This window comes from Aeromicrobium sp. 50.2.37, from assembly GCF_024655735.1.
Taxonomy (GTDB): Bacteria; Actinomycetota; Actinomycetes; order Propionibacteriales; family Nocardioidaceae; genus Aeromicrobium.
The window spans coordinates 55,154-166,646 of sequence record NZ_JANLGG010000002.1 but is presented as its reverse complement, the minus strand read 5'-3'; the positions used below and the strand labels follow the sequence as shown (position 1 = coordinate 166,646).

The following is a 111,493-nucleotide window of genomic DNA, read 5'->3' as shown; positions in this document are numbered from 1 at the left end:
GGTCTCCACCGACGACCACGAGATCGCCTACGCCGCCCGCGCGGCCGGAGCGCTCGTGATCGACCGGCCGGCGCGCCTGGCCGGCGACGAGGCGTCGTCGGAGTCGGCCTTGCGCCACGCCCTCGCCGCGCTCGGCACCCGCGGCGCCGTCCCCGAGGTGACGGTCTTCGTGCAGGCCACCAGCCCCTTCATCGACCCCGACGACGTCGACCGCGCCGTGGCCTGCGTGACGACCGGCGGGTCGGACGTCGCCTTCAGCGTGGTCCGCACCGAGCAGCACGTGTGGCGGCTCGGCCCCGACGGTCCCGAGGGCGTGAACCACGACAAGCGCCGCCGCCAGCGTCGCCAGGACCGGGCCCCGGAGTTCACCGAGACGGGTGCCTTCTACGCCATGCGGACCCACGGGTTCCTCGAGCACGGTCACCGGTTCTTCGGACGCCTCGAGATGGTGGAGGTCTCCCCGCGCGACGCGCTCGAGATCGACACCGAGCACGACCTGCGGCTGGCCGAGGAGCTGTTCACGAGGCGCGAGGCCGAGAACAGCGACCCGGCGTCGTGCCCGCTGCGGGCACGCGCCGTCGTGACGGACTTCGACGGCGTGCACACCGACGACAGCCTCCGTCTGGACTCCCACGGCGTCGAGTCCGTGGTGGTCAGCCGGTCCGACGGCCTGGGCATCGGACGCCTGCGCGAGGCCGGGATCCCGGTGCTGGTGCTCTCCACCGAGACCAACCCGGTCGTCCGCGCCCGGGCCGAGAAGCTCGGCGTCGACGCGATCACCGGGTGCACCGACAAGATCGCCGCTCTCACCGCCTGGGCACGCGACCTCGACATCCCGCTCGCCGACGTCGCCTACCTCGGCAACGACGTCAACGACGTCGAGTGCCTGCGCGCCGTCGGCTGGCCGGTCGTGCCCGCCGGCGCCCACTCCGCCGCCCGCGTGGCGGCCCCCTACGTGCTCCGCCGCCGAGGTGGCGACGGTGCCGTCCGCGAGCTCGCCGACCGCGTGCTCGCCGACCCGCACGACAGCATCACGCAGGACCATCCGACCACCCACGAAGAAGAAGGGCCCGACCATGAGTGAATGGGTACAGATCGGTGAGGAGATCGTGGGGCGTCACCGCCCGACGTACGTCATCGGAGAGATCGGCATCAACCACAACGGTGACGTCGCCGTCGCCAAGAAGCTCATCGACGTGGCTGCCCTCGCGGGGGCGCAGGCGGTCAAGTTCCAGAAGCGCACCCCCGACATCGCGACGCCCGAGGACATGAAGCACACGCGTCGCGAGACGCCGTGGGGCGAGATGAGCTACCTCGAGTACCGCTACAAGGTCGAGTTCGAGACCGAGCAGTACGCCGAGATCGCCGCGCACGCCGCGGCGCAGGGCGTCGACTGGTTCGCGTCGCCGTGGGACGTCCCCTCGGTGCAGTTCCTCGAGGACATGGGCGTCTCGACGCACAAGGTCGCCTCGGCGTCGGTGACCGACCACGAGCTGCTGCGCGAGCTGGCCTCGACCGGCAAGCCGATCATCCTGTCGACCGGCATGAGCACGCTGGAGCAGATCGACGCGGCCGTGGAGATCCTCGGCACGGAGAAGCTGATCGTCCTGCATGCCACGTCGACCTACCCGCTGCCCCCGGAGGAGGCCAACCTGCGCACGATCCCGGTGCTCGCGGAGCGCTACGGCGTGCCGGTCGGCTACTCGGGCCACGAGCGCGGCCTGCAGATCTCGCTCGCCGCGGTGGCCCTCGGTGCCGTGGCCGTCGAGAGGCACATCACGCTCGACCGCACGATGTGGGGCTCGGACCAGGCCGCCAGCCTGGAGCCGCACGGCTTCATGAGCCTCACGCGGGACATCCGCGTGCTCGAGAAGGCCATGGGCGACGGCGTGAAGCGGGTCATGCCCGGCGAGCACAAGCCGATGCAGCGACTGCGTCGGGACACGTCGACGGTGGGTGCGTGACGGGGTCCCGCCCCCACACCGACGGCACGGCCGCGGACGTCGACGACCGTCCCCGGCCCAGGGTCCTGGTCGTCACCGACTCGGACTCCTACGTCAAGTACGGCGCCGCTCTCGCAGGGCGGCTGCCGAAGGACTGGGGGGCGCTGCTCGTCGTCGCGCGCAGCAGCGCCCTGCCCAGCCCGCGTCAGCTGGCGGATGCGCTGGAGGGCACCCGGTTCGAGGACGACACCGTCGAGGTGGTCGGGCTGGGGGACCTGAAGAGGCTGCTCGAGCAGTGGCGGCCCGACGTGCTGCTGCTCGCCGCTCGCGGCTACACGGTGCAGGCCACCGTCTCCCTGGTCGCGAACACGCCCGATCGACCGGTGCTGGTGAGTGGGCTCGCCGGCATCGCCGTGCCCGTGCTGCCCTACGGGCTGGGGTTCCGACGCTCGGTCGACGTCTTCGTCGTGCACAGCCGTCGGGAGCTGCGCGAGTTCGCCGTCGCGAGCCGCCGGCTGGCCGTGCCGCTGGGCTTCGAGCTGGCGACCATGCCCTTCATCGACCGTGCCCCGGTCGCTGCGGGCGCGGACGCCATGCGAGCGGACCCGTCGGAGCTGCCGCGGGACCGCATCGTCTTCGCCGCCCAGGCCCAGGTGCCGTCGGGTCGCCGTGACCGTGCGCACCTGCTGGACCGCCTCGTGGAGACCGCTCGTGCCCACCCGCGGCTCGAGGTGGTGGTGAAGGTCCGGGCGCAGGACGGCGAGTCCCAGACCCACCACGAACAGGTCTCCTACCCCGACCTGATGGCCGAGCGCCGGGTCGCGGGTGAGGACCTCCCGGGCAACCTGGTGGTCGAGAGCGGCTCCATGCGTGCCCAGCTGCGCCGGGCGGTGGGTCTGGTGACCGTGAGCTCCACCGCGGTGCTCGAGGCCGTCGCCGCGGACGTGCCGGTCATCGCCCTCGACGACTACGGGGTGGGCGCTGCGCAGATCAACGTCGTGCTGAAGGGCAGCGGCCTCCTGGTCGGCTCGGACGAACTGGTGGCCGGACGCTTCCGCCACCCCGACCCGGACTGGCTCGAGGACAACTACTTCCACCATCCCGACGACGACACGTGGGTCGCGCGGGTGGAGGAGCTGCTCGGGCAGCGGTCGTCGCTGGGACTGCTGCCGTACCGAGAGGTCCCGGCCGGCTGGATGAACCGGCTGCGGCGGCTGATGTACCGCCACTTCGCCTTCAGCCCCGAGAACCCGGGTCGGCTGCGCGAGCTGGAGCGTCGCTTCCTCGTGGCCGCGCAGTGGGTGAACCGTCGCCGGTGGCACCTGACGCGCCTGCTGCGTCGCACCGGACTCGCCCGCTGAGCGGTCCCGCGCTACGGGCCGGTGGCGCCCAGGGCCTGCTTCTCGGCCCAGAGCCGGTCGCGTCGGGCCATGACCTGCTCGCACGCGTCGACGAACCTCTGCGTGGCAGCGCCAGGGGTGACGTCGGTCAGGTAGTGGGACACGAGCGCCGTCCGCGCCTGGCGGGTCGGGTCGTCGGCGAGGTGGTGCGCCACCAGGGCGGCGTGGTCGTCAGCGTGGCGGACGCGAGGGAGCAGCTCCAGCATGCGGCTCGCCGGCGTCGGCACCCCCGGCACGGTCACGAGCATCGGCTTGCCGGTGGGGAGCCAGTTGAGGGGGACCGCCGACACGTCGGTCACGAGCAGGTCGGCGTCGGCGAAGGACTGCTCGAGCGGGACGCGCAAGTCGACCCGGTCGGCCGCCTCGCGGACCGCCGCGTCGGCCGCGCCGTACTCGGCCCGCACGACGCCGTTGAGGGGGTGCGGGCGGTAGACGACGCGGTAGGTCGGCTGCAGGGCCCGGACGAGCTCGAGGCCCAGGACGTCGACCGATCCGTACGACACCGACGGCTGCGAGGCCTCCCACGTCGGGGCGTACAGCACCGTCGGTCGCCCGGCCGGGTCGGGCGCGGGTACGACGTTGGGGGAGCCGTCGAGCTGGGGCTGGCCGATGAGGATGCTGCGCTGCTCGGCGTCGTAGTCCATCACGTGCGTGGCCGTGCGCTCCAGGGCGGCTCGGCCGGCGAGGAAGCAGTAGTCGTAGGCCTTGACCTGGTTCGAGACCGACACGCCCTTGTCGCTGTCGCCGTGGCCGAGGTAGACGTGGGCGAGAGAGGTGAAGCGCAGGCACTCGAAGTTGATCGGGTCGTGGTTCACGTAGAGCGCGAGCCGCACCCGGCTGCGGCTCAGGATGGCGTCCAGCTGCCCGTAGGTGGCGAGCGTCAGGCACGTCACGCCGGCGTCGTCGCCACTCCCGGCGAGCGCGGTGCGCACCGCCGCGGCCGTGCGGGAGTCGCGGAACACGATGGTGACCGGGTGCGTGGTGCCGAGGGCGCGGAACGCCGGCAGCCACGGCAGCAGCTGGTACAGCGTGTCCTGGCCGGTGGGGTGGAAGACGATCACGTCGGCGGCGAGCGGCTGCTCGAGCTCGGCGACGTCGACCCGCTTGTCGGGCATGCCGGTGGGCAGGAAGCGGGAGCGTCGGATCCGGCCGATCAGCCAGAGGCGTACCCGGATCGCGAGACCTGCCCGTGCGCCGCTCACCCGGACACCGGCGTTCGTGCGGGGGTCATCGGGTCAGTGCGTTGTCGACCATCGACAGCGCCGAGCCGATGGCCATGTGCATGTCGAGGTACTGGTAGGTGCCCAGCCGACCACCGAAGTGCACGTCGGGCTCGTCGGCCACGAGGGCGCGGTAGGCGAGGAGACGTTCGCGGTCGGCGGGCGTGTTGACCGGGTAGTACGGCTCGTCGGTGGCGCCGTCGGCGAACCGCGAGAACTCCCGGACGATCACCGTGGCGTCGTCGGGGTAGTGGGTGCGCTCGGGGTGGAAGTGGCGGAACTCCAGGATCCGCGTGTACGGGACGTCGGCATCGGCGTAGTTCATCACCGACGTGCCCTGGAAGTCCCCGACGCCGAGCACCTCGGTCTCGAAGTCGAGCGTGCGCCAAGACAGCGGACCGTGCGCGTCGCCGAAGTAGCGGTCGACGGGCCCGGTGTAGACGACCGGCACCTGGCCGACCGTGGCGTCCTTGGAGACGGCCGAGGAAGGGTCGAGGAAGTCGACGTCGAGGGTGACCGTGATGTTCGGGTGGTCGGCCATCCGCTCCAGCCAGGCCGTGTACCCGTCGACCGGCAGACCCTCGTGGGTGTCGTTGAAGTACCGGTTGTCGTAGGTGTACCGGACCGGCAGGCGGCTGATGATCTCGGCGCCCAGCTCGGTGGGGTCGGTCTGCCACTGCTTGGCCGTGTAGCCCTTGATGAACGCCTCGTAGAGCGGCTCGCCGATCAGGCTGATCGCCTTCTCCTCGAGGTTCGCCGGGGTCCCGGTCTGCCGGGCGGCGTGCTCGACCACCCAGGCACGCGCCTCGGCGGGCGTCATCGACGAGCGCGTGAACTGGTTGATCGTGCCCAGGTTGATGGGCAGCGGGAACACCTCGTCGCGATACGTGGAGTACACGCGGTGCTGGTAGGGCGTGAACGCGGTGAAGCGGTTGACGTACTCCCACACCCGCTCGTTGGAGGTGTGGAACAGGTGCGCCCCGTACCGGTGGACCTCGATGCCGGTCCGCGGCTCGGCCTCGGAGTAGGCGTTGCCGCCGATGTGGTCACGACGGTCGACCACGTGCACCTGGCGACCCTGCTCGGCCATCCGCTCGGCGACGGTCAGCCCGAAGAAGCCCGCACCCACCACCACGAGGTCGGTCATCGCCGCACCTCCGGCTCGGTGGCCGGGGGGAGGGCCGGCGGGACGTCGGCCGGGTCCATCGGCCGCCACGTGTCGTCGCGCCAGATCGCCCGGTTGGCGCGGAACCCCCGGACCAGGTCGCCGACGCCCTTGAGGGTGTGCTGCACGACGACGAGCCGGAACACCTCCTTGGCGAGGGTCAGCGCGGTGCCGAGGCCGAAGCCGAGGCGGTTGAGCTTGCCGTACTCGCGGAAGTACTTGCCGACGTAGGCGCGGTTGCGGATCACGTGGAAGCGGAACAGGGGGGACCCGTCGTTGAGGTGCCGGATGCCCAGGTTGACCTGCTGCTGCTCCCGCTTGCGCTTGAGCACGAACTCGTCGACGTACACGACCGTGGTGTGCTGGGCGGCCAGCCAGGCGTAGGCGGCGTCGTCCCAGGAGATGAAGAAGCGCGGGTCGGGCAGGCCGATGAGGCGCACGACGTCGGCGCTGACCAGCATCCCCTCGAAGGTGCCCGAGTTCGTGACGGCGTAGCCCCCGCGGTCGAAGTCCTTGACGCTGTAGGGGAGCGGGACGCCGAGGAACTGGTTGAACTTCGCCTGCCAGTAGAAGGGTGATCCGTCGAAGTCGTAGCGCCGGCCGTGGATGCAGCCGAAGCGCTCCATCCAGGGGGCGAAGCGTTCGAGCGCGTCGGGGAGGATCTCGACGTCGTCGTCCATCAGCCACACCCAGTCGGCACCCAGCTCGAGTGCCACGCGGGTGCCTTCGCTGAACCCGCCCGAGCCGCCCGTGTTCGTGTCGAGCCGGCGGTTCACGAGCACGCCGTCGGGGAACGAGGCCTGGGCGTCGGCGATCACCTGCTGGGTGTCGTCGGTGCTGGCGTTGTCGACGACGACGATGCGCCACGCCGGCGTCGTCATCGCCGCGGCGCTCTGCAGGAGCTCGGCGAGGAACGCGGACCGGTTGAACGTGACGATCGCGATCGCGATCTTGTCGGGTGCCTCGGTCACCGGGCCACCCTACCGTCCGGGACGCCCGTCACCGGGAGGCCCTGACGCTGCCTACTCGACGTCGCCGAGGCCGTCGTCGGAGTCGCTCGGGTCATGGGACTGGGTCTGGCCGAAGTACTGCTCGCGCTCGGTCTCCGCGCGGGCGATGAACGCCTCGACGCTGGCGCGGAAGGACTCGAGGGTGCGCTTCTCAGGAGCCCCCAGGAGGTAGGTGGCGAGGCGGGTCCGCTCGGCCGCGCGCTCGTCGGCGATCCGACCGGTGGCGACCTGCACGAGCTCCTCGATACCCGTGCCGTCCGGGGCCACGACGGTGGCGGCCGACGCGGAGGGGTACTCGGCACGGAAGGTCGTCTCGTCGAGCGGCGCGTCGCCGTGCCCGGTGTGGTTGAACACGGCGATCGGCTTCTCGCTGGCCAGGAAGTCCGAGACCACGCTCGAGACGTCGGTGAACAGGGCCGTGGCGCGGTTGAACCACGGCTCGATGGGGCCGCTGCGCACGACCTTGTGGTCGATGCCGGAGGAGGCCGCCGCCGCGCGCACACGTGCCGCGATCGCGGCGTCGACGGCCCGGTACTTCGCGTCACGCCGGCCGGTGAAGGGGTGCGGCTTGTAGACGAGGCGTGCCGGGGTGGGTGACGTGATGACGGCCTCGACGATCCTCGCCCCGACGGCGGAGACCGACGAGTACTCCTGAAGGGTGTTCACGCCCTCCCAGGTGGGGGCGTAGAGGATCGTCGGCACTTCCTCCTCGCCCACCCGCGGGCTCGAGGAGATGGAGTGCACCTGGGGGCGGCCGACGAACCGGAACTGGCTCTCGTGGATGCCCAGCCCGGACTTGCGGTAGCGGTCGGCACCGGCCTCCCCGGCCACCCACAGCTCGTCGTAGACCCGGGAGAACGGGTTGGCCGAGGCCGACTTGTCGCTGTCGCCGTGGCCCACGAACGCGCTCATGATGTGCGGCAGGCGCAGCAGGTGGATGTTGTTGCCCGTGTTCGAGGGGTAGAGGGCGACGCGGACGCTGGCGAAGTCCAGCATGAGCAGCTCGCCCGCGTTGCCCAGCTGCAGGGTCGGCAGTGCGGTCTCACGGATCGTGTCGAAGAGCGGCGCGTCGCGCAGAACCACCAGCACGCGACGGTCGAGGGCCTCGAGCGACTCGAGCCAGGTGTTGACCTGGTAGGCCGAGCCGAGCGGACCGCTGAGGTGCAGCACCACCTCGGGCCGGTAGTCGTGGAGGAAGTCCTGCACCTGGCGCAGGGCCGGGGTGAAGCCGGTGGCGCGCTTGGCCTGGCGCATCCGCCACGACGCCTGGGCGTCGGGGACGGTGACGTAGGCCAGGGCGGCGACGGCGAGCACGCCGACCAGCAGGACCGCCCAGAACGGAGCGCCGAGGGGACCGACGACGAGCACGGCCGCCTGGGCGAGGCACACCTCGAGCACCCGCGCCGGCGGCTCGGCCGCGATGGACGGGTCACCCGGGATGTTGCGCGTGCGCAGGGGGCGCAGCGAGCCGACCCGGCGGTACTCGTGGTGCAGGGCGCGCCCGCACAGGGCCACGAGCACCGCGAGACCGACGAACGCCGTCGACGTGTGGGCCGCGCGCCCGTCGGGCAGGTTCAGGAGCGTGAGCACGGCGAGGAGCCGCACCACGAAACGGACGGGGATGCCGAGCGAGGCCTGGTGCAGCCCGGTCCGCACGGCGGGCGGACCGGTGAGCAGCAGGTACTCGCCGACGAGCGAGAGCGCCACGAGGGCGAGGGCGACCCGCTCGGTGGCCACGGAGTCGACCACCAGGACGAGCAGGAGGGCGACGGCGGGGAGAGCGAGGCTCAGCAGGAGCGTCACGCCGGAGCGCGAGACGGCCACTCGGGCCAGCCGGCCGGCGACGGCAGAGGGGCTGGAAGGCATCCGGCGACGGTAGCAGCGGGATCGGCGGCCCAGAGCCTCTGGTAGGGGTACGGTCGTCTGGTGCCACGACCGAGGATCCCGGCTGCCATCGCGCATCCCGTACGGCTGCTGCCGCTCTCGTTCCTCGCTCTGATCCTGCTCGGGACGCTCCTGCTCCTGCTGCCGCACGCCCGCAGCTCCGAGGGTCGCGTCGACCTGGTGGACGCGCTGTTCACCTCGTCCTCCGCGGTCACCGTCACCGGCCTCGCGTCCGTGGACACCTCCACCTACTGGAGCCCGTTCGGCCAGGCGATCATCCTCGTCCTCGTCGAGCTCGGCGGCCTCGGCATCGTCGCCCTGGCCACCGTGCTCGGGTTGTTCATCGGCGGCAGGCTGGGGCTGCGCACCCGCCTCGTCGCGCAGGCCGACATGCACGTCGTCAACATCGGCGAGGTGCGGCCGCTGTTCCGCCGCGTCGCCGTCATGATGTTCGGCTTCCAGGGCGCCGTCGCTGCGGTGCTGACCCTGCGGTACCGGCTGGAGTACTTCGACGACCTGTCCACGGCGCTGTGGCACGGCGTCTTCGACGCCGTCATGTCCTTCAACAACGCCGGCTTCTCGCTCAACAGCGACAGCCTCATCGGGTACGCAGGCGACGGCCTGATCATCCTCCCGATCTGCGGGGCGGTGTTCGTGGGCGCGATGGGCTTCCCGGTGCTGGCCGAGCTGTTCAAGGAGTGGCGGACGCCGGCTCGCTGGACGATCCACACCCGGCTGACCGTGTGGGGATCCATCGCGCTGCTCGTCGTCGGTGCGGCCGTCTTCCTCGCGCTGGAGTGGGCGAACCCGGCGACCCTGGGCCCCATGTCGCTGCACGACAAGATCGTGACCGGCATCGAGGGCGGCATCATGCCGCGATCGGGCGGGCTCAACAGCTTCGACTGGGGTGCGGTGTCGGGGGAGACCCTGACCGTGGGCACGATCCTCATGTTCATCGGCGGTGGCAGCGCGAGCACCGCCGGCGGCATCAAGGTGACCACCTTCCTGCTGCTGGCCTTCGTGATCCTCGCCGAGCTGCGCGGCGACCCGGAGGTGACGGTCGGGAACCGGTCCGTCGGCCCCCGCGTGGTCCGCACGGCGCTCTCGATCGCCCTCATCTCGGTCATGCTCGTCACCTCCACCACGCTCCTGGTCATGCTGCTCACGGACCTGCCCTTCGAGCAGGTCCTGTTCGAGTGCACGTCCGCGTTCGCGACCGCCGGTCTGAGCACCGGCATCACCCCTGATCTGCCGGACAGCGCCAAGCTGGTGCTCACGGTCTTGATGTTCATCGGCCGAGTCGGCACCATTGCGGCTGCGTCGGCCTTCGTCCTGAGGCGGCGCGCACCGCGCTACCACCTTCCCGAGGAGCAACCGATCATTGGCTAAGGCAAAGGACACCCCCACCAACGCACCCGTCATCGTCCTCGGGCTCGGTCGCTTCGGCTCAGCCGTGGCGCGATCGTTGGTGCACCTCGGACACGACGTGCTGGCCGTCGACGAGCGTCCCGAGATCGTCCAGCGGTACGCGAGCGACTTCACCCACGTCGTGGCGGCCGACACCACCGACACCGAGGCGTTGCGGCAGATCGGCGCCGAGCAGTTCGGCGTCGCCGTCGTGGGCATCGGCACCGACATCGAGGCGAGCGTGCTCACGGTGCTGGGCCTGCTGGACCTCGGCGTCAAGGAGGTGTGGGCCAAGGCGATCAGCGGCAAGCACGCCGCGATCCTCGAGCGGGTCGGAGCGACGCACGTGATCCGTCCGGAGTCGCAGATGGGCAAGCGGGTGGCCCACCTGGTCACCGGCACCATGACCGACTTCATCGAGTTCGACGACGGCTTCGCGATCGCCCGGACCAGGGCCCCGGAGTGCACCGTCGACCGGACGCTCACGGACTCCAACGTCCGCCAGAAGTACGGGGTGACCGTCGTCGGGCTGAAGACCCGTGGCGAGGACTTCACCTACGCCAAGGCGGACACGTTCGTGACCACCGGCGACGAGCTCATCGTCTCGGGCCCGACCCCGAAGGTCGAGGCCTACTGCGCCCTCAGCTAGCCCCCTGAGCGGTGACGTCTCCACCGAACGGCGACGTCCGGTGGGCTCTCCACCGTCTCGGCGCCGGGACGGTGGAACGTGCACCGCACCACCCCGGGGCCGCGTTCTCGGTCGAGACGTCGTCGCCGGAGGTGGCCAGGCCCCGACGCGCGCGCAAGCCCGGGCGGGCGTACGGTGCTGCTGGTCCATCTCGTTGCAGAGATGAACCATGAAAGGGGGAGTGGTGCACGCACTCGCAGGACCGTCCTTGGCGGCGGCGGACGGCTCGTTCCGGCTCGACGCGGACTTCTTCGACTACACGATCGTGGCGATCTACTTCGCCGTCGTGCTCGGCATCGGGGTGCTGGCGCGGCGCCAGGTCTCGACGAGCATCGACTTCTTCCTGTCCGGCAGGTCGCTGCCCGCCTGGGTGACGGGGCTCGCGTTCATCGCGGCCAACCTCGGTGCGGTCGAGATCATGGGCATGAGCGCCAACGGCGCCGAGTACGGCATGGCGACCGTGCACTACTTCTGGATCGGCGCGGTGCCCGCGATGCTCTTCCTCGGCGTCGTGATGATGCCGTTCTACTACGGCTCCGGCGTGCGAAGCGTCCCCGAGTTCATGCGTCGCCGCTTCGGCACGGGCGCCCACCTGGTGAACGCCCTGAGCTTCTCGATCGCCCAGCTGCTGATCGCCGGCATCAACCTCTACCTCCTGGCCACGATCGTGAACCGGCTGCTCGGCTGGCCGCTGTGGGTCTCGCTCGTCGCGGCGGCCGCCGTCGTGCTCAGCTACACCGCTCTCGGTGGCCTCTCCGCGGCCATCTACAACGAGGTCCTGCAGTTCTTCGTCATCGTCGCGGCCCTCGTGCCGCTGACGATCATCGCCCTGCACAAGGTGGGTGGCTGGCAGGGCATCGTCGACCAGGTGCAGCCCGGTCCGGAGCAGCTGTCGTCGTGGCCCGGCACCGACCTCACCGGCATCGACGACCCGTTCTGGTCGGTCGTCGGCCTGGTGCTCGGACTCGGCTTCGTGCTGTCGTTCGGCTACTGGACCACGAACTTCGTGGAGGTCCAGCGCGCGATGGCCTCCTCGTCGATGTCGGCCGCCCGGCGGGCGCCGATCATCGGCGCCTTCCCGAAGATGTTTATCCCGTTCATCGTCATCATCCCGGGCATCATCGCGGCGATCGTGGTGCCCGAGCTGGCCTCGCTGAAGTCCGGAGGCGACGCCCAGGGTGCCACCTACAACGACGCGATCCTCCTGCTGATGCGCGACCTGCTGCCCAACGGCATGCTCGGCGTCGCGCTCGCCGGTCTGCTCGCGTCGTTCATGGCGGGCATGGCGGCCAACATCTCGGCGTTCAACACGGTCTTCAGCTACGACCTGTGGCAGCAGTACGTGGTCAAGGACCGCGAGGACGGCTACTACCTCCGGGTCGGCCGACTGGCGACCGTCGGCGCGACGGTGACCGCCATCGGCACCGCGCTGATCGCGTCGAACTACGACAACCTGATGGACTACCTGCAGACGCTCTTCGGGTTCTTCAACGCCCCGCTGTTCGCCACGTTCATCCTCGGCATGTTCTGGAAGCGGATGTCGGCGGCGGCCGGCTGGTCCGGGCTCGTGGCCGGCACGGCCGCAGCGGTGCTGGTGGCCGTCCTCAGCGAGGACGCCCTCGGGCCGTTGAGCCTCGGCGTGATCGGTCTGTCGGGCCAGGGCGCGTCCTTCGTGGCGGCCGGAGCGGCCTTCGCCGTCGACATCGTGGTCAGCGTGGCCGTGACGATGGCGACCGCGGCCAAGCCCGAGAAGGAGCTGGTGGGCCTCGTCTACTCGCTGACGCCGAAGGAGGACCTCGTCGACCCCGACGAGGGCGTGCTTCCCTGGTACCAGTCGCCGGTCAAGCTGGCGGGCATCGGGCTCGCGATCGTCGTCGTCCTCAACGTGATCTTCCGATAGGAGCCGGCCATGGCGGAGAAGCAAACCGCGGGCGCGTTCGACGTCCGCACCCTCATCGGCGGCCTGCTCGGCCTGTACGGGCTGATCCTCACCTGCCTGGGCCTGTTCCGGGCCACGGAGGAGGAGCTGGCCAAGGGCGACGGGCTCAACATCAACCTCTGGGCCGGGATCGGCATGCTGGTGGTCGCGGCGATCTTCCTCGCCTGGGTGCGCCTCAAGCCGCTCGTCGTCCCGACGCCGGCCGACGAGTCCGCCGGCACCTCCGACGGGTCGTAGGGCCTACTCCTCGCGCAGGCGAGGGACGGTGGCGTCGGCGGGCTTGATGCCGAGCTTGTCGGCGTAGAAGGCGCGCACGAGGTCCATGTCGGCCGTCACGTCGCCACTCGGGCTGAACGTCGGGCCGTAGCCCATCGTCTTCGTCGGCGGGTCGAAGAACGCGAGCGTGATCGGCAGGCCGGTCTGCTGCGAGAGCCGGTAGAACCCCGACTTCCAGTACTCGCCCTTGGAGCGGGTTCCCTCGGCCGCGATCACGAGCCGGAAGGGCTCGCCCGACGTGGCCTCGGCGGCCAGGTCGGAGACGACCGTGGCGGCGTTGTCGCGGTCCAGCGGGATGCCTCCGAGCTGCTTGAGCAGCCAGCCGAGCGGGCCCTTGAACAGCTCCTTCTTGACGAGGACGCGCGGGTGGGCGCCGTCGTGCCACATGACGAGCAGCATCGTCACGAAGTCCCAGTTCGAGGTGTGCGGGGCACCGACCAGGATCCCCGAGGGCGGTGTCTTCCCCTTCATCGTGTAGCCCATGCGACGGATCACGAAGCGGGCGAGGCGTTGACGCATGAGGGCGAGCGTAGCGGCGTCCCGGTTCCGGTCCGCCGACCTCCCGCGACGAGGCGGGCTCGGGTGCCGAGCGGTGCGCGGTGCGTCGGTAGCATCGTCCGGTGAGCACCACCGACCGCCCATCGACGTCCAGTCCCGTGACGTCGCACCGCTACACCGCCGCGCTGGCCGCCGAGATCGAGGCGCGCTGGCAGGAGCGGTGGGCCGACGACGGCACCTTCGACGCGCCCAACCCGGTCGGCGACCTGGCCGGGGAGACGGCGGTCTCGGAGTCCACGTACTACCTGATGGACATGTTCCCGTACCCCTCCGGCGCGGGCCTGCACGTGGGACACCCGCTCGGCTACATCGCCACCGACGTCGTGGGCCGGCACCAGCGGATGAAGGGCCGCAACGTGCTGCACACGCTCGGCTACGACGCCTTCGGCCTGCCGGCCGAGCTGCACGCGATCCAGACCGGTGAGCACCCGCGCGCCAACACGCTCGCGAACATCGCGAACATGCGGCGCCAGCTGCGTCGGCTCGGGCTCGCCCACGACTCCCGACGGTCGTTCGCGACGATCGACCCGGACTTCGTGCGCTGGACGCAGTGGATCTTCCTGCAGATCTTCGACTCCTGGTACGACGAGGAGGCCGGGCGGGCACGGCCGATCTCCGAGCTGCGCGAGAAGCTGGGCACCGACGACCCGGCCGTGATCGACCCCCACCGTCTGGCGTACGTCAGCGAGTCGCCGGTCAACTGGTGCCCGGCGCTCGGCACCGTGCTCTCCAACGAGGAGGTTACGGCAGAGGGCCGCAGCGAGCGCGGCAACTTCCCGGTCTTCCAGCGCAACCTGCGCCAGTGGCAGATGCGCATCACGGCCTACGCCGACCGGCTCGTCGACGACCTCGAGCGCGTCGACTGGCCGGAGCCGGTCAAGCTCATGCAGCGCAACTGGATCGGTCGTTCGCACGGTGCCGAGGTCGACTTCGACGTCCCCGCGGTCGAGAACGCCACGATCCGGGTGTTCACGACCCGGCCGGACACCCTGTTCGGCGCCACCTACATGGTGCTGGCGCCGGAGCACGAGCTGGTCGACGCGATCCTGACCGACGAGTGGCCCGACGGCACCGACCCCCGGTGGACCGCCGGCGCGGCGTCCCCGTCGGAGGCCGTGGCGGCGTACCGCCACGCGGCGGCCCGCAAGACCGACGTCGAGCGCCAGGAGAACAAGGACAAGACGGGCGTCTTCACCGGCGCCTTCGCGGTCAACCCGGTGAACGGCGAGCGCGTGCCGGTCTTCGTGGCCGACTACGTGCTCGTGGGCTACGGCACGGGCGCCATCATGGCCGTCCCGGCGCACGACGAGCGCGACTTCGAGTTCGCGACGGCGTTCGGCCTGTCGACCCCTCGGGTCGTCACCGGCGGGGACGACCTGCCCTGGACCGGCGACGGGGTCGCCACGGCCTCGGCCAACGACGAGGTCAGCCTCGACGGACTGGGCGTCGCGGAGGCGAAGTCCCGCATCATCGCCTGGCTGGAGGAGAAGGGTCGCGGCACCGGCACCACCACCTACCGGCTGCGCGACTGGCTGTTCTCGCGCCAGCGCTACTGGGGCGAGCCCTTCCCGATCGTCTTCGACGAGGACGGCCACCCGCACGCCGTGCCCGACCACCTCCTGCCCGTCGAGCTGCCCGACGTGCCCGACTACTCGCCGCGCACGTTCGAGCCCGACGACGTCACGAGCGAGCCGGAGCCCCCGCTCGGCCGCGCGCACGACTGGCTCGACGTCGAGCTCGACCTGGGCGACGGACCGCGCCGGTACCGCCGCGACACCAACACCATGCCCAACTGGGCCGGCTCCAGCTGGTACCAGCTGCGCTACCTCGACCCGCACAACGCCGACGCCCTCGTCGACCCGGCCAACGAGGCCTACTGGATGGGTCCCACGGACGCCAAGGCCACCGGCGGCGTCGACCTCTACGTCGGCGGGGTCGAGCACGCGGTGCTGCACCTGCTCTACGCCCGGTTCTGGCACAAGGTGCTGTTCGACCTGGGGCACGTGAGCAGCGAGGAGCCGTTCCACCGGCTGTTCAACCAGGGCTACATCCAGGCCTACGCCTTCACCGACGCGCGCGGGACCTACGTGCCGGCCGACGCGGTGGTCGAGCACGTGGCCGACGATGGCACCACCACCTACACGTACGAGGGGAGCCCGGTCTCCCGCGAGTACGGGAAGATGGGCAAGAGCCTGAAGAACGTCGTCACGCCCGACGAGATGTACGACGAGTTCGGCGCCGACACGTTCCGGGTCTACGAGATGAGCATGGGCCCGCTCGACCAGTCGCGACCGTGGGAGACGCGCGCCGTCGTCGGCTCGCAGCGGTTCCTCCAGCGCGTGTGGCGCCTGGTCGTCGACGAGGAGTCCGGTGACGTCAAGGCCGACGACACCGAGCCCGACCGCGACACCCTGCGCGCGCTGCACCGGACCATCGACGGCGTCTCGGCCGACATGGACGCGCTGCGGTTCAACACCGCGATCGCCAAGCTGATCGAGCTGACCAACCACCTGACCAAGGCGTCGGTGGCGAGCCGGTCGGTGCTGGAGCCGCTCGTGCTCATGCTCGCGCCGTTCGCCCCGCACGTGACCGAGGAGCTGTGGTCGCTGCTGGGTCACGACACGTCGCTCACGCGGGCCGCCTTCCCCCAGGCCGACCCCGCGCTCCTCGTCGCGGACACCGTCACGTGCGTCGTGCAGGTGCAGGGCAAGGTACGCGCCAAGCTCGACGTCGCGCCCGAGGTCACCGACGACGAGCTCACCGCGCTGGCGCTGGCCGAGGAGAACGTGCAGCGCTCGATCGACGGCCGCGAGGTGCGCAAGGTCATCGTGCGGGCCCCCAAGCTCGTGAACGTGGTCGTGTGAGCGGCGCTGCCGGGAGCCGGCGTCGCATCGCGGTGGTGACCGACTCCACCGCCTCGCTGGACCCCGTCGACGCCGAGCGCGAGGGCATCACGGTGGTCCCGCTCAAGCTGGTCATCGGCGCGTCCACCTTCACCGAGGGGGTCGACGCGACGTCCGACGACGTCGCCTCCGCGCTCAAGGAGTTCGTGCCGGTCAGCACCTCCCGGCCCACGCCCGACGAGTTCGGTGCCGTGTACGAGCGGCTGGCGGCGGAGGGTCACGACGCCGTCGTGTCGGTGCACCTCAGCGCGGAGATCTCCGGCACGTTCGACTCGGCGCAGCTCGCCGCGCGCGAGGCGTCGATCCCGGTCATGTGCGTCGACAGCCGTCAGGTGGGGATCGCCACGGGCTTCGCCGCCGGTCGGGCGGCGCGCGTCGTCCGCGAGGGCGGCGACGAGGCCGCGGCCGTCGGTGCCGCGCTGGCTGCGGGGGAGAGCTCGACCGTGCTCATGTACGTCGACACCCTGGAGTACCTGCGTCGCGGCGGTCGGGTCGGGGCGGCGGCCGCCCTCATCGGGTCGGCGCTCGCGGTCAAGCCGCTGCTCACCCTGCGCGACGGCCTGGTCGAGCCGCTCGAGCGGGTCCGGACGACCAGCAAGGCGGTCGCCCGGCTGGAGGCGCTCACCGTGGAGGCCGCCGAGAAGGCTCAGGACGGCTTCGACATCGGCGTGCAGCACCTGGACAACCCCGAGCTCGCGCAGCAGGTCGCCGATCGTCTGGCCGCCTTGCTCGGCCGCGAGCAGGTGCCGGTCAACGAGGTCGGCGCCGTCATCGGTGCCCACGTCGGACCGGGGATGCTCGCCGTCACCGTCACGCCCCGCTGAGTCCGCCGGTCCGCTCGCGGCGCGGCGTGGCCGTCCACAGGGTCTCCCGACCCTCGTGACGGCTTGTCCACAGCGCTGCGCCGACAGGTGCCGGGCAGCGGCGACGCTGCCTACCGTCGAGGAGTGAGCACACCACGTCCAGCACCGCCCCAGGAGACCCGGGCCGAGGTCGCCCGACGTCGGCTCGCCCAGCTCACCGCGTCGTTCGAGGCCACCCACCCGGACGACCCGTTCGACCGGCTGGTGGGTGGCTCCACCTCGGTGGACCACGACGAGGAGCACGAGGCCACGGCCGCGTCACGCGGTGGCGGACGGCGACGAGCCGCCGCTCCGCGTCGTCCGCGGGGACTGCACGGCAGCCACCTGCGGATGGCCACCACCGCCGCCGTGGCGGCCGGGGTGCTGCTGACCTGGTGGCTGGTGGCCGAGCGCCCCCGCACGTCCGACGTCGATCGTCCGCTCCAGGTGTCGGCGCGCGCGGATGCGACCGGCGACACTCCCGCCGAGGGAGCGGCATCAGATGCCTCGGCCGAGGTGGTCGTCGACGTCGCGGGCAAGGTGCGTGACCCCGGGATCGTCACCCTGCCTGCCGGGTCCAGGGTGTTCGAGGCGATCGAGAAGGCGGGCGGCATCGAGGGCACGCTGGAGGAGCCCACCATCAACCTGGCCCGGCAGCTCGTCGACGGCGAGCAGATCCTCGTCGGCGTCGAGCCTGCGGACCCGGCTGCCGCCGGTGCCACGACAGGCGCGGGCGGGGCCGGCGGGGGAGCGGTCGACCTCAACAGTGCCACCCTCGAGCAGCTCGACGCCCTGCCCGGGGTCGGCCCGGTGACGGCGCAGTCGATCCTCGACTGGCGGCAGGAGAACGGCCGGTTCACCACCGTCGACGACCTCCTCGACGTGTCCGGCATCGGCGAGAAGACCCTCGAGGACCTGCGCGACCGCGTGACGGTGTGAGCGGTCGGCGCCGACCGGGCGGCCGGATCCGCTGATGGACCTCCGTCTGGTGCCGGCCGCCGTGACCGTCTGGGCCGTGGCGGCCTGGGCCGTCGGGGCAGGACCGGTGGCCGTCCTGGTCGTCGCGGTCGTCTCGGTGGTCGTGGGTGGGGCGGCTGCTGGTCGGTTCCGTGCACTGGCCCTCGTCGCGGTCGCGGTGGCGGCGGTGGCAGCGTCGGCCGCGTGGCGCCTCGGCGACGTCCGAGCGACGCCGGTGGCCGAGCTGGCGGCGTCGCGCGAGCGTGTCACGGTGCAGGCCCAGGTGGTCCGGGACGGTCGGGTCTTCGAGTCGGTCGGGAGCCAGGGGACCGTGGTCGGTCTGCTGGTGCTGCGGGTCGAGGACCGTCATGGGCGGGTGCACGGCGTCCGGGACCCGGTCACGGCGTTCCTGCGTGACGCGCACGAGGACCTCGTCGTCGGTCGTCGGCTCGTGCTCCGGGGGCGGCTCGGACCGCCCGGTGACCACCGCGACACGGCCACGCTCCAGGTGACGCAGCGGTCGGTGGTCCAGGGTGCGGCGTGGTGGTGGTCGGCGTCCGAGCGGGTCCGCGCCGGCGTGCGAGGCTCGGTCGACCACATGCCTCCGGCGCCGTCGGCGCTCGTCCCTGCGCTCGTCGTCGGAGACGACGCCGCCCTGCCCGAGCGGGTGGAGGAGGAGTTCCGCCGCACCGGCCTCACGCACCTGCTCGCCGTCTCCGGCACCAACCTGACGATCGTGCTCGCCATGGTGCTGGCCGTCGCCCGCGCCGGGCGTGCGCCACCGCGGCTGCTGCTGGTGATCGGGCTGCTGGGCGTCGTGGGCTTCGTGCTGCTGGCCCGGCCGGAGCCCAGCGTGCTGCGGGCGGCGGGGATGGGTGTCGTCGGGCTCGCTGCGCTGGGTCTGGGGTCGCGAGGCGGGATCCGAGCGTTGTGCGTCGCGGTCGTCGCGCTGCTGTTCTGCGACCCGTGGCTCTCCAGAGCCGTCGGGTTCGTGCTCTCGGTGTGTGCGACCGCGGGCATCCTGCTGCTGGCGCCACCCTTCGTGCGCGCGCTGGAGCGCTGGCTGCCGCGGTGGGCGGCGATCGCCGTCGCCGTGCCGCTGGCAGCCCAGGCGGCCTGCACGCCGGTCATCGCAGCCATCTCGGCCGAGGTCTCGATCGTGGCCGTGGTGGCGAACGTGCTGGCGGCGCCCGTGGTCGCGCCGGCGACGGTCCTCGGGCTGCTGGCCGGTCTCGCGGACCTGGTGTCCCCGGCCGTCGCGTCGGTGCTCGGCACGGGTGCTGCGGCGTGCGCGGGATGGATCGTGCTGGTCGCGCACCACGCCGCGTCGCTCCCTGGGGCGAGCCTGGCCTGGTCACGCCCGTGGTGGTCGCTGCTCGTCCTCGTGCCGGTGGCCCTGTGGTGGGGGTGGCGCGCCGCGCCGCATCCGGTGCTGGTCGTCGGGCTGTGCCTGGGGCTCGCGGTGGCCATGGTCCGCCCACCGAGCCCTGGTTGGCCGCCTCCGGGCTGGGTGATGGTGGCGTGCGACGTGGGTCAGGGGGACGCGACGGTGATCCGGTCCGGTCGCGACGAGGCGGTGGTGGTCGACGCCGGCATGGCGCCGGCCGACGTGGACCGGTGCCTGCGTGGCCTCGGGGTGCGGCGGGTGCCGGCGCTGGTGCTCACCCACGGGGACGCCGACCACGTGGGTGGTCGCTCCGGGGTCGCTGCCGGGCGCGACCTCGGCGTGGTGCTCGTGGGCCGTCCCGGTGTCGGGGTCGAGGGGGTGCCGTCGCGCACCCTCGCACGCGGGGACCGGTTCACGGTGGGGGACGTGACGGCCCACGTCCTGTGGCCGCGGGCCGCGCCTGCCGACAGCGCCCGCGCGCGTGCGGACCTCGACCGCAACGGTGCGAGCGTGGTGCTGCGGGTGCGTGTGCGTGGCGTGGTGCTCATGCTCACGGGAGACGTGGGGGAGGTCGAGCAGGATCGTCTCGCCCGGTCGGGCACCGACCTGCGTGCCGATGTTCTCAAGGTCGCCCACCACGGGAGCGCCGACACCTCGTCCCGGTTCACCGAGGCGGTCGGTGCCTCGGTGGCGACGATCTCGGTCGGTGCGGACAACGACTACGGCCATCCCACCGCCGCCGCCCTGCGGATGCTGCGGGACGCCGGCACGCTGGCGCACCGCACCGACGAGGAGGGTGACGTCGCGGTGGTCGTGCGCGACGGCAGGCTGTCGGTCGTCGCTCGGGGGAGCGGTCAGCGGTCGAGGTAGCGCGCCCGGGCCAGGCACCAGACACCGTAGAGGCCGATCCCGATGGCGATGAGACCGAGCAGCCACGGCCCGAACGGCTGCTGCAGGACGGTGTGCAGAGCCTCGTCGAGGCCGCCCGAGCGGTCGGCGTCGCGGGTCAGGGCGGCGAAGCAGAACAGTCCGCCGACGATCGCGATCGAGACGCCCTTGGCCAGGTGACCGGCGGTGCCGAGGCGCAGGAGGACGTCGCCCGAGGTGCCGCTGAGTCCCTCCGGCTTCAGGTGGTCGCGGTGCTGCTCACTCAGCCCGCGCCAGGCGGTCCAGGCTCCGTAGCCGATGACCGCCAGGCCGACGATCCCCACGAGCACCGCGCCTGCCGGGAGCGACAGCAGGCGAGCCGTCCACGTCTCGTTGCCCGAGCCGCCGGAGCCGGAACCGGAACCGGTGGCGACCTGCGCTGCGCTCCAGCCCACGACGCCGTAGATGACGGCCTTCAGCAGGTCGGCCGCACGGTGCGCCCAGAGGGTGGCGCCGTCGTCCTGACGGTGGTCGAGGGCGGCCTCGAGCACGCGCCACAGCACCAGTACCGCCATGCCGGCCACGACCAGCCACAGGATCGTTCGACCGAACGGTTGCTGCGCGAGCTCGGCCAGGGCCCCCTTGGTGTCGGCCTTGCCGCTCGGGTCGCCGAGGGCCAGCTGGAGGGCGAGGAAGGCCACCACGAGGTGCACGAGTCCATACGCCACGAAGCCGAAGCGGACCAGGTGGTCCACCCACGCGTCGTCGGCGTGGGCGGCGACGTCGTCGGTGTCGATCGGCATGGCGCGAGCGTACGCCTGCGTCGGGCGGACGGCCTGTCGTCGGCGGACACTAGGGTGGTCCCGTGGCGTCGCCGTTCGGGAAGATCCTGCTCATCACGGGCAGCGCGGAGTACCTGTCCGACCGCACCCGTGCGCGAGCCGTGGCGGCGATCAAGGCCGAGGACCCGCAGTGCGACGTCGCGACCGCCACGTCCGGCGGGCTGGGTGCGGGCGAGATCTCGGGGCTGACCAGCCCGTCGTTGTTCAGCAGCGTCAGCGGGCTCGTGCTCACCGAGCTGCAGGACCTGCCCGACGTCGCCCAGGGCGAGCTGCTCGCGTACGCCGCCGACCCGAGCCCCGACGTCGCGGTCGTCCTCGTCCACGGGGGTGGCCAGAAGGGCAAGGGCCTGCTCGACAAGCTACGCGCCCAGTCGTCGGTGCACGAGGTCAAGCACGAGGCTCCCAAGTACGAGCGCGACCATGCGCGCTGGGTGGCCACGGAGCTGCGCGAGCTGGGCACCCGCATCGACGAGGAGGCGGCCACGCTCCTCGTCGCGGCCGTCGGGCAGGACCTGCGCGCCCTGGCCGGCGCCGCCGACCAGCTCGCCGCCACGCTCGACTCCGGCACCGAGGTCACCGTCGAGGTCGTGCGGCGCTACTTCGGCGGTCGGGCCGACGTCCGTGGCTACGAGATCGCCGACGCCGCCATCGACGGACGTATCAACGTGGCGCTCGAGCAGGCGCGCTGGGCCGAGACCGCCAAGGTCGCCCCGGTGCTGGTCACCAGCGCGCTCGCCACCGGCCTGCGCCAGCTCGCCCGCCTCGCCGACGCCCCACCGCGGCTGGGTGAGGGGGAGCTCGCCCGTCACGTCGGCGCGCCCCCGTTCAAGATCCGCGTGCTGCGTCGACAGCTGCAGGGGTGGGACGCGACCGGCCTGGCCCGCGCTCTCGACGCGGTCGCCCAGGCCGACCTCGACGTCAAGGGTGGCGCGGCCGAGCCCGCCTACGCGGTCGAGCGCATGGTCCTGCAGGTCGCTGCCGCCCGACGGCGCTGACGTCGAGCGGTCAGCGTGCCGGAGGTGGATGACGCACCGAATCACATGGCTCGCGGTAGGTGTGACACCTTTCGAAGCCGCTGATGGGTGCCAGGCCTACCTCCGACGGCCGGCATCCGCGGGGCCCAGGTGCCCGAGAACGACGAAGGCCCCCGGGATCACCGGGGGCCTTCGTGCACGCTGGGACGCTGCGTCAGAGCGAGGCGGCCTTCTTGGCGATCGACGACTTGCGGTTCGCGGCCTGGTTCTTGTGGATGACGCCCTTGCTGGCGGCCTTATCGAGCTTCTTGCCGGCGTCGGCGGCGAGGACCTTGGCCTGCTCGGCGTCGCCGGACTCGACCGCGGCGTGGAAGCGGCGCACAGCCGTCTTCAGCGCGGAACGCACCGACTTGTTGCGCTCGCGCGCCTCCTCGTTCTGGCGGTTCCGCTTGATCTGCGACTTGATGTTCGCCACGTGGCTGACCTGTCTCTCGTGCGTGATGGGGAGTGGTGCAAGTGTGAGGGCGCACCCGTGGGCACGCGACCGCTCACACTACCAGCGTCGGGCGGCCGGACCCAAATCGCCTGGGCAGGCCGGGCCGAGGGGTCGCGTGTCGACGACGGACCGACCGCGAACCCTTACGATCCGAGGCATGCAGACGCTCTACAACGTGCTCGTGGTGCTCCACATCATCAGCTGGGTCGTGGCCCTCGTCAGCTACGCGTCGGTCGTCCGACGGCCGCAGATCACGCCCTGGATCGCCCACGGCGTCGGCGCCGCGTTCGTCCTCGGCATCGCCCTCACCGGCATCGCCTCGGCCAGTGACGCCGTCGCGGACCCGAACAACGCCAAGGTCGGCGTGAAGCTCCTGGTCGCCCTCGTCGCCGTCGGCCTGGCCCACGGAACGCGTCGGCGGCCGTCCCCGAATCCCGTGGCTCACGTCGTCGCCGCGCTCATCGTCGTGAACGTCGCGATCGCCTACCTCTGGACGTGAGCCGCTCCGGTCCACCGCGCCGGGTGGTCGCTCCGACGGGTGTGGTCGGCGGCCTGGCCGAAGATGGGAGGATGGACCCATCATGACGAGCTCCACGACGCCGGGCACGGCGCCCCAGCCGGGATCGACCGACCCGGCCCTCCTGCGCAACTTCTGCATCATCGCGCACATCGACCACGGCAAGTCGACGCTGGCCGACCGCATGCTGCAGATCACGGGGGTCGTCGACGAGCGGGCCGCGCGAGCCCAGTACCTCGACCGCATGGACATCGAGCGTGAGCGTGGCATCACGATCAAGAGCCAGGCCGTGCGCATGCCGTTCACCAAGTCCGACGGCGACGACGCCGGTCGCCACTACGTGCTGAACATGATCGACACGCCGGGCCACGTGGACTTCACCTACGAGGTCAGCCGCTCGCTGGAGGCCTGCGAGGGCGCGATCCTCCTGGTCGACGCCGCCCAGGGCATCGAGGCGCAGACGCTGGCGAACCTCTACCTGGCGATGGACGCGGACCTGCACATCATCCCGGTCCTCAACAAGATCGACCTGCCGGGCGCGCAGCCGGAGAAGTACGCCGAGGAGATCGCCGGCATCATCGGCGGCGACCCCGACGACGTGCTCCGGGTCTCGGCCAAGACGGGGGAGGGCGTCGAGGCCCTGCTCAACCTCATTGTCGACGAGGTGCCGCCGCCCGTCGGCGACGCCGACGGCCCTCCGCGCGCCCTGATCTTCGACTCCGTCTACGACACCTACCGCGGCGTCATCACGTACGTCCGCGTGGTCGACGGCAAGCTCAGCCACCGCGACAAGATCAAGATGATGTCCACCGGCGCGGTGCACGAGATGCTCGAGGTGGGCGTCATCAGCCCCGAGGCCGTGAAGGCCGACCACCTCGGCGTCGGAGAGGTCGGCTACCTCATCACGGGCGTGAAGGAGGTCCGGCAGTCGCGGGTGGGCGACACCGTCACGTCGAACAGCCACGGTGCCGAGGAGCCCCTGGGTGGTTACGCCCACCCGAACCCCATGGTCTTCTCGGGTCTCTACCCGATCGACGGCGACGACTTCTCCACGCTGCGCGAAGCCCTCGAGAAGCTGCAGCTCAACGACGCCGCGCTCGTGTACGAGCCGGAGTCCTCGGGCGCGCTCGGCTTCGGGTTCCGCATCGGCTTCCTCGGCCTGCTGCACCTGGAGATCGTCCGTGAGCGCCTGGAGCGCGAGTTCGACCTCGACCTGATCTCGACGGCCCCCAACGTCGTCTACCGCGTGGTGATGGAGGACGGTCGCGAGATCGTGGTGACTAACCCGAGCGAGTACCCCGCGGACGGCAAGATCGCGTCGGTGCACGAGCCGGTGGTCTCGGCCACGATCCTGGCGCCGAGCGAGTACATCGGCGTGATCATGGAGCTGTGCCAGGCCCGGCGCGGCCAGCTCGGCGGCATGGACTACCTGTCCGAGGATCGCGTGGAGATCCGCTACACGCTGCCCATGGGCGAGATCATGTTCGACTTCTTCGACGCCCTCAAGAGCCGCACGAAGGGCTACGCGTCGCTCAACTACGAGGTGTCCGGCGAGCAGAAGGCCGACCTCGTGAAGGTCGACATCATGCTGCAGGGCGAGATCGTCGACGCCTTCAGTGCGATCGTCCACCGCGACTCCGCCTACGCGTACGGCGTGATGCTGGCCGGCAAGCTCAAGGAGCTCATCCCGCGCCAGCAGTTCGAGGTGCCCATCCAGGCCGCGATCGGTGCCCGCATCATCGCCCGCGAGAACATCCGCGCCATGCGCAAGGACGTGCTCGCCAAGTGCTACGGCGGCGACATCAGCCGCAAGCGCAAGCTGCTGGAGAAGCAGAAGGAGGGCAAGAAGCGGATGAAGAACATCGGCCGCGTCGAGGTCCCCCAGGAGGCGTTCATCGCCGCCCTCTCCACCGGGGACTCCACCCCGAAGTAGTCCACCGCTTCTTCGGGATCAGCGCGCTCGGAGGGCTGCGGCCACCTCGACGGCGGTCTGCGCTCCCGAGGTCAGCGCGCCCTGGATCGACGGCGTCTCACGGTGGTCGCCGCACACGAAGACACCGCCGCCGACGTCGGCGGAGCGCTGCAGCCGCAACGGCGGCGCGGCTCTCGGCAGCGCCCGGACCACGTCGTGGCGCACCAGCAGGTCCCACGTGCCGACGTCGGTGCGCCACAGGCGGGCCGCCTGCGTCAGCGCCGCTGCGTCGGAGAGACCAGCCCCCGCGAGCGCGGTGACCTGCACCAGGTCGCGCCCCGGTGGGGCGTAGCCGGGAGCGGCCGCCGAGACGACGGCGGTGTTGACCACGGGCCCCCGCTCGCCGTCGACGACCAGCAGACGGTCCTGCGGCATGCCGGCGGGTGCACTGAACCACCACGTCACGAGCCCGCCCACGGGAGGCACCTCGGGCGCCACCCCCAGCGCGGCCGCGTCGTGGACGTCGGTGGCGACGACGACGGCGCGGGCCTCGATCGAGCCGGACCCCGTGCGGACCGTGGAGCCTTGCGGACCGCGGTCGACGCCCACCACCCGCACGCCCGTCTCGGCCGGGCGTCGCAGTCCGGCGGCGAGCTGGGCGGGCAGGGCGCGCATGCCGTCGCCCGGTACGGCAGGGGTGCCGAGCAGGAACCACCGGACCAGCAGCCGTGCGTACCGGGACGAGGTGTCGCCGGTGTCGTCGGCCAGGACACCGGCCAGGAAGGGCTCCAGCACCTGCCGGCGCAGTGGCCCGCGCACCCCGGCGGAGTCGAGGGACTGTGCCAGGGTGTCGTCGGCCCGGCTCATGATGCGCTTCTCGCCGCCCAGGATCGGGGCTGCCCAGCGCGCGAGGGCCGCCAGCTCTCGCGGATGCAGCAGACCGCTGCGCAGCGTGGAGGCGAGGAGCGCGGGCTCGCGGCGCGGGTCGCCGAGGGTCGCGACCGAGGATCCGCGGCGGACCCGCACCCCGGCCGCGAACGGCTTCAGGTCCAGCGCCTCGACGTCGACCAGGTCGCGCAGAGCAGGGTAGGCCGGGTTGAGCAGCTGGAAGCCGACGTCGCAGAGGTGGCCGTCGACGACGTCGGTGCACACGCGCCCACCGACCGTGCCCGAAGCCTCCAGCAGTCGTGCATCGATGCCCATGCGCTGTAGCCGTGTCGCGCACGCCAGCCCGGCGAGTCCCGCTCCCACCACCACCACGTCAGTCCGCTCTGCCATGGACCCACGATCCCACCCCTGCTCGGGTCCGGCAGGGTTCGTCGCCTGGCCCGCCCTGCTGCTGGCCGTTATCCATGGCAGCACACCGCCCGCTCCGCAGAAGACTGCGCCGAGTGACACCGTTGTCGCCTCATCGGTCGAGCCGGCCGGGTCGATCGCGCAGTCCGTCGTGCTCAACTTTGCGCCGTGCTGCTCGGACTGACCCGAAGGAACCGGACATTGTTCTAGGGTGCTGTGCACGACGACGGCGGAGGATCACGGTGAGCGAAGAGTCCTGGCATGAGGCGCGCTTGATTCCGACATCGGGGATCAACGGAGCACAAGAGCAGGAGCGACGGGCGACGTCCGCACTGCCCGCCGTGCTCAGCATCGTCCCTGACTACAGTCGATCGTTGCTGGGGAAGCTCGGCGCTCCGGCTGGCGGCCTCGCGGCGTACATCGAAGTTCCCTTCGAGCTCGACGGCTCACGTGTGTACCCAGACGGCCTGATCCGCATCAAGGGCCGGGCTGGGCGTCAGTGGACTGCGCTCGTGGAAGTGAAGACAGGCAAGAACGTCCTTGAGACCAACCAGCTCGAGAACTACCTCGACGTTGCGCGGGCTGAGGGCTTCGATGCGCTCATCACCATCAGCAACGAGATTCCGCCGACCCCCGGGCAGCATCCGACTGCCGTGGACAAGCGGAAGCTCCGCAAGGTAGTGATGCACCACCTTCCGTGGTCTGTGGTCCTCTCCACCGCGATCATGCAGAAGGAGCACCGCGGCGTTTCGGATCCGGAGCAGGCCTGGATCCTTGGCGAGCTCATCCGGTACCTCGAGCACGAACGCTCTGGAGCACTGGATCTCGACGACATGGGATCCAACTGGGTGTCTGTCAGGGAGTCGGTGCTCGCCGGGACCCTCAAGGCGAACGACAAAGCGGCGCCAGAGGTGACCTCGCGCTTCGATGCCTTGTTGAGGTACGCCGGGCTTCGTCTGGGGCAACAGCTCGGGACCGACGTCAACCAGGTACTGACGCGCGCAGAGATCGCCGATCCGTCGATCCGAACGACCGAACTGGTGAAGTCGCTTGCCTCCGAAGGAGTCATGACCGGTGCCATCAGGATCCCGCACGTGGTCGGCGACATCGTGGTGACCGCTGATGTTCGAGCAGGGAAGCTCCAGTGCCACGTCGATGTCGACGCACCACGGGACGGGCGGGCCCTCACTCGGGTCAACTGGTTGCTGAGGCAGCTCAAGCACGCTCCCGATGACACGCGGATCGAGGTGTTCGTCGCTCGATCTCGGGCGAGCACGGCTGCAGAGCTGCTGATCCACGCTCGTGAGAACCCCAAGATGCTGGTCCTTGATCCGCAGAAGGAGATCAAGTCCTTCCGAGTGGCCTGCTCTGCCAAAGCCGGCACGAAGCGAGGTCGAGGCCGGGGCGCATTCATCGACAGCGTCATCGACCTGGTGGACGAGTTCTACGGAGAGGTGCTTCAGCACCTCAAGGCCTGGTCAGCGGCGCCACCGAAGCTGCGACAGGCCGAGGAGCCTCCGGAGCTGCCGGCTTCGCTCTCGTCGACGGCATTGTCGTCACAGGATGGCCCGGAGCCACCGGATCCCGCTTGATGTGGAGTGGACTCGAACGGGTGAGACTGCCTGACGCGCACGATCCGATCGCAGGCATCAATAGGATGCGCTCGTGAGTGCGCACGTCGAATCCGTGAACGTCGGCAGGGTGGTCGACGTCCCATGGGGGAAGCTCGGGCGGTCGGGGATCGACAAGCGTCCCGTCGCCGGGCCCGTGCAGGTCCACCGCCTCGGGCTCGAGGGCGACGAGATCGCCGACACCACGCACCACGGCGGTCCCGACCAGGCGGTCTACGCCTACGCCGCCGAGGACCTCGAGCGCTGGTCCGAGCTCGCCGGACGCACGTTCGTGCCCGGCCAGTTCGGGGAGAACCTCACCACGAGCGGGCTCGACGTGCAGGGCGCGCGGCTGGGGGAGCGGTGGGCGGTCGGCTCGACGCTCCTCGAGGTGTGCGACGTGCGCATCCCCTGCGCGGTCTTCCAGGGCTTCGTCGACGAGCCTCGTTGGGTGAGGCGCTTCGCCGAGCACGGGGTCGTCGGTGCGTACCTCAGGGTCGTGCAGGAGGGCGTCGTCCAGGCGGGGGACCCGGTGCAGGTCGTCGAACGTCGTGCCCATGACCTCACCGTCGGCGCGGCCTTCCGCGCCCTCACGACGGATCGGACGAGACTGCCGTCGTTCCAGGCCGAACCAAGGGTCTCCGCCAAGATCGCGCGTCAGATCGATGAGGTGCGCAACCACTCGTCCAGGGCCCCGAGAAGCGACCGACCAGTAGGTTAGGGTGAGCGGCACCACATTCCCCCGGAACGTCGTGTGAGGACATCCATGCCTGTGACCGCCACCCCCGAGCAGCTCAAGATCGTCGAGGACCGTGCGCCCAACGTGGCCCGCATGTTCTACGACCGTGTGGAGCAGACCCCGAACCGGGAGGCCTACCGCTACCCCGACGAGAACGAGGTCTGGCACTCGCTGACCTGGGCCCAGACCGGCGAGCAGGTGACGGCGCTCGCGGCCGGCCTGCTGGCGCTCGGCATCGGCCCGGAGGAGCGCGTCGCCATCGCCTCCGGCACGCGCCTGGAGTGGATCTTCTCCGACCTCGCGGTGCTGGCTGCCGGTGCCGCCACCACCACCGTCTACCCGACCACGATGGCCAGCGACGTCGCCTACATCCTGGCCGACTCCGACAGCCGCATCGTCTTCGCCGAGGACGACGAGCAGGTCGCCAAGCTGCGCGAGAAGCACTCCGAGCTCCCCTCCGTCACGAAGGTCGTCGTCTACGACGGCACGCCCGACGGCGACTGGGTCATCGGCTTCGACGACCTCGAGCAGCTCGGCCGTGACCACCTCGCCGCCAACCCGGACGCCGTCAAGGACCGGGTCGCGGCCATCACACCGCAGTCGCTCGCGACGCTCATCTACACGTCGGGCACGACCGGCCGGCCGAAGGGCGTGCGCCTCCTGCACGACGGCTGGACCTACGAGGGCGCCTGCATCGCGGCGGGCGGGTACCTGACCGCCGACGACCTGCAGTTCCTCTGGCTGCCCATGGCGCACTCCTTCGGCAAGGTGCTCCTCTCGACCCAGCTGCAGATCGGCTTCGCCACGGCCATCGACGGACGCGTGCCGAAGATCGTCGACAACCTGGCCATCGTCAAGCCGACGTTCATGGGCGCGGCGCCCCGCATCTTCGAGAAGGCCTACGGCCGCATCGTCGGCATGACCGAGGCCGAGGGCGGCGCGAAGCTCAAGATCTTCAAGTGGGCCGAGCAGGTGGGCATCGAGCACTCCCGCGCGGTGCGCGCCGGCAAGCCGATCTCCCCTGTCCTCAAGGCCAAGCACGGTGTGGCCGACAAGCTCGTGTTCTCGAAGGTGCGCGAGCGCTTCGGTGGCCGCGTGCGGTTCTTCATCTCCGGTGCCGCGGCGCTCTCGCCCGACATCGCCGAGTGGTTCCACGCCGCCGGCGTCCTCATCCTCGAGGGCTACGGGCTCACCGAGAACTCCGCCGGCGCCACGGTCAACCACCCGACCGACTTCAAGCTCGGCTCGGTCGGCATCCCGATGCCGGGCAGCGAGATCCGCATCGCCGAGGACGGCGAGGTCCTCGTCAAGGGCCCGCACGTCATGCAGGGGTACCACAACCTCGACTCCGAGAGCGCCTCGTCGCTCACCGAGGACGGGTGGCTGCACACCGGCGACGAGGGCCGGCTCGACGAGGACGGCTTCCTCTACATCACGGGCCGCAAGAAGGAGCTCTTCAAGACCTCCGGCGGCAAGTACGTGGCTCCGCCGCACATCGAGGGCATCTTCAAGGGCATCAGCTCGCTGACCAGCCAGATCGTGGTGCACGGCAACGAGCGCAACTTCTGCTCCGCGCTCATCACGCTCGACCCCGACGCGGTCGCCGAGTGGGCCACGGCGCACGGCATGGAGGGCAAGTCCTACTCCGAGGTCGTCTCCTCGCCGCAGATGCACGAGGTGATCTCCGGCCAGATCGACGAGCTCAACTCCAAGATCAACCGCTGGGAGACGATCAAGAAGTTCGCCATCCTGGACCACGACCTGTCGATCGAGTCCGGCGAGATCACGCCGAGCATGAAGGTCAAGCGCAACGTGGTGGAGTCGAACTACAAGGACATCCTGGACGGCTTCTACGCTTAGTCCATGACCTCGACCGAACGGCCCGCTCCCGGCACCGGGGGCGGGCCGTTCGGCGTCCCCCCGGCGGCAGCCGCATTCGGTGTGTACGTGCACGTCCCGTTCTGCTCGGTCCGCTGCGGCTACTGCGACTTCAACACCTACACCGCCGACGAGCTGGGCGAGGGCGCCACCCGCGCGACGTACGCCTCCTCGGCCCTGCAGGAGGTTCGCCGCATGGCCGAGGCCGTCGGGCCCCGCCCGGTCGAGACGGTCTTCTTCGGGGGAGGCACCCCCACCCAGCTCCCCGCCGACGACCTCGTCGGCGTGCTCCGGTCGATCGACGAGCACCTGGGGCTGCTGCCGGGGGCCGAGGTGACCACGGAGGCCAACCCCGACAGCGTCACGCCGGCATCGCTGGCGCGCCTGCGCGAGGGCGGCTTCACCCGCATCTCCTTCGGGGTGCAGTCGGCCGTGCCGCACGTGCTCGCCACGCTGGACCGGACGCACGACCCGGCACGTGTCCCCGACGCCGTGCGCTGGGCCCGGGAGGCCGGGTTCGAGCAGGTGAGCCTCGACCTCATCTACGGCACGCCGGGTGAGTCGATGGACGACTGGCGGACGAGCCTGGAGCAGGCGGTCTCCCTCGAGCCCGACCACGTCAGCGCCTACGCGCTCATCGTGGAGGACGGGACGGCCTTCGCGCGCAAGGTCCGGCGCGGTGAGGTGGTCATGCCCGACGACGACGAGACCGCCGACAAGTACCTGCTCGCCGACGCGACCCTCACCGCGGCCGGTCTGGGGTGGTACGAGCTGTCGAACTGGGCCCGCGACGAGGCCGCGCAGTGCCGGCACAACCTTCTGTACTGGCACGGCGCGGAGTGGTGGGGCGTGGGTCCGGGAGCGCACTCCTACGTCGACCGGCGACGCTGGTGGAACGTGAAGCATCCCGCCGCCTACGCCCAGCGGCTGGCGGCGGGGGAGCCGGTCGAGGCCGACGGTGAGGACATCGATGCCGCCACGGCCGCTCTCGAGCGGGTCATGCTGGAGGTCCGGCTGAGGTCCGGCCTGCCCGTCGCGGCCCTGGACGGCGCGGTGCGGGCGCAGGTGCCGGTGCTCGCCGCGCGCGGTCTGCTCGACGTCGTGGACGAGCGTCTGGTGCTCACCCTGGAGGGTCGGCTGCTCGCCGACGCCGTGGTCCGTGACCTCACGGACTAGGACGGCCGCCCCAGTCCGAAGGACTTTCGTCATTCAGATGGCGTGACCAAAGCCACAGTCCTACGGTGCTCCTGGGAGAACGAACAACTCGGGGGAGTTGGCGAGGGAGCAATGCGCATCGCGCATTGGCCAGCTCTGATCAGCATGCTGATCGGCATGGCCATCATCAGTGTGCCGACGTCTGCGGACGCGGCAGCCAAGACCGTCCTGTGCTCGGGGTACGCCTCGTGCGCGAAGAAGGGCTACACCCACGGTGGGTACGCGTCGGTGCGCTCCAGGTCGTTCTGGAACATGACGCCGGGACGCAGCTGCACGAACTACGTCGCGTACCGACTCACGAAGAACCGACTGGTCGCGCGGCCGCCCGGCACCGACGCGGCACTCACGTGGGGCGCGGCCGCACGGGCCGCCGGACTGCGGGTCAGCACGTCGGCTCCGCGCCGTGGCGACGTGGCCTGGTGGAAGGCGAACCGAGGCCTGTCCGGCAAGAAGGGGCACGTCGCCGTCGTGGAGCGAGTCCGATCGGACGGGTCCATCGTCGTCTCCGAGGACAACATGAACCGCACGTTCATGTGGCGCACCGTGCGGCGAGGATCGGGGTGGCCGTCCGGCTTCATCCGGTACCCCACGTCGGACGGGTCGCCGTCGGGAGTGCTGGAGTCGCTCACCGCGACGGACGGCATGGTGGCGGTGCGCGGCGCAGCCAGCGAGCCCGACCGGTGGGGACGTCCCGTCGCCTACACGGTGGCGCTGGGGGCGCCGCTGGACCGGGCGCCGGCGGAGACCTTCACGTTCTCCTCCGCCTACTACCGGTTCTCGTGGCGACGCACCGTCCAGGTGCGCGGCGAGCTGCGCGCCTACCTGTACGCCCACAACGGCTCCGGCACCAGGGGCAAGGACGTGCTGCTCGGCGTGGCCGACCTCGAGGTGCGGGACGACGGAACCACCCAGGGCGTCGCCGTGCCGCGAGCGAGCTGGCTCGACGACGTGGTCGCCCCGGTGGTCGGTCCGGTCACCGGCGCGGGCTGAGGGTCAGGGAGCGGTGACGAAGTCGATGAGCTCCTCGACCCGGCCCAGGAACTCCGGCTCGAGGTCGGTCCACGACCGGACGCGCGAGAGGATGTGCTGCCACGCGCGGGCGATGTCGGCCTGCTCGGCGTGCGGCCAGCCGAAGGCCGCGCAGATCCCACGCTTCCACTCGATGCTGCGCGGGACCACGGGCCAGGCGTCCACGCCGAGACGCCCTGGCTTCACGGCCTGCCACACGTCGACGTAGGGGTGCCCGACGACGAGCACGTGGTCGCGGTCCGAGAGCCTCGCGGCGATGCGCGACTCCTTGGACCCCGGGACGAGGTGGTCGACGAGGATGCCGAGGCGACGGTCGGGACCGGGGACGAGGTCGTCGACGACCCCGACGAGGTCGTCGACGCCGTGCAGCATCTCGACGGCCACGCCCTCCACCCGCAGGTCGTCGCCCCACACCTTCTCGACGAGCTCGGCGTCGTGCTTGCCCTCGACGAGGATCCGGCTGGGCAGGGCGACCCGTGCACGCTGGCCGGTGACCGCACGCGACCCGGACGCGGTGCGGGCGACGGCCTTGGGTGCGGCCGCGACGGGTGCGACGAGGACGACCGGCCGTCCTTCCAGGAGGAAGCCCGGGCCGAGCGGGAACGACTTGCGGCGCAGGTGGCGGTCCTCCAGCATCACCATGCCGAGGTCGCGCTCCACGCGGACGACCTCGCCGACCCACCCCGAGGTGACCTCCTCGACCACGATGCCGAGGTCGGCGGGGGCCTCGGTGGAGCGACCGCGCGGGGGAGCCTTCCAGTCGCCGGCCAGCACGTCCTGGCCGTAGCGCCCCGGGTGCCTGGCCTCAGCCATGCAGCACCCCGAGCAGCGTCTGGTGGAAGTCCTCCAGCTCCTCGCGGGTGATGGGCCCGCTGCTGGTGAGGATGCGGGTCGAGGGGCGGGTGAGCCCGACGGCGAGGTCGACGGCGGCCGGCCAGCTGGGCGTGACGGCCGACGGGACCGCGTCGAGCGGCGGGACGAGGTCGCCGAGCGCCACCACGTCCCCGTCGGGGACGACGAGCACCAGCTCGCCGCCCGAGGGGCCGTGGCCCAGGTGCACCACCTCGACGAACAGGTCGCCGAGGTCGGCGGCCCAGACCGAGCTGAGGGTGCCACCGCGCGACTCGTGCATGAGGAAGGTGCCGTCGGAGAGGGTGACGCGACGAGGTCGGTAGGTGAGGGTACGCGTGGTGCCCGTGACCGAGACGACCTCTCCCTCGCTCCCGATTGCTCCCACGTCGTTAGACTGGCACTTGCCCCGGGTGAGTGCCAAAGCGCCACGCCGCGTCGTCGTGCCCCGTCTGCGCGCCCCGGAGCCTCACGACCCAGCAGGCCCGATCAGCAGAGAGGAGACCGCCGTGCCGGAGGACCGAAGACTCGCCTCGGACGACCGTCGACTCGAGGTGCTGCGCGCCATCGTCGAGGACTACGTCGAGACGCAGGAACCCGTCGGTTCCCGGGCACTCGTGGAGCGGCACCAGCTCGGCGTCTCGCCGGCGACCATCCGCAACGACATGGCCGCTTTGGAGGACGAGGGCTACATCGCGCAGCCGCACACCAGCGCGGGCCGGGTGCCCACCGACAAGGGCTACCGGCTGTTCGTCGACCGGCTGTCCCAGGTGAAGGCGCTCTCGACGCCGGAGCGGCGCGCCATCGAGACCTTCCTCGGGGGAGCGGTCGACGTCGACGACGTCGTGCAGCGCAGCGTCAAGGTGCTGGCCCAGCTGACCAACCAGGTCGCGATCGTGCAGTACCCGTCGCTGACCCGCTCCACCGTGCGCCACGTCGAGGTCGTCGCGCTCGAGCACGCACGCGTGCTGCTCGTGGTGATCACCAGCAGCGGCCGGGTGGAGCAGCGCGTCGTCGAGCTCGAGTCCACCCCGGGCGACGTGCTGCTGTCCGACGTGCGCTCCCGCATCATGACGGCCACCATCGGGCAGCGCCTGCCCGAGGCGTCGTTGCGCCTGGCCGAGGTGATCGGCACGTTCGCCGAGGCCGACCGGCCCCTCGTCACGTCGGTGGTCACCACACTCACGCACGTGTTCTCCGACGAGCGGTCCGACGAGCGCATCGCCGTGGGCGGCACCGCCAACCTGGCGCGCTTCGGCCGCGACTTCGACTCCTCGATCCGCCCCGTCCTCGAGGCGCTCGAGGAGCAGGTCGTGCTCCTGAAGCTCCTCGGCGAGGCGACCACCGACCCCACCGTGCGCATCGGCCTCGAGACCGGTAGTGAGGGACTGGCGGGCACCGCCGTCGTCTCCTCGGCGTACGGCACCCCCGAGCAGGCGCTCGCCACCCTGGGCACGCTCGGACCCACCCGCATGGACTATCCAGGAACCATGGCCGCCGTCGGCGCGGTCGCCCGCTACGTCGGGCGACAGCTGGCGGACGGCTGAACAGGACGAAGGACCAATGGCACAGGACTACTACGAGCTGCTGGGCGTGTCCCGGTCGGCGACGCCCGAGGAGCTCAAAAAGGCGTACCGCCGTCTGGCGCGCCAGCTCCACCCCGACGTCAACGACGCACCCGACGCGGCCGACCGCTTCAAGGAGGTCACCACCGCCTACGAGGTGCTCTCCGACCCGCAGAAGAAGTCGGTCTACGACCGCGGCGGCAACCCGCTCGGCGGCGGGGGAGGCGCGGGCGGCTTCGCCGGCGGCGGCTTCAGCTTCGACGACATCATGGACGCGTTCTTCGGCGGTGGGGGCAACACCCGCGGGCCGCGCTCGCGCGTCCAGCGTGGCCAGGACGCACTGCTGCGCCTGCAGGTCGACCTCGCGGAGGCCGCGTTCGGCGTCACCCACGACATCAAGGTCGACACGGCGGTCGTGTGCACGCGCTGCGACGGCAGCGGTGCCGAGGACGACTCCGAGGCGGTCACCTGCGGCACGTGCCACGGGCACGGCGAGGTGCAGCACGTGCAGCGCACGCCGCTGGGCAGCGTCCGGACCGCCCGCCCGTGCCCGACGTGCCACGGCTTCGGCTCGGTCATCCCCGACCCGTGCCACGAGTGCAACGGCGACGGTCGGGTCCGGTCGCGTCGCTCGCTGACCGTCTCGATCCCCGCCGGCGTCGACCAGGGCACCCGCATCCAGCTGGCGGGCGAGGGCGAGGTCGGCCCCGGCGGCGGCCCGCCCGGCGACCTCTACATCGAGGTCGAGGTGGCCCGCCACCCCGTCTTCACGCGCAAGGGCGACCAGCTGCGCTGCCAGGTCACCCTGCCGATGACCGCGGCGGCCCTCGGCACGCACGTGGACCTGCCGACGCTCGAGGCCGACCTCGCCGACCAGGACGGGCCCGACACCGTGGGCCTGGAGGTGCCGGCGGGCACGCAGTCCGGCGAGACGCTGACCCTGCGCGGCCAGGGCGTGCCGCGGCTGCGCGGCCCCGGCCGTGGCGACCTCGTGGTCGAGATGGTCGTCGAGACCCCGGACCGGCTCGACGACGAGCAGCGCGAGCTGCTCAAGCAGCTGGCCGAGCTTCGCGGCGAGGACCGCCCCGAGGCGCAGATGGGCTCGACGCACCGGCACGGCATGTTCGGGCGCATCAAGGACGCCTTCCGCTGACGTGCGGTAGGAAGGGACCATGAGCCAAGACGACTGCCTGTTCTGCGCGATCGTCGCCGGTCGGGTCCCCGCCGACGTGGTGGCCGAGGACGAGCACGCGCTCGCGTTCCGCGACATCAGCCCGCAGGCGCCCACCCACGTGCTGGTGATCCCGCGGGTCCACCAGCCCGACGTCGGCAGCCTCGCCGAGGCCGAGCCCGAGGCGGCGGTCGGGCTGCTGCGGCTCGCGCGTCGGGTGGCGCAGGAGGCGGGCGGCTCCTACCGGCTCGTGTTCAACACCGGCGCCGACGCCCACCAGACGGTCTTCCACTGCCACGGCCACGTGCTCGCGGGTCGCTCGCTGGGCTGGCCCCCGGGCTGACGCCCTCGGGTTCTGGGAGTCCTGCTCGACCCAGGGACGATCCTGCGACGTCGGTCGCGGGTTGCGCGCGTGTCGCCTGCCCCCCGTACGATGGTGGGCAGACATGACTTCTGACTTGCCCGGGGACCAGCGACCCCACACCTTCACCGTCCCGACCAGCATCGACACCGTCGCCCTCTACGGTCCGGCCGACGCGTTCCTGCGCATCGTCGAGGACGCCTTCGACGCCACCGTGCACGCGCGCGGCAACGTCGTCACCGTCACCGGCGAGCCCGGCGAGGTGGCCCTCGTGGAGCGTCTGCTCGACGAGCTCGTCGCCATCGTGCGCACCGGCCAGGGCCTCACGGCCGAGACGGTCAAGCGCAGCATCTCGATGCTGCGCACCGAGACCCAGGAGCGCCCGGCCGAGGTGCTCAGCCTGAACATCTTGAGCAACCGCGGCCGCACCATCCGGCCCAAGACGCTCAACCAGAAGAAGTACGTCGACGCGATCGACAAGCACACGATCGTCTTCGGCATCGGCCCGGCCGGCACCGGCAAGACCTACCTCGCCATGGCCAAGGCCGTGCAGGCGCTGCAGGCCAAGGAGATCACCCGCATCATCCTCACCCGACCGGCGGTCGAGGCGGGGGAGCGGCTGGGCTACCTGCCCGGCACGCTCAGCGAGAAGATCGACCCGTACCTTCGCCCGCTCTACGACGCGCTGCACGACATGCTCGATCCCGAGACGATCCCCAAGCTGCTCACCAGCGGCACCATCGAGATCGCGCCCCTGGCCTACATGCGCGGTCGCACCCTGCAGGATGCGTTCATCATCCTCGACGAGGCGCAGAACACCACGCCCGAGCAGATGAAGATGTTCCTCACCCGCCTCGGCTTCGGCTCCCAGATCGTCGTCACCGGCGACGTCAGCCAGGTCGACCTGCCGTCGGGCCAGAAGAGCGGCCTGCGCGTCGTGCGCGACATCCTCGCCGACGTCAAGGACATCCACTTCTCCACGCTCACGTCGCAGGACGTCGTCCGCCACAAGCTGGTCGGTCGCATCGTCGCCGCCTACGACGCCTTCGAGTCGGCGCCGAGCACGGGGCAGGTGGACCATGAACGTCGACGTCCTCGATGAGTCGGGGCAGGGCGTCGACGTCGTCGCCCTCACCCGGCTATGCCGGTTCGTCATGCGGCGCATGCGGCTGCACCCGGCGACCGAGCTGACCGTCCGCCTGGTCGACACCGACACCATCGCCGTGCTCAACGAGCAGTGGATGGGCAAGAAGGGCCCCACGGACGTGCTCTCCTTCCCCATGGACGAGCTCTCGCCGGGCCGGCAGGACCGCGAGCCCGAGGAGGAGCCCGAGGGCTACCTCGGCGACATCGCCCTGTGCCCCCAGGTGGCGGCGCAGCAGGCCCCGGCAGCCGGGCACGACGCGTCCGACGAGATCGAGCTGCTCACCGTGCACGGCATCCTCCACCTGCTGGGCTACGACCACGCCACCGCCGAGGAGCACGCCGAGATGTTCGGCATCCAGGGGCGCCTGCTCCTGGAGTGGCAGCGGACGGCCGCCGGCACGGACGTCGAGGAGGGCTCCGTGGCCACCGGGCCCGGAGCCGCCGAGCCCAAGGACACGCCGCGATGACCGTGGCGATCGTCGCGTCGATCGTCCTCGCGGTCCTCGCCGGCCTGTTCGCGAGCGTCGACGCTGCTCTGTCCTCGTTCTCGCGCGCCCGCGCGGCCGAGCTCGGCGACGAGGGTCGCGGTGGTGCGGTGGCCCTCGGTCGCATCCTCGAGGACCCCGCCCCGGCCCTGAACGCCGTCCTGCTGCTGCGGGTCGTGTGCGAGACGGCGGCCATCGTCCTCGTGGCGCTGGTCGTCGACGACTACGTCGACGGACTGTGGTGGCAGATCGGCGTGGCCGTGGCGATCATGGTCGTCGTCTCCTACGTCCTCATCGGCGTCGGTCCCCGCACGCTCGGGCGCCAGCACAGCGAGTCCGTCGCGCTCGCGTCCGCCGGACCCGTGCGACTCCTCACCGCCCTCCTGGGGCCGGTTCCGCGGCTGCTGATCGTCGTCGGCAACGCCCTGACCCCCGGGCGTGGCTTCCGCGAGGGCCCGTTCGCCTCGGAGGTCGAGGTCCGCGAGCTGGTCGACCTGGCGGCGGCCAGCAGCGTCATCGAGTCCGACGAGTCCAAGATGATCCAGTCGGTCTTCGAGCTGGGCGACACGATCGTGCGCGAGGTGATGGTGCCGCGGCCCGACCTCGTGTTCATCGAGCACTCCAAGACGCTGCGCCAGGCCATGTCCCTCAGCCTGCGCAGCGGGTACTCACGGGTGCCCGTGATCGGCGAGAACCTCGACGACGTCCTGGGGATGGCCTACCTGAAGGACGTCACCAAGCGCGTCTTCGACAACCACGTGGCCGAGTCCACCGAGAAGGTCGACTCGATCATGCGACCGTGCCTGTTCGTCCCCGACACCAAGCCGGCCGACGACCTCCTCAAGGAGATGCAGGCGCAGCGCACCCACGTCGCGATCGTCGTCGACGAGTTCGGCGGGACGTCGGGCATGGTCACCATCGAGGACATCCTCGAGGAGATCGTCGGTGAGATCACCGACGAGTACGACACCGAGCCCGACGAGCTCGAGGCCCTGTCGGACGGGTCCTACCGGGTCAGCGCACGCTACGACGTCGACGACCTGGGCGAGCTGTTCGACATCGACCTCGACGACGAGGACGTCGACTCGGTCGGCGGCCTGGTCGCCAAGCACCTCGGCAAGGTGCCGATCCCCGGCAGCACGGTCGAGATCGACGGCCTGCGGCTCGTGGCCGAGGCGCCGAGCGGACGCCGCAACCGCATCGGGCGCGTGCACGTGTCGCGTCTGGAGCCCGAGCCCGTGTCCGAGCCGAGCAACGGAGGATCCCGTGACTGACCGACCCGACAGCGACCTGGAGACCCTCGCCCCGGAGGACGCCAAGCTGGCGACCCTCGCACGCGCCACCCGAGCACGCACGCAGGCCCCCGCGGGGGCCGCCGTGCGCGACCTCGACGGCCGCACCTACGCCGCCGCCCAGGTCGACCTCCCGTCGGTCCGGGTCGGGGCGCTCGAGCTGGCCGTGGCCATGGCGGTGTCGTCGGGCGCGCGCGGCCTCGAGGCCGCCCTGGTCGTCGCCGACGACCTGCCCGACGTCGCACCCGTGCGCGACCTCGCCGGCGACGGGGTGCCGGTGCTCCTCGCCGACCCGGCCGGTCGGGTCGTCGACAGGACGACCACATGAGCTTCCGGTCAGGCTTCGCCTGCTTCGTCGGTCGCCCCAACGCCGGCAAGTCCACGCTCACGAACGCGCTGGTGGGTGAGAAGGTCGCCATCACGTCGTCGAAGCCGCAGACCACGCGGCACGCCATCCGTGGTCTCGTGCACCGAGCCGACGCCCAGCTCGTGCTGGTCGACACGCCCGGTCTGCACCGTCCGCGGAACACGCTGGGACAGCGTCTCAACGACATCGTCCGCACCACCTGGGCCGAGGTCGACACGATCGCGATGTGCTTCCCCGCCGACCAGAAGATCGGCCCGGGGGACCGCTTCCTCGTCGCCGAGCTGGCCAGGATCCGGCGGGCGCCCGTGCTGGCCGTCGTCACGAAGACCGACCTCGTGGCACCCGAGCGCGTCGGGCAGCAGCTGATGGCGGTGCAGGAGGCCGGTCGCGCCGCTGGTCTGGAGTGGCGCGAGATCGTGCCCGTCTCGGCGGTCAACGGCGACCAGGTCGGGCTGTTGTCGGACCTGCTGGTGGCCACGCTGCCCGAGGGCCCGGCCCTGTACCCGGAGGGCCAGCTGACCGACGAGCCGGAGACGACGCTGGTCGCCGAGATCGTCCGCGAGGCCGCGCTGGAGGGCGTGCACGACGAGCTGCCGCACTCCATCGCCGTCGTCGTCGACGAGATGACTCCGCGTGAGGACCGTCCGGCGGACCGCCCGCTCCTCGACGTGCGGGTCAACGTGTACGTCGAGCGCGACAGCCAGAAGGGCATCGTCATCGGTCGCAAGGGTGCGCGGCTCAAGGAGATCGGCACCACCTCCCGAGGCCAGATCGAGCGTCTCCTCGGTACCCCGGTCCACCTCGACATGCACGTGAAGGTGGCCAAGGACTGGCAGCGCGACCCCAAGCAGCTGCGCAAGCTCGGCTTCTGATCCGCGTAGGGGTCAGACGGTCCTGAAGCCCGGCTCGTCCTGCGGCTCCTCGTCGGTGACCACCACCTCGGTCACCGAGGCGCGCGGCGGTCCGCCACGGCACCAGGCGACCATCCGGTCGACGGCGGCCGGCTCACCCTCGAAGGCTGCCTCGACCGTGCCGTCGGACCGGTTGGTGACCCAGCCGGTCACGCCGAGCCGGTGTGCCTCCTGCTCGCAGGACGCCCGGAAGAAGACGCCCTGCACCCGACCGTGGACGACGACGCGACGGCGGACCATGGCAGGACCGTACCGGGCCGGTGCCCGTAGGGCTCAGCTGTAGAAGCTCTTGCGCTTCGTCGTGCAGCTGGGGTTGGCGTTCGTCGTGCAGTCGCGCAGCACGAGGGTGTAGGCGCGGTCCTCCGGGATGCTGAGGTTGCGGGTGCACGACCACGAACCGTCGTTGTTGCCGACCTTGAAGCGGGAGGCCACGGTCGTGCCGTCCTTGCGGATGAGGGCCTCGGCGTAGAACGTGCTGCCCAGCGTCCCCTCGACCCGGACGCACAGCTGATCGGTGACGTCGACGTACTTGGCGGCCGAGAACGTGCCGGTGATCACCGGGTTGTCGGCCTGGGCGGGCGCGGCGCCGAGTGCGAGCGTGAGTCCCACGGCAGCGGTCGCGGCGAGGACGGTGCGGATCGTGGTCATGTGTTCCCCCGAACATGGACGTGTTTCCCACACCCTGGCACGGTGTGCGGCAACGGGGAAGGGCCCATGGCTGGCAGATGCACGCTGGTCGCGACACGATGGCGCCATGGACCCGGTGGCGGCGCTCGACGAGATCGGCTTCTGGCTGGAGCGTGCTCGGGGGTCGAGCTACCGGGTCGAGGCCTTCCGCAAGGCTGCGCGGACGCTCGCCTCGCGTGACGACGTCGAGCAGCTGGCCTCGGCCGGTCGGTTGCGCACGGTCGACGGCATCGGCGAACGGACGGCCGGTGTGGTGCTGGAGGCGCTGCAGGGGAGGGTTCCGGCCTACCTCGCCGAGCTGCGGGAGCAGGGCGACGGCCCGCTCGTCCCGGGCGGCGAGCAGGTGCGGGCAGCGCTGCGCGGCGACCTGCACGCCCACACCGACTGGTCCGACGGTGGCTCGCCGCTCGAGCTGATGGCTCGCACGGCGGCTCGGCTCGGGCACGAGTACCTCGCGATCACCGACCACTCGCCACGCCTGACCGTCGCGAACGGGCTGACGGCCGACCGGCTCGAGGCGCAGCTGGAGCTCCTCGCCGAGGTCGACGCCGAGGTCGACGGCGTCCGTGTCCTCTCCGGCATCGAGGTCGACATCCTCAAGGACGGGTCGCTCGACCAGGACGTCGCCCTGCTCGACCGGCTGGACGTCGTGGTGGCGAGCGTGCACTCGGACCTGCGGGCCGACAGCATCGCGATGACGCGGCGGATGCTCGGCGCGGTGCGGCACCCGGCCACGGACGTGCTCGGCCACTGCACCGGCCGGCTCGTGGAGGGCTCGCGCGGCAAGCGGCCGCAGAGCCGGTTCGACGCCAAGCGCGTGTTCGCCGCCTGCGCCGAGCACGACGTGGCCGTCGAGATCAACGCCCGTCCCGAGCGTGCGGACCCGCCGGACGACCTGGTGGCGCTGGCGCTCGACGCCGGCTGCCTGTTCAGCATCGACTCCGACGCGCACGCCCCCGGTCAGCTCGACTTCCTGGACCACGGCTGTGCCCGTGCCGCCGCACTGGGCGTGCCCACCGATCGCATCGTCAACACGTGGCCCGTCGACGACCTGCTCGCCTGGACGTCGCGCCGCGCCTGACCGGACCCGGGTTCGTCGCCGCGAGCAGCGCGGTCAGAGCGGCGCGGACCCGGCCGCCTCGCACACCCCGGAAGTGGCAGCGAGGATCCGGAGGTAGTCGGCGTGCACCGCGGCCGGATCCGCCTCGGTCGGCGCCTCGGCCACCGCCGCCGCGGCCCGGGCGAGTGGACGCAGCTCGGCGGCGTCGGACGTCGACAGGGTGTCGGCCTCGGCCGAGAGGTCCTCGGCGAACGCGCGCATCGCCGCGACGTCGTCACGTGCGACGTCACGGGCCACGTGCTCCTCGACGAGGTCGCACCCCGCTGCGAGGGGATCGGCGCCAGCGGCCGCGTCCTCGTCGGCGTCCGTCGAGCATCCCGTCAGCAGCACGACGACCGCGAGCGTGGCCCACGTCCTGGACGTCATCGTCGTCGTGAGCCGGGGCTCACAGGTGCGCGGCGAGGGTGCGGGCGTCGCGTGGCGAGACGGGGTCGGGGACGCGGCCGGTGACCTCGTCGTAGACGTCGACCAGCTCGCCGAGGTCGCGGACCATGCGACGAGCACGGGCCTGGCCGTCGGCGCAGTCGGCGCGGCACTCGCCGGCGGCCACGCGGTGCGCGACGGCGAGCGTGGCGAGGGACCACGCCTCGGGGGCGGTCAGGTCAGGGTTCGCGGCGAACGCCATGATGCGCGAGGCGTTGCGGTGGTGGTCGGCGTGGTCCTCGTCGAGGTCGCCCTCGCGGCTCGGGGTCGTCCGCGCGACCTCCCAGGCCGCGGCCACCTGCTCGACGTCCATGCTGTCGTGGAGGTCACCGTCGTGGGAGTCGAGCAGTGCGAGCGCGTGGTCCGCGTAGCCCTGCGCACCGGCCCGTGCCGTGGGGTCGACGAGCCGCAGCACCTGGCGGGCCTGGGCCAGCCGCAGGCGGGTCCGCAGCTCCACCGAGTCCTCGCTCGTGCCGAAGAGGCGTCCGACGAGCGGGACCAGATGGTGGCGGTCGGCGTCGCTGGACAGGTCGTTCGTCACCCTCGCCTCGTGCGCGAGCAGCGGATGGGTGCACTCCGGGCGGTCGCTCCACGGCTCTCCCGCGAGCACCGAGACGTACTCCATGACACACGCCTCGCCGGCCTCGGCGTCGTGCGCACCGGCCGTGAGCGTGGGCAGTCCCGTGGGGAGCGTCATGCCTCCATGATCCCAGGAGAGGCAAGGGTCGGCGCGTCGTCCTGCGGTGGCACCTCGGCCGGGTCTTCGCTCGCTGCTACGTCGCTCCGGCTGGGTCTTCGCCTGCGGCTGCGTCGCTCGGGTGGGACTTCGCGTGCTGCTGCGTCGCTCGGGTGGGACTTCGCGTGCTGCTGCGTCGCTCGGGTGGGACTTCGCTTGGGGCTGCGTCGCTGTGGCGGCGAGTCGGGTCGGTCTCCGAAAGGGCCTCGACCGGCAGACGGGTCCGGGGTCGAGCGAGCACTCGGAGCGCGGCGCGGGGGGACGCAAGGTTCTGCGTTCGTGCATGAGGGGGCGAAGGATGCTGCGTTCGCTACGGGATCCGGTCGTGAACGCAGCATCGTTCGGGCTTCTGCACGCGAAGGCAGAATCGTGCGTCCGATGGGGCGATGGTGCGCGGCGGTGAGGCAGGGATTCTCCCTTCTCGTGGACCGTTCCACGACGATGGAGAATCACTGCCTCTACGGGGCCAAAGTCGTCGCCATGATGCTTCCTTCGCGAGGCACGGTCCACGCGAAGGAAGAATCGTGCGTGGATCCCGCACAGAGGGAGAACCGTGGCCGCGCCCCGCAGACCCGCTCGAGCCAAGACCCACCGCTCCGGTCGAGGCCCTTTCGGAGGCCGACCCACTCGGCGTCACAGCGACGCAGCGCCGCGCACAGACCGACCGCAGCGACGCAGCAGCAAGGAAAGACCCACCGCAGCGACGCAGCAGCAAGGACAGACCCGCCGCAGCGACGCAGCACCGCGCGAAGACCCACCGCAGCACCGCGGAAAGACCCACCGCAGCGACGCAGCAGCAAGAACAGACCCACCCGCAGCGACGCAGCAGCACGGGAGAGCCCAGCCGGGCGACGCAGCAGCGAGCGAAGGCCCACGGAGCGGTCGGGAGCGCGTCAGTCGCTCAGCAGGGCGGCGAGCGTCGCGCCCACCTCGTACGCGGCGCCGAGGTGGTCGTCGTCGACGTCACCCAGGACCTGCAGGGGCTCGGCGGCCTGGCGCCAGGGGAGGGCCTCGGCGATCGAGCGCAGCGAGCGCACGGCGCCCTCGGTGTCGTAGCGGCCGTGCACCACGAGCGCGTAGGGGAGCCGACCCAAGGCGGGTGCGCCCCCACCGTCGTCGGAGAGTGCGCCGCCGATGTCGAGGAAGGTCCGGTCGAACAGGTCCTTCACGAGCCCCGACATGTAGCCGAAGTTCGCCGGGCACAGCACCACGACGCCGTCGGCGGCGAGCACGTCCGCGGCCGACGTCTCGTCGGGAGCCAGCGCCCGCACCTCGACACCCTCGATCGCGTCGTCGTTCGCACCCGCGACGACGGCGTCGCCGAGCGCCGCGGTGCCACGGGTGGGGGTGTGCCGCACCACCAGGAGCGTGGTCACCGCGTCACGTCCGTCTCGAGGCGGGCTTCGCTGCGCATCGCCCCAGTCTTGCCCGGCCGACTGTCCGGCGCCAACGCCGGGTGGTGCGCACAGCCCGGTGATCCAGGTCATAGCGGGCCGTGCGTGACGAATCACCCCTTCGACCCCACTCACTGATGTCCACCCAACCCCGCGACGACTGGAGACCTCCCATGGCCCGACCCAAGCGCAACGCCTTCGCCCTGCTCGGCTGGATCGTCTGGAAGCTGCTCGCGCTCGTCGGGCTGCCGATGGCCAAGCGGAAGCTCGAGGAGAGCAACCGGAACCGCAGCCTCACCCGCCGCCGCGGACGCCGCTGACACGTCTGCCACCGACGCACCAACGAGAGGAGCTGCCGTGAGCAGCACGACCCCGCCCACCACCGCCCAACGCCTCGGCGCCGAAGGTCTCGGCACCTTCTGGCTCGTCCTCGGCGGTTGCGGCACCGCCGTCCTCGCCGGCAAGGAGGTCGGGACCGTCGGTGTCGCGCTGGCGTTCGGCCTGACCGTGCTGACCGGCGCCTACGCCTTCGGCCCCGTCTCCGGCGGCCACTTCAACCCGGCCGTGTCCGTCGGCCTGGCGGCGGCTCGCCGGCTCGCGTGGAAGGACGTCCCCGCCTACGTCGTGGCCCAGGTCGTCGGTGCCACCGCGGCCGGTGCCGTCCTGCTGGCCATCGCGCACGGCAAGCCCGGCTTCGACGCCGTGACCTCCGGCTTCGCGACCAACGGCTTCGGTGACCGCTCGCCCGGCGGCTACGGTCTCTGGGCCGTGGTGGCCACCGAGGTCGTCCTCACCGCCTTCTTCCTCTTCGTGATCCTCGGTGCGTCGGCCAAGCGGGCCGCGGTCGGCTTCTCCGGCGTGGCGATCGGTCTGGCGTTGACCCTCATCCACCTGGTGAGCATCCCGGTGAGCAACACCTCGGTGAACCCCGCCCGGTCGCTCGGCGTCGCCTGGTTCGCCGGTGGCGACGCCCTCGCCCAGGTGTGGGTGTTCGTCCTGGCGCCCGTCGTGGGCGCCGTCGTCGCGGGCATCGCGCACGCCACGCTGCTCGGCGACGAGGAGGCCTGAGCGACGCGACGGCCTGCGGCGGCGCTGCGATCGGCCCGGGCGGAAACTCTTCGCTCCCGTGCGCCGTTGAGCCATGCAGGGGATGATGGTGCCGTCCCGAGAACCCGACCGAGGGAGTCCCATGGACGACGCTCGCGCCGCCGCTCGTCGCGTGCTGGCCAACATCGAGTCCGTCGTCGACGGCAAGCCCGAGGCGGTCGAGGCCGCCCTCGTGGTGCTGCTCGCCGAGGGACACCTGCTGATCGAGGACGTCCCCGGCGTCGGCAAGACGGTCCTCGCCCGAGCCCTCGCACGCAGCGTCGACGGATCCGTGCGGCGGATCCAGTTCACCCCCGACCTGCTGCCCTCCGACATCACCGGTGTCTCGGCCTACAACCAGCAGCGCGGGGAGTTCGAGTTCAAGCCCGGTGCCGTCTTCGCGAACATCGTCATCGGCGACGAGATCAACCGGGCGTCGCCCAAGACCCAGTCGGCGCTGCTCGAGGCGATGGAGGAGCGGCAGGTCACGGTCGACGGCCACACCCACCCCCTCGCAGCGCCGTTCAGCGTGATCGCCACACAGAACCCGTACGAGATGGAGGGGACGTACGCCCTCCCCGAGGCCCAGCGTGACCGGTTCACCGCACGCATCTCCATGGGCTACCCCGACGCCGCCGCGGAGCTGGAGATGGTGCGAGACCGCGACGTCGACAACCCGCTCGACCGGCTGCGCCCCGTGGTGACGATCGACGAGGTCCGCGAGATGATCGTCCGCACCCGCGCGGTGTTCGTCTCCGAGGCCGTGGAGCGCTACTGCGTCGACCTGGCCCGGGCCACGCGCGACGACGCCGCCCTGCGGCTCGGCGCCAGCCCACGTGCCACGCTGCAGCTGGTCAGGGCGGCCAAGGCGCGGGCCTTCGTCCACGACCGCGAGTACGTGCTGCCCGACGACGTCGACGCGCTCACGGGCCTGGTGCTGCCGCACCGACTCGTCCCGGCCCGTGGCTCGGCGCCCGTCGAGGAGACCGTGCAGCGGATCCTCGCCGCCACCCCGGTTCCCCAGGGCGCGGTCGAGCCCCGATGAGCCCGCGTCGCTCGAGGACGCCGTGAGGCGCACGTCGCTGCGCAGCTGGTCCTCCGTCCGCCCGACCCCGCGGGGGATCGGCTTCCTGGTGGCGGCCGGCGTGCTGCTGGTCGCCGCGCCCGCACTGTCCCTCCCTGCCCTGCTCAGCGTCTCGGCCATGCTTCTGGGCCTCGTGGTCATGGCCGCCGTCTTCGTGGTCGTGGGGCAGTCGAAGGTCTCGATCGAGCGCACCTTCTCTCCCGAGGTCGTGTCGCCGGGAGCGATGACGACGGCGACCGTCCGGGTCTCGAACCTGTCGGTCCTCCCGGCGCTCGAGGCGCGCTGGGTCGACACGGTCCCGAACGGGCTGAGCGCCGAGGCCAGCGGCGTGCTCCCGGCCCTCGGCGGCAGCCGCACGCGCCGGTCCCAGGTCAGGTTCCGGTACTCCGTGCAGGGACTGCGACGTGGACGGCACGCGATCGGTCCGTTGCGCGTCGAGGTGGTCGATCCCTTCGGCCTGGTGCTGCGGCGCCACTCGTTCGGTGGTGCGCAGGACCTCGTGGTGCTGCCGCGCCGGCACACCTTGTGGCCATTGGCCCCGCACGGTGCCGACCACGACGGTGCCAGCCGCGCAGCACCCCAGAACGCCGGCATCGGCGAGGACGACGTGGTCGCCCGCTCCTACATGCCCGGCGACGCCCTCAAGCGCATGCACTGGAAGGCGACCGCCCATCGAGGCGAGCTGATGGTGCGCCAGGAGGAGCAGCAGGTGAACCCGCGCGCCGGTCTGGTCCTCGAGACGCGTGCCGGGTCCCACGCGACCGGGCGGGACGGCGGTGACTGGGTGTACTCCCCGGAGCTGGAGTGGGCGGTCAGCGCCACCGCGTCCGTGCTCGGGCACCTGGTCCGGGTCGGCTACGCCGTCGCGGTCCGCGCCACGGGCAGCGCCGTCGACCGCGTGCTCGACGACGGGGACGTGCTCGACGACGCGCTGGTCGACCTCGCCGTGCTCGAGCCGTCCACCGCGCCGACCCTCGACGGGATCGATCCCGGCGAGCGGACCGTCTTCGCCGTGCTCGGTCGGCCCGACACCGATCGCGCGGCCGAGTGGGTCGACGCGCTCTCGCACGCCACCACGGTGCTGGCGCTCGTCGGAGCGGGCACGCGTGACGCCGCCCTCGACGTGCTCTCGGCCGCAGGGTGGCGCTTCGTCACGTACACGGCCCAGGACGACGTCGCCGAGCTCTGGTCGGACCTGGGGGTGAGCCGGTCCCGTGCTGCGTCCTGAAGCCTCCACCCGACGGGCCGTGACCGCGGCTCGTCGTCGACCCTGGCTCGAGCACCTGCTGGTGCTCGGGGCGCTCGCCGCGCTGCTCCTCGGCTACACGACGGTCGTGGAGGGGCGCGACTGGTGGGTGACGACGACGCTCGTGGCCGGGCTCGTCGCCCTGGTGTGCGGGGTGCTCGGGTCGGTGGCGCCACGGCTGGCGGTCCCGGTCGGGGCGGTCGTGCTGGTGCTGGTGCTGGGGTGGGTCTTCGTGCCGGAGACCTTCGCCGGTGTCGTGCCCACCGCATCGACCCTGACCGCGCTGTGGTCGTCGCTCGAGCGCGCCCAGGTCCTGGTCATGGAGGAGGCCGCCCCGGCAGCGGCCGCCCGGCCCATCGTCCTGCTGCTCGCCGGGGCGTTCGGCGCACTGGTCCTGCTGGTGGAGCTGCTGCTGCGACTGCGCCACGGTGCCCTGCTCGTCGGCGCGATCCTGGTCTCGGTCTACGCGGCGCCTGCGCTGGTGTCGGGCCAGACGCCCTCGGTGTGGCTCTTCGTCGTTCCGGCCGCCCTGTGGCTCGTGCTGCTGCGGGTCCGCACGCAGAGCGCGGCCCGCGGCTGGTCCACGGTGGTCCCCGCCCTCGGGCTTGGAGGGTCGGCCCTGCTCGTCGGCGTGTTGCTCCCGCCGGTCATGCCCGACGTCACCGCCGTGGCCAAGCCTTGGGGCGAGCCGCCGCCGCAGGTGTTCGGACGCGGCATCAACCCGATGCTCCAGCTCGGCCAGAACCTGCGCCGCAACAGCTCGGCGGTGGCAGCCACGTACACCACCACGCTCGACAGCCCGCCCTACCTGAAGGTCGCCGTGCTCCGCGACTTCGAGGGACGCACGTGGCGCCCCGCCCGGTCGCAGGCGGGCGATGCGTTCGAGAGCCGCATCGCCATCGACGACGACATCCCCACGACCGAGGCGACGACCCGCGTGCGCATCGACGAGCTGCGCAGCACCATGCTCCCCGTGCCGTACCCGGCACTCGACATCGACGGGCTGCGGGGGGCGTGGACCTATCAGCGGGCGGGGCTGACGGTCACCTCCCGCTCCGCCACCACCGTGGGCCAGGACTACTCCGTCACCAGCCTCGACCGGCAGCCGACGGCCGAGCAGATGCGCGCCCTGTCCACCGGCGCCGGCGTCGGGGCGTCGCTGCAGACGTACCTCAGCCTGCCCGGCGACGTGCCGGCCGTGGTGGGCGACACCGCGCGAGAGGTCACCGCCGGTGCCACCAACGACTACGACCGGGCGGTCGCGGTCCAGGACTACCTGCGCGACAACTTCGTCTACTCCGAGACCGCGCCGGTGGCCGAGGACTACGACGGCAACGGTGTGCGCGTCCTGGAGACGTTCCTGGAGGAGAAGGCCGGGTACTGCGTGCACTTCTCCTCGGCCATGGCCGTCATGGCCCGTGAGCTGGGCATCCCCTCGCGCATCGCCGTCGGGTACGCGCCGGGCCAGGCGGTCGGCAACGACGACGACGGCAACGCCGTGTACGAGGTCACCTCCGACGACCTGCACGCGTGGCCCGAGCTGTACTTCGACGGCGTGGGCTGGGTGGGCTTCGAGCCGACGCCCGGGGTCGGCGCACGGACCGGGTTCGAGGAGCCCGACGCACCGGAGTCGGACACGAGCGACGACACGACGGACGAGTCGACGCCGCAGCGGCAGGCGGACGCGGCCGACCGCGGCGGGTCCGTGACGCAGGAGGCCGTGGGGGTCGACGACGCGACCCCGACGGCCCCGCGCACGGCAGCCACGGTGGGTCTCGGGCTGCTCGTCGCCGCCCTGCTGCCCGGTGCGCTGCGGCACGTCCAGCGACGTCGGCGTCTGGGTGGGTCCAGTCCCGACCCGTGGTGGCGCGAGGTCGAGGCGTCCGCGCTCGACGTGGGCCTGGCGGTCCCTGTGGCCGGCACCCCGCGGGGCCTGGCCGACGTCGTCGCTCCGCGGGTCGACCCCGAGGACCTGCGTCGCGTGGTCACCGCGGTGGAGAGGTCGCGGTACGCCCGTCCCGGTACCGACGTCTCCGACGAGCGGGAGAGCGTGCGCCGGGTGGTCGACCAGGTCCGGGAGTCGGGGTCCCGCCTCGAGCGGCTGCGAGCGCGCTTCCTCCCGCGGTCGCTCTGGCGACGCCGCTAGCCGGGTGAGAGGTAGGTGCCGCGCGGAACGGGCGCCTGTATCCGCGACCTATTTACCTCCGCCCAGCGAATGACGCGGGCCACCTACCTCTGACGGCCGATCCGGCGCGCGGACGTCAGGCAGGTTCGCCGTCGCCCGCGGCCGCGTCGAGCAGGGACTTCTTCTGCACCTTGCCCATCGCGTTGCGGGGGAGCGTCTCGACGAACCGGACCTCCCGCGGTCGCTTGTGCCAGGCCAGGTCGTCCGCCACGTGGTCCACCAGGCGGGCGGCCAGCTCGTCGGTCCCGTGCCCCGGGGCCACCACCGTGTAGGCGACGATGCGCTGGCCGAGGTCCTCGTCCGGAAGGCCCAGGACGGCGACCTCCAGCACCTCCGGCACGGCGAGCATCGACGTCTCGATCTCACCGGCCCCGATGCGGTACCCGCCGGACTTGATCAGGTCGACCGACTCGCGCCCGACGATGCGGTGCAGTCCGTGGGCGTCCTTCGTCGCGAGGTCACCGGTCGAGAACCAGCCGTCGGGGGCGAGCACCTCGGCGGTGACCTCGGGCAGGTTCAGGTAGCCGTCGAAGAGCATCGGACCGCTCACCTCGAGCCGGCCGACGGTCTCCCCGTCCGCGGGCACGTCCTGCCCGTCCTCGCCCCGCACCCGCGTGCGAGCGCCCGTCACGGGGACGCCGACCCAGCCGGGACGACGCTCGCCGTCGGCGCGCGTGCTGAGCGTGATCATGGTCTCCGTCATGCCGTACCGCTCGATGAGCGCGTGGCCGGTCAGCTCGCGCAGCCGCTCGAACACGGGGACCGGGAGGGCTGCGCTGCCCGAGACCAGAAGCCGCGCCGGGGCGAGGGCCCGTGCGGCCTCGGGGTCACGGGCGATCCGCGTCCACACGGTGGGCACGCCGAAGTACATCGTCGCGCCGGCGGCGGCGTAGGCGGCAGGAGTGGGTCGTCCGGTGTGCACCACGCGGGACCCGACGTGCAGCGACCCGAGGATGCCGAGCACCAGCCCGTGCGTGTGGAAGAGGGGGAGCCCGTGGGCGACGACGTCGGCGTCGGTCCAGTCCCAGGCGTCGGCGAGCCCCTCGATGCCGGTCCGCAGCGCACGGTGGCTCATGACCACGCCCTTGGGGGCGCCGGTGGTGCCGGAGGTGTAGAGGATGATCGCCGGCGCATCGTCCTGGGCCGGCGTCGGCAGCGCGCCGTCGGCCCACGCCTCGACCTCGGGGAGGGCAAGGACGGGAAGTGCCACTCCATCGCGGGGCGGCCCGACCCAGCAGGTGGCGGCGGAGTCGGCGACCACGTGCGCGATCTCGGCCGAGCCGGCGTCGGGGGGCACCGGGACCACGGGCACGCCGGCGACGAGGCACCCGACCACCGCCACGACCGTGTCGAGGGTGGGCTCGGCGCAGACCGCGACCGGTCCGCCGTCAGGGAGGTCCCGCGCGAGCGCGGCCGCGGCGCCGCGCAGCTCGGACCAGGAGGCGGTCCGGTCGCCCACGCGCAGCGCGTCGGGACGGTCGGGTCGCCGCGTGTCGCGAAGGGCGGCGAGGAAGGTGGTCGCGTCGGTCATGAGAGCACCATCCCAGGCAGGATCAGGGTGAGGGTCAGGGCGACCGGGCCGACGACCACCATGGACAGCCCCCACCGGGTCAGCAGGCTGGTCATCCGGGGCCGCTCGTCGGGGTCGACGGTGGTGGCGACGTACGTCGCGCCCACGGTGGAGAACGGTGAGACGTCGACGATCGACGCGCACACGCCGATCGCGCAGATCATGGCCCACCCGGGGATGCCGCCGTCGGCGATGAGCGGGAGAGCGAGCGGGACCAGCGCGGCGAGCATGCCCGTGGTCGAGGCGAAGGCGGAGATCAGGCCGGCGGCGGCGCAGAGGAGCAGGGCGGCGACGACGGGGGACCCGACCTCGGCGGCGTGCTCGCCGAGCAGGTCGATGACACCCATCTGGGTGAGCACCCCGACGTAGGTGATGATGCCGCCAACCAGCAGGACCGAGCCCCAGTCGATGCGGGTCATCGCGGCCTTGCCCGCGGCGGGGTCGGCGAGGGCGAGCAGTGCGCCGAGCCCGAAGCCGATGACGCCGATGTCGGGATCGAGCCCGACCAGCGCCATGACCACGACCGCGACGACGAGCGCGGCCATGCACACCATCGTCAGGACCTGGTGCGGTGTCGGCCGACCGGGGACGCGTGGAGCGTCGTCGGCGTCGTCCCTCCCGTCCAGGGACAGCGAGGACTGACCGTACTCGGGCAGGGCCGATCCGCGGGCCACCAGCGTGCGCTCGAGGCGGGACTCGCGGCGGTCGCCGCGCCTGCGCGAGAAGAGCGCGTGCGCGACGGCCAGCAGCACGAGGTTGACCACGAGAGCGACGGCGAACAGCAGGAGCGGGCTCAGCTCGATGCCGGCGCTGTCGGCGGTGCCCCACGTGATGATGCCGAAGAGGCTCGTCGGCGCGAAGGCGCCGGCGCTGAGGCCGCAGCCCATCGACAGCGCCATGAGCATGGGGTCGATCCCGCGCTTGCGAGCGATGCTCATGCCCATCGGCGCCATCACGAGACCGCCGAGCGGGGCGCCCATGGCGGAGACGGCCGCGGTCAGCACGAAGAACGTGGAGGGCAGGATCGCGTCGCGGTTCCCGACCTTCGCGAGAGAGGTGTCGATGAGCCAGTCGATGGTGCCGTTGCTGTGGGCGATGCCGAAGAAGTACGTCACCCCGACGAGCAGCACCAGGATGCCGAGGGGGAACCCGGCGACCACCTCCTCGAGGCTCATGTCGGCGAGCCAGAGGCCGACGAGGGCGGCGATCGGGAACAGGACGATGCCGATGTTCACGTTGCGGGCGGCGGCGATGGCGAACACAGCGACGAAGATGCCGAGTGCGACCAGCTGACCGGTCATGGTGCCTCCAGGGTGGGGATCGAAGACAGGAGTCTGGTCCACCTGGTGGACCGATGTGCCGTCTGATGAAATCGGCGTGTAACGTAGAGCACACGACGACGAAGGGCAAGTGTCATGACGACGGCCAGCGTGGTGACGGCGTTCTCGGTCCTGGAGCACGTGGCCCAGCGCCAGCCCGTGGGACTGTCCGAGCTCGCGCGCGCGGCAGGGCTGCCGAAGAGCACGGTGCAGCGATGCCTGCTCACGCTGCAGGAGATCGGGTGGGTCGAGAGCTCGGGGGCCGTGCCGACGCGGTGGTCGATGTCGCTGCGCGCCCTCTCGGTCTGCGGAGGTGCCGGGGCGCGCCAGAGCCTGCGCGACGTGGCGCTGCCGATCATGAGCGACCTCCAGCTCGTCACGACCGAGACCGTCCACCTCTGCGCGCCGGACGGCGACGAGCTGGTGCTGCTCGAGAGGCTCGACACCTCGCACGCGCTCCGGGCCTTCCTGCCGCTCGGGGAGCGCATCCCGCTGCATGCCTCGGCCACGGGCCTGGCGTACCTCTCGGCCTGCGACGACGCCGTCGTCGACCACTACCTGGCCGGTCCGCTCGAGCCCCGCACCCCGAGCTCGCTCGTCGACCCCGACGAGATCCGAGCCGAGCTGGTCCGCATCCGAGCACGCGGCTACTCCGTCAACGAGAACGGCCTGTCGAGCGGCATCAGCTCCCTCGGTGCTCCCGTCCTGTCCAGGTCCGGAGTCGTCGGCGCGTTGTCGGTGTCCGGCCCCTCGATCCGTATCGAGCCCTCGAGGTTCACCGAGCTGGGCACCCAGGTGGTCGAGTCGGCGAGACGGCTGAGCCGCCTCCTCTGAGGACTCAGGCCGGGGGAGTCCCGTCGCCGAACGGCGAACCGCCCAGCTCCTCGCGGTGGTGCGCCGTCGTCCACCCGGACAGGTCCGGCCCCTTCGGCACGATGCTCGTGGGGTTGATGTCGGTCTGCACCACGTAGTAGTGCTGCTTGATCTGCTCGAAGTCGGTCGCGTCGCCGAAGCCGGGGGTCTGGTAGAGGTCGCGTGCGTAGCCCCACAGTGCCGGCATGGTGGCGAGCGTCTGGCGGTTGGCCTTGAAGTGCCCGTGGTAGACCGCGTCGAAGCGGGCCAGGGTCGTGAACAACCGCACGTCGGCCTCGGTGATCGAGTCGCCCATGAGGAAGCGACGCGTCGTCAGGCGCTCCTCGAGCCAGTCCAACGCCGTCCAGAGCCGGTCGTACGCGGAGTCGTAGGCCTCCTGCGACCCCGCGAACCCGCATCGGTAGACCCCGTTGTTCACCTCGGTGAAGACGCGGTGCATCACGTCCTCCATCTCGTCGCGCGTGGCCTCGGGCCAGAGGTCGGGAGCGCCGTCGCGGTGGTGGTCGGTCCACTCGAAGAAGAAGTCGTGGGTGATCCACGGGAAGTCGTTCGTGACCACCTGGCCGCTCTCGACCTCGACGACCGCGGGCACGGTGATGCCGCGCGGGTAGTCGGGGTAGCGGGCGAAGAAGGCGTCCTGCAGGCGGGGGATCCCGAGCACGGGATCGACGCCGTCGGGATCGAGGTCGAAGGTCCAGCTGCGCTTGTCGTGGGTGGGGCCTGCCAGGCCGAGCGAGATGGCGTCCTCGAGCCCGAGGAGGCGCCGCACGATGACCGTCCGGGTGGCCCACGGGCACGCGAGCGCGGCGACGAGTCGGTAGCGGCCGGCCTCGACGGGCCACAGGGGAGCGTCCTCGGCCGGGGGCTTGCCCGTGCCGGCCCCGCGGTCGTCCACGGGCTCGCCGCCGGTGCGCGTGATCCGGTCGGGGATGTAGTTCATGTCGCGGTCGAACTCCTGGCCGCTGGTCACGTAGGAGCCGGTCGTGGACTGGTCGCTGCTCATGACCCCAGTCTGGCCGACCTCCGTGGACGCCGCAGCGCGGTGGGGTAGTCTGGATCGTGATGTACGCGAGCCGACTCCTTCTCTGCCGCGTCGAGGTCCACTAGGTCGGGCCCCTCGGCGCGGAGTTCGTCATGCACCGGCCGCACGATGACCCAGACGAACACCCCGAGGAAGAGCCCATCATGACCGAGCCCACCCGCTCCCAGCCCGGCCACCACGGCCTGGCCAACAACGTCGTCTCGCCGCAGAAGACGTCGCCCATGCCGTTCGGCCGCTACCGGCCGTTCGCGCCGATCGACCTGCCCGACCGCACGTGGCCCGCGCAGACCATCACGCAGGCGCCGCGCTGGCTGTCCACCGACCTGCGCGACGGCAACCAGGCCCTCATCGACCCCATGACCCCGGTACGCAAGCGCCGGATGTTCGAGCTGCTCGTGCGCATGGGCTACCAGGAGATCGAGGTCGGGTTCCCGTCAGCGAGCGAGACCGACTTCCAGTTCGTCCGCTCGCTCATCGAGGACGACGTCATCCCCGACGACGTGACGATCTCGGTGCTGACCCAGGCGCGCGAAGACCTGATCGAGCGCACCACGCAGTCGCTGGCCGGCGCGCGACGGGCCAACATCCACCTGTACAACGCTGTCGCGCCGCTGTTCCGACGCGTGGTGTTCAACGCCTCGCGCGACGAGGTGCGGGCCATCGCCACGCGCGGCACGGAGCTGGTCATGAAGCACGCCGAGCAGAACATGTCCGGCACCGCGTTCGGCTACCAGTACAGCCCCGAGATCTTCACGGGCGCCGAGCTGGAGTTCAGCGTCGAGGTCTGCAACGCCGTGATGGACGTCTGGCAGCCCGAGGACGGCCGCGAGATCATCCTCAACCTGCCCGCCACGGTCGAGATGGCCACGCCCAACACCTACGCCGACCAGATCGAGTGGTTCGGCCGCAACGTCCAGCACCGCGAGAACGTGGCCATCAGCCTGCACCCGCACAACGACCGCGGCACGGCCGTCGCGGCCACCGAGCTGGCCATGATGGCCGGCGCCGACCGCGTCGAGGGCTGCCTGTTCGGCCACGGCGAGCGCACCGGCAACGTCGACCTCGTCACCGTCGGCATGAACTTGTTCAGCCAGGGCATCGACCCGCAGATCGACTTCACCGCCGGTGGCATCGGCATCGACGAGGTCCGGCGCACGGTCGAGTACTGCACGAGCCTGCCGGTGCACCCGCGTCACCCGTACGCGGGCGACCTCGTCTACACCGCCTTCTCCGGCTCCCACCAGGACGCCATCAAGAAGGGTCTGGAGGACCTCGACCGCATCGCCGCCGAGCAGGGCGTCGACGTCTCCGAGGTCCCGTGGGAGGCGCCCTACCTGCCGATCGACCCGCACGACGTCGGCCGCACGTACGAGGCCGTCATCCGGGTCAACAGCCAGTCCGGCAAGGGCGGCGTGTCGTACCTGCTGAAGACCGAGCACCAGCTCGACCTGCCGCGACGTCTGCAGATCGAGTTCAGCCGCGTCGTGCAGACGCTCACCGAGGGCGAGGCCGGCGAGATCACCGCCGACGGCATCTGGGCGGCGTTCAGCGGCGAGTACCTCGAGCGCGAGGAGCCCTACTCGCTCGTGACCTTCAGCTCCACCACGTCGGCCGACGGTCACGACCAGCAGGTCGTCGACCTCGTGGTGCGGGGCCAGGAGCGCTCGTTCAAGGGCGAGGGCAACGGCCCGGTCGACGCGTTCGTCGACGGCATGCGCCAGGCCGGGTCCGACATCCGGGTGCTCGACTACACCGAGCACGCGCTGTCGTCCGGTGGTGACGCGCTCGCCGCGGCCTACGTCGAGTGCGAGATCGCCGGCGAGATCGTGTGGGGCGTGGGCATCCACGCCAACATCGTCATGGCCTCGCTGCGCGCGGTCGTGTCGGCCGCCAACCGGGCCGAGGCCACCACGATCCCCACCGCCTGACCGGCACGTCCGGTCGACGCGGTGCACGTCGACGAGCACGGTGGCGGGACGCCGGGCCCACGAGGTCCCCGGCCCCGTCGCCGTCCTCGACGACGGCGACCGTGACGGACGTGGCGGCTTCACCCAATCGTCACCACTGCACCGTCCGGTCGGTACAGACACGGGCCCTCCTGCTGGCTAGCATCGGTGTGACGCCGACCACCCCTCGGTGTCTTCCGTACGCGACGTGACCCGTCGCCGGCCGCAGGAGGTCCCGTGTCCCGCTCCCTCAACACCGTCGCGGTGTTCGGTCTCGGGAAGGTCGGCGAGCTCGTCGCCGACCTCCTGGTCCGCGCCCAGTTCTCCGTCGTCGGGTACGACGCAGCGCCGCGCGAGGACCTGCACTTCGCGTCGCACGCCGTCGACGTCTCCGACACCACGGCCGTGCGCAAGGCCCTCACCGACGTCGACGCCGTCGTCTCCTGCCTGCCGTACCACCTCAACATCGCCGTGGCCGAGGCCGCGTACGACACCGGCACGCACTACTTCGACCTCACCGAGGACGTGCCCACCACCAACCGGGTGGTCGAGCTGAGTGCCAAGCGTCCGGAGTCGGCGTTCGTGCCGCAGTGCGGCCTCGCCCCTGGTCTCATCGGCATCGTCGGCGCCTCGCTCGCCGAGGGCTTCGAGCAGATCCGCAACATCGAGCTCAAGGTCGGCGCCCTGCCGCAGAACCCCACGGGCCTGCTCGGCTACGCCTTCAACTGGTCGGCCGAGGGCGTGGTGAACGAGTACCTCAACGACTGCGAGGTGCTGCGCTCGGGCCGCCGCCAGATGGTGCCCGCCATGACCGAGAAGGAGCGCGTGTTCATCGCCGGCATCGAGCTGGAGGCCGCCCTCACGTCCGGTGGCCTCGGCACCATGTGCCAGACCTACGAGGGGCGGGTGAGCCGCCTCGACTACAAGACGCTGCGCTACCCCGGCCACTTCCGCCAGATGCACTTCCTGTTCGACGAGCTCAACCTGCGCGAGCGTCGCGAGGAGGTCGGCCGCATCCTCGTCGACGCCAAGCCTCCGGTGAACGACGACATCGTCTACCTGCACGCCGCGGTCGAGGGCACCAAGGCCGGTCAGCCCTTCCGCGAGAACTACGTCCGCGGCTACCTGCCCATCGACATCGACGGCCGCACCTGGCGTGCCATCAGCTGGACCACGGCCGCCTCGGCGGTGTCGGTGGTCGAGCTCGTCGCCGACGGCGTGCTGCCGCACGCCGGCTTCGTCGCCCAGGAGGACATCCGCCTGGCCGACCTCTTCGCCACCACCTCAGGCCAGCTCTTCGCCTCCCACGGAAAGGTCTCCCCGGCATGACCGACGTCAGCACGCGTGCCCTCGACATCCTCCAGCGCCTCGGCGCCGGCGACCCCTTCGACGCGGCGCAGAGGAAGGGGGGAGGCGACCTGCCGGCGACGTCGCCGATCGACGGTCACGAGATGGGCCGGCTCGCCGCCCACTCCGCCGCCGACGTGGCCGACGCGGTGGGTCGTGCCCACGAGGCGTACCTGCAGTGGCGCTCCGTGCCTGCGCCGGTGCGCGGCGCGTTCGTGCGCGAGCTGGGCGAGCTGCTGCGTGAGCACAAGGACGACCTCGGCGCCCTGGTGAGCATCGAGGCCGGGAAGATCCTCAGCGAGGGCCTCGGCGAGGTGCAGGAGATGATCGACATCTGCGACCTGGCGGTCGGGCTGTCGCGCCAGCTGCACGGCCTGACGATCGCGACGGAGCGTCCCGGTCACCGGATGATGGAGCAGTGGCACCCCCTGGGTGTCGTCGGCGTCATCAGCGCCTTCAACTTCCCGGTGGCGGTCTGGTCGTGGAACGCGGCGCTCGCGTTCGTCTGCGGAGACGCCGTGGTGTGGAAGCCCTCGGAGAAGACGATGCTGACGGCGATCGCGTGCCAGGCCCTCGCCGCCGAGGCCGCGCGGCGCACCGGTGCGCCGGAGCACCTGTCGCAGGTCGTCCTCGGCGCTCGGGAGGTGGGGGAGGCGCTCGTGGACGACCCGCGCGTGCCGCTCGTCTCGGCCACCGGCTCGACCCGCATGGGCAAGGAGGTCGCGCCCCGCGTGGCGGCGCGCCTCGGCCGCACGCTGCTCGAGCTCGGCGGCAACAACGCCGCGATCGTCGCACCCAGCGCCGACCTCGACCTCGCGGTGCGAGGGATCGTGTTCTCCGCCGTCGGCACGGCCGGCCAGCGGTGCACGTCGCTGCGCCGCGTGATCGTGCACCACAGCATCAAGGACGAGCTCGTCGAGCGTCTCGCCAAGGCCTACGGCACACTGCCGATCGGCTCGCCGCTGGAGCCGTCGACGCTCGTCGGGCCGCTCGTGGACGAGGCCTCGTTCCGGGCGTTCGGCGACGCGATCTCCCGGGCCCAGGGCGACGGCGGGACGCTCGTGACCGGAGGTGGGCAGGACGTCGCGGCCAGCGACGCGACCGGCGGTGGCTACTACGTGCAGCCCGCGATCGTCGACATGCCCGGCCAGACCGAGATCGTGAAGGCCGAGACGTTCGCGCCGATCCTCTACGTGCTCGGCTACGAGACGATGGAGGAGGCGCTCGCGCTGCACAACGAGGTCGCGCAGGGCCTGTCGTCGTCGATCTTCACGCTCGACGTCCGCGAGGCCGAGACGTTCCTCTCGGCCGTGGGGTCGGACTGCGGCATCGCCAACGTCAACATCGGGCCCTCCGGCGCCGAGATCGGCGGCGCGTTCGGCGGCGAGAAGGAGACCGGCGGTGGCCGCGAGTCCGGCTCGGACGCCTGGCGCGCCTACATGCGCCGCGCGACGAACACGGTCAACTACTCCACCGAGCTCCCGCTCGCCCAGGGCGTGGAGTTCGTGTGAGTGGGGTCGGCCCCACCGAGCTGAGAACGAGGTTCGCCCGGTCCCTCTCGGAGCTCTACGGCTCGGAGGTGCCCGCCTACACGACGTTGGTGGAGGCTTGCGAGCAGGTGAACGCCGAGGTGCTCGAGCGGCGCGGTGAGGACGCCGAGCGGCTCGGCTCCATCCAGCGGGTCACCGCCGAGCGGCACGGGGCGATCCGGGTCGGTACGGCGGCCGAGCTGGCCCAGGCGGCGCGCGTCTTCGGCGCGTGCGGCATGTACCCCGTCGGGTTCTACGACCTGCGCGAGGCCACCCCGCCGATCCCCGTCGTGAGCACCGCATTCCGTCCCACCTCGCGTCACGAGCTCGCCGAGAACCCGTTCCGCGTGTTCACGTCGGTGCTGGTGGTGGACGACCGGCGCTTCTTCGACGAGCGAACCGAGGCGCAGCTGCGCGAGTTCCTCGGGTCCCGGACGCTGTTCCCCGAGGAGCTGCTCGAGCTCGCCGACCGCATGGAGAGTGAGCACGAGCTCTCCCACGACGAGACCGAGCGCTTCCTCGAGCTCGCCACGCGGGCGTTCGCGCTGTCGGACGAGCCGGTCGACCGCACCTGGTACGAGCACCTCGAGTCGATCTCGAGCGTCGCGGCCGACATCGGCGGCGTCACGTCGACGCACATCAACCACCTCACACCGCGCGTGCTCGACATCGACGCGCTCTACGCGCGCATGGGCGAGCTCGGCATCGAGATGATCGACCGCATCCAGGGCCCGCCCAGGGTGGAGCCTGGGCAGGGCGTCGACGTGCTGCTGCGGCAGACGTCGTTCCGGGCGCTCGACGAGCCGCGGCGCTTCCGCGAGGCCGACGGCTCGGTGGTCGAGGGACGACTGCGGGTCAGGTTCGGCGAGGTCGAGGCGCGCGGCGTGGCCCTGACGCCCGCCGGCCGTAACCTCTACGACGGCAGGGGCTTCCGCGCCTTCCCGACCACGGACGAGGACCTGCACCGCACCGGTCTGGCCTACTACACGCGCGACCACGCGGGACGTCTCCAGCCGATCGTCTACGAGGACTTCCTGCCGAAGTCCGCCGCCGGCATCTTCGCCTCCAACCTCACGTCCGACGGCACGGCCGACGCCCGCCGACGCGCCTCGGTGCGTGACGCCGCCTGGATGCAGGAGGCGCTCGGCCGCGAGCTCTACGACCCCTACGTGCTCTACGAGCGCGAGAGGGCGGAGGCCGGGTCGGCTACTCGACGCGCTCCATGACGGACCTGTAGCCGGTCGCGGTCTGGGTGAACGAGTCCTCGCTGCACGTGTACTGCACGGGGCCGCTGCCGGGCTGCAGCTCCTGCTCGCTCTCCTTGCCGTCGGCCAGGCGCACCGTGAGGCTGCCGTCGACCTCGCCGAGGACGAAGCTCATGGTGTCGCCGCTCGTGCTCACGTCGTAGGTGACGGTGCCCTCGAAGATCGCCTCGCCGCCCGCGGCCTCCAGGGCGAGCGTGGCAGGTGTGCCGTCGTAGGTGACCGTCTCGGTGCCGTCCTCGGTGATCTCGAGCGTGCGCTTCACGTCGGAGATGGTGAACTTTCCCTGCTCGGTGTCGACCGTCTCGGTGTGCTCGGTGGTGCGCCACGTGCCGACGAGGCACTCGTCGAGGCCGCCTGTCGCTGCGTCCTGGTCCGCCGGCGCCTCGCTCGAGGGGGCGGACCCGCCGGCCGCGGAGGGTGTCGTGGCGGTGTCGCCGTCGGACGAGCGCCCGAACGCGAACCCCGCGGCGACAGCGCCTCCGATCACCAGCACGGCGCCGAGGGTGAGGGCCACGACGACCCATGTGCGTGGCGGCTGCTTCTGCCCGCCCTGCGGCTCCGGCTGCGGAATCACCTGGGTGTCGTCGTCCACGATGCCCTCCCGAGACATTCTCCTGCGGCGTGCTCGCAGACACCTTCGCACGGATCCATGACCGCGTCGACGTCTCCGTCCCGATCACTCCTCGCCTGGTGAAGGGTTGGCGACGATCCCGACGTCGTGGAACGTCGAGAACCCTTCGAGACGCGGAGGACGGCGGGCTCAGACCCAGATGGGGGCGCCGTCGGCGGGGTCCTCGGGGAGGCGCAGCGCCGTGCGGCGGGCGATGCGGCGTGCCGTCCACGCGGCGGCGCCGGCGTCGAGCAGGTCGTCGAGGGCGGCTCCCCGTGGCGGGCTCGTGGGGAGGTCGATGCCCTCGGAGCGCAGGAGGGCGCGACGGCGGGCCGCCCCCTCGGGAAGCTTCTTGCGCTCCACCAGCGGCTCGCCCGCCAGCTCGGCGAAGCTCGACTCCGGGTGCACCTCGTGCACGGGGACGCCGGGGTCCGTGGCCAGCCAGTCGCGCACGTCGCGGATGGCGGGGAAGAGGCCGAACGACTGTCGGCTCAGGCCAAGGCCCGTCGCCTCGCGGTTCAGCCGGTTCGCCTCGGCGTACTCCGTGGCGTCGACGGCCGAGGCCGCCGGGGAGTTGAACACGGTGGACGCCCGGCCCGGCAGGCGGCGGCGTGCCTCCCGCTCCGCCGCGCGCCCCTGCGTCTCGGGCAGCGCGAGCGGGATGTCGATGCCCACGACGTCGACCGGTCCCGCCGCGTCGACCAGCTCGCCGATCGTGGGCGCGACGAGGGCCAGCGCGAGGTCGACCTCGCTCCAGCGCACCCCGATCCAGCCGCCTCGACAGCCGTCGACCCCCAGGACCTCCACGTCGGCATGGTGGCACCGTCCATGGATCGTGTCGGTGGGCGGGGGCATGCTCGAGCCATGAGCCGAGACGTGCAGGTCACCATCGACTGTGCGGGGCCGGGTGCCCTCGCCGTCTTCTGGGCCGAGGTGCTCGGCTACCAGGTGCAGCCCCCGCCACCGCCCTTCGCGTCGTGGGAGCAGGCCCTCGACGCGTTCGGCGTGCCGGAGTCCGAACGCGACTCGCGGTCCGCGGTGGTCGACCCCGCCGGCGTCGGGCCGCGGGTCTTCTTCCAGCGGGTCCCGGAGGGCAAGCCGGCCAAGAACCGCGTGCACCTCGACGTCAGGGCCGCGCCGGGTCTGGAGGGCGAGGAGCGGATGGACGCGCTGCAGGCCGAGTCCCAGCGCCTGCAGGGTCTCGGTGCCCGCGAGCTCTACCGCGTCGAGCCCGACGGGGGCATGGAGGCCGGGTTCATCACCATGGCCGACCCCGAGGGCAACGAGTTCTGCCTGGACTGACGGCCTCGCCGGCCCCGAACCGTCGGCCTGGCCAGGCATGATGGTGCGGTGAGCCTCTATCGCGACCAGGGTGTGGTGCTGCGCACCCACAAGCTGGGCGAGGCCGATCGCATCATCACCCTGCTCACCCGTCAGCGCGGCCTCGTCCGCGCGGCCGCCCGGGGGGTGCGCAAGACGTCGTCGCGGTTCGGTGGGCGGCTCGAGCCGTTCATGCACGTCGACCTCCAGCTCGCGGAGGGGCGCACCCTCGACACGATCGTCCAGGTCGAGACGCTCGGTGCCTACGCCCGCGACCTCGGCCTGGACTACCCGGCCTACACGGCGGGCACGGCGATCCTCGAGACGGCCGAACGGCTGGTCACGCACGACGGTGAGCCGGCCGTCCAGCAGTACCAGCTGCTCGTCGGCGCACTGGCCGCGCTCTCCACGCGGCGCCAGCCGCCGAGCACGCTGCTCGACTCCTACCAGCTGAGGGCGCTCGCCGTGGCCGGCTACGCCCCCAGCTTCTCCGGCTGTGCCCGGTGCGGGCTCGAAGGGCCGCACCGCAACCTGCACGTCCCCTCCGGCGGCATGCTGTGCGACGGCTGCCGCCTGCCCGGGTCGTCGGCACCCTCGCCCTTCGCCGTCACGCTCCTGGCGGCACTGCTCGCGGGCGACTGGCCGGTGGTCGCCGAGGCCGACGACCGCACCCGGCGCGAGGCCGCCGGTATCGTCAACGCGTACCTGTCGTGGCACCTGGAGCGCGGACTGCGCTCCATGGGGCACGTCGACCGTTGAGCCACCCCGAACCCGGCCAGGAGTCATGAGCCCCGCACCCGCCCGTCCTGCCCGCGCCCGGCCCGAGCCGCGCGCGCCGGAACCGCACCCGTCGGGCGCCCGTGCGCCCCAGCTCGAGCCGCACCAGGTGCCGCGCCACGTCGCCGTGGTCATGGACGGCAACGGGCGGTGGGCCAAGGAACGCGGCCTGCCGCGCACCGAGGGTCACAAGCGGGGCGAGTTCGCCCTGCTCGACGTGGTCAAGGGCGCCATCGAGGTGGGGATCGAGGCCGTGAGCGTCTACGCCTTCTCCACCGAGAACTGGAAGCGCTCGCCCGAGGAGGTCCGCTTCCTCATGGGGTTCAACCGCGACGTGGTGCACCGTCGCCGCGACGAGATGCACGCCCTGGGGGTGCGGGTCCGCTGGGCGGGTCGTCCTCGCCGGCTGTGGCGCAGCGTCATCAACGAGCTCGAGACGGCCGAGCGCCTCACACGGCACAACGACGTCCTGAGCCTCACCATGTGCGTCAACTACGGCGGCCGGGCCGAGATCGCCGACGCCGCCGCGGCACTCGCCCGCGACGTCAAGGCAGGCAAGGTCGACCCCGACCGCGTCACCGAGCGCACCTTCGCCCGCTACCTCGACGAGCCCGACCTCCCCGACGTCGACCTGTTCTGGCGGACGTCGGGCGAGCAGCGCACGAGCAACTTCCTCCCGTGGCAGTCGGCCTACGCCGAGCTGGTGTTCTCCGACATCGCCTGGCCCGACGTCGACCGGTTGGCTCTGTGGGCCGCGGTCGAGGAGTACGCCGGCCGTCAGCGTCGATTCGGGTCGGCATGAGCGGGGGCGGCATGGACACGGGCGGGGGCGCGCCCGTGCGCGGACCGAAGGCACCACCTCGGCGCCTGCTCACCGACTGGACCACCACGGCAGGCGTCGCCGGCGACGGGCTCGCGGCCCTGGTGGCGGCCGCGGACTCGGTGGCCGAGGCCATCCATCTCGCGACGCTGGGCTACGAGGTGTTCGTGCTCGACACGGTCACGCCCGACGACTCCACGCCGCCGCGGGTGCACGTGGTGCCGATCGCCGCGGCGGAGGTCCCGCAGGCTTGGCACGACCGGTTCGCCCTGGTGGTGGCCGACGTCGCGTCGTCGGCAGCGGTCGAGCCGTGCGTGGCCGAGGCGGGTCTGCTCGTCGTCATCGGCGAGGCACCGGTACCGCCCGACCTCGCGCCCGGCCTGGTCGAGGTGCGGGTGGAGGTGGGTCCCGATCCGGACTCCCCGGTGGTCGAGCGGTTCCGGGCGGTCCACGCCCGGCTGTGAGGGTTCTCTACGATCCCTGCATGCGCCTGCGTCGATCCGCCGTCCTGCTCGCCGTCGTCCCGATGCTGGGCCTCGCCGCCTGCGGCGACGACTCCGACTCCTCGAAGGCCGCCTCCGACGAGGGGTGCACCTGGACCGAGACGGGTGGCGCGGCCAAGCCCGTCGACCCGCCCGCCGACGACGCCGAGCCCGCGAGCTCCGTCGTCATCACGATCAACGGCCAGGACGTGCCCGTCGAGCTCTCGACCGAGGCCGTGTGCGCTGCGACGTCGTTCACGTCGCTCGCCGAGCAGGGCTTCTTCGACGACGCCCCCTGCAGCCGGGTGAGCGACCCGGCGGCCGTGCCCTACGGCATCGTGCAGTGCGGCGACCCGACCGGCACCGGTACCGGCGGGCCCGGGTACTCCTTCGCCGACGAGCTGACGGGGGAGGAGGCCTACCCGGCGGGCAGCGTGGCCATGGCCAACTCCGGGCCCGACACGAACGGCTCGCAGTTCTTCCTGAACTTCGCCGACTCGGACTTCCCGCCGGACTACACGGTCTTCGGCACGATCTCGGCGGACGGCCTGGCCGCGCTCGAGGACGTCGCCTCGGTCGGCGCCGAGGGTGGCGCCCCCGACGGACCGCCGGCCGAGCCGATCGTCATCGACTCGGTCCGTCCGGTCGAGTAGCGCCTGCCCCGGCTCGGTAGGGTCGAGGCATGCGTGTAGCCAGGTTCGCCGGGGACGACGATCCCCGTTTCGGAGTGGTCGGTGACGAGGACGGCACCCCCACGATCGCGGTGCTGAAGGGTGACCCGCTGTACGCGGGGTACGAGCTCACGGGCCAGAAGGTGGCGATCGACGACGTGCGCCTGCTGGCGCCGGTGATCCCGCGCAGCAAGGTGGTGTGCGTGGGCAGGAACTACGCCGCGCACGCGGCCGAGCTGGGCAACGACGTGCCCGAGACGCCGCTCGTCTTCCTCAAGCCGAACACGAGTGTCGTGGGGCCCGGTGACCCGATCGTCTACCCGGCGCAGAGCTCGGACGTGCACTTCGAGGGCGAGCTGGCCGTGGTGATCGGGCGCATCTGCAAGGACGTGCCCGCCGAGGACGTCGCCAAGGTGATCTTCGGCTACACGGTGGCCAACGACGTCACCGCGCGAGACCTGCAGCGCACGGACGGCCAGTGGGCCCGCGCCAAGGGCTTCGACAGCTTCTGCCCGCTCGGCCCGTGGATCGAGACCAACCTCGATCCCGCCGACCTCCGCGTCACCACCGAGCTCGGCGGCGAGGTCAAGCAGGACGGCCGCACCAGCGACATGGTGTTCTCCGTCGCCGACATCGTCGCCTACGTCTCCTCCTTCATGACGCTGCTGCCCGGCGACGTCATCCTGACCGGCACCCCCGACGGCGTCGGACCGATGCAGGTCGGTGACTCGGTGAGCGTGACCGTCGAGGGCATCGGCACCCTCACCAACCAGGTGGTCTCCCATGACTGACGCCAGCCCCGGCACGACCAGCCCCGAGGCGGCCAGCCCCGACACGACCAGCACCGCGTCCGTCCCCACCGTGGGCGACGACGTGCCGGTGGTGGCGCGGTTCTGCCCCTCGCCGACCGGCAACCCGCACGTCGGCATGGCGCGCACGGCGCTGTTCAGCTGGGCGTACGCACGCCACCGCGGTGGCCGCTTCGTGTTCCGCATCGAGGACACCGACGCGAGCCGCGACAGCGAGGAGTCCTACGACCTGCTGATCGACGTGATGCGGTGGCTCGGACTCGACTGGGACGAGGGCGTCGAGGTCGGCGGCCCGAACGGTCCGTACCGCCAGAGCCAGCGGATGGACGTGTACGCCGACGTCGCGCAGCGCCTGCTCGACGCAGGACTGGCGTACAAGGCCTACGACACGGCCGAGGAGCTTGAGCAGCGTCGTGACGCCGCGCGAGCCGCCGGCCGACCGAGCGGCTACGACGGCCTGCACCGTGACCTCACGCCCGAGCAGCGGGCCGCCTACGAGGCCGAGGGCCGGCAGCCGGTCATCCGGTTCAAGATGCCGCAGAAGGATTGGACCTTCGACGACCTGGTCCGCGGACCGATCACGTTCGGCGCCGAGAACGTGCAGGACTTCGTCATCGTGCGCGCCAACGGCCAGCCGCTGTACACGCTGACGAACCCCACCGACGACGCGCTCATGGGCATCACCCACGTGCTGCGCGGCGAGGACATCCTCAGCTCGACGCCCCGCCAGATCGCCATGTACGAGGCGTTCGCGCAGATCGGTCTGGGTCACGGCATGGTCCCGCGCTTCGGCCACCTGCCCTACGTCACGGGCCAGGGCAACAAGAAGCTGTCGAAGCGCGACCCCGAGTCCAACCTCCTCGGCTACCGGGAGCAGGGCTTCCTGCCCGAGGGGCTGCTCAACTACCTCGCCCTGCTGGGCTGGTCGCTCCCGGCGGTCGACGGCGTCGAGCGTGACGTGTTCACGCTCGAGGAGATGGTCGAGGCGTTCGAGATCTCCCGCGTCAACCCCAACCCGGCCCGCTTCGACCTCAAGAAGTGCGAGGCGATCAACGGCGACCACGTGCGGCTGCTCTCCGACGAGGACCTCCGCGCCCGGCTGGTGCCGCGGTTCGCCGCCGAGGGCCTCGTGCAGGATCCGCCCACGGAGGCGCAGAGCGCCATGCTGGCGGCCGCGGTGCCCCTCGTCCACGAGCGGATGGGGCTGCTCACCGAGGCCGTCTCGATGCTGCGGTTCCTGTTCGTCGACGAGGCGGACTTCACGATCGACCCCGACGACCGTGCGAAGCAGCTCGACGAGAAGGGCCTGGAGGTCGTGCAGGCCGCCCTCACGGCGCTGGAGGCCATCGGCTCGACCGTCGAGTGGTCGACGCCCACGATCGAGGGCTCGCTGCGCGCCGCGCTCGTCGACGACCTGGGGCTCAAGCCGCGGCTGGCCTTCGGTCCGGTGCGGGTGGCCGTGACCGGCAGCCGTATCTCGCCGCCCCTGTTCGAGTCGATCGAGCTGCTGGGTCGGACCCGCACGCTGGAGCGTCTGCGCGCGGCGCTCTGACCCGACCCTGGCGTCGGGGCGCGGGTGCGAACCCGGTTTGGGGGAGCGCAGCGGCGTCGGGTAAGGTTTCTCCCTGGTTCGGACGCCGTTCGCGAGGACGGTGCTCGATACCCCCATGGGGTATGGTGTAATTGGCAACACAGCGGTTTCTGGTACCGTCGTTCTAGGTTCGAGTCCTAGTACCCCAGCGAAGACCGGGTCTGCGATCCGGTCCGCGCCCCGTTGGTCTAGCGGTTATGACGCCGCCCTCTCAAGGCGGAGATCGCCGGTTCGAATCCGGTACGGGGTACGAGTCAGTGCTGTTCGCGTCGTAGGCGCGACCGGAGCTGACACATGGTCCTTTGGACCGGGGCCCCGTTGTGTAGCGGCCTAGCACGTCGCCCTCTCAAGGCGGTAGCGCGGGTTCGAATCCCGTCGGGGCTACCACGCACCACCGCAGACCCCTCGACCCATGGTCGGGGGGTCTTGCGCGTTCCTGCGGCTGTGGCGTGGTGTGTCGTTCGGCTCGGCGTCGTCCTGCTGCTGCGTTGCTCGGCTGGGGCTTCGTCCTGCGGCTGCGCTGCTCCGGGTGGGTCGTGCCGTGCTGCTGCGTCGCTGCGGCTCGTCGTCGACCTGCTCTCCGAAAGGGCCTCGACCGGCGGTCGGGTCCGGGGTCGGCTGGGCTCTCGGAGCGTGGCTCGGGGGACGCAAGGTTCTGCGTTCGTGCGTGGGAGCGCCAAGGATGCTGCGTTCGTGGTCGGATCCCGTCGTGAACGCAGCATCGTTCGGGCTTCTGCACGCGAAGGCAGAATCGTGCGTCCGATGGGGCGGTGGTGCGCGGCGGTGGGGTAGGGATTCTCCCTTCTCGTGGACCGTTCCACGACGATGGAGAATCTCTGCCCCTGCGGGGCCAAAGTCGTCGCCATGATGCTTCCTTCGCGAGGCACGGTCCACGCGAAGGAAGAATCGTGCGTGGATCCCGCGCAGAGGGAGAATCGTGGCCGCGCCCCGCAGACCCACCGAGCCCAGACGTACCGCTCCGGTCGAGGCCCTTTCGGAGACCACGCCCACTCGCAGCCACAGCGACGCAGCAGCCAGCGGACGCCCAGCCGAGCGCCGCAGCAGCGAGCGGACGCCCAGCCGCGCGACGCAGCAGCGAGCGGACGCCCAGCGGAGCGACGCAGCAGCGAGCAGACGCCCAGCCGCGCGACGCAGCAGCGAGCGGACGCTGGCCGAGAGACGCAGCAGCAGGCGAGAGCCCAGCCGAGCGCCGCAGCAAGAGGCCGTGTCCTCGGCGGCCAGGGAGCGGCGAGGGGAGTGGTGAAGGAGGGGAGTCGGCGCGCCTAGGGTGGACCCATGCCTCCTGCTCGCATCGCCGTGCTCATCGACGCCGACAACGCTCCTGCCTCCAAGATCGGCGCGATCCTCTCGCAGGTCGCGAAGTCCGGGAACGCACACGTGCGGCGTGCGTACGGCGACTGGAAGAACTCCCACCTCAAGGGCTGGGAGAGCCGGCTGCAGGAGTTCGCCATCGCGCCGGTGCAGCAGTTCGCCTACACGAAGGGCAAGAACGCCTCCGACATCGCCATGGTCATCGACGCCATGGACCTGCTGCACGCGGGCGTGGCCGACGGCTTCGCCATCGTCTCCAGCGACGCCGACTTCACGCCGCTCGTCATGCGCCTGCGGCAGTCCGGCGCCGAGGTGCTCGGCTTCGGCGGCGAGAAGGCGCCCAAGGCCTTCCAGAACGCCTGCTCGACGTTCTACAAGCTCGAGACGCTGCGCGAGGACGACGACACCGAGGACGACGTCGAGGACGTCCCCGGCAGCACCGAGGACGACGCTGCCACCACCAAGCCGTCGGCCAGCCGCACCCGGCCGTCGCAGCGCGTCGACACCGCCACGCTCAAGAGCGACCGTCAGCTCGTCCGCATGCTGCGCACCGCCGTCGACGAGGCCGCCGACGACGACGGCTGGGCCGTGCTGTCACAGGTGAGCGACCAGATCCGCAACCAGTCCTCGATCCAGCCCGGCAACTACGGCTACGCCAAGTTCAGCGGCCTGATCGAGGCCATCGACCTGTTCGAGGTCAAGCGCGACGGCAAGTCCGTCATGGTCAAGCGCAAGCGTCGCGGGCGCTAGGACGGCCGGACGCCCACGTCCGATTCCCGCGAGAACGGCTCGGTCCGGTCGGGCAGGATGGGGGCATGGACGACTTCGAGGCGCGCTACCGGGCCGTGAGCTCGCGTGACGAGCGGTTCGACGGCGTGTTCTACACCGCGGTGCGCACCACCGGCATCTACTGCCGACCGTCGTGCCCCGCCACCACCCCGCAGGCGCGCAACGTGCAGTTCCACCGCACGGCCGCGGCGGCCGAGGCGGCGGGCTTTCGCGCCTGCCGACGCTGCCGCCCGGACTGCACGCCGGGTTCGCCGGAGTGGGACGTGCGCGCCGACGTGGTCGGGCGGGCCGTCCGGCTCGTGCGCGACGGCGTGGTGGAGCGCGAGGGCGTCACCGGTCTGGCCGGCCGGCTCGGCTACAGCGAGCGCCACGTGAACCGGATGCTCACCGAGGAGCTCGGTGTGGGGGCGCTCGCACTGGCCACCTCGCAACGCACGCGCACGGCCCGGCTGCTCGTCGAGACCACTGACCTGCCCATGGCGGACGTAGCGTTCGCGTCGGGCTTCTCCTCGGTGCGCCAGTTCAACGACGCCTTCCGTCGTGCCTTCGACCGCACTCCGCGCGAGGTCCGCACCCGGGGCGCGGGCGCGGTGGCCACGGGGGAGACCCTCCCACTGCGCCTGGCGGTGCGTCGCCCGTTCCACGCCGACGCGCTCGCCCGGTTCCTCGCCGACCACGCGGTTCCGGGGCTCGAGCGTGGCGACGGACGGCTGTTCGCCCGCGTGCTGTCGCTGCCCCACGGCGCCGGTGTGGTGGAGATGCTGCTGCACGACGACCACGTGGCCTGTTGCCTCCAGCTCGTCGACCAGCGTGACCTCACCGCTGCCGTGGCCCGTGTGCGTCACCTGCTCGACCTCGACGCCGACCCCACCGCCGTGGACGCCGCCCTGGCCGCGCCGGGTCCGGCCGCGACCGACCTCGCCGACATGGTGGCCGCACGGCCCGGCCTGCGCGTGCCGGGCACGGTCGACGCGTTCGAGACCACGGTGCGCACCGTCGTCGGGCAGCAGGTCTCGGTGAGCGGGGCGCGCACGGTGATCGGCCGCGTCGTCGAGATGTCGGGCGAGCCGGTCGACCTCTCGCTGGCGCGCGAGCACGGTCTCACGCACGCGTTCCCCACGGCCGAGGCCCTGGCCGCGCTCGACCCCGAGACGCTGCCGATGCCGCGCTCGCGCGGGCGCACCGTGGTCGGCCTCGCGCACGCGGTGGCGTCGGACGAGGTGTCGCTCGACCCGGGTGTCGACCGAGACGACGCGAGCCGCGCGTTGCTCGCCCTCCCGGGGATCGGGCCGTGGACCGTCGGCTACGTGCGCATGCGCGGGCTTGGCGACCCCGACGTGCTGCTGGAGACCGACCTCGTGCTCCGCCGCATCCTCGAGGCGCGCGGCGCCACCGAGACCGACACCCGCCGGTGGAGCCCATGGCGCTCCTACGCCGGCATGCACCTGTGGACCGAGCACCTCGCGCAGCAGGCCGCGAGCAGGACGAGAGGATCGAGAGCATGAGCACGCGTTGGATGGACTCACCGATCGGCGGGCTGCGTCTGCACGCCTCCGCCGGTCTCCTGACCGCGATCGAGTTCGGGGCCGAGCCTCAGGGCCGTCCCACCCCGGACCCGCTGCTGGACGACGCCCAGCAGCAGCTGCAGGAGTACTTCACGGGCGACCGCCGGAGCTTCGACCTGCCGCTCGCGAACGACGGCACCGAGTTCCAGCGCAAGGTGTGGGGCGAGCTGCGTCGGATCCCGTTCGGGGAGACGGCCAGCTACGGCGAGATCGCCCGGCGGCTGGGCTACGAGAACGTGATCTCGCGCGCCGTAGGAGCGGCCAACGGGGCCAACCCGCTGCCGATCGTCGTGCCGTGCCACCGGGTCGTCGGCTCCGACGGCTCCCTCACCGGCTACGCCGGTGGCATCGAGCGCAAGCGGGTGCTCCTCGAGCTGGAGCGACCCGGGCTGTTCTGAGGCTCAGACCTCGGAGGCGAAGACGACCCGGTTCTCGGTGTACCGCCCGATCCCGCGGTCGTAGGGTCCGGTGCAGGTGATGAGCCGCAGCTGGGAGTCGTCGGTCTCGCCGTAGACGTCCTCGGTGGGGAAGCGGGCGTCCTGGGGGACGTCGCGTACCTCGGTCACCTCGTAGGTGCGGCGCTCCCCACGAGCATCGAGGACGCTGAGACGTTCGCCGACCGCGAGGTCGGTGAGCCGCGCGAACACCGCGGGGCCCGTTCGCGAGTCCTTGTGGCCCACGATGACGGTGGGGTAGGTCTCGCCCGGCTTGCCGCCTCCGGTGAACCAGCCGACGCGAGCAGGATCCTCGGGCACCTCGAGCTCGCCGCTCTCCTCGTCGATGCCCAGGTCGATCAGCGACTCGTCCAGACCGAGAGGCGGGATGGTCACCCTGATCGGAGCCGCGGCGACGCGCGGGGGCTGGCTCGACGCCGACGGCGACGCCGTCGCGGTCGTCTCGGTCGGCCGTGGTGCAGGAGCCCGGTCCTGCCCGCCACACCCCGCGAGGAGCGTGACGAGCAGGACTAGGCCCGCGAGCCGGCGAGGCTCAGGCACCCTGACGACGACGCACGGCCACCGCACCCGCGGCAGCGAGGCCGACGAGCGTCAGCGCGACGTACGGCGCGGCCGGGGTGGAGGCGGCGGTTCCGCCCTCACCGGTGTCGACGCCGTTGCGCGGGACCACGCGGTCCTCGTCGTCGGCCTCCGCGTCGCCGTCGTCGCCGCCGCTCTGCGGGCCACCGGTCCCGTTGGCCTCGTCCAGCAGGTCCTGGCTGAAGGCGAGCTGGCCGCGCACGGCGCCGGGCACGTTGGCGGCCGTGTGGGTGTCGGCCGAGAAGCCGGCCGGGTTCGCCTCGATCTGGTCGAGGGTGAAGCCCGTCCCGGTGTCCTGACCGTCCGCGCTCAGACCGGTCGTGAACGGTCCTTCGGAGCAACCACTGCTGTTGCGGATGTCGGAGTCCTCGGGCCCGGGGTTCGGGAACGACAGACGCGGAGGCCCGTTCTGGCCGGCCGGCGTCTGGTGGATGTGCGTGGAGGTGCGGGCGGCGCTCTGGTACGGCGGGTCGACGCCCTCGGTGGTGATGTCCCAGCAGATGATCTCCTCGTCGGAGTTGATCAGGAAGACGAACGTGCCGGAACCGTCCTCCTGGCCCACGCCGACGGTGCCGTCCGGGCCGACGACCTGGTCGCCGGTCGCCTCGGCGAAGAACGCGCTGGTGAAGGTCTGGGGGCGCTCGACCTGCTCAGTGGTGTCGGCTGTCGCGGTCGAGGCGAGTCCGCCGAGTGCCAGGGGCAGTGCGGCGGCGAGACCGGCTGCTCCGGTCCATCGAGTCGATCGGGTCATGGTCGTCCCTTCGTCGTGTGGCGTCCTGCGACGCCGGTCGTGGTGGAATACGCCGCGGCTCGCCGGTGCGTTCACGCAGGAGGCAAGGATTCTTCGCGGAGAACGTTCGCGGTCGACACGGCGTACACCTCTCCATGACCGCCTCCGTGACAGCCCTGCCGTGCCCCGGCACGCCGACGGGCCTACCGTGGAGCAACCTCGCGAGAAGGGCGGTCCGGATGGCGGCTGAGGGCTTCGACGTGCGCTCCGCGTACGCCGAGCACGGCCGTGACCTCCTGGGCTTCGCCGTGAACGCCGTGGGCGACCGTGGCCTCGCCGAGGAGTGCGTGCAGGAGACCTTCACCCGCGCCTGGCAGGCACGGGGGCGCTTCGACGCCGCCCGGGCGTCGTCGAGGACGTGGCTGTTCGCGATCGCCCGCAACGTCGTGATCGACGCGCTGCGGCATCGCGGGCGCCGTCCGATCACGCTGGTGCCGGACGTCCGGGAGCCGCGTGAGGTCCGATCGCCGGAGAGCGACCAGGTCGACGACCACGTCGGCCTGGTGTGGGCGCTGGCCCAGATCTCCGCGGACCAGCGCCGCGTGATCGTGGCGGTGCGCCTGGAGGGTCTCACCTACGATCAGCTGTCCGATCGTGACGGGGTGCCGGTCGCGACGTTGCGCACCCGGATGTTCCACGGACTGCGCGCCCTGCGTGCACTGCTCGACGAGGAGGGAGCCTCATGACCACGCCACAGGACCGCATCGACCAGCTGCTCGCGGCGGCTGCCACGGGCGACCTCGACGAGGTCGAGGCCGCCGAGCTGGAGTCGGTGCTCGCCGAACGGCCCGAGCTGCGCGCCGAGCTCGACGCGCTGCGCGGCACCGTGGGGGCGCTCGACGACTGGGCTCTCGCGGGCGGTGCGTGGAGCGACGTGCCGTCCTCGCCCGCGCTCGACGCGGCCGTCGGCCGGATCGGGGCCACCGAGGCAGCGCCTGTCACTCCCACGCCCCGTCCCCGGCCGAGCCGTCGTCGGCTGGGGCTCGCCGCCGCCGCCGTGGCCCTCGTCGCGGCCGGCTCGGCGACCACGCTCGGTGTCCAGGCGGTCGTGGACGACGGCACCGTCGAGGGTCCACCCGGCACGCTCGGCGCCGTCGAGCGGCTCACCCCGTCGGTCAGCGACGACAGCCCGCTGCCCGGGCGCGTCGATGCCGCGTTCGTCGCCCACACCTGGGGCACCGAGGCCGTGCTCGACGTGACCGGCACCCGGCCCGGCGCCGTCTACGTCGTCTACGTGGTGGACGAGCAGGGGCGCGACGTGGAGGCGGGCGCGTTCCTCGGCTCGGCGGTGGAGGTCCACTGCCGCATGAACGCCGCCGTGCTGCGCGAGGACGTCGCGGGCCTGCGCGTGGCTGACGCCTCCGGCGTCACCGTGGCGACCGCCACCGCGCCCACGCTGTGAGCCGGACTCCGGGCCCCTGCAGGTTCACCTCCGCGTCACCTCGGTCTGCCATGATTCGGCCGAGTCCGACCATGCGAGGAGCGAGATGGCCAAGGTGAAGAAGTCCGAGAAGACGTCCGGTGGCGGCGCGAAGAAGTCCTCGAAGAAGGGCGGTCAGGGCAGCGCGAAGGAGCTGGCCAAGGCTCAGGGGCAGGTCGAGAAGCTGCGCGGCTCGGTGGACCAGCTCGAGCGCAGGCTCCAGAAGGCCAAGGGCAAGGCGGCGCAGTGGAAGGCCGAGGCGCGGCAGGAGCGCTCCAAGGTGGCCAAGCTCGAGGCGAGGCTGCGCCGCGCCACCCGTGACGCCCCGGTCGACCATGCTCCACCTGCGGAGCGCGGCGACCTGCCCGTCGAGGAGTCGCTCGTCCCCGACGAGTCCTGGACCGTCGTGCGGCTGCGCGCGGCGGCCCGCGAGCAGCAGATCCCCGGTGCGTCCCGGATGACGAAGGGCGCGTTGCTCGAGGCCCTGCGCGGGTAGTCGGAGGTCAGCCGGCGCGGCGCAGGCTCTGGCTGAGCCGCTCCGCGGCGGCGGCCACGGCGGGGGCGTGCATGCGCCCCGGCTGCCGGGTGAGGCGCTCCAGCGGGCCGGAGACCGACACGGCCGCGACCACCTTGCCGGAGGGGGAGCGGACGGGGGCGGAGACCGACCCGACGCCCGGCTCGCGCTCGCCGACGCTCTGGGCCCAGCCGCGGCGCCGGACGGCGGACAGCTCGGCTGCCGAGAAGGTGGCCTTGAGCAGGCCCTTGTTCATGCGCTCGGGGTCCTCCCAGGCCAGGAGGATCTGGGCGGCGGACCCGGCCGCCATGGTGAGCTGGCCGCCGACGGGGATGGAGTCACGCAGACCGGTCGGCCGGTCCGCCGCCGCGACGCACACCCGAAAGTCGCCCTGGCGGCGGTACAGCTGCGCCGACTCGCCGGTGATGTCGCGCAGACGCGCGAGCACCGGGCCGGCGGCGGCCAGCAGACGGTCCTCGCCGGCGGCGGCGGCGAGCTCGCCGAGCCGCGGTCCGAGCACGAAGCGGCCCTGCATGTCGCGCGAGACCAGACGGTGGTGCTCGAGCGCCACGGCCAGCCGGTGGGCCGTCGGTCGGGCGAGGCCGGTCGCGGCGACGAGCCCGGCGAGGGTGGCGGGTCCGGGCTCGAGGGCCGAGAGCACGAGAGCGGCCTTGTCGAGCACACCCACTCCACTGGCGTTGTCCATGCCTTGATACTGCCGTATCGTATGGTGAGACGCAAGTGCTACGCTGACGCTGCACTGAACCACGATGCAGAGGAGAGATGATCGCGATGGGCAGGACGCTCGCGGAGAAGATCTGGGACGACCACGTCGTCCGCACGGGCTCCACCGACAACGGGGGCGAGCCCGATCTGCTCTACATCGACCTCCACCTCATCCACGAGGTCACGAGCCCGCAGGCCTTCGACGGCCTGCGTCTGTCCGGCCGCCCCGTCCGCCGGCCCGACCTGACCCTCGCCACCGAGGACCACAACATCCCGACGACGGACCTCGACAAGCCGATCGCCGACCCCGTCTCCCGCACCCAGGTCGAGACGCTGCGTCGCAACGCCGAGGAGTTCGGCGTCCGCCTGCACCCGATGGGTGACATCGACCAGGGCATCGTCCACGTGGTCGGACCGCAGCTGGGCCTCACGCAGCCGGGCATGACGATCGTGTGCGGCGACTCCCACACGTCCACCCACGGTGCCTTCGGGTCGATCGCCTTCGGCATCGGCACGAGCGAGGTCGAGCACGTGCTCGCCACGCAGTCGCTGTCGCAGGCCAAGCCGAGGATGATGGCCGTCGACGTCGACGGCACGCTGCCTCCCGGGTCGACCGCCAAGGACCTCATCCTCGCGCTCATCACCCAGGAGACGACCGGTGGCGGCCAGGGCTACATCGTCGAGTACCGCGGCGAGGCGATCCGTGCGCTCTCCATGGAGGAGCGCATGACGATCTGCAACATGAGCATCGAGTGGGGCGCCAAGGCCGGGCTCATCGCTCCGGACGAGACCACCTTCGAGTACATCCAGGGCCGCCCGCACGCTCCGCAGGGCGAGGCGTGGGACGAGGCCGTGGCGTACTGGACGAGCCTCGCCACCGACGACGACGCCCACTTCGACAAGGTCATCCGGATCGACGCGTCCGAGATCACGCCCTTCGTCACCTGGGGGACGAACCCCGGCCAGGGCGCTCCGCTCTCGGGCACGGTGCCGGACCCGGAGAGCTTCGAGGAGCCGACCGAGCGCGAGGCTGCCGCGAACGCGCTCGCCTACATGGGCCTGGAGGCCGGCACGCCGCTGCGCGACATCGCCGTCGACACCGTGTTCGTCGGCTCGTGCACGAACGGCAGGATCTCCGACCTGCGACGCGCGGCCGAGCTGATCGAGGGCCGGACGGTGGCCGCGGGCACGCGCATGCTCGTCGTGCCCGGCTCGGTGCGGGTCCGCCTGCAGGCCCAGGAGGAGGGTCTCGACCGGATCTTCACCGAGGCCGGTGCGGAGTGGCGCGGAGCGGGATGCTCCATGTGTCTCGGCATGAACCCGGACCAGCTGACCCCGGGGGAGCGCAGCGCCTCCACGTCCAACCGCAACTTCGAGGGCCGCCAGGGCAAGGGCGGCCGCACCCACCTCGTCTCGCCCGACGTCGCCGTCGCCACGGCCGTGCTGGGCCACCTGGCCAGCCCGGCCGACCTCGAGCCCGTCCCCGCGACCACAGGAGCCTGATCACGATGGAGAAGTTCACCTCGCACACCGGCGTCGGCGCCCCGCTGCGACGCAGCAACGTCGACACCGACCAGATCATCCCCGCCGTCTACCTCAAGCGCGTCACGCGCACCGGCTTCGAGGACGGATTGTTCGCGGCCTGGCGCAGCGACCCCGACTTCGTGCTGAACCGCGACGCCTTCCGCGACGCGACCGTGCTGGTGGCCGGTCCGGACTTCGGCACCGGATCGTCGCGCGAGCACGCCGTCTGGGCGCTGCAGAACTACGGCTTCAAGGCCGTGATCAGCTCCCGCTTCGGCGACATCTTCCGTGGCAACTCCGGCAAGGCCGGGCTGCTGGCCGCCCAGGTGGACGACAAGGTCGTGCAGCGCCTGTGGGACCACCTCGACGCGAACCCGGGCGCGACCGTCACGGTCGACCTCGAGTCGCGCACGGTGCGTGCCGGTGAGGGCCCTGACGCCATCGAGGACTCGTTCACGATCGACGACTACACGCGCTGGCGCCTGCTCGAGGGTCTCGACGACATCGCGATCACGCTCTCGCACGACGACGACATCGCCACGTACGAGAGCCGGCGCCCCGCGTTCAAGCCCGCCACGCTCTGACGGCACGCCCGAGCAGCACGGGGGCGCTACCCTCCGTCCATGACGACGGGGGAGGTCCGGGCCGGCACCAGGCGTGCCGCGACGGTCCTGGCGGGTCTCGTGGCCACGGCCCTGCTGACGGGCTGCGGCGTCGACGACGACGACGTGGCGGCGCTCGAGGAGCTCGCCGGCGTCGAGCGGGCCAGCTCCAGCTGCGAGCTCGGCCGCTGCAGCGTCCGTGTGGAGGTCCGCCCGACCATCCGTGCGGCCCAGCTCACCGCGGTCTTCGGCGAGGCTCGCGACACGGGCGCCACCACGGTGGAGGTCGTCGAGGGAGAGACCGACGACGCTGCCTCGTCCGATCTGCGTGACTCCGACCCTCGGGTCTCCGTGGAGCTCGACGAGGACAGCGAGCGGTCCGCGGACGGCGCCACGGCGCGCCTCGCGGTAGCCAGCTTCGATCTCGGCGGGGTCTCGTCGTGGCGTCTGTCGCGCAGGGAAGGGCGCTCGTCCCTCGCCGCCTCGGTGCAGGGGGCGCCGGCTCTGCGGTGGCCGAAGGGACGTGCGCTCTGGGATGGCGTATCGACGCTCCCCGGTCCTGACATGGTCCTCACCTCCCGATCGGTGGACAGTGCCGGCCCCAGCCGTCTCGTGGCCTCCGGTGAGTACCCCGAGCGCGCGGTCGCGTTCACCGTCGCCGTCGCCGAGGAGTTCGGGGCCTCGCGGCTCACCGGCGTCAGCATCGGGTCCGGGTCCGGGTCCGGCCCCGAGGACGAGGGCGAGGACGGGACGGGCGTGCTGCTCGCGGTCCGGTCCGCCTCCGACGCGACGGCGCTCGAGTCCCTCCTCGACGACGTTCCCGGCGGGGACGGGCTCGCCGTGTCCGTCGTGGTGGCCGACAACGTGCTCGCGGCCCGTCCCGACCCGACGCAGGACCCTGACGGAAGGGGCGCCGGCACCGAGGCCGACCGCCGCGCCCTGCTCAGCAGCCTCGAGGACGAGCCTGCGGTGAGCGCCTCGGTCCAGGCCAACGTCCTGCGTGTCCGCGCCGTGGGGACGCTCGCCGAGGTCCGCGCCGCGCTCGAGCGTGCTCGCCAGGCCCACCCGGACGCCTACGCCCGCGTGCCCGTCACGGTCGAGCCCGACACCGTGCTGCCCGGTTCTGGGACAGGTGATCCGCAGGAGCAGGAGATCGACCTGTCGACGGTCGGCAGCCTCGACCTGCTCGACCTCGTGGCCGACCTCGGCGAGGTCGACGGCGCCGGTGCGGTCGGGGTGCAGGCGCACGGCGAGACGTACGACTACCTGAAGCCGCCCTCCGACACCGACGCCTTCGTGTCCGTCCGGGCGCAGAGACCCGGCATCGACGAGCTGGACGCGGTCGTGCAGGACGTGGCCCGGGTGCTGTCCCGCTGGAAGGGCCCCGAGACGTCTCTCAGCATGTCGATCGGCGTCGAGGACCCGGAGGGGCGTCAGGCGTCGGTGGTCCTGCGCATCGACCGGCGCGCGGGCACGTGGGTCGCAAGCTCGTCGGAGCGCGGGACCGAGGACACGATCGCGAGCGGCATCCGGGCGTGGACGTCTGCGTCGTGAGCGGACCGCGATGACCAGGATCGTCGTGCAGGTCGCCTCCGTGGTGCCCGCGCCGCGGGAGGTGGTGTGGGCTCGTGTGACCTCGGTCGAGGGCATCGACCACGAGCTGCGACCATGGCTCTCGATGACGCTGCCTCGCGACGCGAGAGGGCTCGACGTGCACTCGCTCCCGGTGGGGGTTCCCCTCGGGAGGGCGTGGATCCGTCTGTTCGGGGTGCTCCCCGTCGAGTATGACGACCTCACGGTGGTCGAGCTCGACCACGGCCGTCGGTTCCACGAGGTCTCGCGGATGCTCAGCGCGCGGCGGTGGGAGCACGAGCGCACGCTCACGCCCGGCCCGGGCGGAGGCACGCACGTGCACGACCGGCTCACGGTCGAGCCGCGGTTCGCGCTCGCGGCCCCCGTGGTCCGCCGGCTCGTCGGCGCGCTGTTCGGCCACCGGCACCGGCGCCTCGCGCGGTGGTGCGCCGCGCGGTCGACCGGTCCCTAGGGCTGCTTCGTGACCGCGGCGTGGATCTGGGCGACCTGCTCGGCGATGAGCGGCACCTGGTGCAGCAGCTCCAGCTCGGACTGCAGCGCGGCGAGGAGCTCCTTGACCTCACCGAGGGCCTGCCGGGTCTCGGCCAGCGTGACGTCGACCGTGCTGAGGGTCGTGTCGACGCTGCCGAGCGTGCCGTCGACGCGACCGAGCACGCCGTCCACGTTCTTCAGCACCGTGTCGGCACGGTTGAGCACGGCGGCGGGATTCGCGGGGAGGAGGGCCATGCACGACCAACGAGCCGGAGGGCTTCTCGTCACCCCGGGCGCCGACACGGTCCCCACCGCGGGGACCGCGACGTCGAACGAGCCCCTCTCGTCATAGGCTCGCCCCCATGGATCGCCCTGCGGATCGCCTCGTGCTGCCGAGAGCCACGCGGTGGATCGTCCGCATCCTCCGTCCCTTCCTCATGGTGGCGACGAAGCGGGACTGGCGCGGCGTCGAGAAGCTGCCGACCGACGGTGGCTACGTGCTCGCCCCGAACCACCTGTCCCACCTCGACCCGATCCTCATCAGCCACTTTATGGTCGACCACCAGGTCGCGCCCCGGTTCCTGGCGAAGGACACGCTGTTCTCGGTGAAGGGGCTGGGGGCGATCCTGCACGGCGCGGAGCAGATCCCGGTCCACCGCAGCACCGAGGGCGCGGCCGAGTCCTTGCGCTCGGCCGTGGCCGCCGTCGAGTCGGGCAAGGTCGTCACCATCTACCCCGAGGGCACGATCACCCGCGACCCCGAGCTCTGGCCCATGAGCGGACGGACCGGGGCCGTGCGCGTGGCGCTGGCCACCGGTCGACCGCTCGTGCCCATGGCCCAGTGGGGAGCCCAGAAGATCCTGTGGCCCTACACCAAGGTCCCGAAGTTCCTGCCCCGCAAGACCATCCACGTCGTGATCGGCGACCCGATCGACCTGTCCGACCTCAGGGACCGGCCGCTCACCGAGGACGTCCTGCGCACCGCCACGGGACGCCTCATGGACGCGCTCACGGCCATGGTCGGCGAGATCCGCGGTGAGCTGCCGACCGGGCCCCGCATCGACGTGCACACGCTGGCCCGGCCCCGTAGCGACTTCCAGGCGCCCCTTCCAGAGAGCCCGCGGCCATCGGCCGACGACCCCGCACCGCATGACGTTGCATCCGCCGAGCCCGGCGATGCCGACACCCCGAAGGAGCCGTGATGGTCAGGACTGCCGTGATGGGAGCAGGATCGTGGGGCACCGCGTTCGCCCTGGTGCTGGCCGACGCCGGCAACGAGGTGCGGCTGTGGGGACGCCGAGCCGAGCTCTGCGACGCGATCAACGCCACTCACGAGAACGCCGACTACCTGCCGGGGATCGAGCTGCCCGAGGCCATCCGGGCCACGAACGACCCCCGCGAGGCGCTCGACGGCGCGGAGGTGGTCGTGCTGGCGGTCCCGTCGCAGCAGCTGCGTGCCAACCTCGGGGACTGGGGCGCCGCGATCGGTGACGACGCCGTCCTGGTCAGCCTCATGAAGGGTGTCGAGCTCGGGACCCACCTGAGGATGAGCGAGGTCATCGCCGAGCTCACCGGTGCGGGCCCCGAGCGCATCGCCGTGGTCACCGGGCCCAACCTCGCCAAGGAGATCGCCCGCCGCGAGCCGGCTGCCAGCGTGGTGGCGTGCGCCGACCAGGCCGTGGCCGAACGCCTCCAGCAGCTCTGCCACACCGCCGCGTTCCGGCCGTACACCAACACCGACGTCATCGGCTGCGAGCTGGGCGGCACCACGAAGAACATCATCGGCCTCGCGGTCGGGGTGTGCGTGGGACTCGGGTTCGGCGACAACACCAAGGCGTCGGTGATCACGCGCGGGCTGGCCGAGACCGCCCGCCTGGGCATCGCGATCGGGGCCGACCCGCTCACCTTCTCCGGGCTCGCGGGCATGGGCGACCTGGTCGCGACCTGCTCGTCCCCGTTGTCGCGCAACCGCAGCTTCGGCGAGAAGCTGGGCCAGGGGCTCAGCGTCGAGGAGGTCACCGCGCAGACCCGTCAGGTCGCCGAGGGCGTCAAGTCCTGCCAGTCGGTCGCCGAGCTCGCCGCCGCGCACGACGTCGACATGCCGATCGTCGCGCACGTCGCCGCGCTCATCGCCGGCGAGATGGACCCGGAGAACCTGGTCAAGGCCCTCATCTCGCGCGAGGCCAAGCCCGAGGTCCGCTGACGCAGGCGCCTTAGCGAGGCGTCAGATCGACGCGAGGGACCGTTCCACGTCGTACCAGATGTCCTCGACGTCCTCGATGCCGACGGACAGCCGCACGAGGTTCTCCGGCACGCCGGTCGGCTCCTGCTCGTGGCGGCGGCGCCGTTCCCACGTGGACTCCACGCCGCCGAGGCTCGTGGCGTAGGTGATGACGTCGGACAGCTCGGTGACCTTCTGCGCCGTCTCGGGACCGCCCAGGACCTCGAAGGAGACGATCGTGCCCCAGCCGGGGTAGCGGACGCTGGTGACCACGCGCGACGTCTCCAGCCGGCGGGCGATCTCGCGGGCGTTGGCCTCGGCGCGGTCCAGGCGCACGTGCAGGGTGCGGATGCCCCGGGTGGCGAGCCAGCACTCGAGTGCGCCGGGGATGGCACCGAGGTTCGCACGTCGTGTCTCGATGGCCCGGTGCGCGCGGTCGTTGCCGGTGACGACCGCGCCCAGGATCACGTCGCTGTGGCCGGAGATCAGCTTGGAGGCCGAGTGCACCACGAAGTCGGCTCCGAGCTCGAGCGGCTTCTGGCGCAGCGGCGTCGCGAAGGTGTTGTCGACGGCCACGGCCGTGCCGGACCGCGCGGCCTCGCTCGCGATGCGCTCGATGTCGGCCACCTCCAGCAGCGGGTTGGTGGGCGACTCCAGCCACACGAGGGCGGCGTCGTCGGCGGCGTCGATCACGGCCTGGGTGTCGGTCACGTCGACGAGCCGTAGGTCGATCAGTCCGCGCCGGGCGCGCTCGCGCAGTTGCACGAGGGTGCCGGAGTAGGCCGCAGCGGGCGCGACGACGGCTGCACGCGCGGGCACGAGGTCGAACACCGCGGTCGTGGCGGCCTGGCCGGAGGCGAACGCCAGGGCGCGTCCGCCCTCGAGGGCACCCAGCACCTCCTCGAACGCGGTCCAGGCCGGGTTGCCGTGCCGCCCGTACTCGGAGTCCCCGCCGGGCACGAGCGCGCTCGCGAGCGTGATCGGTGCGTTGAGTGGTGCCCCCGGGGTGCGAGCGGGTCGACCGGCTCCGACGGCGATCGTCGAGGAGGAGAGGTCGGGTCCGTGCATGGCGCCCATTGTGCCCCGCCGGTCCCCATCGGCCCAGGGTCCGGGGACCCCCTTCTCGCGGTGACGTGGCGCACGCTCGGGACCGGGGCGGCCGGGCTAGGCTGTCGTGCGATGAACTCCAGCGCACCGGCAGTGACTCCGACGGGGGACTCGACCGCTCGACCCAGGGTCGCCGTCGTGTTCGGCGGTCGGTCCAGCGAGCACGGGGTCTCGTGCCTCACCGCCCGCAACGTGGTGTCCGTGATCGACCGGGGTCGGTACGACGTGACCACCGTCGGGATCACCCCCGACGGACGGTGGGTGCGCGACGACCTCGGGGGCGTCGTCCCCGACGGTGGGCTGCCGCACGTCGATCCCGAGGGGGCGCCGTTCGCGTGGGAGGAGCTGCGTGACGTCGACGTGGTGCTGCCGCTGCTGCACGGCCCGTGGGGCGAGGACGGCACGATCCAGGGACTGCTCGAGATGGCGGGCGTCCGGTACGTCGGCGCCGGGGTGCTCGCCAGCTCCGTCGGCATGGACAAGCCGTTCACCAAGACCGTGTTCTCGGCCGCCGGGCTGCCGCAGATCGCCTACGTGACGATCACGCCCCGCCAGTGGGAGCTCGAGCGCGAGAAGGTGCTGGACCGGGTGCGGGCGCTGCGGCTCCCCGTGTTCGTCAAGCCCGCGCGCGCCGGCTCCAGCTCCGGGGTCACGAAGGTCGACGACCCCTCGCAGCTGGTGGCCGCGGTCGAGGCGGCTCGTGAGCACGACCCGAAGGTGATCGTGGAGGCGGCCGCGATCGACAAGCGCGAGCTCGAGGTCGGCGTGGTGCAGCGCCTCGACGGAACGGCCGAGGCGAGCGTGGTGGGCGAGGTCCGCAACGACGACGCGACCCACGACTTCTACGACTTCGAGGCCAAGTACCTCGACGGCTCGAGCGCCAACCTCGTGCCCGCCGACATCTCGGACGTGCTGTCCGAGCGGATCCGCGCCTACGCGATCCAGGCCTTCGAGGCGCTGGGCTGCGAAGGCCTCGCCCGCGTCGACTTCTTCCTGACCGGCACGGCCCCCGACGGCCTCGTGGTCAACGAGATCAACACGATGCCGGGGTTCACCTCCACGTCGATGTTCCCCGTGCTGTGGGAGGCCAGCGGTGTCTCGTACGCCGAGCTGGTCGACCGCCTGCTCCAGCTGGCCCTGCAGCGCGAGCCCGGTCTGCGCTAGGTCGGTCGCTGTGTGGCCTGCGGTCCTCGTGGACTCGCTGGTGCGCTGCTCAGGCTCGCGCTGGGTGTGGTCTGGCGAAAGAGGCCTCGACCGACGGGCTGGATGAGTGCCGGTCCGGGTCTCGGGGTCTGGCCGGTGCTGGGTGGACGCACGATTCTTCCTTCGCGCGTTCCAGCGGTGGATTCTCCACCGCTGGGGCGCTGATGCGGTGGAATTTCCACCGCACGATGCCGGCGGTCGTCAGGGCTTCTCCCTTCGCGTGGAACGGTCCACGAGAACGAAGAAGCCTTGCCCGCCCGGGAACGCTGAAGGAGAATCGTGGCGCCGCCCCGGCGCGACCCGCAGCCCGAGACTCCGGGCCGAGCCCGACGCCGACCGCCCGGTCGAGGCTCCTTTCGGAGACCACGCGCAGCGTGAGCCGAAGCAGCGCAGCAGCAGGTCGGGACGACCCGCAAGCAGCGCAGCAGCAGGTCGGGACGACCCGCCGGCAGCGCAGCAGGAAGTCGAGTCGAACCGCAGCCGACGCAGCGACGCTGCGGACGAGCCACCGCCAGCGCACGAGCGGTCAGTCCTGGATCAGTCGACGCTCAGCCGCGGCAGGGCTGCTCGACCGGGAGGTGCTTGTCGATGCTCTCGGCGAGGTCGACGAGCACGTCGGCCGCGGGGTCGTGCACGGCCGGGACGTCGACCTCGACGTTCGCGCGTCGGCCGACGGTCGTGAAGCGGAAGCCGTCGGCCGTCTGCTCGTCGAACCAGTCGATCCCGTCGACCAGCTTGCACTCGGAGGTCGGTTCGAACGCCTCGGGCGTGGGGACGCCGCAGCGCAGCACCACGGGAGGGTCGCCCCACGCAGCCGCCGGGACGTCCTGCTCGAGGGTGCGCCGCTCGAGGCCGGCCACCGACGAGGGCAGGTCGGCGATCAGTGCACCACAGTCGACGTCGGTACCCGGTGCCGTGGGGTAGGCGTCGACGAGGACGCCGCTGCCGCAGGCCGCCAGCGGGACGAGGCTCGCGGCGACGACGAGGCCGAGACGACGCCCGACGTGGCGGGGCACGGTCAGATCTTGACGACGGGGCAGGTCAGCGTGCGGGTGATGCCGGGGACCTTCTGGATGCTCTGGACCACGAGCGTGCCGAGCTGGTCCATCGAGGGACCCTCGGCGCGGACGATCACGTCGTACGGACCGGTGACGTCCTCGGACACCGTGACACCCTGGATCGCGGCGATCTCCTGCGCGACCTGGGAGGCCTTGCCGACCTCGGTCTGGACGAGGATGTAGGCCTGGACCGTCATGCTGACCTCCGTGCTCGGGAACCTCGACACCATACTCGACCTCGCAGGTGGGTCGCCGCCCGGCTGGTCCACAATGGGCGGGTGCCAGCACAGGAGCAGGGAGCGGTCGACGGCTCGAGCTCGTCGTCGGTGTCCGACGTGGGCGAGTTCGGCCTCATCGACCAGGTGCAGGCGGCTGCGGGCTCGCACGATCGGGTGCTGATCGGGCCGGGTGACGATGCTGCACACGTCCGGACCCACGACGGGACGTTCGTGGTCTCCACGGACCTGCTCGTGGAGGGCCGGCACTTCCGTCGGGACTGGTCCTCGGCGCTCGAGATCGGCCGCAAGGCCGCCGCGGCCAACCTGTCGGACGTCAACGCCATGGGAGGTGTGGCCACGGCGCTCACGGTCGGGCTCGGCGTCCCTGCCGACACCCCGTCGGCCTGGGTCGTGGAGCTGGCGAAGGGGTTCGAGCAGGAGGCCGCCCTCGTCGGTGCGCACGTGGTGGGCGGCGACATGACGGCCAGTGACGTCGTGGTGGTCGCGGTCACCGTCATGGGCGACGCGCCGCGACCGGTGCGCCGCTCGGGCGCGCTGCCCGGCGATGTCGTGGCGGTGGCGGGACGGCTCGGCTGGTCCGCTGCCGGCTACGCCGCGATGAGCCGCGGGTTCCGCTCGCCGAAGGCCGCCGTGGAGGCGCACCGCTGTCCCCGGCCTCCGTACGCGGCGGGTCCGGCGGCCGCCGATGCCGGCGCGACGGCGATGATCGACGTGAGCGACGGTCTCCTCGCCGACCTCGGGCACGTCGCCGTGGCCAGTGGGGTGCTCATCGACCTGCGGTCGTCGACGCTCGCGATCGACGAGCCCGTGCGCACGGTGGCGGAGGCGCTCGGCGCCGATCCGCTCGCGATGGTCCTGACCGGGGGCGAGGACTTCGCCCTCGCGGCCACGTTCAGCTCGGCGACCGACCTGCCGGACGGGTGGTCCGCCATCGGCTCGGTGCGCGACGTCGCCGGGGACGAGTCACCCGGGGTGCACGTCGACGACGCCCCCTGGGACGGCGACACCGGCTGGCAGCACTGGCGCTGACCGACGGCACGCAGGCACCTCGGAGTGGGCGCGTCAGTCCTGGATGCGAGCGAACGGCTGGGCGGCCTCGAGCTCGTAGGACAGCTCGAGCAGGGTGCGCTCGTCACCGTGCAGGGCCTGCAGCTGGACCCCGATCGGCAGGCCTTCGCCCGCGCGACCCATCGGCAGCGAGATCGCGGGGGAGCCCGTCGCGTTGTTGAGCGGGGTGAACGCGGCGTACCGCACGAGGCGCTCGAACATCTCCGGGAACGGGACGTTCGGGGACAGGTGGCCCAGCCGGGGGGTGGTGTGCGCCAGGACGGGGGAGAGGGCGGTGTCGAGACGGTGCTGCGCGAAGTGCTCCCGCAGCTCGTGCTCGCTGCGCTTGAGCGTGCGCAGCGCGCCCGGGGTGCGCCAGAACGACCGGGCGAAGCGGCGTGCCAGGTGCTGCGTCAGCGGGTCGGTGCCCGACTTGTCGAACTGCGGGTGCATGACCCGCTTGCCGAAGTGGTGGGTCGAGAAGGCCAGCATCGCCCAGTAGTGCTTGAACGCCTCGGCGAAGGCGTCCGCGGCGGGCAGCGGCACCTCCACGACCTCGTGCCCGAGCGACGTGAGCAGCGCGGCGGTGTCCAGCGTGGCGGCGCGCGTCTCGTCGTCGGTCGGGGAGTCGGGAACGGAGTCGACGACCAGACCGATGCGCAGGCGACGGTCACCGGGGCCCTCGACCAGGCCCACGAGCGGCAGGCCGGGGGCGGTGCGGTGGGCCTCGGCGGCGGCCAGGAAGTGGGCCGTGTCGCGCACGGTGCGGGTGACGACGCCGTTGCACACGACGTCGACGGGCATCTGGGCGGCGTGGGCGTCGGGCGCCAGCCGGTCCCGGGTGGGCTTGAGCCCCACGAGGCCGCACGCGGCGGCGGGGATGCGGATGGAGCCCCCGCCGTCGTTGGCGTGGGCGATCGGCACCACGCCGGACGCCACGAGCGCAGCAGCGCCGCCGGACGACGCGCCGCTGGAGAAGTCGGTGTCCCACGGGTTGCGGGTGGGATCGGCCCGGTCGAACTCCGTGCTGGCGCTCCAGCCGAACTCCGGGAGGGAGGACTTGCCGAGCGGGACGAGGCCGGCGGCGCGCAGCTGCGTGGTGAACGGCGCGTCGGCAGCGGCCGGGGTCGCCGGGATGGCACGCGAGCCCTGCCGCGTGGGCAGGCCCGCGACGTCGGTGTTGTCCTTGACGAACGACGGGACGCCGGCGAGCCGACCCGTCAGGGGGCCGGCCGCCAGGGCGAGCGCACGCTCGAAGTCGTCGACGACGATCGCGTTGAGGTGCGGCTCGACCGCGGCTGCGCGGGCGACGGCAGCCTGAGCAGCCTCGACGGCGCTGATGCTTCCATCGGCGATCGAGGCTGCCACGCCGACGGCGTCGAGCTCACCGAGAGCGTCGTCGCCGAAGGCATGGACGTGCTTCAGCGGCTGACCTTGCCGGCCTTGAGGCACGACGTGCAGACGTTCAGGCGCTTGGGCGTGCCGTCGACGACGGCGCGCACGCGCTGGATGTTGGGGTCGAAACGACGCTTCGTGCGTCGGTGCGAGTGGGACACGTTGTGGCCGAAGCCCGGTCCCTTGGTGCACACGTCACAAACCGCTGCCACAGTGACCACTCCTGCTAACTCGATACGGGGATTCGTCGGACGACGAAAGATGAGGGGCGCCCGCACGGCGGGCAACCGCTCAAGGATAGCCGATGCCCACCGGGCGGGGCCAATCGCCCGTCGCGGGTGCCACCGGTACGTCGTGGGGCCACGCTAACCTCACCCCATGGTGCTGCGCCTGCGTCCCGACGCCTTCCGTGCGTGGACCCAGCTGTGCGTGCAGGCGCTGTCGGCCACCCGGGCCGAGATCGACGCGCTCAACGTGTTCCCGGTCCCCGACAGCGACACCGGCACCAACGCCTACCTGACCTTCGTGGCCGGCGCCGACGCGGTGGCGGCACTGCCCGACGACGTCGCCCTCGCCGACCTCGTCCGCGCCCACACCGACGGTCTGCTCACGGGCGCCAAGGGCAACAGCGGCGTCATCCTCTCCCAGCTCGTGCGCGCCACCTTCCACGACCTGTCCCTCGACGCCGCCGTCGAGCCCGCCGACGTCGCGCGGTCCTTCCGGGCCGCGTCCGACGCCGCCCACGCCGCCGTGGGCCGGCCGGTCGAGGGCACCATCCTGTCGGTGGCCCGGGCGGCGGCCGAGGGGGCCGAGCACGCGGTGGAGTCCGGTGCGGAGGCCCGCGACGTGTTCGCCCTGGCGGCCGCGTCCGCGCGAGTCGCGCTGGCGAAGACGCCCGAGCAGATGCCGAGGCTCGCCCAGGCCGGTGTGGTCGACGCGGGCGGGCGCGCCCTCGTGGTGGTGCTCGACGCCACCGAGCGGGCCCTCACCGGCCGCGCCCCCGAGCCGGCGGCCCACCACGTGCCGCGCCCCGTGGCGCCCGCCGGCGACGACTTCGTCGAAGGGGGTCCGGGCTACGAGGTCATGTACCTCCTCGACGCCGACGACAGCGAGATCCCCGCACTGCGCAGGGCGCTCGACGGGCTGGGCGACTCGCTCGTCGTCGTGGGTGGCGAACGGCTGTGGAACGTCCACGTGCACGTCGACGACGTGGGCGCCGCCATCGAGGCCGGCATGCAGGCCGGCCGGCCGTACCGCATCGCCGTCACCCACTTCGCCGACCAGATCGCGCGTCAGCGGGGCGAGGCCGCGGTCGGTCGTGCCGTCGTGGTGGCCGCCACCGGCGCCGGGCTGGCCGACCTGTGCCGCGAGGCCGGCGCCCACGTCCTCGAGTTCACCCGTGACCGCCCCGTCGACGTCGCCACGATGCTCGGGACGCTGCGCTCCCTCGACGTCGCGGAGATCGTGGTGCTGCCCAACAACCCGCGGTACGTCGGCCTGTTCGACGCAGCGGCCAAGCAGGTGCGCGCCGACGGGGTGCGTGTCGCCGTCATCCCCACGCATGCCCAGGTGCAGGGTCTGGCGGCGCTGGCCGTCCACGACCCCGGTCTCGACTTCGACGAGGACGTCGTCGCCATGTCGAGCGCGGCCGCCCACACCCAGCACGGGGCCGTCACGGTGGCCACCGAGCCGGGCATCACGATGGCCGGCCCGTGCGACGTCGGCGACGTGCTCGGCGTCGTCTCCGGCGACTTCGCGGTGGTCGGTCACGACGTCGCCGAGGTCGCGGGTGCGGTCCTCGACCGGCTCGTGTCCCCGGCGGCCGAGCTGGTCACCCTGGTCGTCGGCGACGGAGCCGACGACGACGTCGCGCAGGAGCTGTCCCGCCGCCTCCGGGCCGAACGGGTCGACGTCGACGTGGTCGTCTACCAGGGCGGCCAGGAGAACTACCCGCTGTTCGTCGCGGTGGAGTAGAGGTGGGGCAGTGAGCACGACCCCCACCAGCACGCCGACCAACCCGCCCGATCGTCGGCTGCGCTCGGTCGTGGGCGACGCGACGGCCAAGAAGCTGGCCACGCTCGGACTCGAGACCATCGACGACCTGCTGCGTCACTACCCCCGGCGCTACGTGTCGCTCGGGGAGATGACCGACCTCGCGGCGCTCCAGGTCGGCCAGTACGCCACGGTCATGGCCCGCGTGGTCGAGGCGGTGAACCGACGCTTCGGGCCGGGCGGACGCAAGACCCGCACGGAGGTGACCATCACCGACGGGAACGCACGGCTCACCCTCACCTTCTTCTCCCAGCCGTGGCGGCAGGCGCAGCTGGCACCCGGCACCGTCGGGCTGTTCGCCGGCGAGGTCGGTGCGTTCAACGGTCGCCTGCAGCTGACCCATCCCCTGTACGAGCCGCTCGAGGGCCCCGACGCCATGGAGGGGCGGATCGCGCGCGGCATCATCCCGATCTACCGGGCGAGCGCGAAGATCCCCTCGCTCGCCATCGAGCGCTCCGTCGAGACGGTGCTGGCGATCGCCGACGTCGAGGACCCGGTCCCGGCCGACGTCCGGGCCTCCCGCGGCCTGCCGGCCGCACCCGAGGCGTTCGAGATGATCCACCGGCCCCGCTCCAGCGAGCAGTGGCAGCTCGCACGCGACCGGTTCCGCTTCGAGGAGGCGTTCGTGCTGCAGACGGTGTTCGCCCAGCGTCGGCACGCCGCCCTCGGTCAGTCCGCAGCGCCACGACCGCGTCGCGTCGGGGGTCTGCGCGACGCCTTCGAGGAGCAGCTGCCGTTCACGCTCACCGACGGCCAGCGTGCCGTGGTGGCCGAGATCGAGGCCGACCTCGCACGGGAGCACCCGATGCACCGGCTGCTCCAGGGCGAGGTCGGCTCGGGCAAGACGATCGTGGCCCTGCTGGCCATGCTCCAGGTCGTCGACGACGGTGCGCAGGCCGTGCTCCTGGCCCCCACCGAGGTGCTGGCAGCGCAGCACCACCGCGGCATCACCGCCATGCTCGGGGCGCTCGCGCAGGGCGGCATGCTCGGGGGAGCCGCCGAGGGCACACGGGTGCGGCTGCTCACCGGGTCCGTGGGGGCCAAGGCGCGCAAGGAGGCCCTGCTCGACGCCGCCTCCGGTGCCGCCGGGATCGTCATCGGCACCCACGCCGTGCTGCAGGACACCGTGCAGCTGGCCGAGCTCGGGCTCCTGGTGATCGACGAGCAGCACCGGTTCGGCGTCGAGCAGCGCGCCGTGCTGGTCGACCGCACGGAGGTCAAGCCGCACGTCCTCGTCATGACGGCCACGCCCATCCCGCGCACGATCGCGATGACGGTGTTCGGCGACCTCGAGACCTCGACGTTGACCGAGCTGCCGGGCGGCCGTCGGCCCATCCAGACCACCGTGGTCCCGGCGGCGGAGAGGCCCGATTGGCTCGCTCGGGCCTGGGACCGGGTGCGGGAGGAGGTCGCCGAGGGTCGCCAGGCCTACGTGGTCGTGTCGCGGATCGGCCAGGACGCCGACGGCGCAGGGGCCGAGACCGCCGACCCCGACGCCCCACCGACCCGGTCCCTGCTCGACCTGCACGACGAGCTGGCCGCGGGGCCCCTCGAGGGCCTGCGGCTGGGCATGCTGCACGGACGCCAGCCGGCCGACGAGAAGGACGCGACGATGACCGCCTTCGCGCGGGGCGAGATCGACGTGCTCGTGGCCACGACGGTGATCGAGGTGGGGGTCGACGTGCCCAACGCCACGGTGATGGTGGTCGTCGACGCCGAGCGGTTCGGGGTGTCACAGCTGCACCAGCTGCGCGGCCGGGTCGGACGTGGTGGTCACCCGGGTCTGTGCCTGCTGGTCACGTCGGCGGAGGACGGGTCGCCGTCGCGCGAGCGCCTCGACGCGGTCGCGTCCACGTCCGACGGCTTCGCCCTGTCGAGGCTCGACGCCGAGCAGCGGCGCGAGGGCGACGTGCTAGGCGCCGCGCAGTCGGGCATCCGCAGCAGCCTGCGCCTGCTGTCGGTGGTCAAGGACGAGAAGGTCATCGCCGAGGCGCGCGAGGTCGCGACCGCCTTCGTCGAGTCCGATCCCGCGCTGGACTCGGCACCGGACCTGCGGCTCGCCGTCGACCGGCTCGAGCAGTCCCGCCAGGCCGATTACCTGGAGCGCACGTGACGCGGGTGATCGCGGGTCGGTGGGGCGGTCGTCGGCTCCGCACGCCGCCCGGCGACGGCACCCGTCCCACGTCCGACCGGGTGCGCGAGTCGCTCTTCGCGTCGTTGGTCTCGTTGTTCGGGGGCCTGGACGGGATCCGGGTGCTGGACCTCTACGCGGGGTCCGGGGCGCTGGGCCTCGAGGCGCTGTCGCGTGGTGCCGTCTCGGCCGACCTGGTCGAGTCCGACCGCCGGGCGGCTCAGGTGGCGCAGCAGAACGTCCGCGACCTCGGTGCCGAGGCCGTCGTGCACCGCACGAGCGCGGCGAGCTTCGTGGGGTCGGCGGCGGGTCCCTACGACCTCGTGCTCCTGGACCCGCCCTACGCCGTGAGCACCGACGACGTCGCCGCCGTCGTCGCGGTGCTCGCCGACTCCCTCGCCGACGACGCCGTGGTGGTGGTGGAGCGCTCGACCCGCACGCCGTTCGTGTGGCCGCCAGGCTTCGAGGGCTTCCGGGAGCGGGCGCACGGCGAGACGACCGTGTGGTTCGGAGCGGTCGCGGCCGGTCCCGACGATCGAGCGCCCTGATAGCGTCGACGCCGTGACCCGCGTCGTCTGCCCCGGCTCCTTCGACCCGGTGACCAACGGTCACCTCGACATCGTGCGCCGGGCGTCCCGGCTGTTCGACGAGGTGGTCGTGGCCGTGCTGGTCAACGAGAGCAAGAAGAGCCTGTTCTCGCTCGAGGAGCGCATGGACCTGCTCGCTCGGGCCACCTCGGACCTGCCGAACGTGTCGGTCGACTCCTTCCAGGGTCTGCTGGTCGACTTCTGCACCGAGCACGACGTGTCGGCCATCGTGAAGGGCCTGCGGGCCGTCTCGGACTTCGACTACGAGCTGCAGATGGCCCAGATGAACGGCAACCTGACCGACGTCGACACGGTGTTCATCCCCACCAGTCCGGAGTACTCCTTCCTGGCCTCGAGCCTCGTCAAGGAGGTCGCGAAGGGTGGGGGAGACGTGAGCGGGCTGGTGCCCGACTTCGTGCTCGCGCGCCTGGACGAGGTCTTCGGCCGCTGAGTCCGCTCGCGCCTGCCGGGTGACGAACGCCCCGTGGGGGTTCAGTCGTCCGGCAAGGTCGGCATGGCGGGCCGCTCGCCCCGCCCGAGCTGCGCACCTCGACGCACCGCGCGTGCGCCGAAGCGGTCGCGCACGGCGTCGACCGCCGAGTCGAGCCCGGGGTCGTCGGCGGCCGTGAGCGGGAGCAGCAGCTGCTCGCCGTGGTCGTCGAGGCCGGCGGCCTGGAAGCCGACGAGGGTGATGCCCCGCCGAGCGATCTCGCCGTGACGCGACCGCAGCAGCCGCATGACGGCCTCGAGCAGCACCTGGGTGTGGGCGCTGGGCCGGGGCAGCGTGTGCGAGGTGGTGGAGCTGGTGAAGTCGTCGAAGCGCACCCGCAGCACCACGGTCGACGCCGTCCGCCCCGCCGAGCGCAGACGCCGCGCCACGCGGTCGACGAGGCCGAGGAGCACCACCTCGACCTCCTGAGGGGTCCGTTCACCCCGGCCGAGGGCGTGCTGGGCCCCCATGGACCGCCGCGACGGACGGGCGCGCACCTGCCGCGGGTCGTGTCCCGACGCGAGGGCGTGCAGATCCCCGGCCGCGCCTGCACCGACCAGCGAGGCGAGCTCGCCCCGCTCCAGTGCGGCGACGTCGGCGATGGTGCGGATGCGAGCGGCGTGCAGCTTCTCGGTGGTCCGCGGCCCGACGCCCCACAGGGCCTGGACCGGCAGCGAGAGCAGGAAGCGGCGTTCGTCGTCGAGCGGGATCACGAGCAGGCCGTCGGGCTTGGCCATGGCGCTGCCGACCTTGGCGAGGTACTTGGTGCGCGCGACGCCCACCGAGATGGGCAGCCCGACCCGTTCGCGCACGTCGGCGCGCAGCCTGGTCGCGATCTGCGAGGGCGCGCCCCGGATGCGCCGGAGCCCGCCGACCTCCAGGAAGGCCTCGTCGATCGAGACGCCCTCGACCAGCGGGGTGGTGTCCTCGAAGACGGCGAACACCTCACGGCTGGCCTGTGTGTAGGCCGCCGGGCGGGGCGGCACCACCACCAGGTCGGGGCACAGCCGCAGGGCCTGCCGCAGTCCCATGGCGCCCTTCACGCCTCGCGCCCGTGCCTCGTACGACGCTGCCATGACGACCCCGCCACCGACGGCCACGGGACGACCGCGCAGCGCGGGGTCGTCGCGGATCTCGACGGAGGCGAAGAAGGAGTCGAGGTCGGCGTGCAGCACCGTTCCCTCGCGCTCGGCCGACGTCTCCACGTCTCGAGGGTCCCACCGTCCACCGACATGCGGGGGCCCGTCGGGCCGAGGACGCCCCGAAGGCTCCCGGTGGCCCGGCGGGGTGCGGGTACGCGATTGGTGTCGCGGTGCGGGCACCGGTTAGGATGGACGGCGGCCTGCTTGCAGGCTGTGATCTGCTGTGCACATCGACGGACGGACGTGAACGTGCAACCGGGCCCCTTGGTCTTCGACACCCAGGTGTTGGGACGCCGACCAGGGACCGAGCGTACGTTCACCAGGACCATCGAGGCGCCTGCGGATCTGGGCCACGACGTCTACGGCGTGCCCGAGGGATCGTCCATCGATCTCGAGCTCCGGCTCGAGGCCGTCATGGACGGGGTGCTGGCCACCGGCACCGCCTCGGCGCGAGCAGTGGGCGAGTGCGTCCGCTGCCTGGACACCCTCGACGACACCGTCGTGGTGGACCTGCAGGAGCTGTACCTGTACGACCCGATCAGCGCCGGCGACGGTGCTGAAGACGACGGGGAGGAAGACGAGCTTCCCGCCCTCGAGGACGACCTGCTCGACCTCGAACCCGTCCTGCGGGACGCGGTGGTGCTCGCACTGCCGCTCAACCCCGTGTGTGATCCGGAATGTCCGGGACTGTGCCCCGAGTGCGGGGCGCGCCTCGCGGACGATCCAGACCACACACACGGCGATCCGATCGACCCCCGCTGGGCGTCGTTGGGCCGCTTGACCCAGAACCTCCCGGGCGATGTCCCGGGGCCGAACAAGGAGTAGATCGTGGCAGTTCCGAAGCGGAAGATGTCGCGCAGCAACACGCGCCACCGCCGTTCGCAGTGGAAGACCACGGCGACCACCCTCGTCGACTGCGCCAACCCCGCCTGCGACTCGAAGGTCGTCCCGCACCGTGCGTGCGGTGAGTGTGGCCAGTACGGCGCGCGCGGTGAGCGTCGACAGGTCCTCTGATCCTCAGGGCCACGAAGCCCTGAGGGAGGTGCTCGGTGTCCCCGACCTGGACGCCGATCTCCTCGAGCACGCCCTGACGCACCGCTCGTACGCGTACGAGAACGGTGGCCTGCCCAACAACGAGCGACTGGAGTTCCTGGGCGACTCGGTGCTGGGTCTCGTCGTCACGGACGCGCTGTTCACCAACCATCCCGACCTCGCCGAGGGGCGGCTCGCCAAGCTGCGGGCCGCCGTCGTGAGCGCCAAGGCGCTCGCCGAGGTCGCGCACACCCTCGACCTCGGCTCCCACATCCGTCTGGGCCGCGGCGAGGAGGCCACGGGCGGACGCAACAAGTCGTCGATCCTCTCCGACACGGTCGAGGCCGTCATCGGGGCGATCTACGTGCAGTTCGGCATCGAGCGCGCCTCGCAGGTGGTGCACACGGTGTTCGACCCGTTCATCGCCCGCGCCGCCGACCTGGGTGCTGGTCTGGACTGGAAGACCTCGCTGCAGGAGATCGCCGCCAACCACGACCTCGGTGTGCCGCGCTACGCCATCGAGAGCGAGGGCCCCGACCACGACAAGACGTTCGCGGCGGCCGTGCTCGTCGGGGACCGGCGGTACGAGGGCGGCACCGGTCGTTCCAAGAAGGAGGCCGAGCAGCAGGTCGCCGAGATCGCGTGGCGGGCCATCACGGCCGAGGTGAGCCCGGTCGACGCCGTCGAGGTCTGAGCCGTACGTGCCTGAGCTGCCCGAGGTCGAGGTCGTCCGGCGAGGCCTGGACACCCACGTCGTCGGCCGCACGGTCACGGCCGTCACGGTGCACGACGTGCGATCGCTGAAGCGCCACCTGCCCGGCGCCGCCGACTTCGTCCCGCGGCTCGTCGGCCGGCGCGTCGAAGCGGCGCGGCGTCGAGGCAAGTACCTGTGGCTCGTGCTCGACGGCGACGAGGCGCTGCTGTGCCACCTCGGCATGAGCGGGCAGATGCTCATCAGCGACGCCGAGGCCCCCGCACCCAGGCACCTGCGCATCGTCCTGGACCTCGACGACGGTAGGCAGCTGCGCTTCGTCGACCAGCGGATCTTCGGCGGCATGATGCTCGCCGACGTGGACGACGAGCAGGTCCCGGTGACCATCGGCCACATCGCCCGGGACCCGCTCGACCCCGCGTTCGACCCCGACCTGTTCGCCACGCGCCTGCGTCGACGTCGGACCGGCGTCAAGCGGGCGCTGCTCGACCAGACCCTCGTGTCGGGGGTCGGCAACATCTACGCCGACGAGTCCCTCTGGCGGGTGCCGCTGCACTACGCACGTGCCACCGAGAACCTGCGCAAGCGCGAGGTCGAGTCGCTGCTGGGTCACGTGGTCGACGTGATGGGCGAGGCGCTCGAGCAGGGCGGCACCTCCTTCGACGCGCTGTACGTGAACGTGAACGGCCAGAGCGGCTACTTCGACCGCTCCCTCGCCGCCTACGGCCAGGAGGGCGAGCCCTGCCCGCGCTGCGGCACCCCCATCCGCCGCGACGCCTTCATGAACCGCAGCTCCTTCACCTGCCCGCGCTGCCAGCCCCGCCCCCGCAACGGCCGCTTCTGACCCTCCCGTCCCCACGGGCCGTCTCCGCGATTCCCATCAGCTGATGGGAACCACGAGCACACCTCGGTTCCCTGTCACTCACCATGGCGTGCCCGCCGAGGTGAGTGGGGGAGAACCATGGTCAGTGCGGGGCCTCAGCGGCCGTCGCGGGGGCCGAAGGTGGTGAGGGCCTCGACGTCGCCGGCCGGTCGGCGCAGCGTCTCCTCGGCCCAGGCCGCCACCTCCGGCCAGCTCGAACCCGCGACGACGTCGCGCACCAGCTGGTCGTGGTCGAGGGCGGTCCGACCGAACGTGACCTGCCCACCCGACAGCACCGCCCAGCTCGCGCCTTCGTGCCCGTACGGGAGCCCGACGCTGCCGGGGTTCACGACCAGACGACGGTCGACGAGCCGCAGGTACGGCATGTGGGTGTGGCCGCAGACGACGGTGCGCACGTCGTCGGGCAGGTCGGCGAAGACCTCGGCCCACCGCTCGAGCCGGCTGTCGACGAGCACGACCTCCTGGTCGTCGCGGGGCGTGGCGTGGCAGAAGCGGACGAGACCGAACCCCTCGATCTCGAGCGTCACCTGCTCCGGCATCGCGTCGAGCAGCTCCTGGTGGGCAGCCGTCATCTGGCCGGCTCCCCACACGGACAGGGGGTCGTCCGCGAGGCCGACGTTGATGCCGCGCGACATCTGCAGCAGCTCGCGGTCGGCATTGCCGCGTACCAGCAGGACCCCCGCGCCGAGACCGCGGAGCCTGTCGAGCACCTCGGCCGGCTGCGGCCCCCACGTGTGGTCGCCGGTGACGACGACGAGGTCGGCGCGGGCCACGACCGGCTCGGCGAGCACGGCCTCCAGCGCGGGCAGCACACCGTGGACGTCTGAGATCACCGCGACCGTGGAGAGCACATCGACAGCCTGGCACGCCGCACACTGCCGCCGCGGCTGCACCACGCGGTAGCGTTCCCGCCGTGGAGAGTCCGTACGGCATCGAGTCGCGGGCGCGGGTCGTCGCGGAGCCGACGAAGCGGGCCGGACGCACCCCGTTCGAGCGCGACCGCGGACGCGTGGTGCACTCCGCGGCGCTGCGCAGGCTCTCGGCCAAGACCCAGGTGATGGGCGCCGGGTTCGACGACTTCGTCCGCAACCGGCTCACCCACACCCTCGAGGTCGCGCAGGTGGCGCGTGAGCTGGGCGCCACGCTCGGCTGCGACCCCGACGTCGTCGACTGTGCAGCCCTCTCGCACGACCTCGGGCACCCGCCGTTCGGACACAACGGCGAGGTGGCGCTCGACCTGGCCGCTCGCGACGTCGGCGGGTTCGAGGGCAACGCCCAGACGTTGCGCATCCTCAGCCGACTGGAGGCCAAGACGGTCGACGCCGACGGCCGGAGCGTGGGGCTGAACCTCACGCGCGCGACCCTGGCGGCCTGCGTGAAGTACCCGTGGGCGCGCGGCGACGCACCGGACGGTGGCCCCAAGTTCGGCGTCTACGCCGACGACCGGCCGATCTTCGACTGGCTCCGGCTGGGTGCCCCCGAGGGGCGACGCCCGGTCGAGGCGCAGGTGATGGACCTGGCCGACGACATCGCCTACTCCGTCCACGACGTGGAGGACGCCGTGGTCGGCGGGTGGTTCAGCCTCCTGCCCGGGCGTCTCGACCTCGCGAACGTCTACCACGTGGCGCGCGACTGGTACGACCCCGACGCCGACGACGACCGTCTCGGTGCGGCGCTCGAGCGCCTGCGCGCGATGCCGGAGTGGCCGCGCGAGGACTTCGACGGGAGTCGTGAGGCGCACGCGGTGCTGAAGAGCCTGACCAGCGGGTTGATCGGCCGGTTCGCGGTGTCCGCGGAGAGGGCGACGGTCGAGCGTTGGGGGCCGGGCCCGCTCACGCGCTACGGCGCCGACCTGGAGGTGCCGCCCGACACCCGCGACGAGATCGTCGTGCTCAAGTCCGTCGCAGCGCACTACGTGATGCGCTCGGACGACCGCGCTCGCCAGCTCACCGCCCAGCGCGAGGCGCTCGGTGCCCTCGTCGCGCTGCTGGTCGCCACGGGCGACGAGCACCTGGAGCCGGAGTTCCGCGCCGACCTCATGCGCGCCGACGACGACGCGGCGCGCACCAGGGTCGTCATCGACCAGGTGGCGAGCCTGACCGACGTGTCGGCCCGGCTGTGGGCCGACCGGCTCCTCGGTTGACGGCCACGGCCTAGGATCGTCCCGTGGCGGGACTGATCAACGACGAGGACATCCAGCTCGTCCGTGAACGCGCCCGCATCGACGAGGTCGTCGAGCAGTACGTGACGCTGCGCCGTTCCGGCGGGACCATGAAGGGCCTCTGCCCGTTCCACGACGAGAAGACCCCGTCGTTCCACGCGAATCCCGCGCGCGGCACCTTCCACTGCTTCGGCTGCGGCGAGGGTGGCGACGCGATCGCCTTCATCCAGAAGATCGAGGGACTGAGCTTCGTCGAGTCGATGGAGCGGTTGGCGGCCAAGTACGGCATCCAGCTGCGCTACGAGGAGGGCGAGTCGCGCGGGCCTCGTCGCGACCCCCAGCAGCGCCAGCGCCTGCTGGAGGCCCACCGCCTGGCGGGCGAGTTCTACGCGCAGACCCTCGCCTCGGCGGCCGAGGCGTCGCCGGGCCGCCGGTTCGTGACCGATCGTGGCTTCGACCAGCGTGCGGCCGAGACCTTCGCGATGGGCTGGGCCCCGCGATCGGGCACCGCCCTCATCGCCCACCTGAAGGGAAAGGGCTTCACCGACGACGAGCTGGTGACCGGTGGGCTGGCCCGGCGCTCGAGCCGCGGGCTGTTCGACGCGTTCCAGGGCAGGCTGCTGTGGCCCATCCGCGAGATGACGAGCGAGATCATCGGGTTCGGCGCCCGGCGCATGTTCGAGGACGACTTCATGCAGGGCAAGTACGTGAACACCTCGGAGTCGCCGATCTACAAGAAGAGCCAGGTGCTCTACGGGGTCGACCTCGCACGGCGCCAGATCTCCTCGGAGAGCCGGGCCGTGGTGGTCGAGGGCTACACCGACGTGATGGCCTGCCACGAGGCCGGCGTGCGCACCGCCGTGGCCACCTGCGGCACGGCGTTCGGCGAGGGTCACGCCAAGGTGCTGCGACGCATCCTGCTCGACGACGGTGCGATGCACGGGGAGGTCGTGTTCACCTTCGACGGTGACGAGGCCGGCCAGCGTGCCGCGATGAAGGCGTTCGAGGGGGACCAGCAGTTCGCCGCACAGACCTACGTGGCCGTGGAGCCGCGCGGGATGGACCCGTGCGACCTGCGTCTGGCCGACGGCGACGCCGGCGTGCGGGCGCTCGTCGACGCGCGGATCCCGTTGTACCGGTTCGTGCTCGACAACGTGCTCACCCGGTACGACCTCGACCGCGCCGACCAGCGCGTCGACGCCGTGCGCGAGGCCGTCGGCCTGGCCTCGTCGATCCGCGACAAGAGCAAGGTCGAGGAGTTCCTCCGCGAGGTGGCCACGCGCGTCGGGGTCGACGTCGACCAGGTGCGCACGGAGCACCGTCGGTACAAGCCGGCGGTCAAGCCGGAGCGTCGGGTTCCGACGCAGCAGGCCGAGGCGCCCGCACCTGCGCCGCCACCACAGCCCTTCGTCAGCTTCGGGGCTCGCCAGTTCGCCGACGAGCGGGAGGCGCTGAAGGCGCTTGCGCAGCACCCTCACCTGGCTCGTGTCCCGGCGCAGAGCCTCGACGACGACGACTTCACGCACCCGGTGGCGCAGGAGATCTGGCGCACCATGGTGAAGGTCGGCCTGCCGGAGCAGTCCGACCCGACGTTCGTGCCGCGGGTCTCCGACGCGCTGGTCTCCGACGACCTGCGCCGGGTGCTGAGCCTGGCCGCCATGGAGCCGTTGAGCTCCACCGAGGGCTCCACGGCGCGCGTGGTGACGGCGGTCATGGCCCGGCTCCGCCTGCTCACGGTGGGGCGGCTGGTGGAGGACCTGCGGTCCAAGCTGCAGCGCACCGACCCGGCGGAGCAGCCCGACGAGTACCGCGAGGTGTTCAGCCAGCTCCTCGCTCGCCAGGGCGAGTTCCGCGAGCTGCGCGACAAGACCTTCGGCGGCGAGTAGCTCCACCGCCTCGTCCCCAGCCGTGGGTGGGCCGGGGAGGGGTCCCGCACCGCCGTCCACAGCCCTGCCGAGCACCCTGGATCCCTTCGCCACCACGCAGCACGGTGGAGACATGGACCTGGTGCGTCGACTCCTGCAGGAAGCGCCGCTGGCGCCGGGGGAGGAGCGTCGGCTCGCACGGGCGTCCCGCTCCGGCGATCTCCAGGCGCGCGAAGCGCTGGCGCGAGGCTCGTTGCGCCTGGTGGCGATGCGAGTGCGGGCCCTCGGGTTCGGTCCGGGTGACATCGACGACGCCTTCCAGGTCGGCGCGATGGCCCTGCTGTCCGCCGTCGCCCGCTTCGATCCCGACCGTGGCGCACGTCTCGCGACCTACGCCTGGCCGTGGATCACGCGCGCACTGCAGGATCACCGCCGAGCGCGCCTCGAGGTGCCCCACGAGGTGGTTCCGGAGCCTCCGACGGTCCCACGTGGACACCACGCCCCGGCCCTTCTCGACGACCTCGCGGCGCTGACCACGGCCGAGCGCGACGTGCTCCTGCTGCGCTTCGGGAGGGCTCCCGATGGCACCTGCCCGACACCCTGGGCCGACGTCGCCCAGCACCTCGGCGTGAGCGTCTCGACGGCACGACGTACGGGGGACCGGGCTGTGTCACGACTGCGCCAGGAGGTTGGTAGAGTGTCTCACCGTGCTCCCCGAGTGGGAGCCATTCCCCCGTAGCTCAATTGGCAGAGCATTCGACTGTTAATCGAAGGGTTATTGGTTCGAGTCCAATCGGGGGAGCATCACGTCAGCGATGACGAGGACAGCGGGGACCGGCTCATGCGAGCCGGTCCCCGTCTTCCATGGTCGGGGTGCCGCGGGAAGGGTCGCAGGCGACGATGGGGTTCATGGCGACGCGCGACCTACCAGAGCTCGAGGCATGGGCCGATCGGTCGAGACGGGCCTTCTGGATGATGTGGGCCGTAGTTCCGATCTTGTCGATCCTCGACCTTTCTGGTGTGATCGACCGAGGGGCCGGCGCTTGGTTCTGGATCTCGTCGATGGTGGCTACGGTGTGGGCCGTAGCCCTCGTTCTTTGGGGCCTGGGCGCCTACCGGCGACGTCGAGCTTGAGGGGGAGCGTGCCGGTCAACGACCCAGGAGGGCGTCGAGACCCACCGCGAAGGCGGCGGCCAGCCGCACGTCCACGCGCGGGTCGGGGACCGAGACCTCGTAGCGGTCACGCACCGACACCGCGCGCTCGACCGACATCAGCGGTGAGCCGGTGGCGTCGTCGACCACGTCGAAGTGGAAGCGCAGGAACGGCACGTCGGTGAAGCGGCGCAGCACGGCGACGAGCTGGCTGCGCTCCTGCCCGGTACCGGTGAAACCGTCACCCTCGAGGACGAACGTGGTGCGCATGAGGCTCTGGCCGAACAGCTTGCGGAACGAGCCGAGCGAGGCGCCCTCGGCGTCGACCACGTCGTAGCCGCCGCCGAGGTCCATCACGTTGCGCGCCGTGAAGGAGAAGGCGGGCCGAGTGCGGGCCTCGTCGGCGAAGAACGTCACCTTCTCCTTGAGGGCCATGCGCTTCTGCTCGGCGAAGCCGATGGGCGTGCCGTCGGAGGCGACCACCTCGTAGCGGTTGGTGGTCATCGCGAAGCGCTGCGCGACGGTGAACGAGGGCACGTGCTGCACGGAGGTCACGCTCGGAGCCTACGACGGCCGCTGACGACGACGCGGGTCATTCGCCCCAGGTCATCGACACGACCTCGAACGCGGCGCCGTGCGTGGTGCCCAGACGCGATCCGGTGGGGCGCGACATGCCCTCGAGGAACTCGGCGGCGTCGAAGTGCTCCCAGCCCAGCCCGTCGATGTAGGCGCGGTGGGCCTCGAGCGAGGCGACGCCACGGTCGAACGTGGCGGTCGTGTCGACGCCGTGCCCGGCGACGGGGGAGCCCGCCACCCAGACCTGACGGACGTCGCCCCACGGCTCGAGCCCGCCGGTCAGCTGCTCGCGGTGGATCCACCGGTTCCCCGCGTCCTGCACGGCGTGGATGGTGGCCCGCCCGACGGCGATGTGGTCGGCCTGGTTGGGCGAGCTGCCGCCCCAGGTGTCATGGTGGTTGCCGGTGACGACGACGTCGGGACGGTGCCGGCGCACCTGCTCGGCGATGGCGGCGCGCAGGGCGATCGTCGGCTCGACGACGCCGTCGGGGAAGCCGAGGAACTCCACGACGTCGACGCCGACCACGCGGGCCGACTCGACCTGCTCGGCCTCCCGCACCGTGCGGCACTCGTCCGGCGCGAGGGCGTCGATGCCGGCCTCGCCGCTGGTGACCATGCAGTAGACGACGGTCTTGCCCTGGTCCGTCCACCGGGCGACGGCAGCCGCGGCACCGAACTCGACGTCGTCGGGGTGGGCGACCACCACGAGCGCACGCTCCCAGTCCTCGTCGAGCGGTGTGAGCGGTGCAGGAGCGACGTCGGCCATGGCCTCAGGCTACGTCCGGGGCCTACGCTCGGGCCATGGCTGAGCAGGAGTGGCCCACGAAGGGCCCCGCGTCGTACTTCCCGTCGATCGAGAAGACCTACGGGGAGTCGATCGACCACTGGATGGGTGTCATCAGCGCGCTGGGCGACGTGAAGCACATGGAGAAGGTGGCGGCGCTGAAGTCCGAGCACGGCCTCGGGCACGGCCACGCGAACGCGCTCGTCGCGTGGCACAAGGAGCACCACGCCTGACGGACCCGCGGTGTGGGACGTCGTCTACGTGGCCCCGAACCGACCGAGCACCTCGTCGAACGCGATGCTCTCGTCCTCGCCGAACTCCTGGCCGATGAGCTTGCGGGCCGTGTGCAGCAGGTGCTCACGCATGGAACGCGCGGCGCCGTCGGCGTCGTGGGTCCGCACCAGTCCGAGGATCTCGACGTGCGGCTGGAGGATCTCCTCGATCGACTCCGTCCGGTTGGCGGTCGAGACGCCTGTCCCCAGGACCACGTTGCGCAGGCCGTCGACGAACTCGGCGAGTCGGTCGTTGCCACTGATGGTGAGCAGCGTGCGGTGGAACTGACGGTCCGCCCGCAGGAACGTCTCGGCGTCGTCGGCGTCGCGCGCCTCGCGCATGCGGCCGATGTCGGCCTCGAGCGCCGCGATGTCGGCTCCTGTCGCCGCGAGCGCGGCGGCCCGTGTCGCGGGGACCTCGAGCAGCAGGCGCAGCGAGAAGATCTGGCGCAGGTCCTCGGCGGAGGTGTGCAGCACGACGAAGCCGCGGTTGCGCTGCACCCGCACGAGACCGTCGGCGGCAAGCCGGATCAATGCCTCGCGCACGGGGGTGCGTGAGACCCCGAGGCTGTCGGCGACGGTGTGGACGGCGTGCAGGGTGTCGGGCTCCAGGTCGCCGTTGAGGATCGCGGTGCGCAGGGCCGACGTGGCGCGGTCCGCCATCGATCCCTCGTGGGCCAGCGGCTTCATCCTGCTCCGTTCAGTCGGGCCGTCCGCTGGGATCGCGGTCGGCCGGGCCTTCGTCCGTGCGCCGATCGTAACGGTCGTGTTTCAGTTCGCGATTCTCATTGACGAGAGCGGCATGTGGCATGTTGTATGTTACACACCAAACAGTGTGCGCTACGTCACGCGCCATCCCGCTAGGAGCACCATGAACCGACTCACGACACGCCTCCCGCGCCCCCGTCGCGGGAAGAAGGTGGCGCTGGCCGCGACCGTCCTCGGGCTGCTCGTCGCCCTGACCGCGTGCGGCGGACTGTCCGCCGACGACGGCGACGACGCAGCAGGGACCGGGGCGTACACCAAGCTCAACACCGGCGGCAAGGAGTCGGCGGCCGACAAGGAGGCGCTCGACGCGCTGCCGGAGTCGGTCCGCGACACGTACGCGGGCTTCTGGCACGCGACCCGCGTCGGCCCCAACCCGTACGCCGACTGGGAGCCGGGCGAGGCGCCCTACAAGTTCTGCTACTCCAGCGCCTACCAGGGCAACTCCTGGCGTCAGGAGGGCCTGACGGTCGCGAAGAACATCGTCGCCCAGCTGGAGAAGAAGGGTGTGGCCAAGGGTGGTCTCACGGTGAGCGACGCCAACAACAACGCGAGCCTCCAGGCCACGCAGATCACCTCGATGGTCCAGAAGGGCTGCGACGTCATCCTGGTCATGCAGCCGCCGACCGTGGGCGTCTGCAAGGCGTTCGACACGGCTCAGAAGGCCGGGACCCTCGTCGTCGTCATGCAGACCGGCACCGACTGCACGAACGTCATCCAGTCCGACTTCGGCGCCTACGACGCCGGCAAGAAGTCGGCCGAGTGGCTGATCGACAAGGTCGGTGACACCAAGGACACGGTCGTCATGTGCGACGGCATCCCCGGCGTCGCTGCGGCCGAGGCTCGCCAGGCCGGAGCGGCTGACGCGTTCAAGAAGGCCGGTCTGAAGGTCGACCACATCACGGGCGAGTGGACCACCTCGACGATCAAGTCGCAGATGCTCAGCTACCTCAGCACCCACCAGGGCAACATCGCCGGCGTCTGGGACGGCGGCGTGTGCGCGGTCCCGGTCACCCAGGCGTTCCAGCAGGCCGATCGTGACCTCCCGCCGGTCACCGGCTTCGAAGGTGCCTGCTCCTGGCTCGCCAGCTGGAAGCAGACCGGCGCCGACTCCTTCGGCTTCGCCGGTGGTGCCGGCCAGGGCGTGAACGAGGCCTTCCGCGTCTCGTTGCGCATGCTCGCCGGCCAGAAGCCGAAGCACAATACGCTGCTCTACCCGCTCGCGCAGATCGACGGCTCCAACGTCGACCAGTACTACAAGAGCGGCATGAAGCTCAGCAGCGCGTGCAACGCCCAGCCGGTCGACGGCGAGTCGGTGCCCGCGTCGTACTACGACGACCTGTTCACCGGCTCCGGAGAGCCGGAGACGTTCGACGCCGGGCTCGCCGAGCTCCCGGTCAAGTAGGTCCGATGTCCATCACGACCTCACCCGAGGTGACGTCCGCCCCGGCGTCGACGGCTGGCAGTCGTCGACGCCGGGGGGCGACGGGCCCCTGGCTCGTCGCGCTCGCCCCGGTGGTGATGTTCCTGGTCCTGGCAGTCGCCACGCCCGAGGTGCTCTCGCGCTCGGGGATCATGTCGCTGCTCGTGCTGTCGGCCGTGCTCGGGATAGCCGCCGTCGGCCAGACCTGGGCCGTCATGATCGGCGGCATCGACCTGTCCATCCCCGCGACGATCGGCATGTCGAACGTGCTGCTGCCGACGCTGTACGCGAAGGGCTGGGGCTTCGGCCAGATCGTGCTGCTCGTGCTCGTCCTGTCGATCGCCATCGGCCTGGCCAACGGCGTGCTGTCGAGCCTGTTCGGGCTGCACCCGCTCGTCGTGAGCCTCGGCGTGGCCTCCGTCGTGACCGGTGGCGTGCTCATCTCGGTCGACGGCAACACCGGTGGCGACGTCCCCGACTTCATCACCTCCTCCGTCTCGCCGAACGGCTCGTTCCTGGGGCTCGGCATCCCCGCGGCCGTCGTCGTGTGGGTGCTCGTCGCCGCCCTCGTGATCGTCGTCGAGCGCCGCACGGTGATCGGCCGGCAGATCTACGCGCTCGGCTCGAACGTCACGGCTGCGCGCCTGGCGCTCGTCCGTCCGATGCTGGTGCGGGTCGTCGTCTACACGGTCGGTGCCGTGTGCGCGAGCACGGCCGGCCTGCTGCTCGGCGGGTTCAGCGGTGGCGCCTCGGTCGACATCGGCGCGCCCTACCTGTTCTCCACCATCACGGCCGTCGTGGTCGGCGGCACCTCGCTGCTCGGCGGCGCCGGTGGCTACGCCCGCACGATCGCCGGCGTCCTCGTGACCACCGGATTCACCACGCTGCTCATCGGCTTCTCCGTGGGGCCGAACATGCAGCAGGTGATGCTCGGCATCGCGATCCTCGTCCTGATCACCGCCTACGGCCGCGACCGCCACGTCGCGCAGCGTCTGTGAGGACCGACCCATGACTGCACACCCCCTGGTCGAGCTGGCCGGGATCACCCACCGCTACGGCGCAACCGTCGCACTCGACGGTTGCCACCTTCAGGTCCGGCCCGGCGAGATCCACGGACTCGTCGGCGAGAACGGCTCCGGCAAGAGCACCGTCGTCAAGCTGCTGAGCGGCATCATGCGCCCGACCGAGGGCCAGGTCCTCGTCGACGGCGAAGCGGTCGGGCTGCGCTCGCCCGCTCAGGCGCAGCGCAACGGCGTCGTCACGGTGTTCCAGGAGACACTCATCTCCGACGAGTGCTCGGGCCTGGAGAACGTGTTCGCCGGCACCGACGGCCTGTTTCGTCGCGGGCGCTCGCACTCGGACGAGCTGGCCGCCGCGACCGAGGTCGTGGAGCGGCTGGGCGCATCGCCGGCGATCCTCGAGGCGTCGCCCTACAAGCTGTCGCTCGCCGAGCGCCAGGTGCTGACCCTGGTGCGTGCACTCGTGCGACCGTGGCGCCTGCTCATCCTTGACGAGGCGACCTCGGCGCTCGACCTGGCCACCCGCGACCGCTTGTTCGCGCTGCTGATGGACGAGCGTGAGAACGGCCGCAGCGTGCTGTTCGTGTCGCACCGGATGGACGAGCTCGAGATCCTCATCGACCGGGCGACGGTCCAGCGGTCGGGCCGGACGATCGGGACCGTCGAGCGGGCCGAGGCGACGCCGTCGCGTCTGCTCAGCATGATGGACGGCCGCAGCGAGGCCGAGCACCGCTCGCACACGACGACCACCCGGGCGCGGGTCGACCGCGGCGTGGCCGCCCGGCTGCGTGCCGTCACGCTCGACACAGGCGCCCGCCCGGTCGACCTGGAGGTGCGCCGCGGGGAGATCCTCGGCGTCGGGGGGCTCGACGGGCACGGCGGCGTCCCGCTGCTGGAGACCCTCGCGGGCGTCCGGTCCGCCCTCGGTGGCGAGGTCGAGGTGGACGGTCCCGACGGACCGGTCACCCCTCAGGGGTACCGCGCCGCCGTGGCGGCAGGTGTGGCCTACGTGCCCGGCAAGCGCCAGGAGGAGGGGCTGTTCCGCACGCTCGACGTCCGCGACAACCTGGCCATGGCGACCTACGGTCGTCGGTCCCGGTTCGGATTCCTGCGGGGAGCGGCCGTCACCGAGCTCGTCGCCTCCTCCATGCGCCGCCTCGGAGTCCACCCGGACGACCCGAGCTACCCGATCACGGGACTCAGTGGCGGCAACGCCCAGAAGGTGCTGGTCGGACGGTGGATCGCCTCGGAGCCCGACCTGCTCGTCCTCAACGACCCGCTCCGCGGCGTCGACATCGGCACGAAGCGCGACTTCTACGCGCTGCTGCGCGAGCTCACCGACGACGGCATGACGGTCGTCATGCTGTCGACCGAGATCGAGGAGCTGCTCACGGCCTGCGACCGCGTCGCCGTGTGCCACGACCAGTCGGTCGAGGCCGTGCTCGAGGCCGACGAGCTCACGTACGACGCGGTCCTCTCCGCGATGTTCGGCCAGGAGGCCGGCCTCGCCCTTCCCGGAAGGCAGGACGCATGACCACGGTCGACCTCGGACCGGTGCGCACCGCGCGCCAGGTCCCGTACTTCCTCCCGGCGCTGATCGCCGTCGTCGTGATGGCCGTGGTGACGGTCACCAGGAGCAGCGAGTTCATCGACGGCGGCTGGAAGCTCGTCCTCGTGTACGCCTCGCCCCTGGTGCTGCTGGCCATGGCCCAGACACCGGTCGTGCTGAGCGGCGGCGGTGGCCTCGATCTGTCGGTCGGGCCGGGCGCCGGTCTGGTCAGCGTCGTCCTGGCGGCCGGACTCATCGCGAACGACATCTCGGTCGCCTGGATCGTCATCCTCGCGGCGCTGGCGGTGGGGGCGGCCATCGGGGCGCTCAACGGCACCCTCGTCGCCATCGTGCGCATCCCGCCGATCATCGCGACGCTGGCCACCTACCTGGTGTTCGCCGGCATCGCCACGCAGGTTCTGTCGTCACCCACCGGCTACCTGCCGGCCTGGATGTCCTGGTTCACCGACGTCGACGGCGTGGTGCCGAACATCCTCTGGGTCATCCTCGGCGTCGGTGGTGCCTGGTGGCTGCTGAGCCGCACGGCCTACTGGCGCAACCTGCGGATGGTCGGCTCCAACGACCGCGCGGCCTACACGGCCGGCGTCCCCGTCACCGCGGTGCGCTTCACCGCCTACGTCCTGACCGGAGCGATGGTCGGCATCTCCGGGCTCGTCCTCACCGCCGTGCTCGGCGGGGCCGACGCGAAGGTGGGGCCGACCTACACCCTGCTCGCCATCGCGGCGGTCGCCCTCGGCGGCATCAGCCTCGCCGGCGGCCGCGGCGGCCTCCTCGGCGCTGCCTGCGGGGCCGCGCTCCTGTTCCTGATCCAGAACTACCTGACCCTCACCGAGGCGTCGTCGTTCGTGCTGCAGGCGGCCTACGGGGTCGTCCTCGTGGTGGCCATCGTCATCAACGGCGCGTGGGACCGAAAGAGGAAGAGCTCATGACCACCACTGCACACACCGTCCGCGTCGCGGCGGGCCAGTTCGGCTCCGTCCCCGGCGAGGCCGACAAGAACTCGCGCCGGACGGCCGAGATCATGGCCGAGGCCCGGGAACAGGGCGTCGAGCTGCTGGTGCTGCCCGAGTGCGGGCTGACCGGGTACGTCTTCGACACCCCGGAGTCCGCCCGAGCCGCGGCGGTCCGGATCGACGGCCCCGAGGTGGCTCGGGTCGCGGAGGCGGCCACGTCGCTCGACCTGCACGTCGTGATCGGCTTCCTGGAGCTCCTGG

General features: G+C 71.8%; 110 protein-coding genes and 4 tRNA genes (2 of these 114 cut by a window edge). 80 read left to right on the top strand and 34 right to left on the bottom strand.

The window, feature by feature from the left end; genetic code table 11:
* The 3 genes in view from NUV38_RS02455 to NUV38_RS02445 are tightly spaced (each overlapping or abutting the next) and all read left to right on the top strand, a layout consistent with a single transcriptional unit that may run on beyond the window.
* A protein-coding gene (locus NUV38_RS02455) for an acylneuraminate cytidylyltransferase (RefSeq protein ID WP_257727596.1) crosses the window boundary here: on the top strand, nt 1-1,084 show its 3' portion. 233 nt of this gene lie to the left of the window's left edge; only the last 1,084 of its 1,317 coding nucleotides appear in the window; its start codon lies beyond the left edge, outside the window; the stop codon is at nt 1,082-1,084.
* Nucleotides 1,077-1,964 carry an N-acetylneuraminate synthase family protein gene (locus NUV38_RS02450; RefSeq protein WP_257727595.1) on the top strand — a complete coding sequence of 296 codons (888 nt, stop codon included), beginning with the start codon at nt 1,077-1,079 and terminating at the stop codon, nt 1,962-1,964. The genes NUV38_RS02455 and NUV38_RS02450 overlap by 8 nt, the downstream gene beginning before the upstream one ends.
* A complete protein-coding gene (locus NUV38_RS02445; RefSeq protein WP_257727594.1) occupies nt 1,961-3,304 on the top strand; it encodes a DUF6716 putative glycosyltransferase in 1,344 nt (447 codons plus the stop codon). The genes NUV38_RS02450 and NUV38_RS02445 overlap by 4 nt, the downstream gene beginning before the upstream one ends.
* Nucleotides 3,305-3,315: 11 nt before the next feature.
* Here NUV38_RS02445 and NUV38_RS02440 read toward each other — a convergent pair whose 3' ends face one another.
* Genes NUV38_RS02440 through NUV38_RS02425 form a run of 4 tightly spaced genes read right to left on the bottom strand, consistent with a single transcriptional unit; the run spans nt 3,316 to nt 8,604 of the window.
* On the bottom strand, nt 3,316-4,545 hold the full coding sequence (locus NUV38_RS02440; protein WP_257727593.1) for a CDP-glycerol glycerophosphotransferase family protein: 1,230 nt from the start codon (nt 4,543-4,545) through the stop codon (nt 3,316-3,318).
* A gap of 25 nt (nt 4,546-4,570) precedes the next feature.
* Nucleotides 4,571-5,710 (bottom strand): UDP-galactopyranose mutase, encoded by a 1,140-nt coding sequence (gene glf / locus NUV38_RS02435; RefSeq protein WP_257727592.1) that lies wholly within the window; start codon nt 5,708-5,710, stop codon nt 4,571-4,573.
* Nucleotides 5,707-6,699 carry a glycosyltransferase gene (locus NUV38_RS02430; protein ID WP_257727591.1) on the bottom strand — a complete coding sequence of 331 codons (993 nt, stop codon included), beginning with the start codon at nt 6,697-6,699 and terminating at the stop codon, nt 5,707-5,709. The genes glf and NUV38_RS02430 overlap by 4 nt, the downstream gene beginning before the upstream one ends.
* Before the next feature lie 51 nt (nt 6,700-6,750).
* Complete coding sequence (locus NUV38_RS02425; protein ID WP_257727590.1) at nt 6,751-8,604, bottom strand: CDP-glycerol glycerophosphotransferase family protein; 1,854 nt, start codon at nt 8,602-8,604, stop codon at nt 6,751-6,753.
* Nucleotides 8,605-8,664: 60 nt separating this feature from the next.
* On the opposite strand from NUV38_RS02425, the gene NUV38_RS02420 reads away from it, so the two are divergent.
* From NUV38_RS02420 to NUV38_RS02405, 4 genes are all read left to right on the top strand, one after another.
* Nucleotides 8,665-10,011, top strand: coding sequence for a TrkH family potassium uptake protein (locus tag NUV38_RS02420; RefSeq protein WP_257727589.1), 1,347 nt, complete (start codon nt 8,665-8,667; stop codon nt 10,009-10,011).
* Nucleotides 10,004-10,678: a TrkA family potassium uptake protein gene (locus NUV38_RS02415; protein ID WP_257727588.1), complete on the top strand. Its 675-nt coding sequence runs from the start codon at nt 10,004-10,006 to the stop codon at nt 10,676-10,678. Before NUV38_RS02420 ends, NUV38_RS02415 begins: the two co-directional genes overlap by 8 nt.
* Before the next feature lie 223 nt (nt 10,679-10,901).
* Complete coding sequence (locus NUV38_RS02410; protein ID WP_374625810.1) at nt 10,902-12,617, top strand: sodium:solute symporter family protein; 1,716 nt, start codon at nt 10,902-10,904, stop codon at nt 12,615-12,617.
* A gap of 9 nt (nt 12,618-12,626) precedes the next feature.
* Entirely contained in the window at nt 12,627-12,893 is a 267-nt protein-coding gene (locus tag NUV38_RS02405; protein WP_257727587.1) for a hypothetical protein, read from the top strand.
* 3 nt (nt 12,894-12,896) lie between these two features.
* Here the strand turns inward: NUV38_RS02405 and NUV38_RS02400 are convergent, their stop codons facing one another.
* A complete protein-coding gene (locus NUV38_RS02400) occupies nt 12,897-13,451 on the bottom strand; it encodes a 1-acyl-sn-glycerol-3-phosphate acyltransferase (protein ID WP_257727586.1) in 555 nt (184 codons plus the stop codon).
* Nucleotides 13,452-13,552: 101 nt separating this feature from the next.
* Between NUV38_RS02400 and leuS the strand changes: the two genes are divergently transcribed.
* From leuS to NUV38_RS02380, 4 genes are all read left to right on the top strand, one after another.
* Nucleotides 13,553-16,354 carry a leucine--tRNA ligase gene (leuS, locus tag NUV38_RS02395; RefSeq protein ID WP_257727585.1) on the top strand — a complete coding sequence of 934 codons (2,802 nt, stop codon included), beginning with the start codon at nt 13,553-13,555 and terminating at the stop codon, nt 16,352-16,354.
* A gap of 35 nt (nt 16,355-16,389) precedes the next feature.
* Nucleotides 16,390-17,217, top strand: coding sequence for a DegV family protein (locus NUV38_RS02390; protein WP_257727584.1), 828 nt, complete (start codon nt 16,390-16,392; stop codon nt 17,215-17,217).
* Between the two features lie 123 nt (nt 17,218-17,340).
* Nucleotides 17,341-18,174 (top strand): ComEA family DNA-binding protein, encoded by an 834-nt coding sequence (locus NUV38_RS02385; protein WP_257727583.1) that lies wholly within the window; start codon nt 17,341-17,343, stop codon nt 18,172-18,174.
* A gap of 34 nt (nt 18,175-18,208) precedes the next feature.
* Nucleotides 18,209-20,449 (top strand): DNA internalization-related competence protein ComEC/Rec2, encoded by a 2,241-nt coding sequence (locus tag NUV38_RS02380; RefSeq protein ID WP_257727582.1) that lies wholly within the window; start codon nt 18,209-18,211, stop codon nt 20,447-20,449.
* Here NUV38_RS02380 and NUV38_RS02375 read toward each other — a convergent pair.
* Entirely contained in the window at nt 20,434-21,249 is an 816-nt protein-coding gene (locus tag NUV38_RS02375) for a DUF1206 domain-containing protein (RefSeq protein ID WP_257727581.1), read from the bottom strand. The genes NUV38_RS02380 and NUV38_RS02375 overlap by 16 nt on opposite strands.
* 62 nt (nt 21,250-21,311) lie before the next feature.
* Between NUV38_RS02375 and holA the strand changes: the two genes are divergently transcribed.
* Complete coding sequence (gene holA, locus NUV38_RS02370) at nt 21,312-22,283, top strand: DNA polymerase III subunit delta (protein WP_257727580.1); 972 nt, start codon at nt 21,312-21,314, stop codon at nt 22,281-22,283.
* A gap of 193 nt (nt 22,284-22,476) precedes the next feature.
* Here holA and rpsT read toward each other — a convergent pair whose 3' ends face one another.
* Nucleotides 22,477-22,737, bottom strand: a complete 261-nt coding sequence (gene rpsT, locus NUV38_RS02365; RefSeq protein ID WP_257727579.1) for a 30S ribosomal protein S20 — start codon at nt 22,735-22,737, stop codon at nt 22,477-22,479.
* A 178-nt stretch (nt 22,738-22,915) separates the two neighbouring features.
* Between rpsT and NUV38_RS02360 the strand changes: the two genes are divergently transcribed.
* Together NUV38_RS02360 and lepA are read left to right on the top strand one after the other, a co-directional pair.
* On the top strand, nt 22,916-23,257 hold the full coding sequence (locus tag NUV38_RS02360; protein WP_257727578.1) for a hypothetical protein: 342 nt from the start codon (nt 22,916-22,918) through the stop codon (nt 23,255-23,257).
* Between the two features lie 82 nt (nt 23,258-23,339).
* Nucleotides 23,340-25,208 carry a translation elongation factor 4 gene (lepA, locus tag NUV38_RS02355; protein WP_257727577.1) on the top strand — a complete coding sequence of 623 codons (1,869 nt, stop codon included), beginning with the start codon at nt 23,340-23,342 and terminating at the stop codon, nt 25,206-25,208.
* An 18-nt stretch (nt 25,209-25,226) separates the two neighbouring features.
* On the opposite strand, the gene NUV38_RS02350 is transcribed toward lepA, so the two are convergent.
* Complete coding sequence (locus NUV38_RS02350) at nt 25,227-26,465, bottom strand: NAD(P)/FAD-dependent oxidoreductase (RefSeq protein ID WP_257727576.1); 1,239 nt, start codon at nt 26,463-26,465, stop codon at nt 25,227-25,229.
* A gap of 260 nt (nt 26,466-26,725) precedes the next feature.
* Between NUV38_RS02350 and NUV38_RS02345 the strand changes: the two genes are divergently transcribed.
* The 5 genes from NUV38_RS02345 to NUV38_RS02325 all read left to right on the top strand — a co-directional run bounded on the left by NUV38_RS02345 (nt 26,726) and on the right by NUV38_RS02325 (nt 32,915).
* Nucleotides 26,726-28,075, top strand: coding sequence for a hypothetical protein (locus NUV38_RS02345; RefSeq protein WP_257727575.1), 1,350 nt, complete (start codon nt 26,726-26,728; stop codon nt 28,073-28,075).
* Between the two features lie 73 nt (nt 28,076-28,148).
* Nucleotides 28,149-28,814: an MOSC domain-containing protein gene (locus NUV38_RS02340; protein WP_257727574.1), complete on the top strand. Its 666-nt coding sequence runs from the start codon at nt 28,149-28,151 to the stop codon at nt 28,812-28,814.
* Between the two features lie 45 nt (nt 28,815-28,859).
* Nucleotides 28,860-30,692: a long-chain fatty acid--CoA ligase gene (locus NUV38_RS02335; protein ID WP_257727573.1), complete on the top strand. Its 1,833-nt coding sequence runs from the start codon at nt 28,860-28,862 to the stop codon at nt 30,690-30,692.
* A gap of 3 nt (nt 30,693-30,695) precedes the next feature.
* The gene (gene hemW / locus NUV38_RS02330; protein WP_257727572.1) at nt 30,696-31,886 is read left to right on the top strand and encodes a radical SAM family heme chaperone HemW; all 1,191 of its coding nucleotides are present in this window, start codon (nt 30,696-30,698) and stop codon (nt 31,884-31,886) included.
* A gap of 156 nt (nt 31,887-32,042) precedes the next feature.
* Nucleotides 32,043-32,915, top strand: coding sequence for a CHAP domain-containing protein (locus tag NUV38_RS02325; RefSeq protein WP_257727571.1), 873 nt, complete (start codon nt 32,043-32,045; stop codon nt 32,913-32,915).
* A gap of 3 nt (nt 32,916-32,918) precedes the next feature.
* On the opposite strand, the gene NUV38_RS02320 is transcribed toward NUV38_RS02325, so the two are convergent.
* Complete coding sequence (locus NUV38_RS02320; RefSeq protein ID WP_257727570.1) at nt 32,919-33,767, bottom strand: DUF3097 domain-containing protein; 849 nt, start codon at nt 33,765-33,767, stop codon at nt 32,919-32,921.
* Entirely contained in the window at nt 33,760-34,191 is a 432-nt protein-coding gene (locus NUV38_RS02315) for a hypothetical protein (RefSeq protein ID WP_257727569.1), read from the bottom strand. The genes NUV38_RS02320 and NUV38_RS02315 overlap by 8 nt, the downstream gene beginning before the upstream one ends.
* A gap of 121 nt (nt 34,192-34,312) precedes the next feature.
* Here NUV38_RS02315 and hrcA point away from each other — a divergent pair, with 121 nt between their 5' ends.
* The 8 genes from hrcA to era all read left to right on the top strand — a co-directional run bounded on the left by hrcA (nt 34,313) and on the right by era (nt 41,062).
* Complete coding sequence (gene hrcA / locus NUV38_RS02310; protein WP_257727568.1) at nt 34,313-35,350, top strand: heat-inducible transcriptional repressor HrcA; 1,038 nt, start codon at nt 34,313-34,315, stop codon at nt 35,348-35,350.
* A 16-nt stretch (nt 35,351-35,366) separates the two neighbouring features.
* Nucleotides 35,367-36,521 (top strand): molecular chaperone DnaJ, encoded by a 1,155-nt coding sequence (dnaJ, locus tag NUV38_RS02305; RefSeq protein WP_055965294.1) that lies wholly within the window; start codon nt 35,367-35,369, stop codon nt 36,519-36,521.
* 19 nt (nt 36,522-36,540) lie between these two features.
* Nucleotides 36,541-36,882, top strand: a complete 342-nt coding sequence (locus NUV38_RS02300; protein ID WP_257727567.1) for a histidine triad nucleotide-binding protein — start codon at nt 36,541-36,543, stop codon at nt 36,880-36,882.
* A 103-nt stretch (nt 36,883-36,985) separates the two neighbouring features.
* A complete protein-coding gene (locus tag NUV38_RS02295) occupies nt 36,986-38,002 on the top strand; it encodes a PhoH family protein (protein ID WP_257727566.1) in 1,017 nt (338 codons plus the stop codon).
* On the top strand, nt 37,980-38,513 hold the full coding sequence (gene ybeY, locus NUV38_RS02290) for an rRNA maturation RNase YbeY (protein ID WP_257727565.1): 534 nt from the start codon (nt 37,980-37,982) through the stop codon (nt 38,511-38,513). The genes NUV38_RS02295 and ybeY overlap by 23 nt, the downstream gene beginning before the upstream one ends.
* On the top strand, nt 38,510-39,805 hold the full coding sequence (locus NUV38_RS02285) for a hemolysin family protein (RefSeq protein ID WP_257727564.1): 1,296 nt from the start codon (nt 38,510-38,512) through the stop codon (nt 39,803-39,805). Before ybeY ends, NUV38_RS02285 begins: the two co-directional genes overlap by 4 nt.
* The gene (locus NUV38_RS02280) at nt 39,798-40,151 is read left to right on the top strand and encodes a cytidine deaminase (protein WP_257727563.1); all 354 of its coding nucleotides are present in this window, start codon (nt 39,798-39,800) and stop codon (nt 40,149-40,151) included. The genes NUV38_RS02285 and NUV38_RS02280 overlap by 8 nt, the downstream gene beginning before the upstream one ends.
* The gene (gene era / locus NUV38_RS02275; RefSeq protein ID WP_257727562.1) at nt 40,148-41,062 is read left to right on the top strand and encodes a GTPase Era; all 915 of its coding nucleotides are present in this window, start codon (nt 40,148-40,150) and stop codon (nt 41,060-41,062) included. Before NUV38_RS02280 ends, era begins: the two co-directional genes overlap by 4 nt.
* 12 nt (nt 41,063-41,074) lie before the next feature.
* Here the strand turns inward: era and NUV38_RS02270 are convergent, their stop codons facing one another.
* Both NUV38_RS02270 and NUV38_RS02265 read right to left on the bottom strand, forming a co-directional pair.
* The gene (locus tag NUV38_RS02270) at nt 41,075-41,341 is read right to left on the bottom strand and encodes an acylphosphatase (protein WP_257727561.1); all 267 of its coding nucleotides are present in this window, start codon (nt 41,339-41,341) and stop codon (nt 41,075-41,077) included.
* Nucleotides 41,342-41,374: 33 nt separating this feature from the next.
* Entirely contained in the window at nt 41,375-41,749 is a 375-nt protein-coding gene (locus tag NUV38_RS02265) for a hypothetical protein (protein ID WP_257727560.1), read from the bottom strand.
* A gap of 106 nt (nt 41,750-41,855) precedes the next feature.
* Here NUV38_RS02265 and NUV38_RS02260 point away from each other — a divergent pair, with 106 nt between their 5' ends.
* Nucleotides 41,856-42,869, top strand: coding sequence for a PHP domain-containing protein (locus tag NUV38_RS02260; protein WP_257727559.1), 1,014 nt, complete (start codon nt 41,856-41,858; stop codon nt 42,867-42,869).
* A gap of 33 nt (nt 42,870-42,902) precedes the next feature.
* Here the strand turns inward: NUV38_RS02260 and NUV38_RS02255 are convergent, their stop codons facing one another.
* The 3 genes from NUV38_RS02255 to NUV38_RS02245 all read right to left on the bottom strand — a co-directional run bounded on the left by NUV38_RS02255 (nt 42,903) and on the right by NUV38_RS02245 (nt 45,443).
* On the bottom strand, nt 42,903-43,274 hold the full coding sequence (locus tag NUV38_RS02255; protein ID WP_257727558.1) for a hypothetical protein: 372 nt from the start codon (nt 43,272-43,274) through the stop codon (nt 42,903-42,905).
* 19 nt (nt 43,275-43,293) lie between these two features.
* Nucleotides 43,294-44,028, bottom strand: a complete 735-nt coding sequence (locus tag NUV38_RS02250) for a hypothetical protein (RefSeq protein ID WP_257727557.1) — start codon at nt 44,026-44,028, stop codon at nt 43,294-43,296.
* 932 nt (nt 44,029-44,960) lie between these two features.
* Nucleotides 44,961-45,443 carry a flavodoxin family protein gene (locus NUV38_RS02245; RefSeq protein ID WP_257727556.1) on the bottom strand — a complete coding sequence of 161 codons (483 nt, stop codon included), beginning with the start codon at nt 45,441-45,443 and terminating at the stop codon, nt 44,961-44,963.
* A gap of 191 nt (nt 45,444-45,634) precedes the next feature.
* Between NUV38_RS02245 and NUV38_RS02240 the strand changes: the two genes are divergently transcribed.
* From NUV38_RS02240 to NUV38_RS02220, 5 genes are all read left to right on the top strand, one after another.
* The gene (locus tag NUV38_RS02240; protein WP_257727555.1) at nt 45,635-45,781 is read left to right on the top strand and encodes a hypothetical protein; all 147 of its coding nucleotides are present in this window, start codon (nt 45,635-45,637) and stop codon (nt 45,779-45,781) included.
* Between the two features lie 37 nt (nt 45,782-45,818).
* Complete coding sequence (aqpZ, locus tag NUV38_RS02235) at nt 45,819-46,529, top strand: aquaporin Z (protein ID WP_257727554.1); 711 nt, start codon at nt 45,819-45,821, stop codon at nt 46,527-46,529.
* Nucleotides 46,530-46,650: 121 nt separating this feature from the next.
* Nucleotides 46,651-47,592, top strand: a complete 942-nt coding sequence (locus NUV38_RS02230; protein ID WP_257727553.1) for a MoxR family ATPase — start codon at nt 46,651-46,653, stop codon at nt 47,590-47,592.
* A gap of 22 nt (nt 47,593-47,614) precedes the next feature.
* On the top strand, nt 47,615-48,859 hold the full coding sequence (locus tag NUV38_RS02225; protein ID WP_257727552.1) for a DUF58 domain-containing protein: 1,245 nt from the start codon (nt 47,615-47,617) through the stop codon (nt 48,857-48,859).
* Nucleotides 48,860-48,878: 19 nt separating this feature from the next.
* The gene (locus NUV38_RS02220) at nt 48,879-51,023 is read left to right on the top strand and encodes a DUF3488 and transglutaminase-like domain-containing protein (protein WP_257727551.1); all 2,145 of its coding nucleotides are present in this window, start codon (nt 48,879-48,881) and stop codon (nt 51,021-51,023) included.
* A gap of 115 nt (nt 51,024-51,138) precedes the next feature.
* On the opposite strand, the gene NUV38_RS02215 is transcribed toward NUV38_RS02220, so the two are convergent.
* Complete coding sequence (locus NUV38_RS02215; RefSeq protein WP_257727550.1) at nt 51,139-52,593, bottom strand: AMP-binding protein; 1,455 nt, start codon at nt 52,591-52,593, stop codon at nt 51,139-51,141.
* On the bottom strand, nt 52,590-53,933 hold the full coding sequence (locus NUV38_RS02210) for an SLC13 family permease (protein WP_257727549.1): 1,344 nt from the start codon (nt 53,931-53,933) through the stop codon (nt 52,590-52,592). Before NUV38_RS02210 ends, NUV38_RS02215 begins: the two co-directional genes overlap by 4 nt.
* A 114-nt stretch (nt 53,934-54,047) precedes the next feature.
* On the opposite strand from NUV38_RS02210, the gene NUV38_RS02205 reads away from it, so the two are divergent.
* Entirely contained in the window at nt 54,048-54,785 is a 738-nt protein-coding gene (locus NUV38_RS02205) for an IclR family transcriptional regulator (RefSeq protein ID WP_257727548.1), read from the top strand.
* Between the two features lie 4 nt (nt 54,786-54,789).
* On the opposite strand, the gene NUV38_RS02200 is transcribed toward NUV38_RS02205, so the two are convergent.
* Nucleotides 54,790-55,827 (bottom strand): glutathione S-transferase C-terminal domain-containing protein, encoded by a 1,038-nt coding sequence (locus NUV38_RS02200; protein WP_257727547.1) that lies wholly within the window; start codon nt 55,825-55,827, stop codon nt 54,790-54,792.
* Nucleotides 55,828-56,087: 260 nt separating this feature from the next.
* Between NUV38_RS02200 and leuA the strand changes: the two genes are divergently transcribed.
* The 4 genes from leuA to NUV38_RS02180 all read left to right on the top strand — a co-directional run bounded on the left by leuA (nt 56,088) and on the right by NUV38_RS02180 (nt 61,914).
* Nucleotides 56,088-57,794, top strand: a complete 1,707-nt coding sequence (gene leuA / locus NUV38_RS02195; RefSeq protein ID WP_257727605.1) for a 2-isopropylmalate synthase — start codon at nt 56,088-56,090, stop codon at nt 57,792-57,794.
* Nucleotides 57,795-58,049: 255 nt separating this feature from the next.
* Entirely contained in the window at nt 58,050-59,141 is a 1,092-nt protein-coding gene (locus tag NUV38_RS02190; RefSeq protein WP_257727546.1) for a saccharopine dehydrogenase family protein, read from the top strand.
* Nucleotides 59,138-60,670, top strand: a complete 1,533-nt coding sequence (locus NUV38_RS02185) for an aldehyde dehydrogenase family protein (RefSeq protein WP_257727545.1) — start codon at nt 59,138-59,140, stop codon at nt 60,668-60,670. Before NUV38_RS02190 ends, NUV38_RS02185 begins: the two co-directional genes overlap by 4 nt.
* Nucleotides 60,667-61,914: a VOC family protein gene (locus tag NUV38_RS02180; RefSeq protein WP_257727544.1), complete on the top strand. Its 1,248-nt coding sequence runs from the start codon at nt 60,667-60,669 to the stop codon at nt 61,912-61,914. The genes NUV38_RS02185 and NUV38_RS02180 overlap by 4 nt, the downstream gene beginning before the upstream one ends.
* On the opposite strand, the gene NUV38_RS02175 is transcribed toward NUV38_RS02180, so the two are convergent.
* Nucleotides 61,895-62,545 (bottom strand): hypothetical protein, encoded by a 651-nt coding sequence (locus NUV38_RS02175; protein ID WP_257727543.1) that lies wholly within the window; start codon nt 62,543-62,545, stop codon nt 61,895-61,897. The two genes, NUV38_RS02180 and NUV38_RS02175, sit on opposite strands and share 20 nt — an antisense overlap.
* 168 nt (nt 62,546-62,713) lie before the next feature.
* On the bottom strand, nt 62,714-63,370 hold the full coding sequence (locus NUV38_RS02170; protein WP_257727542.1) for a DUF429 domain-containing protein: 657 nt from the start codon (nt 63,368-63,370) through the stop codon (nt 62,714-62,716).
* A gap of 57 nt (nt 63,371-63,427) precedes the next feature.
* Between NUV38_RS02170 and NUV38_RS02165 the strand changes: the two genes are divergently transcribed.
* The 13 genes from NUV38_RS02165 to NUV38_RS02105 all read left to right on the top strand — a co-directional run bounded on the left by NUV38_RS02165 (nt 63,428) and on the right by NUV38_RS02105 (nt 73,117).
* Nucleotides 63,428-63,865: a VOC family protein gene (locus NUV38_RS02165; protein ID WP_257727541.1), complete on the top strand. Its 438-nt coding sequence runs from the start codon at nt 63,428-63,430 to the stop codon at nt 63,863-63,865.
* A gap of 48 nt (nt 63,866-63,913) precedes the next feature.
* The gene (recO, locus tag NUV38_RS02160; RefSeq protein WP_055965369.1) at nt 63,914-64,642 is read left to right on the top strand and encodes a DNA repair protein RecO; all 729 of its coding nucleotides are present in this window, start codon (nt 63,914-63,916) and stop codon (nt 64,640-64,642) included.
* A 25-nt stretch (nt 64,643-64,667) separates the two neighbouring features.
* The gene (locus NUV38_RS02155; protein WP_257727540.1) at nt 64,668-65,462 is read left to right on the top strand and encodes an isoprenyl transferase; all 795 of its coding nucleotides are present in this window, start codon (nt 64,668-64,670) and stop codon (nt 65,460-65,462) included.
* Nucleotides 65,463-65,473: 11 nt separating this feature from the next.
* A complete protein-coding gene (locus NUV38_RS02150; RefSeq protein ID WP_257727539.1) occupies nt 65,474-65,944 on the top strand; it encodes a hypothetical protein in 471 nt (156 codons plus the stop codon).
* A 20-nt stretch (nt 65,945-65,964) separates the two neighbouring features.
* Nucleotides 65,965-66,615 carry a peptidylprolyl isomerase gene (locus tag NUV38_RS02145; RefSeq protein ID WP_308219637.1) on the top strand — a complete coding sequence of 217 codons (651 nt, stop codon included), beginning with the start codon at nt 65,965-65,967 and terminating at the stop codon, nt 66,613-66,615.
* Nucleotides 66,616-66,644: 29 nt separating this feature from the next.
* On the top strand, nt 66,645-67,424 hold the full coding sequence (locus NUV38_RS02140) for a fumarylacetoacetate hydrolase family protein (RefSeq protein WP_257727538.1): 780 nt from the start codon (nt 66,645-66,647) through the stop codon (nt 67,422-67,424).
* Nucleotides 67,417-68,994: a glutamate--tRNA ligase gene (gltX, locus tag NUV38_RS02135; RefSeq protein ID WP_257727537.1), complete on the top strand. Its 1,578-nt coding sequence runs from the start codon at nt 67,417-67,419 to the stop codon at nt 68,992-68,994. The genes NUV38_RS02140 and gltX overlap by 8 nt, the downstream gene beginning before the upstream one ends.
* 116 nt (nt 68,995-69,110) lie before the next feature.
* A tRNA-Gln gene (locus NUV38_RS02130) sits at nt 69,111-69,182 on the top strand.
* A 28-nt stretch (nt 69,183-69,210) separates the two neighbouring features.
* A tRNA-Glu gene (locus NUV38_RS02125) sits at nt 69,211-69,283 on the top strand.
* Nucleotides 69,284-69,344: 61 nt separating this feature from the next.
* Nucleotides 69,345-69,420: transfer RNA gene (locus NUV38_RS02120), tRNA-Glu, on the top strand.
* Between the two features lie 909 nt (nt 69,421-70,329).
* Nucleotides 70,330-71,115, top strand: a complete 786-nt coding sequence (locus NUV38_RS02115) for an NYN domain-containing protein (protein WP_257727536.1) — start codon at nt 70,330-70,332, stop codon at nt 71,113-71,115.
* A 65-nt stretch (nt 71,116-71,180) separates the two neighbouring features.
* Nucleotides 71,181-72,659, top strand: a complete 1,479-nt coding sequence (locus NUV38_RS02110) for an AlkA N-terminal domain-containing protein (protein WP_257727535.1) — start codon at nt 71,181-71,183, stop codon at nt 72,657-72,659.
* Entirely contained in the window at nt 72,656-73,117 is a 462-nt protein-coding gene (locus NUV38_RS02105; protein WP_257727534.1) for a methylated-DNA--[protein]-cysteine S-methyltransferase, read from the top strand. The genes NUV38_RS02110 and NUV38_RS02105 overlap by 4 nt, the downstream gene beginning before the upstream one ends.
* 3 nt (nt 73,118-73,120) lie before the next feature.
* On the opposite strand, the gene NUV38_RS02100 is transcribed toward NUV38_RS02105, so the two are convergent.
* Together NUV38_RS02100 and NUV38_RS02095 are read right to left on the bottom strand one after the other, a co-directional pair.
* Nucleotides 73,121-73,549, bottom strand: a complete 429-nt coding sequence (locus NUV38_RS02100; RefSeq protein WP_257727533.1) for a class F sortase — start codon at nt 73,547-73,549, stop codon at nt 73,121-73,123.
* 157 nt (nt 73,550-73,706) lie between these two features.
* Nucleotides 73,707-74,504, bottom strand: coding sequence for a CHRD domain-containing protein (locus NUV38_RS02095; RefSeq protein WP_257727532.1), 798 nt, complete (start codon nt 74,502-74,504; stop codon nt 73,707-73,709).
* A gap of 218 nt (nt 74,505-74,722) precedes the next feature.
* On the opposite strand from NUV38_RS02095, the gene NUV38_RS02090 reads away from it, so the two are divergent.
* From NUV38_RS02090 to NUV38_RS02080, 3 genes are all read left to right on the top strand, one after another.
* A complete protein-coding gene (locus NUV38_RS02090; RefSeq protein ID WP_257727531.1) occupies nt 74,723-75,229 on the top strand; it encodes an RNA polymerase sigma factor in 507 nt (168 codons plus the stop codon).
* Nucleotides 75,226-75,945: a hypothetical protein gene (locus tag NUV38_RS02085; protein WP_257727530.1), complete on the top strand. Its 720-nt coding sequence runs from the start codon at nt 75,226-75,228 to the stop codon at nt 75,943-75,945. The genes NUV38_RS02090 and NUV38_RS02085 overlap by 4 nt, the downstream gene beginning before the upstream one ends.
* 85 nt (nt 75,946-76,030) lie before the next feature.
* On the top strand, nt 76,031-76,459 hold the full coding sequence (locus NUV38_RS02080; RefSeq protein WP_257727529.1) for a hypothetical protein: 429 nt from the start codon (nt 76,031-76,033) through the stop codon (nt 76,457-76,459).
* Nucleotides 76,460-76,466: 7 nt separating this feature from the next.
* Here NUV38_RS02080 and NUV38_RS02075 read toward each other — a convergent pair whose 3' ends face one another.
* The gene (locus NUV38_RS02075; protein ID WP_055965411.1) at nt 76,467-77,183 is read right to left on the bottom strand and encodes an IclR family transcriptional regulator; all 717 of its coding nucleotides are present in this window, start codon (nt 77,181-77,183) and stop codon (nt 76,467-76,469) included.
* Nucleotides 77,184-77,269: 86 nt separating this feature from the next.
* Here NUV38_RS02075 and leuC point away from each other — a divergent pair, with 86 nt between their 5' ends.
* From leuC to NUV38_RS02055, 4 genes are read left to right on the top strand one after another with little or no spacing between them, the layout of a single operon-like run.
* Nucleotides 77,270-78,706: a 3-isopropylmalate dehydratase large subunit gene (gene leuC / locus NUV38_RS02070; protein ID WP_257727528.1), complete on the top strand. Its 1,437-nt coding sequence runs from the start codon at nt 77,270-77,272 to the stop codon at nt 78,704-78,706.
* 5 nt (nt 78,707-78,711) lie between these two features.
* Nucleotides 78,712-79,311: a 3-isopropylmalate dehydratase small subunit gene (gene leuD / locus NUV38_RS02065; RefSeq protein WP_257727527.1), complete on the top strand. Its 600-nt coding sequence runs from the start codon at nt 78,712-78,714 to the stop codon at nt 79,309-79,311.
* A gap of 39 nt (nt 79,312-79,350) precedes the next feature.
* A complete protein-coding gene (locus NUV38_RS02060) occupies nt 79,351-80,883 on the top strand; it encodes a hypothetical protein (protein WP_257727526.1) in 1,533 nt (510 codons plus the stop codon).
* A gap of 10 nt (nt 80,884-80,893) precedes the next feature.
* Entirely contained in the window at nt 80,894-81,373 is a 480-nt protein-coding gene (locus tag NUV38_RS02055; RefSeq protein WP_257727525.1) for a hypothetical protein, read from the top strand.
* Here the strand turns inward: NUV38_RS02055 and NUV38_RS02050 are convergent.
* Nucleotides 81,370-81,648: a hypothetical protein gene (locus tag NUV38_RS02050; RefSeq protein WP_257727524.1), complete on the bottom strand. Its 279-nt coding sequence runs from the start codon at nt 81,646-81,648 to the stop codon at nt 81,370-81,372. The genes NUV38_RS02055 and NUV38_RS02050 overlap by 4 nt on opposite strands.
* A 107-nt stretch (nt 81,649-81,755) precedes the next feature.
* On the opposite strand from NUV38_RS02050, the gene NUV38_RS02045 reads away from it, so the two are divergent.
* Together NUV38_RS02045 and NUV38_RS02040 are read left to right on the top strand one after the other, a co-directional pair.
* Nucleotides 81,756-82,595 carry a 1-acyl-sn-glycerol-3-phosphate acyltransferase gene (locus NUV38_RS02045; RefSeq protein ID WP_257727523.1) on the top strand — a complete coding sequence of 280 codons (840 nt, stop codon included), beginning with the start codon at nt 81,756-81,758 and terminating at the stop codon, nt 82,593-82,595.
* The gene (locus NUV38_RS02040; protein ID WP_055965428.1) at nt 82,595-83,596 is read left to right on the top strand and encodes an NAD(P)H-dependent glycerol-3-phosphate dehydrogenase; all 1,002 of its coding nucleotides are present in this window, start codon (nt 82,595-82,597) and stop codon (nt 83,594-83,596) included. Before NUV38_RS02045 ends, NUV38_RS02040 begins: the two co-directional genes overlap by 1 nt.
* Before the next feature lie 21 nt (nt 83,597-83,617).
* Here NUV38_RS02040 and NUV38_RS02035 read toward each other — a convergent pair whose 3' ends face one another.
* Nucleotides 83,618-84,682 (bottom strand): PLP-dependent aspartate aminotransferase family protein, encoded by a 1,065-nt coding sequence (locus NUV38_RS02035; protein WP_257727522.1) that lies wholly within the window; start codon nt 84,680-84,682, stop codon nt 83,618-83,620.
* A 111-nt stretch (nt 84,683-84,793) separates the two neighbouring features.
* On the opposite strand from NUV38_RS02035, the gene NUV38_RS02030 reads away from it, so the two are divergent.
* Nucleotides 84,794-85,885, top strand: a complete 1,092-nt coding sequence (locus tag NUV38_RS02030; protein ID WP_257727521.1) for a D-alanine--D-alanine ligase family protein — start codon at nt 84,794-84,796, stop codon at nt 85,883-85,885.
* A 587-nt stretch (nt 85,886-86,472) separates the two neighbouring features.
* Here the strand turns inward: NUV38_RS02030 and NUV38_RS02025 are convergent.
* Both NUV38_RS02025 and NUV38_RS02020 read right to left on the bottom strand, forming a co-directional pair.
* The gene (locus NUV38_RS02025; RefSeq protein WP_257727520.1) at nt 86,473-86,940 is read right to left on the bottom strand and encodes a DUF3515 domain-containing protein; all 468 of its coding nucleotides are present in this window, start codon (nt 86,938-86,940) and stop codon (nt 86,473-86,475) included.
* Nucleotides 86,941-86,942: 2 nt separating this feature from the next.
* Nucleotides 86,943-87,179: an Lrp/AsnC family transcriptional regulator gene (locus tag NUV38_RS02020; protein WP_055966413.1), complete on the bottom strand. Its 237-nt coding sequence runs from the start codon at nt 87,177-87,179 to the stop codon at nt 86,943-86,945.
* Between the two features lie 81 nt (nt 87,180-87,260).
* Between NUV38_RS02020 and NUV38_RS02015 the strand changes: the two genes are divergently transcribed.
* A complete protein-coding gene (locus NUV38_RS02015; protein ID WP_257727519.1) occupies nt 87,261-88,250 on the top strand; it encodes a thiamine-phosphate kinase in 990 nt (329 codons plus the stop codon).
* Nucleotides 88,251-88,283: 33 nt separating this feature from the next.
* On the opposite strand, the gene NUV38_RS02010 is transcribed toward NUV38_RS02015, so the two are convergent.
* Nucleotides 88,284-89,720: an amidase gene (locus NUV38_RS02010; RefSeq protein ID WP_257727518.1), complete on the bottom strand. Its 1,437-nt coding sequence runs from the start codon at nt 89,718-89,720 to the stop codon at nt 88,284-88,286.
* The gene (gene rpmB / locus NUV38_RS02005) at nt 89,690-89,875 is read right to left on the bottom strand and encodes a 50S ribosomal protein L28 (protein ID WP_055965440.1); all 186 of its coding nucleotides are present in this window, start codon (nt 89,873-89,875) and stop codon (nt 89,690-89,692) included. Before rpmB ends, NUV38_RS02010 begins: the two co-directional genes overlap by 31 nt.
* Before the next feature lie 166 nt (nt 89,876-90,041).
* Here rpmB and NUV38_RS02000 point away from each other — a divergent pair, with 166 nt between their 5' ends.
* The 4 genes from NUV38_RS02000 to coaD are packed head-to-tail and all read left to right on the top strand — an operon-like array spanning nt 90,042 to nt 94,884.
* Entirely contained in the window at nt 90,042-91,637 is a 1,596-nt protein-coding gene (locus NUV38_RS02000) for a DAK2 domain-containing protein (protein WP_257727517.1), read from the top strand.
* 10 nt (nt 91,638-91,647) lie between these two features.
* A complete protein-coding gene (recG, locus tag NUV38_RS01995) occupies nt 91,648-93,828 on the top strand; it encodes an ATP-dependent DNA helicase RecG (RefSeq protein ID WP_257727516.1) in 2,181 nt (726 codons plus the stop codon).
* Nucleotides 93,825-94,394 carry a 16S rRNA (guanine(966)-N(2))-methyltransferase RsmD gene (rsmD, locus tag NUV38_RS01990; protein ID WP_257727515.1) on the top strand — a complete coding sequence of 190 codons (570 nt, stop codon included), beginning with the start codon at nt 93,825-93,827 and terminating at the stop codon, nt 94,392-94,394. The genes recG and rsmD overlap by 4 nt, the downstream gene beginning before the upstream one ends.
* 13 nt (nt 94,395-94,407) lie before the next feature.
* Nucleotides 94,408-94,884 (top strand): pantetheine-phosphate adenylyltransferase, encoded by a 477-nt coding sequence (gene coaD, locus NUV38_RS01985; protein ID WP_257727514.1) that lies wholly within the window; start codon nt 94,408-94,410, stop codon nt 94,882-94,884.
* A gap of 41 nt (nt 94,885-94,925) precedes the next feature.
* Here the strand turns inward: coaD and dinB are convergent, their stop codons facing one another.
* Nucleotides 94,926-96,128: a DNA polymerase IV gene (gene dinB / locus NUV38_RS01980; RefSeq protein WP_257727513.1), complete on the bottom strand. Its 1,203-nt coding sequence runs from the start codon at nt 96,126-96,128 to the stop codon at nt 94,926-94,928.
* A 303-nt stretch (nt 96,129-96,431) separates the two neighbouring features.
* Between dinB and NUV38_RS01975 the strand changes: the two genes are divergently transcribed.
* The 4 genes from NUV38_RS01975 to mutM are packed head-to-tail and all read left to right on the top strand — an operon-like array spanning nt 96,432 to nt 98,653.
* Nucleotides 96,432-96,890: a DUF177 domain-containing protein gene (locus NUV38_RS01975; RefSeq protein ID WP_308219636.1), complete on the top strand. Its 459-nt coding sequence runs from the start codon at nt 96,432-96,434 to the stop codon at nt 96,888-96,890.
* Between the two features lie 3 nt (nt 96,891-96,893).
* Nucleotides 96,894-97,079 (top strand): 50S ribosomal protein L32, encoded by a 186-nt coding sequence (rpmF, locus tag NUV38_RS01970; RefSeq protein WP_055965465.1) that lies wholly within the window; start codon nt 96,894-96,896, stop codon nt 97,077-97,079.
* Entirely contained in the window at nt 97,057-97,791 is a 735-nt protein-coding gene (rnc, locus tag NUV38_RS01965; protein ID WP_257727512.1) for a ribonuclease III, read from the top strand. The genes rpmF and rnc overlap by 23 nt, the downstream gene beginning before the upstream one ends.
* Before the next feature lie 7 nt (nt 97,792-97,798).
* Nucleotides 97,799-98,653: a bifunctional DNA-formamidopyrimidine glycosylase/DNA-(apurinic or apyrimidinic site) lyase gene (mutM, locus tag NUV38_RS01960; RefSeq protein ID WP_257727511.1), complete on the top strand. Its 855-nt coding sequence runs from the start codon at nt 97,799-97,801 to the stop codon at nt 98,651-98,653.
* Between the two features lie 134 nt (nt 98,654-98,787).
* Here the strand turns inward: mutM and NUV38_RS01955 are convergent, their stop codons facing one another.
* Nucleotides 98,788-99,525 carry a metallophosphoesterase gene (locus NUV38_RS01955; protein ID WP_257727510.1) on the bottom strand — a complete coding sequence of 246 codons (738 nt, stop codon included), beginning with the start codon at nt 99,523-99,525 and terminating at the stop codon, nt 98,788-98,790.
* 80 nt (nt 99,526-99,605) lie between these two features.
* On the opposite strand from NUV38_RS01955, the gene NUV38_RS01950 reads away from it, so the two are divergent.
* The 4 genes from NUV38_RS01950 to NUV38_RS01935 all read left to right on the top strand — a co-directional run bounded on the left by NUV38_RS01950 (nt 99,606) and on the right by NUV38_RS01935 (nt 103,520).
* Nucleotides 99,606-100,835: a deoxyguanosinetriphosphate triphosphohydrolase gene (locus NUV38_RS01950; RefSeq protein WP_257727509.1), complete on the top strand. Its 1,230-nt coding sequence runs from the start codon at nt 99,606-99,608 to the stop codon at nt 100,833-100,835.
* A gap of 23 nt (nt 100,836-100,858) precedes the next feature.
* Complete coding sequence (gene dnaG / locus NUV38_RS01945; RefSeq protein WP_257727508.1) at nt 100,859-102,739, top strand: DNA primase; 1,881 nt, start codon at nt 100,859-100,861, stop codon at nt 102,737-102,739.
* A gap of 112 nt (nt 102,740-102,851) precedes the next feature.
* Nucleotides 102,852-103,457 carry a sigma-70 family RNA polymerase sigma factor gene (locus tag NUV38_RS01940; protein WP_257727507.1) on the top strand — a complete coding sequence of 202 codons (606 nt, stop codon included), beginning with the start codon at nt 102,852-102,854 and terminating at the stop codon, nt 103,455-103,457.
* Nucleotides 103,448-103,520: transfer RNA gene (locus NUV38_RS01935), tRNA-Asn, on the top strand. The genes NUV38_RS01940 and NUV38_RS01935 overlap by 10 nt, the downstream gene beginning before the upstream one ends.
* Before the next feature lie 347 nt (nt 103,521-103,867).
* On the opposite strand, the gene NUV38_RS01930 is transcribed toward NUV38_RS01935, so the two are convergent.
* Nucleotides 103,868-104,425: a hypothetical protein gene (locus tag NUV38_RS01930; RefSeq protein WP_257727506.1), complete on the bottom strand. Its 558-nt coding sequence runs from the start codon at nt 104,423-104,425 to the stop codon at nt 103,868-103,870.
* 37 nt (nt 104,426-104,462) lie between these two features.
* A complete protein-coding gene (locus tag NUV38_RS01925) occupies nt 104,463-105,212 on the bottom strand; it encodes a PIG-L deacetylase family protein (protein ID WP_257727505.1) in 750 nt (249 codons plus the stop codon).
* Nucleotides 105,213-105,247: 35 nt separating this feature from the next.
* On the opposite strand from NUV38_RS01925, the gene NUV38_RS01920 reads away from it, so the two are divergent.
* Nucleotides 105,248-105,463 carry a DUF4287 domain-containing protein gene (locus tag NUV38_RS01920; RefSeq protein ID WP_257727504.1) on the top strand — a complete coding sequence of 72 codons (216 nt, stop codon included), beginning with the start codon at nt 105,248-105,250 and terminating at the stop codon, nt 105,461-105,463.
* Nucleotides 105,464-105,487: 24 nt separating this feature from the next.
* On the opposite strand, the gene NUV38_RS01915 is transcribed toward NUV38_RS01920, so the two are convergent.
* The gene (locus NUV38_RS01915; protein WP_257727503.1) at nt 105,488-106,165 is read right to left on the bottom strand and encodes a GntR family transcriptional regulator; all 678 of its coding nucleotides are present in this window, start codon (nt 106,163-106,165) and stop codon (nt 105,488-105,490) included.
* Nucleotides 106,166-106,373: 208 nt separating this feature from the next.
* Here NUV38_RS01915 and NUV38_RS01910 point away from each other — a divergent pair, with 208 nt between their 5' ends.
* The 5 genes in view from NUV38_RS01910 to NUV38_RS01890 are tightly spaced (at most 10 nt apart) and all read left to right on the top strand, a layout consistent with a single transcriptional unit that may run on beyond the window.
* On the top strand, nt 106,374-107,672 hold the full coding sequence (locus tag NUV38_RS01910) for a substrate-binding domain-containing protein (protein WP_257727502.1): 1,299 nt from the start codon (nt 106,374-106,376) through the stop codon (nt 107,670-107,672).
* A 5-nt stretch (nt 107,673-107,677) separates the two neighbouring features.
* Nucleotides 107,678-108,688, top strand: coding sequence for an ABC transporter permease (locus tag NUV38_RS01905; RefSeq protein WP_257727501.1), 1,011 nt, complete (start codon nt 107,678-107,680; stop codon nt 108,686-108,688).
* Nucleotides 108,689-108,698: 10 nt separating this feature from the next.
* Nucleotides 108,699-110,243, top strand: a complete 1,545-nt coding sequence (locus NUV38_RS01900) for a sugar ABC transporter ATP-binding protein (protein WP_257727500.1) — start codon at nt 108,699-108,701, stop codon at nt 110,241-110,243.
* The gene (locus tag NUV38_RS01895) at nt 110,240-111,208 is read left to right on the top strand and encodes an ABC transporter permease (protein WP_257727499.1); all 969 of its coding nucleotides are present in this window, start codon (nt 110,240-110,242) and stop codon (nt 111,206-111,208) included. The genes NUV38_RS01900 and NUV38_RS01895 overlap by 4 nt, the downstream gene beginning before the upstream one ends.
* Nucleotides 111,205-111,493: the 5' portion of a carbon-nitrogen hydrolase family protein gene (locus tag NUV38_RS01890; protein ID WP_055965504.1), read on the top strand. Its footprint extends 590 nt past the window's final position; only the first 289 of its 879 coding nucleotides appear in the window; it begins with the start codon at nt 111,205-111,207; its stop codon lies beyond the right edge, outside the window. The genes NUV38_RS01895 and NUV38_RS01890 overlap by 4 nt, the downstream gene beginning before the upstream one ends.

Bases quoted from the DNA above. Each gene is read 5' to 3' on its own strand.
- NUV38_RS02450 (WP_257727595.1), top strand. From the start codon at position 1,077: ATGAGTGAATGGGTACAGATCGGTGAGGAGATCGTGGGGCGTCACCGC.
- glf (WP_257727592.1), bottom strand. From the start codon at position 5,710: ATGACCGACCTCGTGGTGGTGGGTGCGGGCTTCTTCGGGCTGACCGTC.
- NUV38_RS02425 (WP_257727590.1), bottom strand. From the start codon at position 8,604: ATGCCTTCCAGCCCCTCTGCCGTCGCCGGCCGGCTGGCCCGAGTGGCC.
- NUV38_RS02405 (WP_257727587.1), top strand. From the start codon at position 12,627: ATGGCGGAGAAGCAAACCGCGGGCGCGTTCGACGTCCGCACCCTCATC.
- NUV38_RS02400 (WP_257727586.1), bottom strand. From the start codon at position 13,451: ATGCGTCAACGCCTCGCCCGCTTCGTGATCCGTCGCATGGGCTACACG.
- NUV38_RS02380 (WP_257727582.1), top strand. From the start codon at position 18,209: ATGGACCTCCGTCTGGTGCCGGCCGCCGTGACCGTCTGGGCCGTGGCG.
- NUV38_RS02375 (WP_257727581.1), bottom strand. From the start codon at position 21,249: ATGCCGATCGACACCGACGACGTCGCCGCCCACGCCGACGACGCGTGG.
- NUV38_RS02360 (WP_257727578.1), top strand. From the start codon at position 22,916: ATGCAGACGCTCTACAACGTGCTCGTGGTGCTCCACATCATCAGCTGG.
- lepA (WP_257727577.1), top strand. From the start codon at position 23,340: ATGACGAGCTCCACGACGCCGGGCACGGCGCCCCAGCCGGGATCGACC.
- NUV38_RS02350 (WP_257727576.1), bottom strand. From the start codon at position 26,465: ATGGCAGAGCGGACTGACGTGGTGGTGGTGGGAGCGGGACTCGCCGGG.
- NUV38_RS02335 (WP_257727573.1), top strand. From the start codon at position 28,860: ATGCCTGTGACCGCCACCCCCGAGCAGCTCAAGATCGTCGAGGACCGT.
- hemW (WP_257727572.1), top strand. From the start codon at position 30,696: ATGACCTCGACCGAACGGCCCGCTCCCGGCACCGGGGGCGGGCCGTTC.
- NUV38_RS02325 (WP_257727571.1), top strand. From the start codon at position 32,043: ATGGCCATCATCAGTGTGCCGACGTCTGCGGACGCGGCAGCCAAGACC.
- NUV38_RS02320 (WP_257727570.1), bottom strand. From the start codon at position 33,767: ATGGCTGAGGCCAGGCACCCGGGGCGCTACGGCCAGGACGTGCTGGCC.
- dnaJ (WP_055965294.1), top strand. From the start codon at position 35,367: ATGGCACAGGACTACTACGAGCTGCTGGGCGTGTCCCGGTCGGCGACG.
- NUV38_RS02300 (WP_257727567.1), top strand. From the start codon at position 36,541: ATGAGCCAAGACGACTGCCTGTTCTGCGCGATCGTCGCCGGTCGGGTC.
- NUV38_RS02295 (WP_257727566.1), top strand. From the start codon at position 36,986: ATGACTTCTGACTTGCCCGGGGACCAGCGACCCCACACCTTCACCGTC.
- ybeY (WP_257727565.1), top strand. From the start codon at position 37,980: ATGAACGTCGACGTCCTCGATGAGTCGGGGCAGGGCGTCGACGTCGTC.
- NUV38_RS02285 (WP_257727564.1), top strand. From the start codon at position 38,510: ATGACCGTGGCGATCGTCGCGTCGATCGTCCTCGCGGTCCTCGCCGGC.
- era (WP_257727562.1), top strand. From the start codon at position 40,148: ATGAGCTTCCGGTCAGGCTTCGCCTGCTTCGTCGGTCGCCCCAACGCC.
- NUV38_RS02270 (WP_257727561.1), bottom strand. From the start codon at position 41,341: ATGGTCCGCCGTCGCGTCGTCGTCCACGGTCGGGTGCAGGGCGTCTTC.
- NUV38_RS02265 (WP_257727560.1), bottom strand. From the start codon at position 41,749: ATGACCACGATCCGCACCGTCCTCGCCGCGACCGCTGCCGTGGGACTC.
- NUV38_RS02260 (WP_257727559.1), top strand. From the start codon at position 41,856: ATGGACCCGGTGGCGGCGCTCGACGAGATCGGCTTCTGGCTGGAGCGT.
- NUV38_RS02255 (WP_257727558.1), bottom strand. From the start codon at position 43,274: ATGACGTCCAGGACGTGGGCCACGCTCGCGGTCGTCGTGCTGCTGACG.
- NUV38_RS02250 (WP_257727557.1), bottom strand. From the start codon at position 44,028: ATGACGCTCCCCACGGGACTGCCCACGCTCACGGCCGGTGCGCACGAC.
- NUV38_RS02240 (WP_257727555.1), top strand. From the start codon at position 45,635: ATGGCCCGACCCAAGCGCAACGCCTTCGCCCTGCTCGGCTGGATCGTC.
- NUV38_RS02230 (WP_257727553.1), top strand. From the start codon at position 46,651: ATGGACGACGCTCGCGCCGCCGCTCGTCGCGTGCTGGCCAACATCGAG.
- NUV38_RS02215 (WP_257727550.1), bottom strand. From the start codon at position 52,593: ATGACCGACGCGACCACCTTCCTCGCCGCCCTTCGCGACACGCGGCGA.
- NUV38_RS02210 (WP_257727549.1), bottom strand. From the start codon at position 53,933: ATGACCGGTCAGCTGGTCGCACTCGGCATCTTCGTCGCTGTGTTCGCC.
- NUV38_RS02205 (WP_257727548.1), top strand. From the start codon at position 54,048: ATGACGACGGCCAGCGTGGTGACGGCGTTCTCGGTCCTGGAGCACGTG.
- NUV38_RS02200 (WP_257727547.1), bottom strand. From the start codon at position 55,827: ATGAGCAGCGACCAGTCCACGACCGGCTCCTACGTGACCAGCGGCCAG.
- leuA (WP_257727605.1), top strand. From the start codon at position 56,088: ATGCCGTTCGGCCGCTACCGGCCGTTCGCGCCGATCGACCTGCCCGAC.
- NUV38_RS02185 (WP_257727545.1), top strand. From the start codon at position 59,138: ATGACCGACGTCAGCACGCGTGCCCTCGACATCCTCCAGCGCCTCGGC.
- NUV38_RS02165 (WP_257727541.1), top strand. From the start codon at position 63,428: ATGAGCCGAGACGTGCAGGTCACCATCGACTGTGCGGGGCCGGGTGCC.
- NUV38_RS02155 (WP_257727540.1), top strand. From the start codon at position 64,668: ATGAGCCCCGCACCCGCCCGTCCTGCCCGCGCCCGGCCCGAGCCGCGC.
- NUV38_RS02150 (WP_257727539.1), top strand. From the start codon at position 65,474: ATGGACACGGGCGGGGGCGCGCCCGTGCGCGGACCGAAGGCACCACCT.
- NUV38_RS02145 (WP_308219637.1), top strand. From the start codon at position 65,965: ATGCGCCTGCGTCGATCCGCCGTCCTGCTCGCCGTCGTCCCGATGCTG.
- NUV38_RS02140 (WP_257727538.1), top strand. From the start codon at position 66,645: ATGCGTGTAGCCAGGTTCGCCGGGGACGACGATCCCCGTTTCGGAGTG.
- gltX (WP_257727537.1), top strand. From the start codon at position 67,417: ATGACTGACGCCAGCCCCGGCACGACCAGCCCCGAGGCGGCCAGCCCC.
- NUV38_RS02115 (WP_257727536.1), top strand. From the start codon at position 70,330: ATGCCTCCTGCTCGCATCGCCGTGCTCATCGACGCCGACAACGCTCCT.
- NUV38_RS02110 (WP_257727535.1), top strand. From the start codon at position 71,181: ATGGACGACTTCGAGGCGCGCTACCGGGCCGTGAGCTCGCGTGACGAG.
- NUV38_RS02105 (WP_257727534.1), top strand. From the start codon at position 72,656: ATGAGCACGCGTTGGATGGACTCACCGATCGGCGGGCTGCGTCTGCAC.
- NUV38_RS02095 (WP_257727532.1), bottom strand. From the start codon at position 74,504: ATGACCCGATCGACTCGATGGACCGGAGCAGCCGGTCTCGCCGCCGCA.
- NUV38_RS02090 (WP_257727531.1), top strand. From the start codon at position 74,723: ATGGCGGCTGAGGGCTTCGACGTGCGCTCCGCGTACGCCGAGCACGGC.
- NUV38_RS02085 (WP_257727530.1), top strand. From the start codon at position 75,226: ATGACCACGCCACAGGACCGCATCGACCAGCTGCTCGCGGCGGCTGCC.
- NUV38_RS02080 (WP_257727529.1), top strand. From the start codon at position 76,031: ATGGCCAAGGTGAAGAAGTCCGAGAAGACGTCCGGTGGCGGCGCGAAG.
- NUV38_RS02075 (WP_055965411.1), bottom strand. From the start codon at position 77,183: ATGGACAACGCCAGTGGAGTGGGTGTGCTCGACAAGGCCGCTCTCGTG.
- leuC (WP_257727528.1), top strand. From the start codon at position 77,270: ATGGGCAGGACGCTCGCGGAGAAGATCTGGGACGACCACGTCGTCCGC.
- leuD (WP_257727527.1), top strand. From the start codon at position 78,712: ATGGAGAAGTTCACCTCGCACACCGGCGTCGGCGCCCCGCTGCGACGC.
- NUV38_RS02060 (WP_257727526.1), top strand. From the start codon at position 79,351: ATGACGACGGGGGAGGTCCGGGCCGGCACCAGGCGTGCCGCGACGGTC.
- NUV38_RS02055 (WP_257727525.1), top strand. From the start codon at position 80,894: ATGACCAGGATCGTCGTGCAGGTCGCCTCCGTGGTGCCCGCGCCGCGG.
- NUV38_RS02050 (WP_257727524.1), bottom strand. From the start codon at position 81,648: ATGGCCCTCCTCCCCGCGAATCCCGCCGCCGTGCTCAACCGTGCCGAC.
- NUV38_RS02045 (WP_257727523.1), top strand. From the start codon at position 81,756: ATGGATCGCCCTGCGGATCGCCTCGTGCTGCCGAGAGCCACGCGGTGG.
- NUV38_RS02040 (WP_055965428.1), top strand. From the start codon at position 82,595: ATGGTCAGGACTGCCGTGATGGGAGCAGGATCGTGGGGCACCGCGTTC.
- NUV38_RS02035 (WP_257727522.1), bottom strand. From the start codon at position 84,682: ATGCACGGACCCGACCTCTCCTCCTCGACGATCGCCGTCGGAGCCGGT.
- NUV38_RS02030 (WP_257727521.1), top strand. From the start codon at position 84,794: ATGAACTCCAGCGCACCGGCAGTGACTCCGACGGGGGACTCGACCGCT.
- NUV38_RS02020 (WP_055966413.1), bottom strand. From the start codon at position 87,179: ATGACGGTCCAGGCCTACATCCTCGTCCAGACCGAGGTCGGCAAGGCC.
- NUV38_RS02000 (WP_257727517.1), top strand. From the start codon at position 90,042: ATGGTGCTGCGCCTGCGTCCCGACGCCTTCCGTGCGTGGACCCAGCTG.
- NUV38_RS01940 (WP_257727507.1), top strand. From the start codon at position 102,852: ATGGACCTGGTGCGTCGACTCCTGCAGGAAGCGCCGCTGGCGCCGGGG.
- NUV38_RS01925 (WP_257727505.1), bottom strand. From the start codon at position 105,212: ATGGCCGACGTCGCTCCTGCACCGCTCACACCGCTCGACGAGGACTGG.
- NUV38_RS01920 (WP_257727504.1), top strand. From the start codon at position 105,248: ATGGCTGAGCAGGAGTGGCCCACGAAGGGCCCCGCGTCGTACTTCCCG.
- NUV38_RS01915 (WP_257727503.1), bottom strand. From the start codon at position 106,165: ATGGCGGACCGCGCCACGTCGGCCCTGCGCACCGCGATCCTCAACGGC.
- NUV38_RS01910 (WP_257727502.1), top strand. From the start codon at position 106,374: ATGAACCGACTCACGACACGCCTCCCGCGCCCCCGTCGCGGGAAGAAG.
- NUV38_RS01905 (WP_257727501.1), top strand. From the start codon at position 107,678: ATGTCCATCACGACCTCACCCGAGGTGACGTCCGCCCCGGCGTCGACG.
- NUV38_RS01900 (WP_257727500.1), top strand. From the start codon at position 108,699: ATGACTGCACACCCCCTGGTCGAGCTGGCCGGGATCACCCACCGCTAC.
- NUV38_RS01895 (WP_257727499.1), top strand. From the start codon at position 110,240: ATGACCACGGTCGACCTCGGACCGGTGCGCACCGCGCGCCAGGTCCCG.